General features: G+C 70.2%; 98 protein-coding genes and 1 pseudogene (2 of these 99 cut by a window edge). 58 read left to right on the top strand and 41 right to left on the bottom strand.

Going from position 1 to position 112,918, the window contains the following annotated elements; all coding sequences use genetic code 11:
- From R0232_RS03185 to mnmA, 3 genes are all read left to right on the top strand, one after another.
- On the top strand, positions 1-1,467 hold the 3' portion of the coding sequence (locus R0232_RS03185) for an FxLYD domain-containing protein (RefSeq protein WP_431511218.1). It extends 207 nt beyond the left edge of the window; the window shows 1,467 of its 1,674 coding nt (coding positions 208-1,674); the start codon falls outside the window, past its left edge; the stop codon is at positions 1,465-1,467.
- A 44-nt stretch (positions 1,468-1,511) separates the two neighbouring features.
- A complete protein-coding gene (locus R0232_RS03190; RefSeq protein ID WP_431511219.1) occupies positions 1,512-2,504 on the top strand; it encodes an LLM class flavin-dependent oxidoreductase in 993 nt (330 codons plus the stop codon).
- 64 nt (positions 2,505-2,568) lie between these two features.
- Positions 2,569-3,681, top strand: coding sequence for a tRNA 2-thiouridine(34) synthase MnmA (gene mnmA, locus R0232_RS03195; RefSeq protein ID WP_431511220.1), 1,113 nt, complete (start codon positions 2,569-2,571; stop codon positions 3,679-3,681).
- A gap of 128 nt (positions 3,682-3,809) precedes the next feature.
- Here mnmA and R0232_RS03200 read toward each other — a convergent pair whose 3' ends face one another.
- A complete protein-coding gene (locus R0232_RS03200; RefSeq protein ID WP_431511221.1) occupies positions 3,810-4,292 on the bottom strand; it encodes an NUDIX hydrolase in 483 nt (160 codons plus the stop codon).
- 190 nt (positions 4,293-4,482) lie between these two features.
- Positions 4,483-5,211 (bottom strand): response regulator transcription factor, encoded by a 729-nt coding sequence (locus R0232_RS03205; protein WP_208511317.1) that lies wholly within the window; start codon positions 5,209-5,211, stop codon positions 4,483-4,485.
- A gap of 451 nt (positions 5,212-5,662) precedes the next feature.
- On the opposite strand from R0232_RS03205, the gene R0232_RS03210 reads away from it, so the two are divergent.
- The 10 genes from R0232_RS03210 to R0232_RS03255 all read left to right on the top strand — a co-directional run bounded on the left by R0232_RS03210 (position 5,663) and on the right by R0232_RS03255 (position 16,883).
- Positions 5,663-6,805 (top strand): Re/Si-specific NAD(P)(+) transhydrogenase subunit alpha, encoded by a 1,143-nt coding sequence (locus R0232_RS03210; protein WP_431511222.1) that lies wholly within the window; start codon positions 5,663-5,665, stop codon positions 6,803-6,805.
- Positions 6,806-6,838: 33 nt separating this feature from the next.
- The gene (locus R0232_RS03215) at positions 6,839-7,171 is read left to right on the top strand and encodes an NAD(P) transhydrogenase subunit alpha (protein WP_296793494.1); all 333 of its coding nucleotides are present in this window, start codon (positions 6,839-6,841) and stop codon (positions 7,169-7,171) included.
- On the top strand, positions 7,168-8,592 hold the full coding sequence (locus tag R0232_RS03220) for an NAD(P)(+) transhydrogenase (Re/Si-specific) subunit beta (protein WP_093350476.1): 1,425 nt from the start codon (positions 7,168-7,170) through the stop codon (positions 8,590-8,592). The genes R0232_RS03215 and R0232_RS03220 overlap by 4 nt, the downstream gene beginning before the upstream one ends.
- Before the next feature lie 104 nt (positions 8,593-8,696).
- Complete coding sequence (locus R0232_RS03225) at positions 8,697-10,376, top strand: long-chain-fatty-acid--CoA ligase (protein ID WP_431511223.1); 1,680 nt, start codon at positions 8,697-8,699, stop codon at positions 10,374-10,376.
- A gap of 50 nt (positions 10,377-10,426) precedes the next feature.
- On the top strand, positions 10,427-11,431 hold the full coding sequence (locus R0232_RS03230; RefSeq protein WP_431511224.1) for an ABC transporter permease subunit: 1,005 nt from the start codon (positions 10,427-10,429) through the stop codon (positions 11,429-11,431).
- A gap of 4 nt (positions 11,432-11,435) precedes the next feature.
- A complete protein-coding gene (locus R0232_RS03235; RefSeq protein ID WP_093350484.1) occupies positions 11,436-12,344 on the top strand; it encodes an ABC transporter permease subunit in 909 nt (302 codons plus the stop codon).
- A gap of 17 nt (positions 12,345-12,361) precedes the next feature.
- Positions 12,362-13,399 (top strand): ABC transporter ATP-binding protein, encoded by a 1,038-nt coding sequence (locus R0232_RS03240; protein ID WP_431511225.1) that lies wholly within the window; start codon positions 12,362-12,364, stop codon positions 13,397-13,399.
- Positions 13,396-14,433, top strand: coding sequence for a dipeptide ABC transporter ATP-binding protein (locus tag R0232_RS03245; protein WP_431511226.1), 1,038 nt, complete (start codon positions 13,396-13,398; stop codon positions 14,431-14,433). The genes R0232_RS03240 and R0232_RS03245 overlap by 4 nt, the downstream gene beginning before the upstream one ends.
- Before the next feature lie 44 nt (positions 14,434-14,477).
- A complete protein-coding gene (locus R0232_RS03250) occupies positions 14,478-16,109 on the top strand; it encodes an ABC transporter substrate-binding protein (protein WP_093350493.1) in 1,632 nt (543 codons plus the stop codon).
- Between the two features lie 39 nt (positions 16,110-16,148).
- Positions 16,149-16,883: a 5'-methylthioadenosine/adenosylhomocysteine nucleosidase gene (locus R0232_RS03255; protein WP_431512853.1), complete on the top strand. Its 735-nt coding sequence runs from the start codon at positions 16,149-16,151 to the stop codon at positions 16,881-16,883.
- Here R0232_RS03255 and corA read toward each other — a convergent pair.
- Positions 16,876-17,862 carry a magnesium/cobalt transporter CorA gene (corA, locus tag R0232_RS03260; RefSeq protein ID WP_057593823.1) on the bottom strand — a complete coding sequence of 329 codons (987 nt, stop codon included), beginning with the start codon at positions 17,860-17,862 and terminating at the stop codon, positions 16,876-16,878. The genes R0232_RS03255 and corA overlap by 8 nt on opposite strands.
- 230 nt (positions 17,863-18,092) lie before the next feature.
- Between corA and R0232_RS03265 the strand changes: the two genes are divergently transcribed.
- The 4 genes from R0232_RS03265 to hprK all read left to right on the top strand — a co-directional run bounded on the left by R0232_RS03265 (position 18,093) and on the right by hprK (position 22,633).
- Positions 18,093-20,225, top strand: coding sequence for an ATP-dependent helicase (locus R0232_RS03265; protein ID WP_431511227.1), 2,133 nt, complete (start codon positions 18,093-18,095; stop codon positions 20,223-20,225).
- A gap of 343 nt (positions 20,226-20,568) precedes the next feature.
- Positions 20,569-20,898 (top strand): ribosome hibernation-promoting factor, HPF/YfiA family, encoded by a 330-nt coding sequence (gene hpf, locus R0232_RS03270; RefSeq protein ID WP_093246312.1) that lies wholly within the window; start codon positions 20,569-20,571, stop codon positions 20,896-20,898.
- Between the two features lie 209 nt (positions 20,899-21,107).
- Positions 21,108-21,575: a PTS sugar transporter subunit IIA gene (locus tag R0232_RS03275; protein WP_057593827.1), complete on the top strand. Its 468-nt coding sequence runs from the start codon at positions 21,108-21,110 to the stop codon at positions 21,573-21,575.
- A 98-nt stretch (positions 21,576-21,673) separates the two neighbouring features.
- Positions 21,674-22,633: an HPr(Ser) kinase/phosphatase gene (gene hprK / locus R0232_RS03280; RefSeq protein WP_057593828.1), complete on the top strand. Its 960-nt coding sequence runs from the start codon at positions 21,674-21,676 to the stop codon at positions 22,631-22,633.
- A 1-nt stretch (position 22,634) separates the two neighbouring features.
- Here the strand turns inward: hprK and fur are convergent, their stop codons facing one another.
- A complete protein-coding gene (gene fur, locus R0232_RS03285) occupies positions 22,635-23,054 on the bottom strand; it encodes a ferric iron uptake transcriptional regulator (RefSeq protein ID WP_057593829.1) in 420 nt (139 codons plus the stop codon).
- A gap of 87 nt (positions 23,055-23,141) precedes the next feature.
- On the opposite strand from fur, the gene R0232_RS03290 reads away from it, so the two are divergent.
- The 4 genes from R0232_RS03290 (at position 23,142) to R0232_RS03305 (ending at position 25,866) form a co-directional block, all read left to right on the top strand.
- Positions 23,142-23,705, top strand: coding sequence for an outer membrane protein assembly factor BamE (locus R0232_RS03290; RefSeq protein WP_093350499.1), 564 nt, complete (start codon positions 23,142-23,144; stop codon positions 23,703-23,705).
- A 178-nt stretch (positions 23,706-23,883) separates the two neighbouring features.
- The gene (dapB, locus tag R0232_RS03295; RefSeq protein ID WP_431512854.1) at positions 23,884-24,648 is read left to right on the top strand and encodes a 4-hydroxy-tetrahydrodipicolinate reductase; all 765 of its coding nucleotides are present in this window, start codon (positions 23,884-23,886) and stop codon (positions 24,646-24,648) included.
- A 28-nt stretch (positions 24,649-24,676) separates the two neighbouring features.
- Positions 24,677-25,384: a MotA/TolQ/ExbB proton channel family protein gene (locus tag R0232_RS03300; RefSeq protein WP_431511228.1), complete on the top strand. Its 708-nt coding sequence runs from the start codon at positions 24,677-24,679 to the stop codon at positions 25,382-25,384.
- A 14-nt stretch (positions 25,385-25,398) separates the two neighbouring features.
- Entirely contained in the window at positions 25,399-25,866 is a 468-nt protein-coding gene (locus R0232_RS03305) for an ExbD/TolR family protein (RefSeq protein ID WP_296775226.1), read from the top strand.
- 18 nt (positions 25,867-25,884) lie between these two features.
- On the opposite strand, the gene R0232_RS03310 is transcribed toward R0232_RS03305, so the two are convergent.
- The 6 genes from R0232_RS03310 to R0232_RS03335 form a co-directional block, all read right to left on the bottom strand.
- A complete protein-coding gene (locus tag R0232_RS03310) occupies positions 25,885-28,368 on the bottom strand; it encodes a glycogen/starch/alpha-glucan phosphorylase (RefSeq protein ID WP_208513428.1) in 2,484 nt (827 codons plus the stop codon).
- A gap of 47 nt (positions 28,369-28,415) precedes the next feature.
- Positions 28,416-29,915, bottom strand: a complete 1,500-nt coding sequence (glgA, locus tag R0232_RS03315) for a glycogen synthase GlgA (protein WP_431511229.1) — start codon at positions 29,913-29,915, stop codon at positions 28,416-28,418.
- 8 nt (positions 29,916-29,923) lie between these two features.
- A complete protein-coding gene (glgC, locus tag R0232_RS03320) occupies positions 29,924-31,252 on the bottom strand; it encodes a glucose-1-phosphate adenylyltransferase (RefSeq protein ID WP_431511230.1) in 1,329 nt (442 codons plus the stop codon).
- A gap of 97 nt (positions 31,253-31,349) precedes the next feature.
- Complete coding sequence (glgX, locus tag R0232_RS03325) at positions 31,350-33,476, bottom strand: glycogen debranching protein GlgX (protein ID WP_431511231.1); 2,127 nt, start codon at positions 33,474-33,476, stop codon at positions 31,350-31,352.
- Between the two features lie 640 nt (positions 33,477-34,116).
- Complete coding sequence (gene glgB, locus R0232_RS03330; RefSeq protein ID WP_431511232.1) at positions 34,117-36,288, bottom strand: 1,4-alpha-glucan branching protein GlgB; 2,172 nt, start codon at positions 36,286-36,288, stop codon at positions 34,117-34,119.
- Between the two features lie 4 nt (positions 36,289-36,292).
- On the bottom strand, positions 36,293-37,954 hold the full coding sequence (locus R0232_RS03335) for an alpha-amylase family glycosyl hydrolase (protein WP_431511233.1): 1,662 nt from the start codon (positions 37,952-37,954) through the stop codon (positions 36,293-36,295).
- Between the two features lie 94 nt (positions 37,955-38,048).
- Here R0232_RS03335 and R0232_RS03340 point away from each other — a divergent pair, with 94 nt between their 5' ends.
- The 7 genes from R0232_RS03340 (at position 38,049) to R0232_RS03370 (ending at position 48,743) form a co-directional block, all read left to right on the top strand.
- Positions 38,049-39,557 (top strand): FAD-dependent oxidoreductase, encoded by a 1,509-nt coding sequence (locus tag R0232_RS03340; RefSeq protein WP_431511234.1) that lies wholly within the window; start codon positions 38,049-38,051, stop codon positions 39,555-39,557.
- A gap of 89 nt (positions 39,558-39,646) precedes the next feature.
- Positions 39,647-42,277: a leucine--tRNA ligase gene (gene leuS / locus R0232_RS03345; protein ID WP_431511235.1), complete on the top strand. Its 2,631-nt coding sequence runs from the start codon at positions 39,647-39,649 to the stop codon at positions 42,275-42,277.
- An 11-nt stretch (positions 42,278-42,288) separates the two neighbouring features.
- Positions 42,289-42,807, top strand: coding sequence for an LPS assembly lipoprotein LptE (gene lptE / locus R0232_RS03350; protein WP_093350530.1), 519 nt, complete (start codon positions 42,289-42,291; stop codon positions 42,805-42,807).
- 15 nt (positions 42,808-42,822) lie between these two features.
- Positions 42,823-43,899, top strand: coding sequence for a DNA polymerase III subunit delta (holA, locus tag R0232_RS03355; RefSeq protein ID WP_431511236.1), 1,077 nt, complete (start codon positions 42,823-42,825; stop codon positions 43,897-43,899).
- A gap of 48 nt (positions 43,900-43,947) precedes the next feature.
- Positions 43,948-45,240 carry a glutamate-5-semialdehyde dehydrogenase gene (locus R0232_RS03360; protein WP_208513422.1) on the top strand — a complete coding sequence of 431 codons (1,293 nt, stop codon included), beginning with the start codon at positions 43,948-43,950 and terminating at the stop codon, positions 45,238-45,240.
- Positions 45,241-45,386: 146 nt separating this feature from the next.
- On the top strand, positions 45,387-46,685 hold the full coding sequence (gene gshA / locus R0232_RS03365) for a glutamate--cysteine ligase (RefSeq protein WP_093350539.1): 1,299 nt from the start codon (positions 45,387-45,389) through the stop codon (positions 46,683-46,685).
- Between the two features lie 189 nt (positions 46,686-46,874).
- Complete coding sequence (locus tag R0232_RS03370; protein WP_093350542.1) at positions 46,875-48,743, top strand: potassium transporter Kup; 1,869 nt, start codon at positions 46,875-46,877, stop codon at positions 48,741-48,743.
- Positions 48,744-48,759: 16 nt separating this feature from the next.
- Here R0232_RS03370 and R0232_RS03375 read toward each other — a convergent pair whose 3' ends face one another.
- Positions 48,760-49,683 carry a polysaccharide deacetylase family protein gene (locus tag R0232_RS03375; RefSeq protein ID WP_431511237.1) on the bottom strand — a complete coding sequence of 308 codons (924 nt, stop codon included), beginning with the start codon at positions 49,681-49,683 and terminating at the stop codon, positions 48,760-48,762.
- A 107-nt stretch (positions 49,684-49,790) separates the two neighbouring features.
- Between R0232_RS03375 and R0232_RS03380 the strand changes: the two are divergent.
- Positions 49,791-51,068 (top strand): annotated as a pseudogene (locus R0232_RS03380) (benzoate/H(+) symporter BenE family transporter); the annotation flags it as partial.
- On the top strand, positions 51,068-52,024 hold the full coding sequence (gene gshB, locus R0232_RS03385; RefSeq protein WP_057593846.1) for a glutathione synthase: 957 nt from the start codon (positions 51,068-51,070) through the stop codon (positions 52,022-52,024). The pseudogene R0232_RS03380 and the gene gshB, both read left to right, overlap by 1 nt.
- Before the next feature lie 79 nt (positions 52,025-52,103).
- On the opposite strand, the gene R0232_RS03390 is transcribed toward gshB, so the two are convergent.
- From R0232_RS03390 to R0232_RS03405, 4 genes are all read right to left on the bottom strand, one after another.
- On the bottom strand, positions 52,104-54,377 hold the full coding sequence (locus tag R0232_RS03390) for a TonB-dependent receptor (protein WP_398495410.1): 2,274 nt from the start codon (positions 54,375-54,377) through the stop codon (positions 52,104-52,106).
- 171 nt (positions 54,378-54,548) lie between these two features.
- A complete protein-coding gene (locus R0232_RS03395; RefSeq protein ID WP_208513417.1) occupies positions 54,549-55,316 on the bottom strand; it encodes a class II glutamine amidotransferase in 768 nt (255 codons plus the stop codon).
- A 53-nt stretch (positions 55,317-55,369) separates the two neighbouring features.
- The gene (locus tag R0232_RS03400; protein ID WP_093350556.1) at positions 55,370-56,506 is read right to left on the bottom strand and encodes an ABC transporter substrate-binding protein; all 1,137 of its coding nucleotides are present in this window, start codon (positions 56,504-56,506) and stop codon (positions 55,370-55,372) included.
- A gap of 71 nt (positions 56,507-56,577) precedes the next feature.
- Positions 56,578-58,086, bottom strand: a complete 1,509-nt coding sequence (locus tag R0232_RS03405) for an MFS transporter (RefSeq protein ID WP_431511238.1) — start codon at positions 58,084-58,086, stop codon at positions 56,578-56,580.
- A gap of 157 nt (positions 58,087-58,243) precedes the next feature.
- On the opposite strand from R0232_RS03405, the gene R0232_RS03410 reads away from it, so the two are divergent.
- Entirely contained in the window at positions 58,244-59,650 is a 1,407-nt protein-coding gene (locus R0232_RS03410) for a zinc-binding metallopeptidase family protein (protein WP_431511239.1), read from the top strand.
- Here the strand turns inward: R0232_RS03410 and R0232_RS03415 are convergent.
- The 4 genes from R0232_RS03415 to R0232_RS03430 all read right to left on the bottom strand — a co-directional run bounded on the left by R0232_RS03415 (position 59,638) and on the right by R0232_RS03430 (position 62,511).
- Entirely contained in the window at positions 59,638-59,859 is a 222-nt protein-coding gene (locus tag R0232_RS03415; protein ID WP_208510532.1) for a cysteine-rich CWC family protein, read from the bottom strand. The genes R0232_RS03410 and R0232_RS03415 overlap by 13 nt on opposite strands.
- Positions 59,859-61,121 carry a 6-phosphofructokinase gene (locus R0232_RS03420; protein ID WP_431511240.1) on the bottom strand — a complete coding sequence of 421 codons (1,263 nt, stop codon included), beginning with the start codon at positions 61,119-61,121 and terminating at the stop codon, positions 59,859-59,861. Before R0232_RS03420 ends, R0232_RS03415 begins: the two co-directional genes overlap by 1 nt.
- Positions 61,122-61,212: 91 nt before the next feature.
- Complete coding sequence (locus tag R0232_RS03425) at positions 61,213-62,040, bottom strand: enoyl-CoA hydratase-related protein (protein WP_431511241.1); 828 nt, start codon at positions 62,038-62,040, stop codon at positions 61,213-61,215.
- Positions 62,041-62,193: 153 nt separating this feature from the next.
- A complete protein-coding gene (locus R0232_RS03430; protein WP_256222837.1) occupies positions 62,194-62,511 on the bottom strand; it encodes a DUF2917 domain-containing protein in 318 nt (105 codons plus the stop codon).
- An 81-nt stretch (positions 62,512-62,592) separates the two neighbouring features.
- On the opposite strand from R0232_RS03430, the gene R0232_RS03435 reads away from it, so the two are divergent.
- Positions 62,593-63,540, top strand: coding sequence for a LysR substrate-binding domain-containing protein (locus R0232_RS03435; RefSeq protein ID WP_093350580.1), 948 nt, complete (start codon positions 62,593-62,595; stop codon positions 63,538-63,540).
- Positions 63,541-63,561: 21 nt separating this feature from the next.
- On the opposite strand, the gene R0232_RS03440 is transcribed toward R0232_RS03435, so the two are convergent.
- Positions 63,562-64,071 carry a fasciclin domain-containing protein gene (locus R0232_RS03440; RefSeq protein ID WP_281077368.1) on the bottom strand — a complete coding sequence of 170 codons (510 nt, stop codon included), beginning with the start codon at positions 64,069-64,071 and terminating at the stop codon, positions 63,562-63,564.
- A gap of 503 nt (positions 64,072-64,574) precedes the next feature.
- Between R0232_RS03440 and R0232_RS03445 the strand changes: the two genes are divergently transcribed.
- Together R0232_RS03445 and R0232_RS03450 are read left to right on the top strand one after the other, a co-directional pair.
- On the top strand, positions 64,575-64,790 hold the full coding sequence (locus R0232_RS03445; RefSeq protein WP_093350583.1) for a hypothetical protein: 216 nt from the start codon (positions 64,575-64,577) through the stop codon (positions 64,788-64,790).
- A 2-nt stretch (positions 64,791-64,792) separates the two neighbouring features.
- A complete protein-coding gene (locus R0232_RS03450) occupies positions 64,793-65,569 on the top strand; it encodes a hypothetical protein (protein ID WP_431511242.1) in 777 nt (258 codons plus the stop codon).
- Between the two features lie 3 nt (positions 65,570-65,572).
- Here the strand turns inward: R0232_RS03450 and R0232_RS03455 are convergent, their stop codons facing one another.
- Both R0232_RS03455 and R0232_RS03460 read right to left on the bottom strand, forming a co-directional pair.
- Positions 65,573-66,811, bottom strand: a complete 1,239-nt coding sequence (locus R0232_RS03455) for a nitrate/nitrite transporter (protein ID WP_398495392.1) — start codon at positions 66,809-66,811, stop codon at positions 65,573-65,575.
- 94 nt (positions 66,812-66,905) lie between these two features.
- Complete coding sequence (locus R0232_RS03460) at positions 66,906-69,080, bottom strand: malate synthase G (protein WP_431511243.1); 2,175 nt, start codon at positions 69,078-69,080, stop codon at positions 66,906-66,908.
- A gap of 304 nt (positions 69,081-69,384) precedes the next feature.
- Here R0232_RS03460 and hisC point away from each other — a divergent pair, with 304 nt between their 5' ends.
- Positions 69,385-70,374, top strand: a complete 990-nt coding sequence (gene hisC / locus R0232_RS03465) for a histidinol-phosphate transaminase (protein ID WP_431511244.1) — start codon at positions 69,385-69,387, stop codon at positions 70,372-70,374.
- Between the two features lie 78 nt (positions 70,375-70,452).
- The gene (locus R0232_RS03470; RefSeq protein WP_431511245.1) at positions 70,453-71,421 is read left to right on the top strand and encodes a Bug family tripartite tricarboxylate transporter substrate binding protein; all 969 of its coding nucleotides are present in this window, start codon (positions 70,453-70,455) and stop codon (positions 71,419-71,421) included.
- Between the two features lie 9 nt (positions 71,422-71,430).
- Here R0232_RS03470 and R0232_RS03475 read toward each other — a convergent pair whose 3' ends face one another.
- Complete coding sequence (locus R0232_RS03475; protein ID WP_203204051.1) at positions 71,431-72,171, bottom strand: IclR family transcriptional regulator; 741 nt, start codon at positions 72,169-72,171, stop codon at positions 71,431-71,433.
- A gap of 94 nt (positions 72,172-72,265) precedes the next feature.
- On the opposite strand from R0232_RS03475, the gene R0232_RS03480 reads away from it, so the two are divergent.
- From R0232_RS03480 to R0232_RS03505, 6 genes are all read left to right on the top strand, one after another.
- Positions 72,266-73,201, top strand: coding sequence for a hydroxymethylglutaryl-CoA lyase (locus R0232_RS03480; protein ID WP_431511246.1), 936 nt, complete (start codon positions 72,266-72,268; stop codon positions 73,199-73,201).
- On the top strand, positions 73,194-74,384 hold the full coding sequence (locus R0232_RS03485; RefSeq protein ID WP_208508920.1) for a CaiB/BaiF CoA transferase family protein: 1,191 nt from the start codon (positions 73,194-73,196) through the stop codon (positions 74,382-74,384). Before R0232_RS03480 ends, R0232_RS03485 begins: the two co-directional genes overlap by 8 nt.
- A 4-nt stretch (positions 74,385-74,388) precedes the next feature.
- Positions 74,389-75,381 (top strand): Bug family tripartite tricarboxylate transporter substrate binding protein, encoded by a 993-nt coding sequence (locus R0232_RS03490; RefSeq protein WP_431511247.1) that lies wholly within the window; start codon positions 74,389-74,391, stop codon positions 75,379-75,381.
- Between the two features lie 64 nt (positions 75,382-75,445).
- Positions 75,446-76,372: a LysR family transcriptional regulator gene (locus tag R0232_RS03495; RefSeq protein WP_093350615.1), complete on the top strand. Its 927-nt coding sequence runs from the start codon at positions 75,446-75,448 to the stop codon at positions 76,370-76,372.
- Positions 76,373-76,442: 70 nt separating this feature from the next.
- Entirely contained in the window at positions 76,443-76,898 is a 456-nt protein-coding gene (locus R0232_RS03500) for a DUF2214 family protein (protein ID WP_093350618.1), read from the top strand.
- A 4-nt stretch (positions 76,899-76,902) separates the two neighbouring features.
- Positions 76,903-78,933, top strand: a complete 2,031-nt coding sequence (locus R0232_RS03505) for a spermidine synthase (RefSeq protein WP_431511248.1) — start codon at positions 76,903-76,905, stop codon at positions 78,931-78,933.
- 53 nt (positions 78,934-78,986) lie between these two features.
- Here R0232_RS03505 and R0232_RS03510 read toward each other — a convergent pair whose 3' ends face one another.
- Complete coding sequence (locus tag R0232_RS03510; RefSeq protein ID WP_203204058.1) at positions 78,987-79,331, bottom strand: hypothetical protein; 345 nt, start codon at positions 79,329-79,331, stop codon at positions 78,987-78,989.
- Between the two features lie 131 nt (positions 79,332-79,462).
- Here R0232_RS03510 and argS point away from each other — a divergent pair, with 131 nt between their 5' ends.
- The 7 genes from argS (at position 79,463) to R0232_RS03545 (ending at position 87,713) form a co-directional block, all read left to right on the top strand.
- Positions 79,463-81,148, top strand: coding sequence for an arginine--tRNA ligase (argS, locus tag R0232_RS03515; protein WP_093350626.1), 1,686 nt, complete (start codon positions 79,463-79,465; stop codon positions 81,146-81,148).
- 11 nt (positions 81,149-81,159) lie between these two features.
- Positions 81,160-81,924, top strand: a complete 765-nt coding sequence (locus R0232_RS03520; protein ID WP_093350629.1) for an SPOR domain-containing protein — start codon at positions 81,160-81,162, stop codon at positions 81,922-81,924.
- Positions 81,925-82,108: 184 nt separating this feature from the next.
- On the top strand, positions 82,109-82,756 hold the full coding sequence (locus tag R0232_RS03525; RefSeq protein ID WP_093350631.1) for a thiol:disulfide interchange protein DsbA/DsbL: 648 nt from the start codon (positions 82,109-82,111) through the stop codon (positions 82,754-82,756).
- Between the two features lie 214 nt (positions 82,757-82,970).
- Positions 82,971-83,693, top strand: coding sequence for a lipopolysaccharide transport periplasmic protein LptA (gene lptA / locus R0232_RS03530; protein WP_431511249.1), 723 nt, complete (start codon positions 82,971-82,973; stop codon positions 83,691-83,693).
- On the top strand, positions 83,690-84,484 hold the full coding sequence (gene lptB / locus R0232_RS03535) for an LPS export ABC transporter ATP-binding protein (RefSeq protein ID WP_057595581.1): 795 nt from the start codon (positions 83,690-83,692) through the stop codon (positions 84,482-84,484). The genes lptA and lptB overlap by 4 nt, the downstream gene beginning before the upstream one ends.
- A gap of 30 nt (positions 84,485-84,514) precedes the next feature.
- On the top strand, positions 84,515-86,104 hold the full coding sequence (locus R0232_RS03540) for an RNA polymerase factor sigma-54 (RefSeq protein ID WP_208510992.1): 1,590 nt from the start codon (positions 84,515-84,517) through the stop codon (positions 86,102-86,104).
- 10 nt (positions 86,105-86,114) lie between these two features.
- Positions 86,115-87,713: a phospholipase D family protein gene (locus tag R0232_RS03545; RefSeq protein ID WP_431511250.1), complete on the top strand. Its 1,599-nt coding sequence runs from the start codon at positions 86,115-86,117 to the stop codon at positions 87,711-87,713.
- 9 nt (positions 87,714-87,722) lie between these two features.
- On the opposite strand, the gene R0232_RS03550 is transcribed toward R0232_RS03545, so the two are convergent.
- The 5 genes from R0232_RS03550 to R0232_RS03570 form a co-directional block, all read right to left on the bottom strand.
- Positions 87,723-88,367: a LysE family translocator gene (locus tag R0232_RS03550; protein ID WP_296797602.1), complete on the bottom strand. Its 645-nt coding sequence runs from the start codon at positions 88,365-88,367 to the stop codon at positions 87,723-87,725.
- A gap of 22 nt (positions 88,368-88,389) precedes the next feature.
- Positions 88,390-89,031, bottom strand: a complete 642-nt coding sequence (locus R0232_RS03555) for a YceI family protein (RefSeq protein ID WP_431511251.1) — start codon at positions 89,029-89,031, stop codon at positions 88,390-88,392.
- Between the two features lie 32 nt (positions 89,032-89,063).
- Positions 89,064-89,648, bottom strand: a complete 585-nt coding sequence (locus R0232_RS03560) for a YceI family protein (RefSeq protein WP_431511252.1) — start codon at positions 89,646-89,648, stop codon at positions 89,064-89,066.
- On the bottom strand, positions 89,645-90,256 hold the full coding sequence (locus R0232_RS03565; protein ID WP_431511253.1) for a cytochrome b: 612 nt from the start codon (positions 90,254-90,256) through the stop codon (positions 89,645-89,647). The genes R0232_RS03560 and R0232_RS03565 overlap by 4 nt, the downstream gene beginning before the upstream one ends.
- 69 nt (positions 90,257-90,325) lie before the next feature.
- Positions 90,326-92,164: an ATP-binding response regulator gene (locus tag R0232_RS03570; RefSeq protein WP_431511254.1), complete on the bottom strand. Its 1,839-nt coding sequence runs from the start codon at positions 92,162-92,164 to the stop codon at positions 90,326-90,328.
- Positions 92,165-92,244: 80 nt separating this feature from the next.
- On the opposite strand from R0232_RS03570, the gene R0232_RS03575 reads away from it, so the two are divergent.
- Both R0232_RS03575 and R0232_RS03580 read left to right on the top strand, forming a co-directional pair.
- Entirely contained in the window at positions 92,245-93,492 is a 1,248-nt protein-coding gene (locus R0232_RS03575; RefSeq protein WP_431511255.1) for a THUMP domain-containing class I SAM-dependent RNA methyltransferase, read from the top strand.
- Positions 93,493-93,499: 7 nt separating this feature from the next.
- A complete protein-coding gene (locus R0232_RS03580) occupies positions 93,500-93,955 on the top strand; it encodes a PIN domain-containing protein (protein ID WP_093350670.1) in 456 nt (151 codons plus the stop codon).
- 11 nt (positions 93,956-93,966) lie between these two features.
- On the opposite strand, the gene R0232_RS03585 is transcribed toward R0232_RS03580, so the two are convergent.
- Both R0232_RS03585 and R0232_RS03590 read right to left on the bottom strand, forming a co-directional pair.
- Entirely contained in the window at positions 93,967-94,866 is a 900-nt protein-coding gene (locus R0232_RS03585) for a hypothetical protein (RefSeq protein WP_093350673.1), read from the bottom strand.
- Positions 94,863-96,578: an FMN-binding glutamate synthase family protein gene (locus R0232_RS03590; RefSeq protein ID WP_093350675.1), complete on the bottom strand. Its 1,716-nt coding sequence runs from the start codon at positions 96,576-96,578 to the stop codon at positions 94,863-94,865. Before R0232_RS03590 ends, R0232_RS03585 begins: the two co-directional genes overlap by 4 nt.
- A gap of 56 nt (positions 96,579-96,634) precedes the next feature.
- Here R0232_RS03590 and R0232_RS03595 point away from each other — a divergent pair, with 56 nt between their 5' ends.
- Entirely contained in the window at positions 96,635-97,432 is a 798-nt protein-coding gene (locus tag R0232_RS03595) for a UPF0149 family protein (protein WP_431511256.1), read from the top strand.
- Positions 97,433-97,490: 58 nt separating this feature from the next.
- Positions 97,491-98,678, top strand: coding sequence for an MFS transporter (locus tag R0232_RS03600; RefSeq protein ID WP_431512855.1), 1,188 nt, complete (start codon positions 97,491-97,493; stop codon positions 98,676-98,678).
- On the opposite strand, the gene R0232_RS03605 is transcribed toward R0232_RS03600, so the two are convergent.
- From R0232_RS03605 to R0232_RS03615, 3 genes are read right to left on the bottom strand one after another with little or no spacing between them, the layout of a single operon-like run.
- Complete coding sequence (locus tag R0232_RS03605; RefSeq protein WP_057595774.1) at positions 98,675-98,995, bottom strand: GNAT family N-acetyltransferase; 321 nt, start codon at positions 98,993-98,995, stop codon at positions 98,675-98,677. The genes R0232_RS03600 and R0232_RS03605 overlap by 4 nt on opposite strands.
- 23 nt (positions 98,996-99,018) lie before the next feature.
- Positions 99,019-99,516: a nuclear transport factor 2 family protein gene (locus tag R0232_RS03610; RefSeq protein ID WP_296781707.1), complete on the bottom strand. Its 498-nt coding sequence runs from the start codon at positions 99,514-99,516 to the stop codon at positions 99,019-99,021.
- A 40-nt stretch (positions 99,517-99,556) separates the two neighbouring features.
- Positions 99,557-100,453: a LysR family transcriptional regulator gene (locus R0232_RS03615; RefSeq protein ID WP_431511257.1), complete on the bottom strand. Its 897-nt coding sequence runs from the start codon at positions 100,451-100,453 to the stop codon at positions 99,557-99,559.
- A gap of 78 nt (positions 100,454-100,531) precedes the next feature.
- On the opposite strand from R0232_RS03615, the gene R0232_RS03620 reads away from it, so the two are divergent.
- Positions 100,532-101,716 carry an Acg family FMN-binding oxidoreductase gene (locus tag R0232_RS03620; RefSeq protein WP_431511258.1) on the top strand — a complete coding sequence of 395 codons (1,185 nt, stop codon included), beginning with the start codon at positions 100,532-100,534 and terminating at the stop codon, positions 101,714-101,716.
- On the opposite strand, the gene R0232_RS03625 is transcribed toward R0232_RS03620, so the two are convergent.
- Together R0232_RS03625 and R0232_RS03630 are read right to left on the bottom strand one after the other, a co-directional pair.
- Complete coding sequence (locus R0232_RS03625) at positions 101,717-102,247, bottom strand: CinA family protein (protein ID WP_431511259.1); 531 nt, start codon at positions 102,245-102,247, stop codon at positions 101,717-101,719. It lies immediately after the preceding gene.
- Positions 102,248-102,258: 11 nt separating this feature from the next.
- Entirely contained in the window at positions 102,259-102,786 is a 528-nt protein-coding gene (locus R0232_RS03630) for a phosphatidylglycerophosphatase A family protein (protein WP_208511370.1), read from the bottom strand.
- 230 nt (positions 102,787-103,016) lie between these two features.
- On the opposite strand from R0232_RS03630, the gene R0232_RS03635 reads away from it, so the two are divergent.
- A complete protein-coding gene (locus tag R0232_RS03635) occupies positions 103,017-104,483 on the top strand; it encodes an MFS transporter (RefSeq protein WP_431511260.1) in 1,467 nt (488 codons plus the stop codon).
- 3 nt (positions 104,484-104,486) lie between these two features.
- Here R0232_RS03635 and R0232_RS03640 read toward each other — a convergent pair whose 3' ends face one another.
- Together R0232_RS03640 and R0232_RS03645 are read right to left on the bottom strand one after the other, a co-directional pair.
- Positions 104,487-106,193: an FAD-dependent oxidoreductase gene (locus tag R0232_RS03640; RefSeq protein ID WP_431512856.1), complete on the bottom strand. Its 1,707-nt coding sequence runs from the start codon at positions 106,191-106,193 to the stop codon at positions 104,487-104,489.
- Between the two features lie 11 nt (positions 106,194-106,204).
- Positions 106,205-107,218 carry a Bug family tripartite tricarboxylate transporter substrate binding protein gene (locus R0232_RS03645; protein WP_431511261.1) on the bottom strand — a complete coding sequence of 338 codons (1,014 nt, stop codon included), beginning with the start codon at positions 107,216-107,218 and terminating at the stop codon, positions 106,205-106,207.
- 100 nt (positions 107,219-107,318) lie between these two features.
- Between R0232_RS03645 and R0232_RS03650 the strand changes: the two genes are divergently transcribed.
- Complete coding sequence (locus tag R0232_RS03650; protein ID WP_296781701.1) at positions 107,319-108,215, top strand: LysR family transcriptional regulator; 897 nt, start codon at positions 107,319-107,321, stop codon at positions 108,213-108,215.
- 13 nt (positions 108,216-108,228) lie between these two features.
- On the opposite strand, the gene thiL is transcribed toward R0232_RS03650, so the two are convergent.
- On the bottom strand, positions 108,229-109,203 hold the full coding sequence (thiL, locus tag R0232_RS03655) for a thiamine-phosphate kinase (RefSeq protein ID WP_431511262.1): 975 nt from the start codon (positions 109,201-109,203) through the stop codon (positions 108,229-108,231).
- 97 nt (positions 109,204-109,300) lie between these two features.
- On the opposite strand from thiL, the gene R0232_RS03660 reads away from it, so the two are divergent.
- Complete coding sequence (locus R0232_RS03660) at positions 109,301-110,281, top strand: hypothetical protein (RefSeq protein ID WP_093350712.1); 981 nt, start codon at positions 109,301-109,303, stop codon at positions 110,279-110,281.
- Positions 110,278-110,505: a hypothetical protein gene (locus tag R0232_RS03665; RefSeq protein WP_208508551.1), complete on the top strand. Its 228-nt coding sequence runs from the start codon at positions 110,278-110,280 to the stop codon at positions 110,503-110,505. The genes R0232_RS03660 and R0232_RS03665 overlap by 4 nt, the downstream gene beginning before the upstream one ends.
- Before the next feature lie 41 nt (positions 110,506-110,546).
- Here the strand turns inward: R0232_RS03665 and R0232_RS03670 are convergent, their stop codons facing one another.
- Positions 110,547-111,767 (bottom strand): YbdK family carboxylate-amine ligase, encoded by a 1,221-nt coding sequence (locus R0232_RS03670; RefSeq protein WP_431511263.1) that lies wholly within the window; start codon positions 111,765-111,767, stop codon positions 110,547-110,549.
- Positions 111,764-112,918, bottom strand: the 3' portion of a protein-coding gene (locus R0232_RS03675; RefSeq protein ID WP_093350717.1) for a cation:proton antiporter. It continues 120 nt past the right edge of the window; only the last 1,155 of its 1,275 coding nucleotides appear in the window; its start codon lies off the right edge, out of view; the stop codon is at positions 111,764-111,766. The genes R0232_RS03670 and R0232_RS03675 overlap by 4 nt, the downstream gene beginning before the upstream one ends.

Genomic DNA, 112,918 nt, shown 5'->3' on the forward strand with positions numbered 1-112,918 from the left:
GTGGCGATGCGCACCGCGGGCTTCGCGGTCGCGGCCGTGTTCGGCATCACGCTGCTCGTGATGGTGGTGCAGATGTTCACGCGCAAGGACGCGCCCGAGGGCGGCCGCCGCGCCTCGGTCGCCGCGGTGGTCGACCGCAACATTCCCACCGATGGCCTCAAGCTCGGCGAACCGCGCCAGGTGCTGGTGGGCAGCGGCAGTTCGGCGCGGCCCAAGCTGCTGGTGGTGGTGCGCAACGAGACCGGCAAGCCGCTCGAGCGCGCCAGCGTCAAGGCCGCCTTCTACGACGGCGAGACGCGGCTCGAGGAACGCAGCGAGTCGCTGCCGATCTCGGTGCTCGAGCCCGGCGAGAGCGCGCCGCTGCTGTTCGATCTGCCGAGCGGCAAGAACGTCACGCGCCAGGAGCTGCAGGTGCAGCGCCTGTCGGCGCCGTATCGTTCGGCCGACGGTGCGCGGCTCGCGTTCTCGCGCCTGCGGCTGGTGCAGCAGGGCGATCGCGTGCGGCTGGTGGGGCGCGTGGTCAACGAGCGCAAGGACGCGGCGATCGGCGGCGTCGAGGCGCTCGCCACGCTCTACGACGATGCCGGCAACGTGATCGGCTTCGGCCGCGGCTATGCGCAGGGCAACGACATCGCGCCCGGCGCGCGCAGCGCGATCGACATCGACGTCGCGCGCTTCGGCCGCGCCGCGCAGGTCGCGGCCTGGGACTACCGCATCGCCTACAGCACCATCGAAGCCGGCGGCTCGCGCACCGCGGTGCGCAGCGCCGACCGCGTGATCCGCACCACCGGCGCGCCCGAGGTCTTCCATGCCGACCTGCGCCTGAGCACCGAGGACCTGCTGGCCGACGACAGCGAGCGTTTCGACCTCAAGGAGCTTGAACTGCTGCCGCTGGTGGCCGGCCGCAGCAACATCCAGCGACCGCTGTTCCTGATCGAACTCGTGAACCGCAGCAAGGACACGGTGGTGATCGCGCCCGGCGGCGTGATCTCGCGCTTCGGCGGCAGCAAGGCCGACGGCGCCACCGCCATCCAGGGCCTGGCCTACCTCTACCCGGGCGAACGCTTCCCGATCCTGCTGGAGCCGCGCGATGTCGACCGCATCACCCAGACCCGCGTCGAATGGAAGCCGATGCGCCGCGCGGCGCTGCCCGGTCCGCGCACGCCGCTCGAGGTGCAGGTGACCGGCACCAAGGCCGAGACCGGCAGCGTGCTGCTCAATTTCAGCCAGCGCTTCCTCTACAAGAGCGTGCAGGTCACGGGCAAGGTCAGCAATCCGGGCACGAACATCGTCGGCAAGGTGCGGCTGTGGGTGAGCCTGCGCGACCGCGACGGGCAGCTCAGCGGCTTCAAGCTGGTCGACAACCTGCCGGCCATCGCGCCCGGCGAGAGCGTGCCGTTCCAGGTCAACGTGGAGCAGAACGGCCGCGACTTCGCGAGCGTCGGCACGCTATACCAAACCGAATAGCCCCGCAGCCAGCGTTTGCGGGCGCTTCGCGCCATGATCGGCGGATGACCGATTTCTCGATCCTCGACCTCTCCCCGATCGTCGAAGGCAGCGATGCCGCGCAGTCCTTTCGCAACTCGCTGTCGTTGGCGCAGCACGGCGAAAAGCTCGGCTACCGCCGCTACTGGCTCGCCGAGCACCACGGCATGCCGGGCATTGCCAGCGCGGCCACCGCGGTGCTGCTGTCGCACGTGGGCGCGGGCACCTCGACGATCCGCATCGGCGCCGGCGGCGTGATGCTGCCCAACCATTCGCCGCTGGTCATCGCCGAGCAGTTCGGCACCCTCGAATCGCTCTACCCGGGCCGCATCGACCTGGGCCTGGGCCGCGCCCCCGGCTCCGACCAGCGCACCGCGCGCGCGCTGCGCCGCAACCTCGAGTCTGACGCCGACCAGTTCCCGCAGGACGTGATCGAGCTGATGGACTTCATGTCGAAGAACCCGCAGCAGGCGGTGCGCGCCGTGCCGGGCGCCGGGCTCGAGGTGCCGGTGTGGATCCTCGGCTCGAGCACCTTCGGCGCGCAGCTGGCCGCCCACCTGGGCCTGCCCTATGCCTTCGCCTCGCACTTCGCGCCGCAGCAGATGATGCAGGCGATCCAGATCTACCGCGAGACCTTCAAGCCCTCGGCGCAGCTCGCCAAGCCCTACGTGATGCTGGGCTTCAACGTGTTCGCGGCCGACACCGACGCCGAGGCCGAGTTCCGCGCCACCTCGTGGCAGCAGGCCTTCGTCAACCTGCGCAGCGGCCGGCCCGGCCGGCTGCCGCCACCGGTCGAGGGCTACCGGCAGAAGGTCGGCCCGGCCGAGAACGCGCTGCTCGACTCGGTGCTGTCGTGCTCGGCCGTGGGCTCGCCCGACACCGTGCGCGCTGGCCTGGAGGCCTTCATCGAGCGCACCGGCGCCGACGAGCTGATGATCACCTCGCAGGTCTTCGACCACGCCTCGCGGCTGCGCTCCTACGAGCTGCTGGCCCGCATCCGGGACAGCCTGCGCGCCTGAGCGGGCACCCCCGGATTTCCCCACGCCGACCCCGCCTCGCCGGGGCTGGGACAATGTCGCCCCTATGGCAAAGCAACGGATCGTGGTCGGGCTGAGCGGCGGTGTGGATTCCGCGGTGACCGCGCACCTGCTCAAGCAGCAGGGGCACGAGGTGGTCGGCATCTTCATGAAGAACTGGGAAGACGACGACGACAGCGAGTACTGCTCGTCGAACATCGACTTCGTGGATGCCGCCAGCGTGGCCGACGTGCTGGGCATCGAGATCGAGCACGTGAACTTCGCGGCCGACTACAAGGACCGCGTGTTCGCCGAGTTTCTGCGCGAGTACAAGGCCGGCCGCACGCCCAACCCCGACGTGCTGTGCAATGCCGAGATCAAGTTCAAGGCCTTCCTCGACCATGCGATGCGGCTGGGTGCCGAGAAGATCGCTACCGGCCACTACGCGCGCGTGCGGCTGAACGAGGCCACGGGCCGGCACGAGCTGCTCAAGGGGCTCGACCCCTCGAAGGACCAGAGCTACTTCCTGCACCGCCTGAACCAGGCGCAGCTGTCGAAGACGCTGTTCCCGGTCGGCGAGCTGCACAAGACCGAGGTGCGCCGCATCGCCGAGGAGATCGGCCTGCCGAACGCGAAGAAGAAGGACTCGACCGGCATCTGCTTCATCGGCGAGCGGCCGTTCCGCGAGTTCCTCAACCGCTACATCTCGAAGGAACCGGGTCCGATCAAGGACGACCGCGGCCGCAAGCTCGGCGAGCACCAGGGCCTGAGCTTCTACACGCTGGGCCAGCGCCAGGGGCTGGGCATCGGCGGCGTGAAGGAAAAGGGCGCGCAGCGCGGCGCGGGCGACCACTCGCCGTGGTTCGTGGCGCGCAAGGACGTCGAGAACAACACGCTGTGGGTGGTGCAGGGCCACGATCATCCCTGGCTGCTGTCGACTTCGCTGCGCGCCGACGGCGCGAGCTGGGTGGCGGGCGAGCCGCCGGTGCCGGGTGCCTATGGGGCCAAGTCGCGCTATCGGCAGGCCGACGCGGCCTGCGAGATGGTGGAGGGCGATGACGCACCGCGCAACGATGCCTTCGCATTGCGCTTCGGCGAGACGCAATGGGCGGTGACGCCGGGCCAGTCGGCGGTGCTCTACGACGGCGAGCGTTGCCTGGGCGGCGGCGTGATCGTCTGAAGGCATGAATGAACCTGCTGCGCGCCCCGATCTCGCATCTGCGGTCCTCGCCGTACGTCAGTACGGCTCCGGTCCTCGACGCGACCTCGGGGCGCTCGCGACGGTTCCTTCACGCCTTCTGAGTCTGCTCAGCGCGGTTTCTGCCGCACCGAATCGTCGACATGAATCAGGTCCAGCGGATGCCGCTGGCCGGCCAGGTGGTCTTCCACGCACTGCAGCAGCAGCGGGCTGCGATGCCGCGCCACGCTGGCGCGGATCTCGTCGGCCGTCATCCAGAGCGTGCGCACGATGCCGGCGTCGAGCGCCCGGCCCGCTTCGCGTTCGCCGAGCTCGCCGCTGAAGGCGAAACGCATGTAGGTCACATGGGGGTCGTCGGCCGAGCGCGCGAGGTAGATGCCGATCAGCGCGGTCGGCGTGAAGGCATGGGCGGTTTCCTCGAGCGCCTCGCGTGCGCAGCCCTCGGCGGGCGATTCGCCGGGGTCGAGGTGGCCGGCCGGCGTGTTGAGGCGAAGGCCCTGATCGGTGTGTTCCTCGACCAGCAGGAAGCGGCCTTCGCGTTCGATCACCGCGGCGACGGTGACGTTGGGTTTCCAGCGGACGGTGGTGTTCATGGGGACGGCTTCCTTCGACGGTCGCGCGAGGCCCGGGCCTGGCCGGCACGCCGCCGCGCGAATCATCCCCGTATTGGACGCGAAGCCGAAGGCGATGGATGGCCGCGAGAACCCGGTTGCTGCGTTTGCCTCCCCCAAGAGCGCAGCGCCGGGTTGTCGCGTGGTCCGCCGCGGCGGACCACCGACGCGCTCAGGGGCTGCTGCGCAGCTCGGGCCCGCGAGAGCCGAGCTGGCCGGCCTCGACCGTTTCGAGCCGGTAGCCGAGCCCGTAGATCGCCAGCAGCAGGAAGCCGTTGGACGGCCGCAGGTCGAGCTTGGTGCGCAGGCGAGAGATGTGGGTGTCGAGCGAGCGCGAGAGCGCCTCGACGCCCAGGCCCCACACCGCTTCGTGCAAGTGCTCGCGCGACAGCAGGCGGCCGAGGTTCTGGAACAGGAACAGCGCCAGCTCGTACTCGCGGTTCTTGAGCTCGACCGGCATGCCGCGCACCTTGAGCGTTCGCGAGGGCGGGTAGAAGTGGTAGGGGCCGAAGACCAGCTCGGTCTCGTGCTGCGCGGGGTACGAGCGCCGCAGCAGGGCGTTGACGCGCGCCTCGAGCTCGGTGGCCTGGATCGGCTTGCTCATGAAGTCGTCGGCCCCCGCATTGAGCCCGGCGACCATGTCGGCGTCGTCGCGCCGCGCGGTGACGAACAGCACGGGCAGACGGCTCTTCAGGTCGTGGCGAATCGTCTTCACGACGTCGAGGCCACGGATGTCGGGCAGATGCCAGTCGAGAAGCAGCAGATCGAAGGTCTGTCGTCGCATCGAATGCAACAGCGACTTTCCATCTGCGTACTCATGGCACTCGTGCCCGAGCGACGCCATGGTCTGATGAATCAGTTTTCTCTGATGGGCCTCGTGGTCGAGGACAGCAATGCGCATTTTTATTACCCCCTTACTTCCTCCCATGGGCCGCCTCTATGTACGACTCCAAGTGAGGCGAAGTGTATCTATCTGCGTCTAAGGTAAGTAATCTGCCCTGCAACTAATGCACATGAACCGACCTTTTAAATGGATGCACCGGAGAATCATTACAAAGGCGCACAACTTTGTCCTTTGGATGACACGGAGTGCGTGCAGGCGTCGGGGCGTTGTTTTTGCGCTGCATGGGGGGACGCCGCCCCGGCGCCGCCTGAGACCGGTTTCCTTACAGCGCACCAGAGGGAGCGCCGCCGATCCATCACCAATAAGCTATCAAATGGATAGCTAGATTTTCAGCAGCCACGGACGTTGGAGCATGGATACTTCGCCCCTTGCGCGACAGATCGGGCCGAATGTCTTGCTGTAAGCTTCGCCCGCATTTCGCGCTGCACCTTGCCCTGAGGAGAACTCTATGCTGATAGGCGTGCCTGCCGAGACAACGACAGGCGAAACCCGAGTGGCCGTGACCCCGGAGACGGCGAAGAAACTGGTGGCGTTGGGGCACACGGTGCGTGTGCAGAGCGGCGCGGGCGTGGCGGCCAGCGTGACCGACGCGGCCTACCAGGCGGCCGGTGCCGAGATCACCGACCAGGCCGGTGCCTTCGGCGCCGACATCGTGCTCAAGGTGCGCGCGCCGAGCGACGCCGAATGCGCGCTCGCCAAGTCCGGCAGCGTGCTCGTGGGCATGCTCAACCCCTTCGACGCCGCCGGCCTGCAACGCGTGGCCGCCGCCGGCCTCACCGGCTTCGCGCTCGAGGCCGCCCCGCGCACCACCCGTGCCCAGAGCATGGACGTGCTCAGCTCCCAGGCCAACATCGCCGGCTACAAGGCCGTGATGATCGCCGCCGACAAGTACCAGCGCTTCTTCCCGATGCTGATGACCGCCGCCGGCACCGTGAAGGCCGCGCGCGTCGTGATCCTCGGCGTGGGTGTCGCGGGCCTGCAGGCCATCGCCACGGCCAAGCGCCTGGGTGCGGTCATCGAGGCCTCGGACGTGCGCCCGAGCGTCAAGGAACAGATCGAATCGCTGGGCGGCAAGTTCATCGACGTGCCCTACGAGACCCAGGAAGAGAAGGACGCGGCCGAAGGCGTGGGTGGCTATGCCCGCCCGATGCCCGCGAGCTGGCTCACGCGCCAGCAGGCCGAGGTCGCCAAGCGCGTGGCGCTGGCCGACGTCGTCATCAGCACCGCGCTGATCCCGGGGCGTGCCGCGCCGACCCTCATCACCGAGGACATGGTCAAGTCGATGAAGCCGGGTTCGGTCATCGTCGACATTGCCGCCGGCAAGGGCCCGGTCAATCCAGATGGAGGGGTTGGCGGCAACTGCCCCCTGTCCGAAGCCGACAAGACCGTCGTCAAGCACGGCGTGACCATCGTCGGCGAGACGAACCTCGCCGCGCTGGTGGCTGCCGACGCGTCGGCGCTGTACGCGCGCAACGTGCTCGACTTCCTCAAGCTCGTGCTGACCAAGGAGGGCACGCTGAAGATCGACCTCGAGGACGACATCGTCGCCGCCTGCCGCGTCTCGCAGGACGGCCAGGTCACGAAGAAGTAAGCGAACACGCCGAACACGCGAGGAGAAGAAACCATGGACATCGTCTCTCACACCGTCATCAACCTCATCATCTTCGTGCTGGCCATCTACGTGGGCTACCACGTGGTGTGGACCGTCACGCCCGCGCTGCACACGCCGCTGATGGCCGTGACCAACGCCATCTCGGCGATCGTCATCGTGGGCGCCATGCTGGCCGCCGCGCTCACCGAGACCGGCCTGGGCAAGACCATGGGCGTGCTGGCCGTCGCGCTGGCGGCGGTCAACGTCTTCGGCGGCTTCCTGGTCACGCGGCGCATGCTGGAGATGTTCAAGAAGAAGGAAAAGAAGGCACCCGCTGCCGCAGCCGCCGAGGGAGCTTCCAAGTGAGCATGAACCTCGTCACCCTGCTGTACCTGCTGGCCAGCATCTGCTTCATCCAGGCGCTCAAGGGCCTGAGCCATCCCACCACCTCGATCCGCGGCAACGTCTTCGGCATGACCGGCATGGCGATCGCCGTGCTGACCACCGGCGCGCTGATCTACAAGCTCGCCAGCGGCAACCTCGAGGGCCTGGCCTACGTGCTGGTCGCGCTGGTCGTGGGCGGCGGCCTCGGGGCCTACATGGCCAACAAGGTCGAGATGACCAAGATGCCCGAGCTCGTGGCCTTCATGCACAGCATGATCGGTCTCGCGGCCGTGTTCATCGCGGTGGCCGCCGTGGCCGAGCCGCATGCCTTCAACATCGCGCTCAAGGGCGATCCGATCCCCGCGGGCAACCGCCTGGAGCTGTTCCTGGGCGCGGCCATCGGCGCCATCACCTTCAGCGGCTCGGTGATCGCCTTCGGCAAGCTCTCGGGCAAGTACAAGTTCCGCCTGTTCCAGGGCGCGCCGGTGCAGTTCGCGGGCCAGCACATGCTCAACCTCGTGCTGGGCCTGGCGACCGTGGGCCTGGGCCTGGTGTTCATGGCGACCGAGAACTGGACCGCCTTCTTCGCGATGCTCGCGCTGGCCTTCGTGATGGGCGTGCTGATCATCATCCCGATCGGCGGTGCGGACATGCCGGTGGTGGTGTCGATGCTCAACAGCTACTCGGGCTGGGCGGCCGCGGGCATCGGCTTCAGCCTGAACAACGCGATGCTGATCGTGGCGGGCAGCCTGGTGGGCAGCTCGGGCGCGATCCTGAGCTACATCATGTGCAAGGCGATGAACCGCTCGTTCTTCAACGTGATCCTGGGCGGCTTCGGCGGCGACGCTGCGGCGGCCACGGGTGGCGCGAAGGAGCAGCGCCCGGTCAAGAGCGGCAGCGCCGACGACGCGGCCTTCGTGCTGGGCAATGCCGAGACGGTGGTGATCGTGCCGGGCTACGGCCTGGCGGTGGCGCGTGCGCAGCATGCGGTCAAGGAGCTCGCGGCCAAGCTCACCGAGAAGGGCATCACGGTGAAGTACGCGATCCATCCGGTGGCCGGGCGCATGCCGGGGCACATGAACGTGCTGCTGGCCGAGGCCGAGGTGCCGTACGACCAGGTGTTCGAGATGGAGGACATCAACGGCGAGTTCGGCCAGGCCGACGTGGCGATCATCCTGGGCGCCAACGACGTGGTGAACCCGGCCGCGCACACCAAGGGCAGCCCGATCTACGGCATGCCGATCCTGGAGGCCTACAAGGCCAAGACGGTGATCGTGAACAAGCGCTCCATGGCCGCGGGCTACGCGGGCCTGGACAACGAGCTGTTCTACATGGACAAGACCATGATGGTCTTTGGTGATGCTAAAAAAGTAGTGGAAGATATGGGCAAGGCCATCGAATAGGCCGAGGTTCCGTCCCGGCCCGCGCTCTGCGGGCAAACCCTTACGGCGCCGCTCAGGCGCCGTTTTCGTTTTCATCCCAATCCGACTCCGGAGGAGACACATCCATGACCGATCGTCCCTGGCTCAGCAGTTACCCGCAAGGCGTGCCTGCCGACATCGACCCATCGCAGTACGCCTCGCTGGTCGGTCTCATGGAAGAGAGCTTCTCGAAGTACGCCGACCGCACGGCCTACAGCTTCATGGGCAAGGACGTGAGCTATGCCGAGACCGACAAGCTCAGCAAGGCCTTCGCGGCCTACCTGCAGGGCCTGGGCCTCGCCAAGGGCGACCGCGTCGCGGCCATGATGCCCAACTGCCCGCAGTACCCGATCGCGGTGGCCGGCATCCTGCGCGCGGGCCTGATCCTCGTGAACGTGAATCCGCTGTACACGCCGCGCGAGCTCGAGCACCAGCTCAAGGACTCGGGCGCGAAGGCGATCGTCATCATGGAGAACTTCGGCGTCACGCTGCAGCAGTGCATCGCGGCCACGCCGATCAAGCACATCGTGCTGGCCTCGATGGGCGACCGCCTCGGCTTCCTCAAGGGCGCGCTTGTCAACTACGTGGTGCGCAACGTCAAGAAGCTGGTGCCGGCCTTCAACCTGCCGGGCGCGGTGCGCTTCAACGACGCGCTCGACCAGGGCGCGGGTCGCACGCTGCAGCCGCCGGCCATCGGCGCCGACGACGTCGCGGTGCTGCAGTACACCGGCGGCACCACGGGCGTGTCGAAGGGCGCGGTGCTGCTGCATCGCAACGTGATCGCCAACGTGCTGCAGTCCGAGGCCTGGAACGAGCCGGTGATGCGCAAGGTGCCCGCCGGCGAGCAGCCCACGAGCGTGTGCGCGCTGCCGCTGTATCACATCTTCGCGTTCACGGTCGGCATGATGCTGAGCATGCGCACGGGCGGCAAGCTGATCCTGATCCCGAATCCGCGCGACCTGCCCGCGGTGCTCAAGGAGCTGTCGAAGCACACGATCCACAGCTTCCCCGCGGTCAACACGCTGTTCAACGGCCTGGCCAATCATCCCGACTTCAACACCGTCGACTGGTCGAATCTCAAGGTCTCGGTGGGCGGCGGCATGGCGGTGCAGGCCGCGGTCGCGAAGCTCTGGCTCGAGAAGACCGGCTGCCCGATCTGCGAAGGCTACGGCCTGTCCGAGACCTCGCCCTCGACCACCTGCAACCCGACCGACAGCAAGGCCTACACCGGCACCATCGGCGTGCCGCTGCCGAGCACCTGGCTCAGGCTGCTCGACGACAACGGCAACGAGGTGCCGCTCGGCGAGCCCGGCGAGATCGCGATCAAGGGACCGCAGGTGATGGCCGGCTACTGGCAGCGCCCCGACGAGACCGCGAAGGTCATGACCAGCGACGGCTACTTCAAGAGCGGCGACATCGGCGTGGTCGACGAGCGCGGCTACTTCAAGGTGGTCGATCGCAAGAAGGACATGATCCTGGTGTCGGGCTTCAACGTGTACCCGAACGAGATCGAGGACGTGGTCGCACAGATTCCGGGCGTGCTCGAATGCGCGGCCGTGGGCGTGAATGACGAGAAGACCGGCGAGGCCGTGAAGCTCGTGATCGTGAAGAAGGACGAGTCGCTCACCGAGGCGCAGGTGCGCGAATACTGCAGAGCAAACCTTACGGGTTACAAGCAACCGCGAATCGTAGAGTTTCGCACTGACTTGCCGAAGACACCGGTCGGAAAGATCCTGCGCAGAGAGTTGCGCGACGCCAAAAAGTAAGGGTTCGGCCCGGGTGGGGCCGCGGCATCGATCTTGCATATTGCGGGTCGATGTTTCGCTTCCTACTCACGCGTGTGAGCTTGCTGGTGCCGACCTTCTTCGGCATGACGCTGCTTGCCTTCTTCCTCATCCGGCTGGTGCCGGGCGACCCCATCGAGACCATGGCCGGCGAGCGCGGGATCGACCCCGCGCGCCACGCCGAGCTGCTCACGGCCTACGGCCTCGACAAGCCGGTGATCGTGCAGTACGGCATCTACATCGCGCGCGTGCTGCACGGCGACCTCGGCAAGTCGCTGATCACGCAGGAATCGGTGATGAACGAGTTCCTCGCGCTCTTTCCCGCGACCATCGAACTCGGGGTCTGCGCGATCGTGTTCGCGCTCGTGCTGGGCCTGCCGGCGGGCATCCTCGCGGCGGTGCGGCGCAACTCGATCTTCGACCACGGCGTGATGGCCACCTCGCTCACCGGCTACTCGATGCCGATCTTCTGGTGGGGCCTGCTGCTCATCCTCTTCTTCTCGGTGCAGCTCGGCTGGACGCCGGTCTCGGGCCGCATCGCGGTGCAGTACTACGTCGAGCCCGACACCGGCTTCCTGCTGCTCGATGCACTGCGCGCCGGCGAGATCGATGCCTTCTGGTCGGCGCTGCATCACCTCGTGCTGCCGGCCGTGGTGCTGGGCACGGTGCCGCTGGCGGTGATCGCGCGCATGACGCGCTCGGCCATGCTCGAGGTGCTCGGCGAGGACTACATCCGCACCGCGCGCGCCAAGGGCCTGTCGCGCTTTCGCGTGGTGGGCCTGCATGCGCTGCGCAATGCGCTGATCCCGGTCGTCACGGTGATCGGCCTGCAGGTGGGCGTGCTGTTCACCGGCGCCATCCTCACCGAGACCATCTTCTCGTGGCCCGGCGTCGGCAAGTGGCTGATCGAGGCCATCGGCCGGCGCGACTATCCGGTGCTGCAGGGCGGCATGCTGCTGCTCGGCGCCATCGTGATGCTGGTCAACCTGCTGGTCGACGTGACCTACGGCGTCATCAACCCCCGCATCCGGCGCTGAATCCATGGCATCGACCCACACCCTCGCGAACGCGGCCCCCGCCGCCTCGACGCCGCCCGGACCCTGGCGCGAATTCTGGAGTGCGTTCTCCGCCAACCGCGGCGCGGTGATCGGCCTCGTGACCATCGTCGTGCTGCTGCTGGTCGCGCTGCTCGCGCCGTGGATCGCGCCGCATGCGCCGAACCAGACCAACAGCGCCGTGTTCCTGCAGCCGCCGGCCTGGCAGCAGGGCGGCTCGCTCACCTACCTGCTGGGCACCGATGCCATCGGCCGCGACATCCTCTCGCGCCTGATGTACGGCGCGCGCCTGTCGCTGTCGATCGGCGTCGCGGTGGTCGCGATCTCGGTGGTGGTGGGCGTGGTGCTCGGCCTGGTCGCGGGCTTCTTCCGCGGCGTGCTCGAGATCGCGATCATGCGGCTGATGGACATCATCCTCACGCTGCCGAGCCTGCTGCTCGCGATCGTGATCGTGGCCATCCTCGGGCCCGGCCTCATCAACGCGATGCTCGCCGTGGCCATCGTCGTGCTGCCTCACTATGTGCGCATCACGCGCGCGGCCGTCATCGCCGAGGTCTCGCGCGACTACGTGACCGCGGCGCGCGTCAGCGGCGCCGGCACCTTGCGCCTGATGTTCCGCGAGGTGCTGCCCAACTGCGCGGCGCCGCTGATCGTGCAGGCCTCGCTCGGCATCTCCACCGCCATCCTCGACGCCGCCGCGCTCGGCTTCCTCGGCCTCGGCGCGCAGCCGCCCTCGCCCGAGTGGGGCACCATGCTGGCCGACGCGCGCGAGTTCGTGCTGCGCGCCTGGTGGGTCGTGACCTTTCCCGGCCTCGCGATCCTCGCGGCGGTGCTGGCCTTCAACCTGCTGGGCGACGGTCTGCGCGACGCGCTCGATCCGAAGCTCAAGCGCTGAAGCAAGGGAACGCATCGATGCCTTTGCTCGACATCCAGGATCTGCACGTCGAATTCCCGACCCAGCGCGGCGTGATGCATGCGGTCGACGGCGTGAGCCTCTCGCTCGAGGAGGGCGAGGTGCTCGGCATCGTCGGCGAATCGGGCTCGGGCAAGAGCGTGACCATGATGGCGCTGATGGGGCTGATCGGCTTCCCGGGCCGCGTGCGCGCCGACCACATGCGCTTCGCGGGTCGCGACCTGCTCGGCATCTCCGACAAGGCGCGCCGCGCGCTGGTGGGCAAGGAGGTCGCGATGATCTTCCAGGAGCCCACCACCAGCCTCAACCCCTGCTTCACCATCGGCTTCCAGTTGATGGAGACGCTGCGCCTGCACCTCGGGCTCGACCGGCGCGCGGCCAGGAAGCGCGCCACCGAACTGCTCGAGCAGGTCGGTATCCCGGCCGCGTCGTCGCGCCTCTCGAGTTATCCGCACCAGCTCTCGGGCGGCATGAACCAGCGCGTGATGATCGCGATGGCGATCGCCTGCAACCCGCGCCTGTTGATCGCCGACGAGCCGACCACCGCGCTCGACGTCACGATCCAGGCGCAGATCCTCGACCTGCTGCGCGACCTGCAGAAGGAGCGCGGCATGGCGCTGGTGCTGATCACGCACAACATGGGCGTGGTCAGCGAGATGGCGCAACGCATCGCCGTGATGTATGCGGGCCAGGTGATGGAGCAGCAGCGCGTGGACCGGCTGTTCGCGACGCCGCAGCATCCCTACACCGAGGCGCTCCTGGCCGCGCTGCCCGAGCGCGCGCCGCCCGACGGCCGGCTCGCCACCATCGCGGGCGTGGTGCCGGGCGTGCACGACCGGCCCGCGGGCTGCCTGTTCGCGCCGCGCTGCGGCTACCTGACGACGCGCGCCTGCCAGGTGCGCCCGGCCCTGCGCGGCGTCGAGGCACTGCCCGGCGCGCAGGTGCGCTGTCACTTCCCGCTCGGCGAACCGGGGCGCATGGCCGCGATCGAGCGCGACCGGCCGCGCCTGCCGCGCGTCGAGGAGGCCGCATCGTGAGCGCCGCGGAAATCGTGGTCGAGGCGAAGAACCTGCAGCGCATCTACGAGGTGCGCCGCGGCCTGTTCCGCCCGAACGCGCAACTGCGCGCGGTGGGCGACATCTCGTTCCGGCTCGAGCGCGGCCGCACGCTCGCGGTGGTCGGCGAATCGGGCTGCGGCAAATCGACGCTCGCGCGCATGGTCGCGCTGATCGAGAAGCCGACGGCGGGCCAGCTCACGCTGGTCGGCCACGATGCGGTGAACCCGCCGTCCGAGCGCCGCCGTGAACTGCGCCAGGCCGTGCAGCTGGTGTTCCAGAACCCCTACGGCTCGCTCAATCCGCGCAAGAAGGTCGCGGCAGTGCTCGAGGATCCGCTCGCCATCAACACCACGCTCGGCAAGGCGGAGCGTGCCGCCAAGGCGCGCGAGATGCTCGCGCGCGTGGGCCTGCGGCCCGAGCATGCCAACCGCTATCCGCACATGTTCTCGGGCGGCCAGCGCCAGCGCATCGCGATCGCGCGCGCGCTGATGCTCGAGCCGCGGCTGGTGGTGGCCGACGAGCCGGTGTCGGCGCTCGACGTGTCGATCCAGGCCCAGGTGCTGAACCTGCTGGCCGACCTGCAGGCCGAGCTCGGCCTGGCGTACCTGTTCATCTCGCACGACCTCGGCGTGGTGCGCCACATCGCGCACGACGTGCTCGTGATGTACCTCGGCCATGCGGTGGAGCAGGGGCCGAAGGCGCGCATCTTCGAGCGCCCGCTGCATCCCTACACGCAGGCGCTGCTGGCCTCCACGCCGGGCCTCAGCAGCCAGCGCATCGTGCTCAAGGGCGAGCTGCCGTCGCCGCTGTCGCCGCCGCCGGGCTGCGTCTTCAGCACGCGCTGCCCGCATGTCACGCAGCGCTGCCGCGACGAGCGACCCGCGCTGCGCGAGCTCGACCAGCGGCGCGTCGCCTGCCACTACGCCGAGCGCTTTCTCGAAGGCGCGCCGGTGGTGCGCGCCGATCTGCCGTCGGCACCGCCGTTCGTCGCGCCCGTCGCGATGAATCCCTGAAACCCGCTTTCCGTTTTCTCCAACCCGTGTCTCAAGGAGTTCCCATGACGAACCGTTCCTTCCTCCCGCGCCGCGCACGACGGCTGGCGCTGCTGGCACCCGTGGCGATCGCGGCGCTGACCCTGGCCTGCGGCGCGGTGTCGGCCAAGACGCTGGTCTACTGCTCCGAAGGCAGCCCCGAGAACTTCTATCCGGGCATGAACACCACCGGCACCTCGTTCGACGTGACCACGCAGGTCTACAACACCATCGTCGAGTTCGAGCGCGGCGGCACCAAGGTCGTGCCGGGCCTGGCCGAGAAGTGGGACATCTCGGCCGACGGCACGGTCTACACCTTCCACCTGCGCAAGGGCGTGAAGTGGCACACCACGAGCAAGAGCTTCAAGCCCACGCGCGACTTCAACGCCGACGACTTCATCTTCATGATCGATCGCCAGTGGAAGGAGAGCGATCCCTTCTTCAAGGTCACGAGCCAGAACCACTCCTACTTCAACGACATGGGCATGCCCAAGCTGCTGAAGTCGGTGGACCGCATCGACGACTACACGGTGAAGATCACGCTCAACCAGGCCGAGGCGCCGTTCCTCGCCAACCTCGCGATGCAGTACGCGGGCATCCAGTCGAAGGAGTACGCGATCGCGATGCTCAAGGCCGGCACGCCCGAGAAGGTCGACCAGGACCCGATCGGCACCGGCCCGTTCTACCTCGTGCAGTACCAGAAGGACGCGGTCATCCGCTTCAAGGCCTTCCCGCAGTACTGGGGCGGCAAGGCGAAGATCGACGACCTGGTGTTCGCGATCACGCCCGACGCCTCGGTGCGCTGGGCCAAGCTGCAGAAGGGCGAATGCCACGTCATGCCTTATCCGAACCCGGCCGACCTCGATGCGATCCGCAAGGACCCGAACGTGCAGGTGCTCGAGCAGCCGGGCCTGAACGTCGGCTACCTCTCGTACAACACGACCAAGAAGCCCTTCGACGACGTGCGCGTGCGCAAGGCCATCAACATGGCGATCAATAAGAAGGCGATCATCGACGGCGTCTACCTCTCGACCGGCGTGGCCGCGAAGAACCCGATCCCGCCGACCATGTGGTCCTACAACGATGCTGTGAAGGACGACCCCTACGATCCCGAGGCCGCGAAGAAGCTGCTGGCGCAGGCCGGCTTCCCCGACGGCTTCTCGACCGACCTGTGGGCCATGCCGGTGCAGCGGCCCTACAACCCGAACGCCAAGCGCATCGCCGAGCTGATGCAGGCCGACCTCGCCAAGATCAACGTCAAGGCCGAGATCAAGAGCTTCGAATGGGGCGAGTACCGCAAGCGGCTGCAGGCCGGCGAGCACCAGATGGGCATGCTGGGCTGGACCGGCGACAACGGCGACCCCGACAACTTCCTCTACACGCTGCTGGGCTGCGCCTCGGCCAAGTCGGCGAGCGGCAGCAACATCTCGAAGTTCTGCTACCAGCCCTACGAGGACATCGTGGTGAAGGCCAAGAGCGCGACCAAGCAGGCCGACCGCGACGCGCTCTACAAGAAGGCGCAAGTCATCTTCAAGGAGCAGGCGCCGTGGTTCACCATCGCGCACGCGGTGCAGCTCAAGCCGGTGCGCAAGGAAGTGATCGACTTCAAGCTCAGCCCCTTCGGCCGCCACACCTTCTACGGCGTGGACATCAAGTAAGCGGTGGGCGCCACCGCACCCATCGCGATCGTCGCGGCGATGCACGAGGAGCTCAAGGCGCTCCTCGCGCTGATGCCCGACGAGCAGCGCGTGCGCGTCGCGGGCCGCGACTTCTGGGTCGGCCACCTGCAGGGCCAACCCGTGGTCGCGGTGCTGTCGCGCATCGGCAAGGTCGCGGCCGCGGTGACGGCCACGCTGCTGCTCGAGCGCTTCGGCGTGCGCGCCATCGTGTTCAGCGGCGTCGCGGGCGGGCTCGCGCCGGGCGTACGGGTTGGCGACGTGGTCGTGGCGACCGAGCTGTTGCAGCACGACATGGATGCCTCGCCGCTCTTTCCGAAGCACGAGGTGCCCTTGATGGGGATCTCGCGTTTCAAGGCCGATGCGGCGATCGGCGATGCGCTGGCGGCCGTGGCCGGGCAGACCCTGCGCGATCCCGTGGCCCTGGTGGGGCAGGGCGCCGTCGACGAATTCGGCCTGCGTTCGCCGACCGTGCATCGCGGCCTGCTGATCAGCGGCGACCGCTTCGTCGCGACCGCGGCCGAAAGCGAGGCGTTGCGCCGCGCGCTGCCCGATGCGCTGGCCGTGGAGATGGAGGGCGCCGCGGTGGCGCAGGTGTGCCATGACTACGGCGTGCCCTTCGCCGCGATGCGCACGATCTCGGACCGTGCCGACGACGAGGCCCATGGCGACTTCGCGCGCTTCGTCGCCGAGGTCGCGAGCCGCTACAGCCTCGCGCTGGTCGCCGCCTGGCTCGCCGCCCAGCCTTCTACTTGAGCCAGCCGCGCCGGCGGAAGTACCACATCGGCACCAGCGCGCTCGCGGCCATCAGCACGATGGCGTAGGGATAGCCCATGGCCCAGTCGAGCTCGGGCATGAACTTGAAGTTCATGCCGTAGATGCTCGCGATCAGGGTCGGCGGCAGCAGCGCGACGCTGGCCACCGAGAAGATCTTGATCGTCTTGTTCTGGTTGATGTTGATGAAACCGACGGTCGCATCCATCAGGAAGTTGATCTTGTCGAACAGGAAGGCCGTGTGGTTGTCGAGCGATTCGATGTCGCGCAGGATCTGCCGCGCCTCCTCGAACTGCTCGGCATTGAGCATCTTGCTGCGCATCATGAAGCTGACCGCGCGGCGCGTGTCCATCACGTTGCGGCGGATGCGCCCGTTCAGGTCTTCCTGGCGCGCGATGGCGCCCAGCACCTCGCCCGCGAGCTCGTCGCTGACGTTGCCCGAGAGCACCTTCTTGCTGGCGGCCTCGAGTTCGTCGTAGATGTTCTCGAGCGAGTCGGCCGAGTACTCGGCGTCGGCGTCGAAGAGCTTGAGCATCACTTCCTTCGCGTCCTCGATCAGCCCCGGTGCGCGGCGCGCGCGCATGCGCAGCAGGCGGAACACGGGCACGTCCTCGTCGTGGATCGAGAACAGCACGCCGCGGCTGCGCAGGTCGGTGTTGTGCTGGTTGAGGATGAACGCGACGCGCACCGCGCGCGGGGCTTCGTCGTCGTCGATCAGGAAGTCGCTGCGGATGTGGAGTTCGCCGTTGTCCTCTTCATAGAAGCGCGCCGATTCCTCGATGTCCTCGTCCATCGCGTCCTCGGGGATCGAGAGACCGTAGTACTGCTTGATCCAGCGCTTCTCCTCGAGCGTGGGCGATTCGAGGTCGACCCAGATCGGCTGGAAGCGGGAGAGCTCCTCGAGGGCCTCGATCTCTTCCTGGACGAGGCGGCCGTTGGCGAGCGTGAAGATATTGAGCATGGCTCACTCCCGTGAAATGGCTGGGGCGATGGGGCGGACGGGCGGGGGGCGAGAAAGGGGGCGCTTTCAAATCCCGGACCCGGTCGGCCGGACTCAGCCGGGAGTTGAAAGCTGCCGAGACGGGGCGGTTTCCACGATGCGGTCTCCAGTTGCAGCGAGGCGCGATTATGTCATCGGCGAATGAGCGCAGAGTTGGCTGGACTGGACGAACATCCAGTAGAGTGGCGCCCATGCCGAGCGCCGTGTCCCCCGTCTTTTCCACCCCGCCGGCGACCCAGGCCGAGCGCCTCGCGGCCGCCCTCGCCAGCCTCAACGACGAGCAGCGCGCGGCGGTCGAGCACGGGGTGGAGGCGCTGGCTGGTGGCGCGCCGGACGCGGCCGATGCAGGGCCCTTGCTCGTCATCGCCGGCGCCGGCTCGGGCAAGACCAGCACGCTGGCGCACCGGGTGGCGCACCTGATCGCGCGCGGGGTCGACCCGCAGCGCCTGCTGCTCCTGACCTTCTCGCGCCGCGCCGCGCAGGAAATGGCGCAGCGCGCCGGCCAGGTGCTCGCGCGCGTGCTGGGGCTGCAGGCCCACACCGCGCCCGCGCTGCCCTGGGCCGGCACCTTCCACGGCATCGGCGCGCGGCTGCTGCGCGAGTACGCCGCGCAGATCGGGCTGGACGACAACTTCACCATCCACGACCGCGGCGACGCCGAGGACCTGATGGGGCTGGCGCGGCACGAACTCGGCTTCTCGTCGAGCGCGCGCCGCTTTCCGCACAAGGGCACCTGCCTGTCGATCTATTCGCGCTGCGTGAACACGCGCGCGCCGCTCGAGTCGGTGTTGAAGCAGTCCTTTCCGTGGTGCGCCGAATGGGGCGTCGAGCTGCAGCAGCTGTTCGGCGCCTACGTCGAGGCCAAGCAGCAGCAGAACGTGCTCGACTACGACGACCTGCTGCTCTACTGGGCCGGCATGATGGAGGAGCCCACGCTGGCGCAGCACCTGGGCGCGCGCTTCGACCACGTGCTGGTCGACGAGTACCAGGACACCAACCTGCTGCAGGCCTCGATCCTGCTCGCGCTCAAGCCCGATGGCCGGGGCGTGACGGTGGTGGGCGACGACGCGCAGTCGATCTACTCGTTCCGCGGCGCGACGGTGCGCAACATCCTCGACTTCCCCTCGCAGTTCTCGCGACCGGCGCGCGTGGTCACGCTGGAGCGCAACTACCGCTCCACCCAGCCGATCCTCGACGTGTCGAACGCATGCATCGCGCATGCGGCCGAGCGCCATGCCAAGACGCTGTGGACCGACAAGCCCTCGGCCGGGCGGCCGCAGATCGTGCGCGTGCCCGACGAATCGCAGCAGGCCTGCTGGGTGGCCGACAAGGTGCTCGCGCACCGCGAGGGCGGGCTCGCGCTCAAGTCGCAGGCGGTGCTGTTCCGCACCTCGAGCCACAGCGCGCCGCTCGAGCTCGAGCTGGCGCGCCGCAACATCCCGTTCGTGAAGTACGGCGGGCTCAAGTTCCTCGAGGCCTCGCACGTGAAGGACCTGCTCGCGGTGCTGCGCTTCGCGCAGAACCCGCGCGGGCGCATGGCGGGCTTTCGCGTCACGCAGCTGATCCCGGGCATCGGGCCGGCCACCAGCGCGAAGCTGCTCGACGCGATGGACCAGGCGGCCGATCCGGCCGTCGCCCTGCGCGACTTCGTGCCGCCGAGCGCCGCGCGCGCCGAATGGGCCGCCTTCGCCGAGGCCTATGCCGCGCTGCGCGCGCCGTCGCTGGCCTGGCCGGCCGACGTGGGCATCGCGATGGACTGGTACCTGCCGCACCTCGAGCGGCTCTACGACGACACCGCGGGCACGCGCCGCGGCGACGTCGAGCAACTGGTGCACATGGCCTCGGGCTACGCCTCGCGCGAACGCTTCCTCACCGAGCTCACGCTCGATCCGCCCGAAGCCACCAGCGACCGGCCGGGGCCGCCGCTGCTCGACGAGGACTACCTGATCCTCTCGACCATCCATTCGGCCAAGGGCCAGGAGTGGAACTCCGTCCACGTGCTCAACGTGGTCGACGGCTGCATGCCGGCCGACGTGGCGCAGAGCGCGCAGGAGCTCGAGGAGGAGCGGCGCCTGCTCTACGTGGCCATGACCCGGGCCCGCGACCACCTGCACCTGCTGGTGCCGCAGCGCTTCTACATCCCGCAGCAGGCCGCGCGCGGCGATCGGCATCTCTATGCCAACCGCAGCCGCTTCATTCCCGATGCCGACCTCGCGCGCTTCGAGGCCCAGACCTGGCCGCCCCCGCCGCCGCGCGCGCCGGCAGTGCCGCCGCCGGCCGCGGTGATCGACCTGCGCAACCGGATGCGCGCCGCCTGGCGCTGAGCAAGCCCGGCCCTTTCTTCAGCAGGGTCATGCGCGGAGGGCGCGAAAGATGGGCGCGGCAGCAATGGTTCGCAATGCGGCCCGCAGCTTGCGGGGCCGCTGGGGCCTGCTATGGAAGAAATAGCTGAGCATGCGACGCGGTCCGCCGGCGCGTCATCCGGGCATCCCCCGGTATTGCAATACCGTGACAGCTTGGGCATAGTGAATCGACCTTCTCCTCTCCCGCACCCCCTCTCTCTTCCCCTCTCCCTCTTCTTCTCCCAGCCCCACAACCGTTTTCGCCGGCCGCGCTGTATCCGCAGCGATGGTCATTTCCCCAACCGTCAATTCCAGGAGGTCATTCATGAATTTGACGATCAGCGGTCATCACCTCGACGTCACCCCTGCCTTGCGCACCTACGTCACGAGCAAGCTGGACCGGATCACCCGACATTTCGACCAGGTGGTCGACGTGAAGGTGATCCTCACGGTGGAAAAGCAGAAGGAAAAGGAACGCCGGCAACGGGCCGAGTGCAACATCCACGTCAAGGGCAATGACATGTTCGCGGAGTCGAGCCACGCTGATCTCTATGCCGCGGTCGATGAACTGGTCGACAAGCTCGATCGCCAGGTGGTGCGCCACAAGGACCGCCTGCAGGACCATCACCACAGCGCGCCCAAGCGCCTGATGTAAGACGAAGCGGGTTCCCGGCTGTCGCGCCGGAGACTCTCGAAGCCGCCTCCGGGCGGCTTTTTCATGGGCTTTTCCGACTGCCCATCAAGGGTTTGAAGGGCCTCTGTCGAGGGAAGCGAGGCCTGCGGGCAACATGTAACCAGAAAGTAGATAAGCGGAGTGGGGGTTTTTACCAAGCAGGTGCATAATCGCCCCCGCTCTGACCCACCATGAATCGTCTCGCGTCCATCCTGCCGCCCGCTCAAGTGCTTGTGAGCGTTGACGCCACCAGCAAGAAGCGTGCTTTCGAGGAAGCCGGCTTGCTGTTCGAAAGCCTTCACGGGCTGGGCCGCGCCCTGATCACCGACAGCCTCTTCGCGCGCGAGCGCCTCGGCTCCACCGGCCTCGGTCATGGCGTCGCCATTCCGCACGGCCGCATCAAGGGCCTCAAGGCGCCGATGGCCGCGGTGTTCCAGCTCGCGAATCCGATCGGCTTCGATGCCCCCGACGAGCAGCCGGTCGGCCTGCTGATCTTCCTGCTGGTGCCCGAAGCCGCGACGCAGAAGCACCTCGAAATCCTCTCCGAGATCGCCGAGCTGCTGAGCGATGCCGGCCTGCGCGAGCAGATCAAGTCGAGCACCGACGCGGCCGCGCTGCACGGCCTGATCGCCGGCTGGCACTCCACGCAAGTCGCCTGAGCCCATGGCTCGCGGGGCGTGGCTGCTGCTAAGCTGCGCTGCCCTTCTTCCCGTCCCCCTCACTTCCGAAGCGGTGCCGCGCGCCGCGCCCTGAACGCATGAAGCCGACCGTCATCAGCGCCGATGCCATGTTCGAGGAGTTCCGCGGCTCGCTGCGCTGGGAATGGCTCGCGGGACTCGGCGCGTCCGAGCGCCAGTTCGATCCCGAAGTCATCAGCCGCGCCCAGTCGGCCGCCGACCTGGTCGGCTACCTCAACTACATCCATCCGTACCGCGTGCAGATCCTCGGCGCGCGCGAGGTCGCCTACCTGACGCGCGGCAGCCCCGAGGACACCGCGCGGCGCATCGCCCGCATCGTCACGCTCGAGCCGCCGATGCTGGTGCTGGCCGACGGCCAGGCCGCGCCCGACGAATTGCTGTCGATCTGCGAGCGCGCCCAGCTGCCGCTGTTCGCCACGCGCGAGTCCTCGGCCTTCGTGATCGACCTGCTGCGCGCCTACCTGTCCAAGCATTTCGCCGAGCGCACCTCGATGCACGGCGTGTTCATGGACATCCTGGGCATGGGCGTGATGATCACGGGCGAGTCGGGCCTCGGGAAGAGCGAACTCGGCCTCGAGCTGATCTCGCGCGGCAACGGCCTGGTGGCCGACGATGCGGTCGATCTCTACCGCATCAACCAGAACACCATCGAGGGCCGCTGCCCCGACCTGCTGCTCAACCTGCTCGAGGTGCGCGGCATCGGCCTGCTCGACATCCGCGCGATCTTCGGCGAGACGGCGGTGCGGCGGAAGATGCGGCTCAAGCTCATCGTGCACCTGGTGCGGCGCGACAGCTTCGAGCGCGACTACGAGCGCATGCCCTCGACCCCGCTCACGCAGGACGTGCTGGGCATCCCGGTGCGCAAGGTCATCATCCAGGTGGTGGCGGGGCGCAACATCGCCGTGCTGGTCGAGGCCGCGGTGCGCAATTCGATCCTGCAGCTGCGCGGCATCGACACCTATGCCGATTTCGTGGCGCGCCACCACAAGGCGATGGAAAGCGCGCGCGACGCGGACTAGCTCAGCGCTTCTTGACGCAGTCGCCGCACAAGCCGTAGAGCGACATGGCGTGGTCCTGCAGGATCCAGCCCTTGTCCTTGGCCACCAGCTGCTGGCGGCGCTCGATCTCGGCGTCGTAGAACTCCTCGACCTTGCCGCAGGCGGTGCAGATCAGGTGGTCGTGGTGCGTGCCTTCGTTGAGTTCGTAGACGGCCTTGCCGCTCTCGAAATGGCTGCGCTCGAGGATGCCGGCCTGCTCGAACTGGGTGAGCACCCGGTAGACGGTGGCCAGGCCGATGTCGGAATGCTCGTTGAGCAGCACCCGGAACACGTCCTCGGCGGTCATGTGGCGTTGGCCGCCGGTCTGGAAGATTTCCAGAATCTTCAGCCGCGGCAGGGTGGCCTTGAGGCCGGTGTTCTTGAGTTCGTCGATGTTGGCCATGATGGTTCCTGCGCCCTGGGCAGCCAAAGGCCCCGGAGGGGCCAGCCGCTACAATGGCCGATCATATCGCTACCCCCTTTTCCCCCAATGCCTGCCATTTTCCAACGCCGTCCCTGGCTGCTGGCTGCGGCCGTTGCCGTCACCCTGGGCCTCGGTGCCTGCAGCGGTTTCAGCGAGCGCTCGCGTGGCGCGCTGTCGGCCGTCACTCCCTACAAGGTCGAGGTGGTCCAGGGCAACTTCGTGTCCAAGGAACAGGTCGCGGCGCTCAAGACGGGCATGTCGCGCCAGCAAGTGCGCGAGATCCTCGGCACCTCGCTGCTCACCGACATCTTCCACTCGAACCGCTGGGACTACGTCTTCACGATCCGGCGCCAGGGCGTGGAGCCGCAGGAACGCCGCTTCACCGTCTTCTTCAACGGCGAGCAGCTCGAGCGCTGGGAAGGCGGCGAGATGCCGAGCGAGGAAGAATTCGTCGCCACGCTCGACACCCGCAAGAAGACCGGCAAGGTGCCGCCGCTCGAGGCCACCGAAGAAGAACTCAAGAAGTTCGACCCCAAGGGCGACCGGAAAGCCACCGACACCGAGAGCAAGGCGCCCGCCACGCTGCCCCCGCTGCCGGCCGCCTACCCGCCGCTCGAGGCCGCGCGCTAAAAGCGGCGCCCGGCCGGCGCGCCGAACCTGGCTTGGCGGGGCGGCGCGGTTTCCCCACCCATCGTCCCTACCGTCCTCCGACGGCAAGCAAGCCCGAATCCGCGTGACCGACTCCAACACCACCACCTCCTCCACGCCGGCCGCGCGCCGGGTCGCCGTCGCCGGCGCGTCGGGCCGCATGGGCCGCATGCTGATCGAGGCGGTTCGCAACACCCCCGACTGCCGCCTGGCCGGCGCGCTCGACGTGGCCGCCAGCCCCGCCATCGGCAGCGACGCGGGCGCCTTCCTCGGCTTCGCCAGCGGCGTGGCCATCGCCGCCGACCTGCGCGCGGGCCTGCAGGACGCCCAGGTGCTGATCGACTTCACCCGCCCCGAGGGCACGATGGCGCATCTCGCCGTCTGCCGCGAACTCGGCGTGCAGGCCGTGATCGGCACCACCGGCTTCAGCGATGCGCAGAAGGCCGAGATCGCCGAGATCGCCAAGGACATCGCGATCGTCATGGCGCCCAACATGAGCGTGGGCGTCAACGTCACCTTCAAGCTGCTCGAAATGGCGGCCAAGGCGCTGTCCACCGGCTACGACATCGAGATCGTCGAAGCCCACCACCGCCACAAGATCGACGCCCCCTCGGGCACCGCGCTCAAGATGGGCGAGGTCATCGCCGACGCGCTGGGCCGCGACCTCAAGGAATGCGCGGTCTACGGCCGCGAAGGCGTGACCGGCGAGCGCGACCCGTCGACCATCGGCTTCGCCACCGTGCGCGGCGGCGACATCGTCGGCGACCACACGGTGCTGTTCGCCGGCACCGGCGAGCGCATCGAGATCGCCCACAAGTCCTCGAGCCGCGCCAACTACGCGCAGGGCAGCCTGCGCGCGGTGCGCTTCCTGGCCGACCAGCGCGCCGGCCTGTTCGACATGTTCGACGTGCTCGGCCTGCGCTGAGCCCGGCCTTCCTCCGCCATCCCCGACGATGAGCGTCCTCGAACTGCTGACCCACGGCGACGGCGTCAGCCGCTCGGTGGCCGCGCTGCTGCTCGCGATGTCGATTTCGAGCTGGGTCGTGATCCTCTGGAAGGGCTGGCTGCTGCGCGGCGGCACGCGCGACGTGCTTCGCAGCATCGCGGCCTTCTGGCAGTCGACCAGCCTCGCTGAAGCCGAACAGCGGCTGCAGGCCTTCGACCGTTCGGCGCTGGTGCTGCCCACGGTCGCGGCGCTGCGCCAGGCCGCGGCCACGCAGGACCGCGACGCCGCCACCCTCGGCGCCGCGGGCGACCGCAACCAGCGCCTCACGCGCGTGCTGCGCGAGGCGCTGCACGGCGCGCTGCGCCGGTTGCAGGCCGGGCAGATCCTGCTCGCCACGGTCGGCGCCACGGCGCCCTTCGTCGGCCTGCTCGGCACGGTCTGGGGCATCTACGGCGCGCTCGTGGGCATCGCGGGCCAGGCCGGCGGCTTCACCATCGACAAGGTGGCCGGCCCGGTCGGCGAGGCGCTCGTGATGACCGCCTTCGGCCTCGCGGTGGCGATCCCGGCCGTGCTGGCCTACAACGTCTTCGGCCGCGTCATCGGCCGCGTCGAGGCCGAGCTCGAAGGCTTCGCCCACGACCTGCTCGGCAGCTTCGGCGAAGCGCCCGCGGCGGTGCCGGCCGCGCCGCCGCCCGCGCGGCCGATGCCGGTCTGAACCGCTTCGCCCCCATGGCCTTCGGACGCACCTCGCTCGGCAGCAGCTCCGCCGGCGGCGGCCGTGCCACCGGTGCCGGCGGCCAGCGGCCGCTGTCCGACATCAACGTCACGCCGCTGGTCGACGTGATGCTGGTGCTGCTGGTGATCTTCATCATCACGGCGCCGCTGATGGCCAGCTCGATCAAGCTCGACCTGCCGCAGACCGATGCCGGCCAGCCCAACGACACGCCGAAGTTCGTGAGCCTGTCGGTCGACCCGGCGGGCAAGGCCTTCCTCAACGACCAGCCCGTGACCGACGAGGAACTCGCGACGCGCCTCGAGAAGGCCGCCGCCGACAGCAAGGACACCGAGGTCCAGCTGCGCGCCGACCAGACCGTGCCCTACGGCCGCGTGGTGGCGCTGATGGGCATCGCCAACAAGGCGGGCCTGAGCCGCATCGGCTTCGTCACCGAGGCGCCGCCGCCGACGACGCCGCGCTGACGCCGCCCGGCGCTAGGCTCAGCCCAGCACCACCGGCTTGGTTTGCCAGATGTCGTGCGCGTACTGTGCGATCGTGCGGTCCGACGAGAAGGCGCCCATGCCCGCCACGTTGAGGATCGCGGTGCGCGTCCAGGCATCGGCGTCGCGGTAGAGCGCATCGACCTCGGCCTGCTTCGCGACGTAGCTCGCGTAGTCGGCCAGCAGCAGGTAGTGGTCGCCCCAGTTCACGAGCGCGTCGTAGATGCCCTGGTAGCGCGCCGGTTCGGCCGCCGAGAAGGCACCGTCGCGGATCGCGTCGAGCACGCGCCGCAGCTCCTCGTTCCCGTCGTAGATGTCGCGCGGCTGGTAGCCGCGCGCGCGGATCTCGGCCACCTCGGGCGTGGTGTTGCCGAAGATGAAGATGTTCTCGGGCCCGACGTTCTCGCGCATCTCGACGTTGGCGCCGTCGAGCGTGCCGATGGTCAGCGCGCCGTTGAGCGCGAACTTCATGTTGCCGGTGCCCGAGGCCTCGGTGCCGGCGGTGGAGATCTGCTCCGACAGGTCGGCCGCCGGCATGATGATCTCGGCCAGGCTCACGCTGTAGTTCGGAAGGAACACCACCTTCAGCAGCTTGCCCACGCGCGCGTCGGCGTTGATGGTCGCGGCCACGTCGTTGATGAGGCGGATCACCTGCTTGGCCATCACGTAGGCCGAGGCCGCCTTGCCCGCGAACACCACCACGCGCGGCACGATGTCGACGTTGCCGCCCGCGGCCTGGGCGTCGAGGATGCGGTGGTAGCGCGCGATCACGTGCAGCACGTTGAGCAGCTGGCGCTTGTACTCGTGGATGCGCTTGACCTGCACGTCGAACATCGCGTCGGTGTCGACCACGATGTTCATGTGCTGCTCGATCCAGTTGGCCAGCCGCAGCTTGTTCTCGCGCTTGGCGTGGCGGAAGGCGCGCACGAAGGGCGGCTGCGCCGCCATCGGCCGCAACGCCTCGAGCTGCGAGAGGTCGCGCCGCCAGCCCTTGCCCAGCCGCTGGTCGAGCAGCGCGGCCAGCGGCGGGTTGGCCTGCGCGAGCCAGCGCCGCGGCGTGACGCCGTTGGTCTTGTTGTTGAAGCGCTCGGGAAAGATCTTCGCGAAGTCCGCGAAGATCGACTGCTTCATCAGCTCCGAATGCAGTCCCGACACGCCGTTGATCGAGTGGCTCGCGAGCACCGCCACGTAGGCCATGCGCACGCGGCGCTCGCCGGCCTCGTCGACCAGCGAGAGGCGGCGCATCAGCTCGACGTCGTTGCCATGCGTCTGCGTCACGGTGGCGAGGAAGCGCGCGTTGATGTCGTAGATGATCTGCAGGTGGCGCGGCAGGATGCGACCGAGCATCTCGACCGGCCAGGTCTCGAGCGCCTCGTGCATCAGCGTGTGGTTGGTGTAGCTGAACACCTTCTGCGTGTGGGCCCAGGCCGTGTCCCAGGGCAGGCCGTGCTCGTCGAGCAGCAGGCGCATCAGCTCGGGCACCGCGAGCACCGGGTGGGTGTCGTTGAGGTGGATGCTGACCTTCTCCGAGAGCCGGTCGAAGCTGGTGTGGTTGCGCAGGTAGCGCCGCAGCAGGTCCTGCACGCTGGCGCTGCAGAAGAAGTACTCCTGGTGCAGCCGCAGCTCGCGGCCCGAGGGCGTGGAGTCGTCGGGGTAGAGCACGCGCGAGACGTTCTCCGAGTGGTTCTTGCTCTCCACCGCCGCCATGTAGTTGCCGCGGTTGAAGGCCGAGAGGTCGATCTCCTCGGTGGCGCGCGCCGACCACAGCCGCAGCGTGTTGGTGGCCTGCGTGCCGTAGCCCGGGATGATGGTGTCGTAGGCCACGGCGCGCACGTCGTGGGTGTCGACCCAGTCGGCCGCGCCGTAGGGCGCGTTGGTGCCCTCGCGCTTCTGCACGCGGCCGCCGAAGCGCACGCGGTAGTTGACCTCGGGCCGCTTGAACTCCCAGGGGTTGCCGCGCGTGAGCCAGTAGTCGGGCGTCTCCACCTGCTGGCCGTCGACGATGCGCTGGCGGAACATGCCGTACTCGTAGCGGATGCCGTAGCCCATGCCCGGCACGCCCAGCGTGGCCATCGAGTCGAGGAAGCAGGCCGCGAGCCGGCCGAGGCCGCCGTTGCCCAGCGCCGCGTCGGGCTCGCGCTCGGACAGCGCCTCCATGTCGACGCCGAAGTCGGCCAGCGCGTCGCGCACGGTGGCGTGGAGGTCGACCGCGAGCAGCGCGTTGGTGAAGGTGCGCCCGATCAGGAACTCCATCGACAGGTAGTACACGCGCTTGAGGTCCTGCGCGTAGTTGGCGCGCGTGGTCGCCATCCAGCGTTCCACCAGCTGGTCGCGCACCGCGAGCGCGGTGGCGTAGAGCCAGTCGTCCTGGCTCGCGGCCACGGGGTCCTTGCCGACCGCGTAGATCAGCTTGTTGGCCACGGCACGCTTGAAGGCCGCGACATCGCGGTCGGGATGGTCGTAGGCGAAGTCTTCGATCGTCATGGTGGGTGTGTCTTGTGTGCGGGTTGAACGGATGCCCCGGGCCTTCTTCAGTGGGGCAGGGGCGTCGGTGCCTGGGCCGCGGCCAGCGCCTGCCGGTACACGGCCACGTACTGCGCGGCCGCGGTGGCCCAGTCGGCGGGGCGCCGCATCGCATGGCCGCGCACGCGCCGCCAGTCGGGGGCGCGCTGGTAGAGCGCGAAGGCGCGGCGCACCGCGCGATCGTAGTCCGCCGAGTCGAAACGGTCGAACACGAAGCCGGTGGCCTCGCCGCTGGCCATGTCCTCGAGCGAGCAGTCGACCACCGTGTCGGCCAGCCCGCCGACGCGGCGCACCAGCGGCAGGCTGCCGTACTTGAGGCCGTACATCTGCGTCAGGCCGCAGGGCTCGAACAGCGAGGGCACGAGGGTCACGTCGCCCGCGCCGAAGAGCTGGTGCGCGAGCGTCTCGTTGTAGCCGATGGTGACGCTGACCGCGTCGGGCGCGGCGGCCGCGCGCTGGCGGAAGGCGTCTTCGAGCCAGGCTTCGCCGCTGCCCAGCAGCGCGAGCTGGCCGCCCTGCGCGAGCAGCGCGTCGAGGCCTTGCAGCACCAGGCGCAGCCCCTTCTGCTCGGTGAGCCGGCTCACGAGGATGAACAGCGGCGCGTCGGGCCGCGCGGCCAGCCCGAGCTGGTGCTGCAGCACGGACTTGCAGCGCGCCTTGCCCGCCATGTGGCGGCCCTCGGGCGTCTGGTAGCCCTGCACCAGCGCCGGGTCGGCGGCCGGATTCCAGACCTGGTCGTCGACCGCGTTGAGGATGCCGTCGAGCACGCCGCCGCGCTGGCGCAGCAGGCCGTCGAGGCCGCAGCCCTGGTCGGGCGTCTGGATCTCGCGCGCGTAGGTCGGGCTCACGGTGGTGAGCCGGTCGGCATAGGCGAGCCCGCCTTTCATGAACGAGAGCTGGCCGTGGTATTCGAGCCCGTTCATCTGGAAAGCGGGCGCTGGCAGGCCGAGCTCGGGGAAGTGCCAGGGCGCGAACAGGCCCTGGTAGGCGAGGTTGTGGACCGTGAAGACGCTGCCCACGCGCGGCCCGTCGGCACCGCGCGCGAAGGCCATGTAGGCCGGCGCGAGCCCCGCGTGCCAGTCGTGCGCATGGACCACCTCGGGCAGCCAGGCCGGATCGAGCCCCTGCGCGAGCTGGGCCGCGGCCCAGCCCAGCAGCGCGAAGCGCCGGTGGTTGTCGCCGTAGGGCTGGCGGTCGGCGTCTTCGTAGGGATTGCCGGGCCGGTCGAACAGCGCGGGCGCATCGACCACGTAGGCCGGGATCGGCGGCGCGCCGTCGATCTCGATGCGTCCCTGCAACAGCCCGAAGCGTTCGCCCCAGGGTGCCGAAAAAGCGGCGACCGGCGCGAGCCCGCGCACGCCCGCCACGATGGCCGGGAAGCCCGGCAGCAGCACGCGCGCGTCCTGGCCCGCGGCCATCAGCGCGAGCGGCAGCGCGCCGGCGACGTCGGCCAGGCCGCCGGTCTTGAGCAGGGGAAAGAGTTCGGCGCTGACCTGGAGGACTCTCATCGGCGGCATCAGGCGGCGGGCGCCGCGGAGCGCTCCGCCAGCCGCTTGAGCATTTCGCGCGTGACCAGCACCACGCCCGTTTCGGTGCGCTCGAAGCGCGCGGCATCGGCCTCGGCGTCCTCGCCGATCACCATCTCGTCGGGGATCACGCAGGCGCGGTCGATCACCACGCGGCTGAGCCGGCAGCCGCGCCCGACCTCCACGTCGGGCAGCAGCACCGCCTCGTGGACGGTGCAGAACGAGTGGATGCGCACGCCCGAGAACAGCACCGAGCTGCTGACCTGCGAGCCCGAGACGATGCAGCCGCCCGAGACGATGGTGTTGACCGTCATGCCGTGGCGGCCGTCGCGGTCGAGCACGAACTTGGCCGGAGGCAGCTGCCGCTGGTAGGTCCAGATGGGCCAGTCGGTGTCATAGATGTCCAGCTCCGGGGTGATCGACGCGAGGTCGAGGTTCGCCGCCCAGAATGCATCAATCGTGCCCACGTCGCGCCAGTAGGCCTTGGCGCCCGGCCCGCGCGAGGCCCGCGTGACGCAGGACATGCCGAACGGATGCGCGAGCGCCCGGCCCTCGGCCACCGCGCGCGGGATGATGTCCTTGCCGAAGTCGTGGCTGGAGTTCGGGTCGCGGCTGTCTTCCTCGAGCAGCTTGTAGAGGTAGGCCGAATCGAACACGTAGATGCCCATGCTGGCCAGTGCCACGTCGGGGTGGCCGGGCATCGCGGGCGGGTCGGCCGGCTTCTCGAGGAAGTTGGTGATGCGGCGGTTGTCGTCGATCGCCATCACGCCGAAGGCCGTGGCCTCCATGCGCGGCACCTCGATGCAGCCCACGGTGCAGCCGGCGCCGCTCTCGGCATGGTCCTTGACCATGATCGAGTAGTCCATCTTGTAGATGTGGTCGCCCGCGAGCACCACCACGTAGTCGTGCGGCGTGGAGCGGGTCTGGATGATGTCGAGGTTCTGGTAGACCGCGTCGGCCGTGCCGCGGTACCAGTGCTCGTCGCCCATGCGCTGCTGCGCGGGCAGCACGTCGACCATCTCGTTGAGCTCGGCGCGCAGGAAGCTCCAGCCGCGCTGCAGGTGGCGCATCAGCGAATGCGACTTGTACTGCGTGACCACCGCCATGCGCCGGATGCCCGAGTTGAGGCAGTTGGAGAGCGCGAAATCGATGATGCGGAACTTGCCGCCGAAATACACGGCCGGCTTGGCGCGCCGGTCGGTCAGCTGCTTGAGCCGGGAGCCGCGTCCGCCGGCCAGGACCAGCGCGATGGTGCGGCGCACGAGCTGGTGCGATTGCAGCGGCGTGCCGGGGGCGGCCGCGGGTGTCTTGTGATCCATCCTGTGTCTCCGTTCGTTCGTGTGTCGTCAGAGTTTCTGTGTGTGCCTGTGCCCGTTCGGGCCCTTGCACACTAGCACCGCCGCGCGGCGCAGGCTCCTACGTTCTTGCAATCCAGAGGCTCGAGGGCGGTATCGCGACCTCGGCAACGTTCACGGTCGAGGGCTCGGGGCCCGGGTCGATGGCGGGGTCGCTGGCGAGGACGCCATGCCAGGCGCCGGGCGGCAGGCGGAACGGCTGCGCCTGCGCGCCCGCGTTCACGAGCAGCAGCCAGGCCGGCGCTGCCTTCGGTGTCGCTGGGGTGGTGGTCGATGTCGGTGTCTCCTTGGCGGTGCCTGCCTCCAGGCTGCCGAACAGGATTGCAAGGGCCGTGCCGCCTTCCCAGTCCGGCGGCTGCATCGGTGTGCCGTCGGGCCGCAGCCAGCGGATGCCGGCCGTGCCCGGCGCGGGATCGGCCGGCCACCAGCGCGTGCTGCGCAGCACCGGCGCCGCGCGCCGCAGCGCGGCCAGCCGCGCCACGAAGGCGCTCATCTGCGCCGGCTCGCCGGCCGGGTCGGTGCTGCCGACCCAGTGCAGCCAGGTGGTCTCGTTGTCCTGGCAGTAGGCGTTGTTGTTGCCCTGCTGCGTGTGGCCGATCTCGTCGCCGGCCAGCAGCATCGGCGTGCCCTGCGACAGCATCAGCGCGGCCAGCAGCGCGCGCCGCAGCTGCAGCCGTTCGGCCCGTACCGCGCGATCGTCGCTCGGGCCTTCCACGCCGCAGTTGCGGCTCAGGTTGTGGCCATGGCCGTCGCGGTTGTTCTCGCCGTTGGCCTCGTTGTGGCGCGTGTCGTAGCTCAGCAGGTCGCGCAGCGTGAAGCCGTCGTGCGCGGTCACGAAGTTCACGCTCGCGGTGGGCGAGCGCCCGTCGTGCGCGAACTGCGCGCTCGAGGCCGTGAAGCGGTGCGCGAAGTCGCCGAGGCCCGCGCGCCCCTCGCGGTCCTGGCGCAGCCAGAAGCCGCGCTGCGTGTCGCGGAAGCGGTCGTTCCATTCGAGCCAGCCCGGCGGGAATTCGCCGAGCCGGTAGCCGCCCGGCCCGATGTCCCAGGGCTCGGCGATCAGCAGCGTGCGCGACAGCAGCGGGTCCTGCGCGATGGCGGCGAAGAAGGGCGCGCGCGGATCGAAGCCCGTGGCCGTGGCGCGGCCCAGCACCGGCGCGAGGTCGAAGCGGAAGCCGTCGACCCCCATTTCGCCGGCCCAGAAGCGCAGGCTGTCCATCACGAGCTGCAGCACGCGCGGCTCGCCGAGGTTCAGGCAGTTGCCTGTGCCGGCCCAGTTCTCGTAGCGCGCGCGGTCGTCGGCGCGCAGGTGGTAGTAGAGGGCGTTGTCGATGCCACGCAGCGACAGCGTGGGGCCGAGCTCGTCGCTCTCGGCGCTGTGGTTGTAGACCACGTCGATCACCAGTTCCATGCCGCGCGCATGCACCGCGTCGGCCAGCGCGCGGAACTCGCCGGCTGGCGTGGTGCCGGGGCGGCCGCTCCAGTAGCGCGCCTCGGGCGCGAACCAGCCGATGGTGTTGTAGCCCCAGTAGTTCGTGAGGCCCATCGCGAGCAGCCGTTCCTCGTCGGCGCGGTGCTGCACCGGCATCAGGCTCAGCGTGGTGACGCCCAGGCGCTGCAGGTGGTCGAGCACGGCCGGCTCGGCGAGGGCGGCGTAGCTGCCGCGCAGGGGGGCGGGGACGGCGGGGTGCAGCTTCGTGTGGCCGCGGACGTGGAGTTCGCAGATCACGCGGTCTGTGGGGGGGATGCGGGCGTGGCCTGGGTTCGGACTGGTCGGCGCGGGCACCACGCGGGCCTTGAGGGCGATGCTGGCATTGTCCCGTGTGTCGCGCTGCGTCGGGTCTGCGGCGGCGTGACCGTGGAAGAGGTCGCTGCCGTCGTAGCGTCCGACGATCTCGCGGGCGTAGGGGTCTAGCAGCAGCTTCGAGGGGTTGAAGCGGTGGCCCTCGCTCGGGGACCAAGGGCCGTGGACGCGGTAGGCGTAGACGAGGCCGGGGCGGGCGCTGGGGAGTTGGCCGTGCCAGATGCCGTCTGTGAATTCGGGGAGCTTGAGTCGCTGCTGTTCGTGGGTGCCTGTGGGGTCGAAGAGGCAGAGTTCTACCTTTTCGGCTGCTGGTGCTGCCAGGGCGAAGTTGACGCCTGCTTGGGTTGCTGTGGCGCCCAGGGGGTACGGAGTTCCTGGGTTCAGCACGATGGTTGAGGCTTTCTCTTGCTGAGGCAGGAGCCGGGAATTCCGCCCGGCGGCGGACCTACTTTCTTTTGCTTCGCCAAAAGAAAGTAACCAAAGAAAAGGCGACCCCACTGTCTGCGACCCCTTCGCTTCGCTACGGGGCAACCTGCGGTGCTCGCGTTTCGCGGGGTCTCGCAGAACTCGCTTCGCTCAAACAGCTGCGAGCCCTGATCCGCGAAACGCTGCGCTCCTCGGCGCAGCCAGAGGGGGTGGGTCGGGCCATCGCTGCGCTCGGCCGAGCAAGCCCTTCGGGCCTTCGCGTTGCTCGGCCCCCGTGGAAGAAGACCCGGGGCCTTCGCACTCGCACCTCCCCACACAAGGACGCGCCATGGCGCGTTGACCCTGATCCCCTCTGGCTGTGCCGAGGAGCGCAGGGGAAAGCGGGATAAGGGCCGCAGCTGTCTGAGCGCAACGAAGTGGAGCGAGTTCTGCGGCCCCCCGCTTTCTCCGAGCACCGCAGGTTGCCCGTAGCGAAGCGGAGGGACACAGACAGTGGGGTCGCCTTTTCTTTGCCTACTTTCTTTTGGCGAAGCAAAAGAAAGTAGGTCCGCCGCCGGGCGGAATTCCCGGCTCCTGCCTCTGCAAGACAAACAACTCAAATTCAAACCAACACCCACATCAACGTAGCCAAGGGCGGCAAGTCAACCACCACCGAGTCGACTTTCCCATGCCAAGCCAAAGCCTCACTGGCAACCACCCCATTCCCCACCCCACTCCCCCCATAAACAACCCCATCGGTATTGATGATCTCCCGATAGGACCCCGAACAAGGCACCCCCAACCGATACCCATGCCGAACCACAGGCGTGAAGTTGCAGACAGCCAATACAAACGCCCCATCCCGCCCCCGGCGAACGAACGCAAACACCGACTGCGCCGTATCGTCATGCACGAGCCACTCGAACCCCGCCCCTTCATGGTCGAGCTCGTGCAGCGCCGGATAGTGCCGATACACGTTGTTGAGATCCCGCACCAGCCGCCGCACCCCTTGATGCGATGCATGCTCGAGCAGATGCCAGTCGAGGCTGCGGTCCGCATTCCACTCCGCCACCTGCGCGAACTCGCAGCCCATGAACAGCAGCTTCTTTCCCGGATAGGCCCAGAGATAGCCGTACAGGTTGCGCAGCCCCGCGAACTTCTGCCACTCGTCGCCCGGCATGCGCGCGATCATCGAGCCCTTGCCGTGCACCACCTCGTCGTGCGAGAACGGCAGCACGAAGTTCTCGCTGTGCGCGTACATCAGCCCGAAGGTGATCTCGCGGTGGTGATGCGGCCGGTACAGCGGGTCCTTGCCCGCGTAGGCCAGGGTGTCGTTCATCCAGCCCATGTTCCACTTGTAGTGGAAGCCCAGCCCGCCGTCCTCGGGCGGCCGTGTCACGCCGGGGAAGCTGGTCGACTCCTCGGCGATCGTCACCGCGCCGGGGCGTTCGGTGCCCACCACGCGGTTCATGCGGCGCAGGAACTCGATCGCCTCGAGGTTCTCGCGCCCGCCCTGTGCGTTCGGCACCCACTCGCCGGGCCCGCGGCTGTAGTCGCGGTAGAGCATCGAGGCCACGGCATCCACGCGCAGGCCGTCGATGCCGTAGCGCTCGAGCCAGTACAGCGCGTTGCCCACGAGGTAGTTGCGCACCTCCGTGCGCGACCAGTTGAAGATCAGCGTGTTCCAGTCGTTGTGGAAGCCCTCGCGCGGATCGGCGTACTCGTACAGCGCCGTGCCGTCGAAGCGGCCCAGGCCGTGCGCGTCGGTCGGGAAGTGCGCGGGCACCCAGTCGAGGATCACGCCGAGCCCGGCCGCATGGGCCGCGGCCACGAAGAAGCGGAAGTCGCTCGGGGTGCCGAAGCGCGAGGTCGGCGCATAGAGGCCGATCGGCTGGTAGCCCCAGGAGCCGTCGAACGGATGCTCGGTGATGGGCAGCAGCTCGATGTGCGTGAAGCCCAGGTCGCGCACGTAGGGCACCAGCGTGTCGGCGAGCTCGATGTAGTCCAGCCATTCGTGGCCGTTCTTGCGCCGCCACGAGCCCAGGTGCACCTCGTAGATGCTGATCGGCGCATCGCGCCCGTTGGCCTTGGCGCGGCCCGCGGGCATGGTCGCCACCGGCGGCAGCGGGCGCACCACGCAGGCGGTGTCGGGCCGCAGCCGCGACGAGAAGGCGAAGGGGTCGGCCTTGCGCAGCAGCTCGCCCTGCGCCGACAGGATCTCGAACTCGTAGGCATCGCCCACCGCCACATGCGGCGCGAAGACCTCCCACACGCCGCATTCGCGGCGCAGCCGCATCATGTGGCGCCGGCCGTCCCAGTTGTTGAAGTCGCCGACCACCGACACGCGCCGCGCATTCGGCGCCCAGACCGCGAAGGCCACGCCCTTGACGCCGTCCATCTCGCGCAGGTGCGCGCCCAGGCGCTCCCAGGGGCGCAGGTGCGTGCCCTCGGCCAGCAGCCAGACGTCGGTGTCGCCGAGCACGAAGGGAAAGCGGTAGGGGTCGTCGATGCGCGAGACGTGCGAGCCCCAGTCGACCTGGAACGCATAGCCCATGCGCGCCTCGGCCGCGGGCACCAGGCCCGCGAAGATGTCGGAGCCCTCGTGCCGCTCGAGCGTGGCCAGCGGCCAGCCGGTGCGCGCATGCAGCACCGTCACGCCCTGCGCGCCGGGCAGCAGCGCACGCACCACCAGGCCGCGCGAGGTCTCGTGCGGGCCGAGCACGCCGAACGGGTTGCCGTGCTTGGCGCGCATCAGCGCATGGACTTCGGTTTCGGGCAGTTGCGTCGGGGCCATGGGTTCAGTCGGTGATCGGTTCGCCGAAGAAGGCACCGAAGGGCGTGAGCGTGAGCGTGCGCCCTTCGGTGCCGCCGAGCGTCGCGCTCGAGGCCAGCGGTGCATCGACCAGCGGCCGCAGCTCGTCGCGCAGCACGATCGACACCGGCGCCGGGCCGAGATTGAACACGGCCTGCAGTGAACGCGCGCCCTCGCGCCGCTCGAACCACAGCACCGGCTCGGGCGCGTCGAAGAAGGCGATGGCCGCCGTGTGCAGCAGCGGCTGGGTACGGCGCCAATGCAGCATCGAGCGGCTGAAGGCCAGCATCGAATCGGGATCGGCCTGCTGGCGGTCGACCGCCAGCGGCAGGTGCGCGGGCGACATCGGCAGCCACGGCGTGCCGGTGGTGAAGCCGCCCTGCGCATCGTCGCCGCGCCAGGGCATCGGTGTGCGGCAGCCGTCGCGGCCCTTGAACTCGGGCCAGAAGGCGCGGCCGTAGGGGTCCTGCAGCAGCTCGAACGGCACCTCGGCCTCGGGCAGGCCCAGTTCCTCGCCCTGGTAGATGCCGGCGCTGCCGCGCAGCGACAGCAGCAGCGCGAGCCACAGGCGGTTGCGCCGAACGTCGGGCGCCGCGCCGTCGCTCCAGCGCGTGGCCACGCGCGGCACGTCGTGGTTCGACACCGCCCAGCAGCCCCAGCCGCCGGTGGCCGCGAGCGCATGGTCGAGCGCCTCGACCTGCTGGCGCAGGTGCTTCGCCGTGTGGTCGGCGGTCAGCAGGCTGAAGCTGTAGGCCAGGTGCAGGCGCCGGTCGCGCGCGGTGTACTGCGCCATCACGGGCGGCGCGTTCTCGTCGCCGACCTCGCCGAGCGCGACCGCGCCGTGGCGGTCGAGCAGGGCGCGCAGCCGCTCGAGGAACAGCAGGTTCTCGCCCTGGCTCTTGTCGTACAGGTGCTGCTGCATCGCATAGGGGTTGTCGGCGCGCACCGTGCTGACCTCGCCCACCGACTGCGCCGAGGCCGGCGGGTTGCTGCGCAGCAGGGCGTCGTGGAACTGGTGGTTGCAGGCGTCGAAGCGGAAGCCGTCGACGCCGCGCTCGCACCAGAAGCCGACCTCGCCGAGCAGCGCGTCCTGCACCGCGGGGCAATGGAAGTTGAGATCGGGCTGCTCGGCCAGGAAGCTGTGCAGGTAGTACTGGCGGCGGCGCGAATCCCATTGCCAGGCCGGCCCGCCGAAGACCGAGAGCCAGTTGTTGGGCGGCGTGCCGTCGGGCTTGGGGTCGGCCCACACGTACCAGTCGGCCTTGGGGTTGTCGCGGCTCGCGCGGCTCTCGGCGAACCAGGCGTGCTGGTCGGAGGTGTGCGAGAGCACCTGGTCGATGATGAGCTTCAGGCCCAGTTCGTGCGCCCGCGCGAGCATGGCGTCGAAGTCGGCCAGGGTGCCGAACATCGGGTCGACCGCGCGGTAGTCGGCCACGTCGTAGCCGAAGTCCTTCATGGGCGAACGGAAGAAGGGCGAGACCCAGATCGCGTCGACCCCGAGCGAGGCCACGTGCGGCAGCCGCGCCGTGATGCCGGGCAGGTCGCCGATGCCATCGCCGTTGCTGTCCATGAAACTGCGCGGATAGATCTGGTAGATCACCGCGCCGCGCCACCAGTCATCGCTCTTGCTGCCGTTGCTGCTGCCCATGCTGTCCCTTGGTCTGAAATCATTGTGGCATGCGAAATCCGGGCCAGCGGTACGCTCGTGCGCGCCCCGCGACTCTCTACACTGCACGCCCTCCATGACAGAGACGACTCCCCACGCCGCCGCGGGTTCCCCGCCCCCAGCTTCCGATGCCGAAGGCTTGCCCGCGCTCGAGCGCCGGCTCGCGCGCGACCTCGACATCCTGGGCTGGCGCGCGCGCGCCTGGATGCCGGCCTGCGAACACGAGGGCGAGGCGGTGCTCGACGTGGCCATCGTCGGCGGCGGGCAGGCCGGGCTGGCCGCGGCGGCCGCGCTGGCCCACCAGGGCATCCGCGCCGTGGTGTTCGACCGCGCGCCCGAAGGGTTCGAAGGGCCCTGGGCCACGACCGCGCGCATGGAGACGCTGCGCTCGCCGAAGGAGCTCACCGGCCCGGCGCTGGGGCTCGCGGCGCTGAGCTTCCGCGCCTGGTTCGAGGCCCAGCACGGCAGCGCCGCCTGGGCCGCGCTCGACAAGATCCCGCGGCTGCAGTGGATGGACTACCTGCGCTGGTACCGGCGCGTGATGGCGCTCGAGGTGCGCAACGACTGTGCGGTCATGGCGATCGTGCCCGAGGCCGATGGGGCGCTGGTGCGGCTGGACCTGCGCACGCCCGCCGGCGCGCGGCGCGTGCTCGCGCGCCGCGTGGTGCTGGCCACCGGGCGCGATGGCCTCGGCGGCCCGGCGGTGCCGGATTTCGTGGCCGGCCTGCCGCGCGAGCGCTGGGCGCATTCGTCCGACGCCATGGACTACGGCCGGCTCGCCGGGCTGCGCGTGGGCGTGATCGGCGCGGGCTCCTCGGCCATGGACAGCGCCGCCACCGCACTGGAGGCCGGCGCCCACAGCGTCGAGCTGCTGATCCGCCGCCTCGACCTGCCGCGCGTCAACAAGGGCAAGGGCGCGGGCGTGCCGGGCCTGACCCAGGGGCACTACGACCTGCCCGACGCGCACAAGTGGCGCGTGCGCCACTACATCAACCGGCTCAACGTGCCGCCGCCGCACGGCAGCACCCTGCGCGTGTCGCGCTTCGCCAACGCCTTCTTCAACTTCGGCTGCCCGGTCGAGGCGGTGGCGCTGGCCGGCGACGGCGCGATCCGCGTGGCGACGCCGCGCGCGGATTTCGAATTCGACTTCCTGATCGTCTCGACCGGCTTCAAGGTCGACTGGGCCGCGCGCCCCGAGTTCGCCGCCATCGCGCCCCATGTACGGACCTGGAAGGAGCGCTACCTGCCCGCGCCCGGCGAGGAGGACCAGGAACTGGCCGATTCGCCCGACCTGGGCCCGGTGTTCGAGTTCAAGGAACGGGTGGCCGGCGCGTGCCCGGGGCTGGCGCGCATCCACTGCTTCTGCTATCCGGCCGCGCTCTCGCACGGCACGGTCTCGGGCGACATCCCGGCCATCAGCGATGGCGCCAAGCGGCTGGCCGCGGGCATCGCGGGGCTGTTCTACCGCGAGGACTTCGAGCGGCATTTCGCCAACATCGAGGCCTATGCCGAGCCCGAGCTGTACGGCGACGAATGGACGCCCGCGCCGCCGCCCGACCGGCGGCCGGCACCCAAAGCCGGCTGAATGGCCCGGCCCGGCGGGAGCCCGGCGGCCGGGGCGCGATAATCCGCCTTCCCGGCCGCCCCGCGCCGGGCTCCTGCCGAAGCCCCGTCATGAACCCCAGCTACAAACCCAGCGACGTCGAGTCCGCTGCCCAGGCGCAATGGAGCGCCGCCGATGCCTACCGCGTGACCGAGGACGCGAGCCGCAAGAAGTACTACGCCTGCTCGATGCTGCCGTATCCCAGCGGCAAGCTGCACATGGGCCACGTGCGCAACTACACGATCAACGACATGCTCACGCGCTACCTGCGCATGAGCGGCTACAACGTGCTGATGCCCATGGGCTGGGACGCCTTCGGCCTGCCGGCCGAGAACGCGGCGCTGAAGAACGGCGTGCCGCCGGCCAAGTGGACCTACGAGAACATCGCCTACATGAAGGGCCAGCTCCAGGCCATGGGCCTGGCGATCGACTGGAGCCGCGAGATCGCCACCTGCGATCCGAGCTACTACAAGTGGAACCAGTGGCTGTTCCTGAAGATGCTCGAGAAGGGCATCGCCTACCGCAAGACTCAGGTCGTGAACTGGGACCCGGTCGACCAGACCGTGCTGGCCAACGAACAGGTCATCGACGGCAAGGGCTGGCGCACCGGCGCCACGGTCGAGCGCCGCGAGATCCCGGGCTACTACCTGAAGATCAGCGACTACGCCGAGGAACTGCTCGAGCACACCCAGCACAAGCTGCCGGGCTGGCCCGAGCGCGTCAAGCTGATGCAGGAGAACTGGATCGGCAAGAGCGAGGGCGTGCGCTTCGCCTTCACCCATGACATCCAGGGTGCCGACGGCCAGTTGATCCAGGACGGCCGCATGTACGTCTTCACGACGCGCGCCGACACCATCATGGGCGTGACCTTCTGCGCCGTCGCGCCCGAGCATCCGCTGGCCGCGCATGCGGCGCGCTATGACGCCGAGGTGGCCGACTTCATCGAGGCGTGCAAGAGCGGCGGCACCACCGAGGCCGAGCTCGCCACGCAGGAGAAGAAGGGCGTGCCCACGGGCCTGACCGTGACGCACCCGATCACCGAGGAGCAGGTGCCGGTGTGGGTCGGCAACTACGTGCTGATCGGCTACGGCGACGGCGCCGTGATGGGCGTGCCCGCGCACGACGAGCGCGACTTCGCCTTCGCCAACAAGTACGGCATTGAGATCATCCAGGTGGTGCTGGTCGACGACGAGCCGCACTTCGACTATCACAAGTGGCAGGACTGGTACGGCGACAAGCAGCGCGGCGTGACCATCAACTCCGACAACTTCAGCGGCATGTCGTACAAGGAGGCCGTGGCCGCCGTGGCGCATGCGCTGGGCCAGAAGGGCCTGGGCGAGCTGCAGACCACCTGGCGCCTGCGCGACTGGGGCGTGAGCCGTCAGCGCTACTGGGGCACGCCGATCCCGATCATCCATTGCGAGGAGCACGGCGCGGTGCCGGTGCCCGAGAAGGACCTGCCGGTAGTGCTGCCCACCGACTGCGTGCCCGACGGTTCCGGCAATCCGCTGAACAAGCACGAAGGCTTCCATGCCGGCGTGGTGTGCCCGGTGTGCGGCAAGGCCGCGCGGCGCGAGACCGACACGATGGACACCTTCGTCGACTCGTCGTGGTACTTCATGCGCTACTGCGATCCGAAGAACGACCAGGCGATGGTGGCCGAGGGCGCCGACTACTGGATGCCGATGGACCAGTACATCGGCGGCATCGAGCACGCCATTCTTCACCTGCTGTACGCGCGCTTCTGGACCAAGGTGATGCGCGACCTCGGCCTGGTGAAGGCCGACGAGCCCTTCAGCAAGCTGCTGACGCAGGGCATGGTGCTCAACCAGATCTTCTACGCGCGCAACGAGAAGGGCGGCAAGGACTACTTCCCGCCCTCGGAAGTCACGCCGGAGCTCGACGCGCAGGGCCGCATCGTCGGCGGCACCGCGGCCGACGGCACCAAGGTCGAGTACGGCGGCGTCGGCAAGATGGGCAAGAGCGAGCGCAACGGCGTCGACCCGCAGGACCTGATCGAGAAGTACGGCGCCGACACCGCGCGCCTGTACACCATGTTCACGGCGCCGCCCGAAGCCACGCTCGAGTGGAACGACGCGGCCGTCGAGGGCAGCTACCGCTTCCTGCGCCGCGTGTGGAATTTCGGCGCGGCGCAGTCGGGGCTCGCGGTTGCCGCGGGCGGCAAGCCGACCTACGGCAAGCCGGCCCAGGCGCTGCGCCGCGAGGTGCACACCGTGCTGCGCCAGGTCGACTACGACTACCAGCGCATGCAATACAACACCGTGGTGTCGGGCGCGATGAAGCTGCTCAACGCCCTCGAGGGCTTCAAGCCCGACGGCAGCGCGGGCGACGCGGCCGCGCTGCACGAAGGCTTCGGCATCCTGCTGCGCTGCCTCTATCCCGCCACGCCGCACATCGCCCAGCAGCTGTGGACCGAGCTCGGCTACGACCAGGCGCTCGGCGCCCTGCTCGACGCGCCGTGGCCCACGGTCGACGTCGATGCGCTGGCGCAGGACGAGATCGAGCTGATGCTGCAGGTCAACGGCAAGCTGCGCGGCAAGCTGCTGGTGCCGGCCGGCGCCTCCAAGGACGAGATCGAGAAGCTCGCGCTGGCCTGCGAGGACTTCACCACCTTCGCGCCGGGCGCGAGCGCCAAGCGCGTGATCGTGGTGCCGGGCCGCCTGGTCAACGTGGTCATTTGAACAAGCCAAGCATGAACATCCGCACTGTCTCGCTGCCGCGCCGCGGCTTCCTCCTGGGCCTGGCGGCCGGCGGCGCCTCGCTGGGCCTGGCCGGTTGCGGCTTCGAGCTGCGCAAGCCGCCGGTCTTCGCCTTCAAGTCGATCGCGGTCTCGGGCAACTCGGCGCTGGTCAACCAGATCCGCCGCAACCTGCGCGCGGCGGGCACGGTGACCTTGCTGCCGGGCGACGACAAGAGCGCCGAGGCGGTGCTCGACATCCTCGGCGAGGACCGCGAGCGGCTGGTGGTGTCGACCAACTCGGTCGGCCTGCTGCGCGAGATCCAGCTCGTGCTCAAGGTGCGCTTCCGGCTGCACGCGCAGGGCGGCAAGGACCTGCTGGCGGCCACCGAACTCATGCAGACGCGCGACCTGACCTTCAACGAGACCAATGCGCTGGCCAAGGAAGGCGAGGCCGACCTGCTGTTCCGCGACATGCAGGTCGACATCGCGCAGCAGCTGGTGCGCCGCCTCGGGGCGGTGAAGACGCTGTGACCGGCCGCTGACGCGATGCAGCTTGCCAGCGCCCAGCTTCCGGCCCACCTGCAGAAGGGGCTGAAGCCGCTCTACACGATCCACGGCGACGAGCCGCTGCTCGCGCAGGAGGCGGCCGACGCCATCCGCGCGGCGGCGCGCGCGCAGGGCTACACCGAGCGCAGCTCGTACACCGTGGCCGGCGCGCACTTCGACTGGAGCGCGGTGCTCGCGGCCGGCGGCTCGCTCTCGCTGTTCGCCGACAAGCAGATGGTCGAGATCCGCATCCCCTCGGGCAAGCCCGGCAAGGACGGCAGCGCCGCGCTGCAGCAGATCGCCGAGGGCGCGGCTGCGAACGACAGCACGCTCACGCTGGTGATGCTGCCGCGGCTGGACAAGGCCACGCGCACCGGTGCCTGGTTCTCGGCGCTCGAGAACAACGGCGCCAGCATCCAGGTCGACCCGATCGAACGCGCCGCGCTGCCGCAGTGGATCGCGCAGCGCCTCGCGCTGCAGGGCCAGCGCGTGAAGCCCGGCGACGAGGGCCAGCGCACGCTGCAGTTCTTCGCCGACCGCGTCGAGGGCAACCTGCTCGCGGCGCACCAGGAGATCCAGAAGCTCGCGCTGCTGCATCCGGGCGGCGAACTCGGCTGGGAAGAGGTCGAGGGCGCGGTCAACAACGTCGCGCGCTACGACGTCTTCAAGCTGTCGGAGGCCGTGCTCGGCGGCAACCCGCAGCGCGTGGCGCGCATGCTCGACGGCCTCCAGGCCGAGGGCGAGGCCGAGGTGCTGGTGCACTACACGCTGGCCGAGGACATCCGCGCGCTCAAGCGCGTGAAGGACGCCATGGCCGCGGGCCGGCCGCTGCCGATGGCGCTGCGCGAGAACCGCATCTGGGGCCCGCGCGAGCGCGCCTTCGAGCGCGTGCTGCCGCGGCTGGACGACCGAATGCTGGCGCGGCTGCTGCGCGCGGCGCACCTGGTCGACGGCATCGTCAAGGGCCTGAAGCAGCCCGACTGGCCGGCCAGCGGCTGGCAGGCGCTGCAGCGGCTGGCGCTGATGCTGTGCCGCGCCTGCGGCAACGGTGGCGCCGCGGCACCGCGCCGCGCCTGAATTCCCGGCGTCAGCCGCCCGCAGGGTTGGCGTGGGAAAATGCCGGCCATGAACGCGTTCAATGTCAGTGAACACATGCAGACCCTGGGTCTGCAGGCAAAAACGGCCGCCGCCCTCATGGCGCGAGCGGATGCAGCTACCAAAAACGTAGCGTTGAAGGCGCTGGCCCGGCGCCTGCGCGAAGCCGGCGCGGTGCTCGCCACGGCCAACCAGAAGGACCTCGAGCGCGCCACGGCCGCCGGCCTGTCGGCGCCGATGGTCGACCGCCTGAAGCTCGGGCCCAAGGTGATCGAGACCGTGGCCCTCGGCTGCGAGCAGCTCGCGGGCATGGCCGACGTGATTGGCGAGATCATCGGCATGAAGCAGCAGCCCAGCGGCATCCGCGTCGGCCAGATGCGCGTGCCGATCGGCGTCTTCGGCATGATCTACGAGAGCCGTCCCAACGTGACCATCGAGGCCGCGAGCCTGGCGATCAAGTCGGGCAATGCCGCCATCCTGCGCGGCGGCTCGGAGGCCATCGAATCGAACAAGGCGCTGGCGCTGCTGGTGTCCGAGGCGCTGGCCGAGGCCGGCCTGCCGGTCGAGGCGGTGCAGCTGGTGCAGACCACCGACCGCGAGGCCGTCGGGCAGCTGATCGCGATGCCGCAGTTCGTCGACGTGATCATTCCGCGCGGCGGCAAGGGCCTGATCGAGCGCATCAGCCGCGACGCCAAGGTGCCGGTCATCAAGCACCTGGACGGCAACTGCCACGTCTACGTCGACGACACGGCCGAGTTCGGCATGGCGCTGCGCATCGTCGACAACGCCAAGACCCAGAAGTACAGCCCCTGCAACGCCGCCGAAGGCCTGCTGGTGGCGGCCTCGGTGGCCGAGGACTTCCTGCCGAAGATCGGCGCCATCTTCGCCGCCAAGGGTGTCGAGATGCGCTGCGATCCCGCCGCAGCCCAGATCCTGCGCGCCGATGGTGCTATCGATCCGGGAGCAAAGGTGGTCGACGCGGTGGAATCCGACTGGTCCGAGGAATACCTGGCCGCGGTGATCAGCATCAAGGTGGTGGCGGGCCTCGAGGAGGCCATCGCGCACATCAACCACTACTCGAGCCACCACACCGACGCGATCGTCACGCGCGACCACGTGAATGCCCAGCGTTTCCTGCGCGAGGTCGATTCGGCCAGCGTCATGGTCAATGCGAGCACACGCTTCGCCGATGGTTTCGAGTTCGGCCTGGGGGCCGAAATCGGCATCAGCACCGACAAGTTCCACGCCCGCGGACCGGTGGGCATCGAAGGGCTGACCTCGCTCAAGTACGTGGTGCTGGGGCAGGGCGAAGTCCGGACCTGAGGGGCGCGGCAGGTGCACCTGGAGTGCCCTTCGCGCCGGCGATGCGTGTGGATTTCACGTAGGCCGTGGTGCTTGTCATCGGGCTTCGTGCCCCCAAATCCTAGAATCCCGCATACCGTTAAGTAGAAAACAAAGAAGGCTGCCGCATGGTTCCGCATCTCGTCACAGCCTTGACCGGCCCGATCAACGAACTGGAGCAGCGGGTGCTCGACTCGATGCCCGCCATCGAGCGCTGGTTCCGGCTCGAGTGGATGGAGCACACGCCGCCGTTCTACAGCGCGGTCGACATCCGCAACGCGGGCTTCAAGCTGGCGCCGGTCGACACCAACCTCTTCCCCGGCGGCTGGAACAACCTCACCAAGGAAATGCTGCCGCTGGCGGTGCAGGCCGCGCAGGCCGCGATCGAGAAGATCTGTCCGGAGGCGCGCAACCTGCTGGTGATTCCCGAGAACAACGCCAAGAACAGCACCTTCTACCTGGCCAACGTGGCGCAGATGGTGCGGATCTTCCACATGGCCGGGCTCAACGTGCGCGTGGGCTCGATCGATCCGGCGATCAAGTCGCCCAAGAAGATCGAGCTGCCGCACGGCGACACCGTCACGCTCGAGCCGGTGGTGCGCACCAAGCGCCGCCTGGGCCTGAAGAACTTCGATCCCTGCACCATCCTGCTGAACAACTCGCTCTCGGCGGGCACGCCGGGCATCCTCGAGGACCTGCACGAGCAGTACCTGCTGCCGCCGCTGCACGCGGGCTGGTCGGTGCGCCGCAAGAGCAACCACCTGCACAGCTACGAGGAACTGTCCAAGCGCTTCGGCAAGCTGCTGGGCATCGATCCCTGGCTCATCAATCCGATCTACGCGCGCGCCGACGGCGTCGACCTGGCCGAGGGCCGCGGCCTCGACGTGCTGACCAGCCACGTCGACGCGGTGCTGACCAAGGTGCGCCGCAAGTACAAGGAATACGGCATCAACGAGAAGCCCTTCGTGGTGGTCAAGGGCCAGAGCGGCGCCGAGGGCCCGCGCGTGCTGACGGTGCGCGACGCCAAGGAGGTCGAGGGCCTGGCGGGCAAGGTGCGCGCCGCGGCGGCCCGGCCGGCCGGTGCGCGCGAGCCCGGCGAGATCATCGTGCAGGAAGGCGTGCTGACCAACGAGCGCGTGCACAACGGCGTGGCCGAGCCCGTGGTCTACATGATGGACCGCTACGTGGTCGGCGGCTTCTACCGCGTGCATGCCGACAGCGCGCCCGACGAGAACCTCAAGCTGCCCGGCGCGAGCTTCGTGCCGCTGGCCTTCTCCGAGAGCGCGCACCTGCCGCAGCCCGGTGCCAAGCCCGGAGCCAGCGCGCCCAACCGCTTCTACATGTACGGCGTGGTCGGCCGGCTCGCGATGGTCGCCGCCAGCTACGAGATGGAAGCCACCGACCCGGACGCCGAAGTCTACGAATGACCCCCACCGCGCGCCGTGTTTGCGGCCCGCGCGGGTGACGGCAGAATAGCGGCCCCACAGCAACGGAAATCAAAGGGCGGCGAGGGCGAGGATCGAGGCGCGGCGGATGCCACCGTCCGCCGATGTGCGCCCCCTGGCATACCTGATGCGTCGTCATCGCGAGCCGCCGGCCCTTTTCCCATCGACCTCGTGTCAGCCCCCAAATCCCTCTCCGCCGGCCTGATCGTCGGCGCCATCGGCGTCGTCTATGGCGACATCGGCACCAGCGTGCTGTATGCCGTCAAGGAAGTCTTCGGCCACGGCCACGTTCCCTTCACCGTCGAGAACGTCTACGGCATCCTCTCGATGTTCGTCTGGACGCTCACCACCATCGTCTCGCTCAAGTACGTGGTGCTCGTGCTGCGTGCCGACAACGAGGGCGAGGGCGGCCTGGTCGCGATGCTGGCGCTGGCCTCGCGCGCCGTGGCCGACAAGCCGCGGCTGCGCCACCTGTTGCTGGTGATCGGCATCTTCGGCACCTCGCTGTTCTACGGCGACGGGGTCATCACGCCGGCGATCTCGGTGCTGTCGGCGGTCGAGGGCCTGGAGGTGGTGTCGCCGCACTTCAAGCACTACGTGATCCCGATCACCCTGGTGGTGCTGTTCTGCCTGTTCGCGGTGCAGAAGCACGGCACCGCGGGCATCGGCCGCTTCTTCGGGCCGATCACGGTGGTGTGGTTCCTGGCGCTGGCGGTGCTCGGCGTGTGGCACATCGTCGACCACCCCGAGATCCTGAAGGCCCTGAGCCCGTTCTACGCGCTCAAGTTCATCTGGGACAACCCCGGCACCAGCTTCATCCTGCTGGGCGCTATCGTGCTGTGCGTGACCGGCGCCGAGGCGCTGTACGCCGACCTCGGCCACTTCGGCAAGGCGCCGATCCGCATCGCCTGGTTCACCGTGGTGATGCCGGCGCTGATCCTCAACTACTTCGGCCAGGGCGCGTTGCTCCTGGCCAACCCCGAGGCGGTGAAGAACCCGTTCTTCATGATGGCGCCCGAGTGGGCGCTGATCCCGCTGGTGCTGCTGGCCACCGCTTCCACGGTGATCGCCTCGCAGGCCCTGATCACCGGCGCCTTCAGCGTCACGCGCCAGGTGATCCAGCTCGGCTACCTGCCGCGCCTGAACATCGAGCACACCAGCGTGCGCACGGCCGGCCAGATCTACATCCCGCTGGTCAACTGGGGCCTGTTCGTGGCGATCGTGCTGGCGGTGGTCATGTTCCGCTCCTCGAGCAGCCTGGCCGCGGCCTACGGCATCGCCGTGACCACCGACATGCTGATCACCACGGTGCTGACCTTCTTCGTGATCCGCTACGCCTGGAAGCTGCCGCTGGCGCTGTGCATCGCCTCGACCGCGGCCTTCTTCTTCATCGACTTCATGTTCTTCGCGTCGAACCTGCTCAAGCTGCCCGAGGGCGGCTGGTTCCCGCTGGTGATCGGCGGCGCGGTGTTCGTGCTCATGATCACCTGGAAGGAAGGGCGCCGCCTCATGGGCGAGGTGCAGCGCTCCGATGCGATCGAGCTGAAGGCCTTCCTCGATTCGGTGTTCGAGAACCCGCCGGTGCGCGTGGACGGCACCGCCGTGTTCCTCACGGCCGAGCCCGGCGTGGTGCCCAACGCGCTGCTGCACAACCTCAAGCACAACAAGGTGCTGCACGAGCAGAACCTGTTCGTCACCGTGCGCAACCACGAGGTGCCGTGGATCCCGATGGACAAGCGCATCGAGATCGAGCCGCTGGGCCGCCATTGCTGGCAGGTGATCGTGCACTACGGCTTCAAGAACGACATCGACCTGCCGCGCGCGCTCGACAACGCGCGCCTGCGCGGCTGCCAGCTCGAGCCGATGCTGACCAGCTACTTCCTCTCGCGCGACGTCGTGATCCCCACGCTGGGCAGCGGCATGGCGCCCTGGCGCGAGAAGCTGTTCGCGCAGATGCACCACAACGCGAGCGGCGCGGCGGCCTTCCTGGGGCTGCCGAACAACGCGGTGGTGGAGCTGGGCTCGAAGATCGAGATCTGAGGCCGGCCCGCGCGCCTCAGCGGAAGTCGTCCGGCCGTTCCTGCGCGAGCCGCGCCATATGCGCCGCGATCGCGCCGGGCGTGGTGAACCAGATCTCGCCGCGGTCGCGCGCGAGCGCCAGCTGCGTCAACACGCCGCGCAGATGGCGCAGCCGGTAGGGCTGGCCCACGATGTAGGGATGCAGCGCGAGGCCCATCACCAGCGGCTGGGCGCGCGACTGCAGCAGCATCTCCTCGAAGTTGTCGAGCACCATCGCGCAGAAGTCCTTCGCGTCCATCAGCCGGCCCACGATCATCGGGATGTCGTTGAGCTCCTGCGGATAGGGCACCGACCAGATCGCGCCGCCGCCGCGCGTGCGCATGCGAACCGGCTGGTCGTCGTGGCACCAGTTGAGCGTGTAGCCGTAGCCGGTCTCGGCCAGCAGGTCGGGCGTGAGCGGGCTCTCGGAGATCCACGGCGACAGCCAGCCCGCGGGCGCCTGCCCGCTCTCGCGCGCCATGCGTTCGCGGCAGCGCACCAGCAGCGCGCGCTCGTGGTCTTCGCCGAGCGCGCCCTGGCGCTCGGCATTGCTGTGGCCATGGCCGATCAGCTCGTCGCCGCGCGCCACCACCACCTGCACCAGTTCCGGGCAGTGGTCGTACAGGGCCGTGTTGACCAGCGCGCCCGTGGGCAGCGCGAGCGCGTCGAACAGCTCGAGGCAGCGCCAGGCGCCCACGCGGTTGCCGTACTCGCGCCAGCCGTGGTTGAGCACGTCGGGCTGCGGCGAGGCCGGGCCGAGGCAGGCGCCCAGCCCGTCGCCGAAGGCGAAGTGTTCGAGGTTGAAGCCGAGGTAGACCGCGAGCCGCGCGCCGTTGGGCCAGCGGTAGTCGGGCCGGCGCGTGATCGGCCGGTAGTCGAAGCGGTCGTGCGAGGGCAGCAGTTCGGGCCAGCGTGTCGTCATGCCCAGGCCACCTGCAAGCCTCGTGCCCGATGGTCGACATATCGATCGGAAATGGTTGACCATCGTTCGGCCAGCGCGGGCCGGCACGGGCGGCCCGGCACAATCGCGCGATGCGTTTCTTCAAGGACCTGAGCCTCTCCGCCTTCACCGCCGGCTTCGTCGCCGTGCTCGTCGGTTTCACGAGTTCGGTGGCCATCGTGTTCCAGGCCGCGCAGGCCTTCGGTGCCACGCCCGAGATGGTGGCCTCGTGGATGTGGGCGCTGGGCATCGGCATGGGGCTGGCCTCGATGCTGCCCTCGCTGTGGTGGCGCAAGCCCGTGATGATCGCCTGGAGCACGCCCGGCGCCGCGGTGCTGGCGGTGGCCGGTGCGGGCCACGGCATGGGCGAGGCGGTCGGCGCCTTCGTCGTCTGCGCGCTGCTGATCGTGCTGGCCGGCGCCACCGGCTGGTTCGAGCGCGTGATGAATCGCATCCCGATGGCCATCGCCTCGGCGCTGCTGGCCGGCGTGCTCGCGCGCTTCGGCCTCGCGGCCTTCACCGCGGCGCAGACCGCGCTGCCCCTGGTGCTGCTGATGCTGGCCACCTACCTCGTGGGCAAGCGCTGGCTGCCGCGCTATGCGGTGCCGCTCACGCTGCTGGTGGCGATCGCCTTCGCGGCGGCGCGCGGCGAGCTCGCCTGGTCGGCGGTGCATTTCTCGCTGACCTGGCCGGTGTTCGTCATGCCGGTGTTCCACTGGCAGGCGATCGTGAGCCTGGCGCTGCCGCTGTTCGTCGTCACCATGGCCTCGCAGAACCTGCCGGGCGTGGCCGCGATCCGCGCCGCCGGCTACGGCGAGCTGCCGGTCAGCAAGCTCATCACGATCAGCGGCCTGACCACGCTGGTGCTCGCGCCCTTCGGCGCCTTCGCGCTCAACCTCAGCGCCATCACCGCCGCGATCTGCATGGGCCGCGAAGCCCATGAAGATCCGGCGCGGCGCTACACCGCGGCCGTGAGCTGCGGCGCGATCTACGTCGTGATCGGCCTGTTCGGCGCGGCCGTGACCGGGCTGCTCACGGCCTTCCCGAAGGAGCTGGTCGCGGCCATCGCGGGGCTCGCGCTGCTCGGCACCATCGGCGGCGGGCTGGCGGCCGCGGTGCGCGACGAGCCGCACCGCGAGGCCGCGCTGATCACCTTCCTGGTCACGCTCTCGGGCGTGACCATCGCCGGCATCGGCTCGGCCTTCTGGGGCGTGGTGGCGGGCGCGTTCGCGCTCGCGGTGCAGCGGCTGGGCAACCGGCCGGGTCCGCCAAAAGCCCCGGCCGGCCAGGGCCTCGCCGCTTCCGGCAACATCGCGACCGACAGCAGCAACATGGCGGCCCCGCCGGGCGCCGGAAAGACCTCCTGATGAAAAACATCCTCTTCGTGGCCGATCCGCTCGATCACTTCAAGATCTACAAGGACACCACCTTCTCGATGATGCGCGAGGCCCAGCGCCGCGGCCACCGCATCGCGGCCTGCCTGCCGCAGGACCTGCAGTGGGTGTCGGGCGGCAAGGTCACGGCCACGGTGCGCCAGGTCACGCTGACCGGCGACCCGAAGGACTGGTACGCCGTCGACATCGTCGAGACCAAGGCGCTGGCCGATTTCGACGCCGTGCTGATGCGCAAGGACCCGCCCTTCGACGCCGAATACATCTACGCCACCCACCTGCTCGAGCAGGCCGAGCGCGAGGGCGCGCGCGTGGTGAACAAGCCGCGCGCGCTGCGCGACCATCCCGAGAAGCTCGCGATCATGGAGTTTCCGCAGTTCACCGCGCCCACGCTGGTCACGCGCAGCGCGCAGGCGGTGCGCGACTTCCATGCGCAGCACGGCGACATCATCCTGAAGCCGCTCGACGGCATGGGCGGCATGGGCATCTTCCGCGTGAAGCAGGACGCGCTGAACCTCGGCTCGATCGTCGAGACGCTCAACAAGGACGGCGCCGAGACCATCATGGTGCAGCGCTTCGTGCCCGACGTGGTCGAGGGCGACAAGCGCATCCTGATCATCGCGGGCGAGCCCGCGCCCTTCGTGCTGGCGCGCATCCCGCAGGGCACCGAGGTGCGCGGCAACCTCGCGGCCGGCGGCAAGGGCGTGGCCCAGCCGCTCACGCCGCGCAACCGCGAGATCGCCGAGATCGTGGGCCGCGCGCTCGCGCCGCGCGGGCTGCTGCTGATCGGCCTCGACGTGATCGGCGACTCGGTGACCGAGATCAACGTGACCAGCCCGACCTGCTTCCAGGAGATCACGGAGCAGACCGGGTTCGACGTGCCGGCGATGTTCGTCGACGCGCTGGAGGCGCATCTGAAGCAGGCGGCCTGAGGGCCATGAAAAAAGGCGCCCGGGGCGATCTTCGCCCCGGGCGCCTTTTTTTCGATCCCGAGGAAGCCGGGATCGCCGATCAGAAGTCGACCGTGGCCGACAGGCTGAAGGTGCGCGGATTGCTCAGCACCAGGTAGCCCGAGCCCGGATAGCCGCCCACCGAAGCCCAGTAGTTGCGGTCGGCCACGTTCTCGATGCGCGCGCGCAGGGTCAGCAGCTTGCCGTTGCCGACTTCGGTGACGTAGCGCGCACCCACGTCCAGGCGCGTCCAGCCGGGCACGCGCAGCGTGTTGATCGCATCCGCGTAGCTCGAGCCGCTGGTCACGACGCGGCCGTTGAGCGACAGGCCCTGCACGCCCGGCACGTCCCATTCGACGCCGATGCTGCCCTGCGCCTTCGGCACGCCGATCACGCGCTTGCCATCGGTGGTGAGGCTGCCCGTTTCCTTCTGCTTGGCGTCGAGCCAGGTCACGCCACCGAGCACGCGCAGGCCCTTGGTCGCCTCGCCGAAGACGTTGAGCTCGACACCGCGGTGGCGGTCCTCGCCGCCGGCCTGGAACGAGCCGTTGGCCACGAAGGCGCGTGGCTTGGCGGTGCTGAACAGCGCCAGGCTGCCGCCGATGCGGCCGGCGTCGTACTTGACGCCGATTTCCTTCTGCTTCGACACGTAGGGACGCAGCGACTGGCCGGCGTTGAGCACCGGCTGGCCGTTCGATTGCGCGGGGGCGCTCTCGCCGGGCGACAGGCCTTCGATGTAGTTCGCGTAGACCGACAGGTCCTCGCGCGCCTTGAACACGATGCCGGCCACCGGGCTGGTGCGGCTCTGGTCGTACGAGGTGACGGTGCCGCCGGCCGAGGTCAGTTTGCCACCGCTCACGATCTGGTAGCTGATGTCGCTGGTCTCGATCGACTGGCGGCGCACGCCGAGCGTGACGAGCAGGCGGTCGTCCAGGAAGGACATCGTGTCGCCGATCGCCACGCTCTTGAGCGTGATGGTGCCGTTCAGGCGCGGGCTCGCGAGGTTGTTGCCCAGGTAGGTGAGCTGCGTCGGCAGGTAGCCGCGCGGGTAGTAGATGTTGCTGGCGAGCGTGCCGCCGGTGCCCAGGCCCAGGCCATAGGCGTTCTTCTTGTCGAGGTCGAAGTAGGAGTAGCCCAGCACCCACTCGTGGCCCACGCTGCCGGTGCGCGCCTTGCCGCGGATGCCGAGCTCGGCGGTCTTGACCTTGTCCTCGCGCGTGTTGTCGAAGCGGCTGGTGGTGAAGGCGCCGGTCAGGCCGTTGGACACCGTCGGGCCCGCGAGCGAGTTGTTCTCGTAGCTGCTGCGCGCGCCGGCCGCGGCCCAGGCCGTGATGTTCGGCGTGATGTCGTATTCGCCGCGCACCGAGCCGAAGGTGTCGCGCTCGTAGGAGTAGGTCCAGGGCTGGGCGAAGTTGGTGTCGTTGTCGGGCGCCTTGGGCACCACGGTGACGGCGCTGCCGAGCGTGACGTTGGGGCGCGTGTTGCGCAGGCGGTGTTCCTGGTGGCCGATGTCGGCCGAGATGCGCGCGTCGCGGCTGCGCCAGTCGAGACCGACCGCCAGCGCATCGAGCTTGACGCCTTCGCCGTTCACCGCCGTGCCGCCGTCGCGGTGGACGGCATTCACGCGCACGCCCACGCTGTCGTCGGGACCGAAGCGGCGCGCGATGTCGGTCGCGGCATAGGACTGCGAGCCGCTCGCGGTGCCGAGCGTGAACTGCGTGAGCGCTTCGTTCGGCGCGCGCTTGGGCAGCAGGTTGATGGTGCCGCCGATGCCGCCGCCCGTGGGCGCCGCGCCGTTGAGGAAGGCGCTCGCGCCGCGGAACACTTCCACGCGCTCGAACAGCTCGGAGGCGATGTACTGGCGCGGCAGCAGGCCGTACAGGCCGTTGTAGGCGATGTCGTCGGAATTGACGATGAAGCCGCGGATGAAATAGGACTCCTGGAAGTTGCCGAAGCCGCGCGCCACGCGCACCGAGGGATCGTTCTGCAGCACGTCGGCCACGCTGCGGGCCTGCTGGTTCTGGATCAGCTCGTTGGTGTAGTTGTTGCTCGAGAACGGCGTTTCCATCATGTCCCGGGTGCCCAGGATGCCGGCGCGGCCGCCGCGCGCCACCTGGCCGCCGGCGTAGGGCTTGGCCAGGCCTTCGGCCGAGGCATCGGCGCTGGCTTCGACGGTGATGGTGCCCAGCGCGGCGCCGGGGGCGGTGGGAGCGGTTGCGGCAGCCGGTGCCGGCGCGGCGCTCTGCGCCGAGGCCGTCAGGGCATGGAGGGCGAGCAGCGTCGCGGCGACGGTCGGGCGAAGGCTGGCGCGGAGAAGGGCGGAGGAGGCGGGCATGGACGGTTCGTTTTTCACGCAAATGAGAACCGTTATTGTTAACGGACTCCGTCGGCCCACCGATACTTTCTTGCAGTGTTGCAAAAATGTGTCAGAAAAAACGTTTCATCGGCAGGGCCATTGCCTGACCGAATCAGGTGTTGCCGCAGCGGCCGCGCCGGGGCCGCCCCCTCAGCGCTCCGAGCGCCGCCCGTCCACGAACACGTGCAGCTCGCCCGGCTCGAACGCGGTCCATTCCTCGTTGGTGGTCAGCGGCGCGGTCACCACCACCGCGACGCGGTCGTTGGGCGTGGTGTGCTGGGCGAAGTCGATCTCGAGGTCCTCGTCCGACAGCTGCGCGGTCACGAAGGGATGGCGCCGTTCCACGTACCAGAGGTGCGTGGAGGCATGGGCCCACAGCGCCTGGCCGTTCGAGAGCATGAAGTTGAAGGTGCCGTGCCGCGCGAGCTGGGGCGCGAGTTCGCGCAAGGTGAGCGTGAGCTCCTCGACGCTCGGCACGCCCGCATGCGACTTCGCGAGCTCCTGCATCAGCCAGCAGAAGGCGTGCTCGCTGTCGGTGTTGCCCACCGGGTGGAAGTTGCCGTGCAGCCGCGGGCGGAAGTCCTTCAGGTCGCCGTTGTGCGCGAACACCCAGTAGCGGCCCCACAGCTCGCGCACGAAGGGGTGGCAGTTCTGCAGGTTGACCTCGCCCTGGGTGGCCTTGCGGATGTGGGCGATGACGTTGCGGCTCTGGATCGGGTAGCGCCGGATCAGCTCGGCCACCGGCGACTCGCAGGCCGGCTGGTGGTCGACGAAATGGCGCAGGCCGCGGTCCTCGAAGAAGGCGATGCCCCAGCCGTCGGCGTGGTGGTCGGTGCGGCCACCGCGCTGCGCGAACCCCGTGAAGCTGAAGGTCACGTCGGTCGGCGTGTTGCAGTTCATCCCTAGCAATTGACACATGGGGCCATTAGACACCGCCCCCGCTTACCCGAGCGCCCGGGTTTGCTTCCGCTTCAGCGCAGGAAGCGGCCTTCCTTGGTCACGCGGACCATCTCGATGAAGCGCGAGCCGGTGTTGCTGGCGCCGGTGAAGTCGAGCTCCATGCCGGCGATGCGCAGCTTCATCGCCTTGAGCGCCGCATGCAGCCGCGCGCGCGTGAGGTCGCGGCCGGCACGGCGCAGCGACTCGATCATCACCAGCGCGTTCACGTAGCCCTCGAAGCTCAGGTAGCCGATGTCGACCTTGGCGCGCTCGGCGAGCTGGCGGTAGTCGCGCGCCACCGGCTCGACCTCGCTCCAGGGATAGGGCACCACCTGCGAGATCGCCAGCCCGCTGGTCTTGTCGCCCACCAGTTTGGCCGTGACGTCGCCCGGCACGATCGACATGCCGTAGAACATCTGGCGCCCGCCCGCGTCCCAGGCGCTCTTCATCACCTCGCCGCCGATGGCGCCGCCCAGGTACATGATCACCGCCTGCGCCTTGCTGTCGGCCAGCGCCTTGCCCATGGCGGCGTTGGTCGAGCCGTCGCCCTTGACCGCCACGGCCGCCACCGGCTTGAGCTGGTGCGCCGCGAGCGCGGCCTCGACCAGCTTCGTGACCTCGGCGCCGCCCGGGTTGTCGAGGCAGGCCGAGGCGATGCGCGTCACGCCGATGGTCGTGAGGTGCTGCACCAGCGCCTGCGCCTCGCGCGCGAAGGTGGCGCGCACGAAGTAGCCCGAGCCCATGACCTTCTCGCGCGCCGAATCCGACACCGCGTAGCCCGCGACCATCGGCGCGCCGCTTTGCGACAGCACCTTGGCCGCGGCCGCGGTGGTGGCCGAGCCGACGCAGCCGAAGAAGGCGAACGCGCGGTGCTCGCCGAGCAGCTTCTCGTAGTTGGCCACCGCCTTCTCGGGCGAGAGCTCGTCGTCGAGCGACACCAGCCGGATCTTGCGGCCCGAGACGCCGCCCTGCGCGTTGACGGCGTCGAAGGCCAGCCCGGCGCCGGCCATCACCACCTTGATCGGCGCGCCCAGCGGGCCGCTGAGGATGCCGGTGTGGCCGAGCACCACCTCGGTGTCCGTGACCCCGTTCTCGGCCGCGCGGGCCACGGAAAAAAGGCCAAGGCTGGCCGCGGCCGCCGAGGCGGCCATGAAATTCCGACGATGCATGGGAGAAAACCGTCCAATCGATACAACTGATAACAATTGAAATCGATGGGCGGGTGTTTGCCCGCAGGGGTTTACCCCGGCTTGCGGGGCACGTCGTCGGGATTCGCGCGGATGCGCAGCTGCCAGGCCGCGCAGATCGCGAGCGCGCACAGGCCGGCCAGCATCGCGAACACCTCGTCGAAGGCCGCCAGCCGCGCCGGGCTGGTCTGCGGGTTGGCGAGCGAGTCGCCGTGCGCCGCCAGCCGCCACTCGAGCACGATCGCGCACAGGCTCACGCCGGCCGCGCCGCCGAGCATGCGCACGAAGTTGATCGCGCTCGCGCCCTGCGGGATCAGCGGCTTGGCCAGCGGCCGCATCGAACCCAGGTTCAGCGAGGGCAGGATGAAGCCCAGCCCGATGCGCCCGACGATCGCGAACGCCACCAGCAGCCACAGCGCGCTGTCGGCGCGCAGCACCATCATCAGCGCGAACGAGGCCGCCAGCAGCGCCAGCCCGATGCTCACCAGCGCCCAGGTCGGCTGCCGGTCGGCCAGCCGGCCCACGCCCGCGATGGTGGCCGCCAGCACGAAGCCGGCCGGCAGCAGGATCGTCCCCACGTGCGAGGCCGACAGGTGCAGCCCGACCTGCATGTAGACCGGCAGCAGGTAGGTGGAGCCGAACAGCGCGGTGCCGTAGATGAAGGCGACCACGCTGCCCATCGCGAACTGGCGGTAGCCGAACAGCGCGAGGTTCATCAGCGGCGTGCCGCCCGCGGCCGCCAGCCGCCGCTGCCACCAGATGAAGAGCCCGAACGAGAGCAGCGCGCCGCCCAGCAGCGCGGCCGCCTCGAGCGGCGAATCGCCGCGCAGCGCCACCAGCCCGTTGAGCAGGCACAGCGTGCCCACGGTGCCGAGCGCGAGGCCGCGCACGTCGAGCCCGCCGCTGCGCGCCGCGACCGCGCCGCCGGGTGCGGTGGTCGGCACGAACTTGTAGGCCAGCCACAGCGAAGCGAGGCAGAACGGCACCACCATGTAGAAGATCGAGCGCCAGCCGAACAGGTCGACCAGCACGCCGCCGATGCTCGGGCCGATGGCCGGCGCCAGCACCACGCCCATGCCGAAGATGCCGCTCGCGCGACCCTGCTCGTGGGGCTCGAAGGCGCGCAGGATGATGATCGCGGGGATGGGCTGCACCACGCCCGCGGCCAGGCCCTCGGCCACGCGCGCCAGCAGCACCAGCGAGAAATCGTTGGCCATGCCGCCCGCGACGCCACCGGCCAGCAGCAGCAGCATCGTGCCCACGTAGGTGCGCCGGTAGCCGTAGCGCGCCAGCAGCCAGGGCGTGGTGAGCATCGACACCGTCATCGCCACCATGAAGCCCGAGCTCACCCACTGGGCGCGCTCCTGGCCCAGCGAGAAGTGGTGGCTCATGCCGGGGATCGCCACGTTGACGATGGTCGAGGACATGATCGAGGCCATCGTGCCGACCATCACCGACAGCAGCAGGTACCAGCGGTAGCGTTCGCCGTAGCGCGCGCGCAGCGGGCCCATGGCGGGGGGCGGGGCCGGCGGGGCGGCTTCGGGCGTCTCTTGGTGGGTCATCGGCGGTGGGGGAGCGTCGGGCGTGAAGGTCGGCGATGCCGGGCCCGTCGTCCTACAAGCATATCGGGCTTTGCGCGGCGGCCCGCGCAAGGGCCGGCTCCACAATGCCCGGGCTGTCCCGCATCCGACCCGCCGCCGATACAACGCAAAGACGACCATGGACCTCTCTCCGCCCGCGACGAACGACGACCTTCCATCCGAGCCCGCCGAGGGCGCGACCACCCTGGCCGCCGAGCTCGCCGCGCCCACCGTCACGCGCGCCTACCGCTGCCAGTGCGGCCGGCCCGTGTTCCTGCGCAACAGCGAATGCCTGGCCTGCCACACGCCGCTGGGCTACGTCGAGGACAGCCTCGGCGTGGTGCCGCTCGCGCCCGCCGCGGCCGAGGACGCCAACGGCAACGCCGTCGCCGAGCCCGACAGCTACACGATCTTCGGCGACCCGCAGGGCCCGACCTACCGGCGCTGCGCCAACCTGATGACGCCCGCGGCCTGCAACTGGATGGTGCCGGTGGCGCGCCCGGGCCAGGCGCTCGCGCCCGACACGCACGGCCTCGCGCCCGGCTACTGCCTGGCCTGCAGCGTCACGCGCACCATTCCCGACCTCTCGGTGGCCGGCAACGACGAACTCTGGCGCAAGCTCGAGCAGGCCAAGCGGCGCCTGATCTCGCAGCTGCTCGCGCTGCGGCTGCCGGTGGTGAGCCGCCATGCCGATCCGGTGCACGGCCTGGCCTTCGACTTCCTGAGCAACGTGCCGGGCGGCCCGCATGTGATGACCGGCCACGACACCGGCATCATCACCCTCAATGCCGAGGAGGCCGAGGACGCGGTGCGCGAGCGCATCCGCACCGAGATGCGCGAGCCCTACCGCACGCTGGTGGGCCACTTCCGCCACGAGATCGGCCACTACTACTGGGACCTGCTGGTGCTGCCCTCGGCCTGGCTCGAGGACTTCCGCACGCTGTTCGGCGACGAGCGCGCCGACTACGGCGCCGCGCTGCAGCAGCACTACAACCAGGGCCCGCCGCCCGACTGGGCGCAGCGCCTCGTGAGCAGCTACGCCAGCATGCATCCGTGGGAGGACTGGGCCGAGACCTGGGCCCACTACCTGCACATGGCCGATTCGGCCGACACCGCGATGAGCTTCGGCGTCGATGCCACCAACGTCGAACTCACGAGCGACCTCTTCACGCCCGAGGACCTGTGGCGGCCCGAGCATCCCGAGGCCGCGAAATTCCTCGACTTCATCAACAGCTGGGTGCGGCTGACCAACGTGCTCAACGAGCTGTCGCGCAGCATGGGCCAGCCCGACTTCTATCCCTTCGTGCTGCCGCGCACCGCCGTCGGCAAGCTGCAGTTCATCCACTGCGTGGTGACCGAGCTGCGCGGCGACGGCGGGCCTTCGCTGGTGACGGCGCAGGATGTGGAGGCAGCGGCCGAGGCCGCTGCGGAAGCACAGGAGCAGGCCCAGGCACCGGAGCAGATGCAGGAGCAGGTGCAGGGACAGCAGCAGTCGCAACAGCAGACGGCCGAGGCGCCGGCCCAGCCCGCGGTTCAGTCGCCCTGAACGCCCGCCGCGCAGCGCGCGCAGATGCAGGCCTGGCCGCGCAGTGCCTCGGGCAGGCGCTCGAGCGGTGCCTGCGAGAAATCCACCGCCATGCACCAGCACGGCGGCTGCGGCTGGCCGGTCTCGCGCTCGATCTCCATCGCGCAACGGTTCGCCTCGCCGCACAGCGGGCAGCGCGTGGCGTCGAGCGCCTGCACCGTGTTCGCCATCACGCGAGCTCGAACGGCGGCAGCTTCTTCGGCACCGCCACGTTGTTCAGCGTGGCATAGACTGGCAGGCCACCGCGGTAGGCCGGGTAGTCCTCGCCTTCGATCAGCGGCAGCAGGTAGCGCCGGCATTTCTCGGTGATGCCGTAGCCGTCGTCGGAGATGAAGTCGCGCGGCATCGGCTTCTCGACATTGGCCACCGAGGCCAGCGGCGCGCTGCCGATGGCGTAGGCATAAGGCAGGTCGCTGGTGCGTTCGATCGTCGGCATCACCGCGTTGTGGCCCTCGAGCGCGAGCTCGACCGCGCGCTGCCCGAGTTCGTAGGCCTGGCGCACGTCGGTGGCCGAGGCGATGTGGCGCGCCGCGCGCTGCAGGTAGTCGGCCACCGCCCAATGGAACTTGTGGCCCAGCGCGTCCTTCACCATCTGCGCCACCACGGGCGCCGCGCCGCCGAGCTGCGCATGCCCGAAGGCGTCGCGCGTGCCCTGCTCGGCGAGGAAGGTGCCGTCGGGATGGTGGCAGCCCTCGGACACCACCACCGAGCAGTAGCCGTGCTGCTTCACCAGCGCATCGACGCGCGCGAGGAAGCGTGTCTTGTCGAACTCGATCTCGGGGAACAGCACCACCACCGGAATGCCCTGGTCGGCCACCAGGCCGCCGGCCGCCGCGATCCAGCCCGCGTGCCGGCCCATCACCTCGAGCACGAACACCTTGGTCGAGGTGGCGGCCATCGAGCGCACGTCGAACGAGGCCTCGAGCGTGGACACCGCCACGTACTTCGCGACCGAGCCGAAGCCCGGGCAGCAGTCGGTCAGCGGCAGGTCGTTGTCGATGGTCTTGGGCACGTGGATGGCTTGCAGCGCATAGCCCATCGACTGCGAGAGCTGGCTCACCTTGAAGCAGGTGTCGGCCGAATCGCCGCCGCCGTTGTAGAAGAAGTAGCCGATGCCGTGCGCCTTGAAGACCTCGATCAGCCGCTCGTACTCGCGCCGGTTCTTCTCGAGCGACTTGAGCTTGTAGCGGCAGGAGCCGAAGGCGCCCGCGGGCGTGCTGCGCAGCGCGGCGATGGCCTCGGCCGCCTCGGCGCCGGTGTCGATCAGGTCCTCGGTCAGCGCGCCGATGATGCCGTTGCGCCCGGCATAGACCTTGCCGATGCGCTCGGGATGTCGGCGCGCCGTTTCGATCACGCCGCAGGCCGAGGCATTGATGACCGAGGTGACACCGCCCGACTGGGCGTAGAAGGCGTTGGTGGGGTTCGTGGGCATGCGGGGGCTCCTTCGCGTGCGGAAGGGCCATTCTGGCGCACTCGCATGACAGCGGCCAGCCGCGCAGAGGGATGCCGCGCGCCGGCTTTGCTCAGCGCCCCGGAAACTCCGGCGCGCGCTTCTGCAGGAACGCGCTCACGCCCTCGCGGAAGGTCGTTCGCTCGATCAGCTCGCGCTGGCGCTCGCTCTCGTAGTGCAGCTGCTCGGGCAGCGTGTGGCGGGCGGCCGCGGCGAAGGCGGCGCGCGCCTCGGTCACTGCGTGCGCGGGCAGGCGCGCGAGGCGCTGCGCGGTGTCGCGCGCCTCGGCCATCAGGTTCTCGTCGTCCACGCAGCCCCAGATCAGGCCCCACTGCACCGCGCGCCCTGCGCCGAGCCGCTCGTCGAGCAGCGCCATGCCCATCGCGCGCGCCCGGCCCGCGCGATGCGGAATGGCCCAGGTGCAGCCCAGGTCCGGCACGATGCCGAGCTTGGGCAGGAAGGGCAGGTAGAAGTAGGCGCTGCGCGCCGCCAGCGTGATGTCGGCCGCGAGCGCGAGGCCCACGCCGGCACCGGCGGCCGCGCCGTTGACGGCGGCCACCACGGGGATCGGCATCGACTGCAGCGTCTCGATCAGCGGGTTGCTCAGCGACTGCATCCATTCGGCGGTCTGGTCGCCGAGCGTCTTGCCGTTCTGCGGCGGTCGCATCGCACTGAGGTCGGCGCCCACGCAGAAGGCCTTGCCGGCGCCCGTGAGGATCAGGGCGCGCACGGCGCGGTCGTCACGGATGCGTTCGAGGTGGGCGCGCAATTCCTGCTGCAGCTCGATCGCCAGCGGATTGAGCTTGGCCGGCAGGTTGAGCGTGAGGGTGGCGATGCCCTCGTCGAGCGCGTAGAGCACGCAGGGCTGCGCGCCCGGGTCCTGTGGTGGCTGCTGCGTCATCGGAATCTCTCCACGTGTTCGTCGGCTCGGATGTTCGGCGGGAATGGATGACCGTGCACGGCGCCCAAAGAAAAAGCCGCCCGTCGACGGGGCGGCTCTGGATCGCGTGCTCCGGTTCCCTGGCATCGATGGTTCGATGCCGGGGAGCCAGGGTCAAGCCGGGGACAACCCGTGGGGCAGCAGTCGCCAAGGCGACCGCCGGCGCGCGGGCACCGGCAGCGGGATCGCGGCCGGCTGCGCGTCCGACACCGTGATGCGCGCGGGCTCGAGCGCCGACACCAGGATGCGGCGGTGCTCGGTGCCCTCGAAGCGCTCGCCGGGCTCGAGCACGATGTCGCGCGGATCACGGTCCAGGGTGACCCAGACCGAGCCGCTGCGGCATTCGATGCCCACGCCGGCGCCATCGGCCACGGCGAAGACCGCGCGCGCCGGCAGGCTGAGCTGGAAGCAGGAAGGGAAGGGGGTGCTCATGGCAAGCTCCATTGCATTCGTCATGCGAATGAATATATTGAGCGCCCAGTCCTTTACAAACGGTCTTTTGGAACTCATTGCATGCGTATCGAGAATGCAAAGAAGGCCTCGCCGGCCCAGCCCCAGAGCGTGGTCGACCTGCCGCCGCTGGAACTCATGCGCAGCTTCGAGGCGGCCGCGCGCCGGCTGAGCTTCACGCTGGCTGCGACCGAGCTGCACCTCACGCAGTCGGCCGTGAGCCGGCAGATCCAGCAGCTCGAGGCCAGCCTGGGCGTGCTGCTGTTCGAGCGCCGCCACCGCGCGCTGGTGCTCACCGAGGCCGGTGGCGTGATGCAGCGCGCCGTCACCGACAGCCTGGAGCGGCTGCGCGATGCCACCGCGCGCGTGCGCGCCGGCTCGGCGCCGCGCCAGGTCGCGATCACCACCACGCCGGGCTTCGCCTCGCTGTGGCTGATCCCGCGGCTCGCGCGCTTCACCGGCAGCCATCCGCAGGTCGATGTACGCGTGTCGGCCACGCTCGAGGTGCTCGACCTCGAGCGCAGCCGCGTCGACGTGGCGGTGCGGCTGATGCCGGTCTCGCGCGGCAAGGGGCCGGCGCTGTTCGAGGAGAGCGTGGTGCCGCTGTGCTCGCCCGCGCTCGCCAAGTCGCTGCGCAAGCCGGCCGATCTCGCGAACCTCACCTTGCTCACGGTCGAGTACCCCGACCACAGCGAGGCGCCCACGATCGACTGGGAGCCCTGGCTCAAGGTGATGGGGCTGCACGACCTGCGCATGAAGAGCACGCTGCGCTTCACGCAGTACGCCGACGCGGTGGGCGCGGCGGTGGCGGGGCAGGGCGTGGTGATCGGGCGCCTGCCGCTGCTGCGCGAGCTGATGCGCGAGGGCCGGCTGGTGGCGCCGCTGGGCGAGGGCGCGGCCTCGCAGCGCGGCTATTTCGTCGAGACCTCGCGGCGTGCCGCGGGCAACCGCGACGCGCTGGAGTTCGCGCAGTGGCTGCGCGAGGAGGCCGAGGCGGCGCAGCGCGCCTGAGCACGCCGCGCCGGCGGGCGATCAGCCCGGCAGCAGCACCTTGTTCACGACGTGGATCACGCCGTTCGACTGGTAGACGTCGGCGATCGTCACCATCGCGGTGCCGCCCTTCGCGTCGGTCACGAGCACGTTGCTGCCGCTCATCATCGCGGTCAGCGTGCCGCCGCTCGCGGTCTTCAGCACGGCCTTGCCGCCGCCGGCCTTGATCGCGTTCGCGAGCGCGGCGGCATCCATGCGGCCGGGCACCACGTGGTAGGTCAGCACCGTCGTCAGCGTGCCCTTGTTCTCGGGCTTGAGCAGCGTGTCGACCGTGCCGGGCGGCAGCGCGGCGAAGGCCGCGTTGGTCGGTGCGAACACGGTGAACGGGCCGGGACTCTTGAGCGTGTCGACCAGGCCCGCGGCCTTCACCGCGGCGACCAGCGTCGTGTGGTCTTTGGAATTCACGGCGTTGTCGACGATGTCCTTCGTGGGATACATCGGTGCGCCGCCGACCATGGGCGTGTTCGTGTTGCTGCTGCCACCCATGCCCATGCCGCCCGCGCAAGCGCCGAGCAGGACCGAGACACCGAGTGCGATGACGAGTTTCTTCATGAAGGTCTCCTTGAGGAGTGCGCCATGCGCGCACCGCCGTGTGTCTGTGGAACCGCCAACAGCGCGGAGGCGCGATGCGCTTGAGACCAATACGGGGCGCATGCGCGGCTGGATTCGCGCGCTGGTTTTTTTCTTCGCTGCCGGCGCATGGGACACGTCGCCTTCACGCCACAGCGTTGCACAACGGTCTTGCGCGCCGCGCGCGGCCTCGCCAGAATCCGGCCTTCATTTTTCAGCGACAGTTTTTCCTTCACGCGCGCACGGCGACGATCGACCTCCCGGGCGCCCCACCACTTCAATGAACCGTTCTCTGAACTCCTGACCGCACACCGACCGCCCCGGCCGGATGTGCATCCACGCATCCCGCCGCGGCCGTATCGACGAGGGCCCCGCGCGCAAACGTTCGCCGGGGCCTTTTTGTTTTTGATCCGGAGTGTGTGCACATGAGTGCTCAGCGAAAGGCCCGCGACGACGAGAAGCGTCTGGGCCGGTTCTATTTCTCGGTGCCGGGCGAAGCCCCGCGCAATCCCGTCGTGGCCGCGATGGCACGCCGCGCATCCAGCCAGGGTGCGGGCCGCCACCTGCGCACGCATCGCGCCGAGCGGCGCGCGCAGAAGGTCGCGCTGCAGAAGGCGGCGCGCGGACTGAAGGAGGACTGACCATGCGCGAAGACATGGACAAGGTGATCGTGGAACGCCCGCGCGGCGGCTGGCGCGTGCAGGGCGACGGCCGCCCCTGGCGCAACAGCCCCGAGCGCGGCTCGCACCTGGGCATGCGGCGCGGCTACCAGCGCCCCAAGTGGCTCAGCGAGAACCTGCAGCCGCTCAAGCGCTGGCTGCACAAGCAGGTGCATCGGCCCTGGGACAAGGTGTGGAGCGAACTCTGCGAAGGCATCGACCGGCGCAACACGGTGCAGGCGCACATCTTCGTGCACATCGACCAGTTCGTCGAACGCCAGGCCGAACTGCACGAGGGCGAGGTGTGGGTGCCGGGCCGCATGTGGCAGCAACGGATGGTGCCGCTGCGCGAGTCGGCGTCGGTGGAACTGTTCGTGCATCCCGGCACGGGCATCCTGCTGCCCAACCGCCACCTGCAGCGCGCGAAGCAGCAGCGCAAGGCCGAGTGGGCCGAGCGCTATGGCAGCCGCGACACGGTGCGGCCCTATGCGCCCTATCACGTGATCGATGCCGTCACGCAGTGGCACTGCATCGACGGCGCCTGGTGGGAGGTGAGGCTCGCGCGCCTGCCCGAGGCGCGCGGCGGCGAGGCCGAGCCGCGGCGCTACGACGTGCTGCGCCGCTGCATCGTCACGCGCAAGGGTTGCGAGGCGCCGGCCTTCGGCAGCACCGATGCGCAGGCCATGTACGGCCGGCCGCACGTGTACGCGCAAGGCATGCGCCGGCTGGGCCGCGTGGAGGTGCGCTCGCGGCTCGGCTGAGCCTCAACGGCCGGCGGCGACCGCGCCCGTGCGTTCGTGCGCGCGCGGCAGCAGCAGGAAGGCCGTGGTGCCCGCGGCCAGCATCAGCGCGATCGTGAGGAACACCGCGCGGAACGGCTCGACACCGTTCGAGGCCGCCCACGAGGCGGCCACGCCGGTGGTCCACTGCATCAGCGAGACGCCGAGGAACATCGCCATGTTGAGCAACGACAGCGCGCGCCCGGTCATCGCGGCCGGGTAGGCGGCGCGCGTGTACGAGTACTGCAGCACCGAGTAGCCCGAGAGCAGGCCGTAGAGGATCGGCAGGCCGATGTCGACCGCCAGCGACTGCGTGAACGCCATCAGCGCGAACATGATCGCGGCCGCCGAGGCGCAGCCCATGAGCCAGCGCCCGCGCCGCGCACCGCCGGGATCGAGTCGGCCGAACAGGGCCGGGCTGATCATGCCCGCGACGGTCATCACCAGCGCGACGTTGCCGCTGCTCACGAGCGAGAGCCCGTGGCGGTCGTGCAGCACCGGGCCGAGCCACAGGCCGCGCAAGGTGATGAAGGCCGCGTACGAGACGCAGGCGAAGCACAGCAGGCCCAGCGTGTGCGGCATCGCGAACAGCGGCAGCAGCTCGCGCACCGCCTTGCCCACCGTCTGGCGCTGCGTGGCCTGCGCATGCGGCGGCTCGTGCACGCGCCAGAACACGAAGCCCCACGACAGCACCGCGAAGCCCGCGAGGCAGGCATAGCCCGCGCGCCAGCTCGCGGCCTCGATCAGCAGCGCCAGCGGGGTGCCGGTGAACAGGATGCCCAGGCCCGCGAGGCTCATGACCAGGCCCGACATCGCGGTGAAGCGCGCGGCCTCGAAGTGGCGCGCGATGAACACGGTGCAGGCCAGGAAGGCCGGCGCGCAGCCGACGCCGATCATCGCCTGGCCGAGCAGCAGCGCATGGAAGCTCGGCGCCAGCGCGCACAGCACCGCGCCCGCGATCGCGAGCGGAAAGGCCGTGAGCACCGTGCGGCGCACGCCGTACATGTCGATCGAGACGCCCATCGCGAGCTGCGTGGCGCCGAACATGAAGTGGAAGGTGCCGGCCCACAGGCCGAGCGCCTGCGCCGTGAGGCCGAAGTGCTGCGACAGCGGCGTGGCCATCATCGCGCCGACGGTGCGGAAGGCCTGGCTCAGCGCGAAGGCCGAGGCCAGCACGATCAGCATCGAGGTGGCCGAGCGTGCGCGGGCCGGGGAGAACGTCATGGGAAAGCAGGAAACGGAGAGCGGCACGCATCCTAACCAGCCATGAAAAACGGCGCCCGAAGGCGCCGTGGTTCGCGAGTCGTACGCTCGGCGATCAGGCTTCGCCCTTGACCTTCAGGCGCCAGGCGTGCAGCAGCGGCTCGGTGTAGCCGCTGGGCTGCTCGATGCCCTTGAACACCAGGTCCTGCGCGGCCTTGTAGGCGGCCGAGCTGTCGAAGTGGCCGGCCATCGGCTGGTACAGCGGGTCGCCGGCGTTCTGCTCGTCGACCACCTTGGCCATGCGCTGGAAGGTCTCGTCGACCTGCGCCTTGGTGACCACGCCGTGCAGCAGCCAGTTGGCGATGTGCTGGCTCGAGATGCGCAGCGTGGCACGGTCTTCCATCAGGCCCACGTTGTGGATGTCGGGCACCTTCGAGCAGCCCACGCCCTGGTCGATCCAGCGCACCACGTAGCCGAGGATGCCCTGCACGTTGTTGTCGATCTCCTGCTGCTTCTCGGCCTCGGTCCACTTGGCTTCGGCGGCGATCGGCACCTGCAGCAGCGCGTTCAGGATGTTGTCGCGCTCGGCATCGGCGTCGATCTTCTCGAGCTCCTGCTGCACCGCGGTCACGCTGACCTGGTGGTAGTGCAGCGCATGCAGCGTGGCGGCGGTGGGCGAGGGCACCCAGGCGGTGTTGGCACCGGCCTTCGGATGGCCGATCTTCTGCTCGAGCATGGCGGCCATCAGGTCGGGCATGGCCCACATGCCCTTGCCGATCTGCGCCTTGCCGCGCAGGCCGCACGACAGGCCGACCAGCACGTTGTTCTTCTCGTAGGCGCCGATCCAGGCGCTGGCCTTCATGTCGCCCTTGCGGATCATCGGGCCGCCCTGCATGGCGGTGTGCATCTCGTCGCCGGTGCGGTCGAGGAAGCCGGTGTTGATGAAGGCCACGCGCGCGGCGGCCTCGGCGATGCAGGCCTTGAGGTTCACGCTGGTGCGGCGCTCCTCGTCCATGATGCCGAGCTTCACGGTGTTGGCCGGCAGGCCCAGCAGCTGCTCGACGCGGCCGAACAGCTCGCTCGCGAAGGCCACTTCGGCCGGGCCGTGCATCTTGGGCTTGACGATGTAGATGCTGCCGGTGCGCGAGTTGCCCTTGCGCTTGAGATCGATCATCGCGATGGTGGTGGTCACCACGGCATCGAGGATGCCTTCGGGGATTTCCTTGCCGCCGTCGTACAGCACGGCCGGATTGGTCATCAGATGGCCCACGTTGCGCAGGAACATCAGCGAGCGGCCATGCAGCTTGATCGGCTGGCCGTTGGCGCCGGTGTATTCGCGGTCGGGGTTGAGGCCGCGCGTGAAGGTCTTGCCGCCCTTGGCGACTTCTTCCGTCAGCGTGCCCTGCACGATGCCGAGCCAGTTCGAGTAGGCGACCACCTTGTCGGCGGCATCGACCACGGCCACCGAGTCCTCGAGGTCGAGGATGGTCGACAGCGCTGCCTCGAGCACCAGGTCGCTGACGCCGGCGGCGTCGCTCTTGCCGATCGGGGTGGAGCGGTCGATGCGGATGTCGAGGTGGATGCCGTTGTGCTTGAGCAGCACCGACGACGGGGCCGAGGCATCGCCCTGGTAGCCGATGAACTGCGCGGGATCGGCCAGCGCGGTGCTGCTGCTCTGCAGCGCGACGACCAGCTGGCCGTCCTTCACGCTGTAGCCGGTGGCGTTCTTGTGCGAGCCGTTGACCAGCGGCGCGGCCTGGTCGAGCACGTTGCGCGCGAACTCGATGACCTTGGCGCCGCGCACGGGGTTGTAGCCCTTGCCCTTCTCGGCGCCGCCGGTTTCGGGAATGGCATCGGTGCCGTACAGCGCGTCGTACAGCGAGCCCCAGCGGGCGTTGGCGGCGTTGAGCGCGTAGCGCGCGTTGAGGATCGGCACCACCAACTGCGGGCCGGCCTGCTGCGCCAGTTCTGCGTCGACGTTGGCGGTGGTCGCCTTCGCGCCCTGGGGTTGCGGCAGCAGGTAGCCGATCTTCTCGAGGAAGGCGCGGTAGGCCGGCATGTCGGCGATCGGGCCGGGGTTCTTCTTGTGCCAGGCGTCGAGTTCGCTCTGCAGGCGGTCGCGCTCGGCGAGCAGCGCCACGTTCTTGGGCGCGAGGTCGGTGACGATGGCGTCGAAACCCTTCCAGAAGGTCTCGCTGGCCACGCCGCTGGCGGGCAGCACCTTCTCCTCGACGAAGCGGTGGAGTTCGGTCGCGACCTGGAGTCCGTGGGCGGTGGTGCGGGCGGTCATGTTTTCTCCTCGGGGACGAAATGCAAAGCGATGCGGTGGGGTGTATTCGGATTCGGGGCGCGCACACGCGCGATCCATAACCTCCACTTTATTGCATACCGTAGTGAAGAGTAATAGCTCAAAGCGGGATTAATCGATGACAAAAATGGAGGTAATCGAAGGTCCTGGCCGCCATTGCGTTCACCCGCGGGCTGCAATGCGTTCACCCGCCCGCGGCTTCGGGAAGGGTAGGCCCCGATGGCCGCGCCGGGCCGGCCGGATAAATTTAACTTCTTAAATAAATCCGCCTTTCCGCACCGACGACATGACCGCCCCGAAGATCCTCCTGGCCTCCAACGAAAACCCGCTCGGCATGCCCGAGTCGGCGCGCCGCGCGGCCGCCGACGCGCTCGCGGGCGCCGGCACCTACCCCGACAGCAACGGCAGCGCGCTCAAGCAGGCGCTGGCCGCGCGCCTGGACGTGCCGCCCGAATGGCTGGTGCTGGGCAGCGGCTCGAGCGAGATCCTCGAGCTGGCCGCGCAGGTCAGCCTGAAGCCGGGCGAGAGCGTGGTCTATTCGCAGTACGGCTTCGTGGTCTACGCCCAGGCCACGGCGCACGCCCATGCGCGCGCCACCGTGGTGCCGGCGCGCGACTTCGGCCACGACCTCGACGCGATGCGCGCGGCGATCGGCGAGGACACGCAGCTGGTCTTCGTCGCCAACCCCAACAACCCCACCGGCAGCTTCATCGAGGCCGCGCCGCTCGAGGCCTTCCTGCAATCGGTGCCGGCGCACGTGACGGTGCTGCTCGACGAGGCCTACACCGAGTACCTCGCGCCCGCGCAGCGCTACGACAGCATCGGCTGGGTGCGGCGGCTGCCGAACCTGATCGTGGCGCGCACCTTCTCCAAGGCCTTCGGCCTCGCGGGCCTGCGCATCGGCTACGGCGTGGCGCAGCCCGCGCTGGCCGCGCGCATGAACGCGCAGCGCCCGCGCTTCAACGTCACGACGCCGGCGCTGGCCGCGGCCACGGCCGCGCTGGGCGACGCGGACTTCCTCGCGCGCAGCTACGAACTCAACACCGCCGGGCGCGCGCAGCTCGCCGCGGGCTTCGACGAACTCGGCCTCGCGCACCTGCCCTCGTCGGGCAACTTCCTGATGGTGAAGGTGGGCGACAGCGCCGCGGTGCATGCGCGGCTGCTGGCCGCGGGCATCGAGGTCTCGCTGCTGGGCAACTACGGCCTGGGCGAATGGCTGCGCATCTCGGTCGGCCTGCCCGAGCAGAACCGCGCGCTGCTGGCCGCATTGCGCTGAAGAAAGAACGAAGAGATCCAGGGACGACGACACGACAACAACGCGACAGACCATCCACCCCCGAGGAGACAGACCCCCATGAAACGCCGTCAGTTCGCAGCGCAGGCCGCTGCATTCGCCGCCGCCGTCGCCATCGCGCCGCGGTCCTTCGCGCAGGAGCGCACCCTGCGCATCCTGGTGGGCTTCCCGCCCGGCGGCTCGGCCGACGTGGTCGCGCGCCTGCTGGCCGACAAGATGCGCGTGACGCTCAACCAGAACGTCATCATCGACAACAAGCCCGGCGCGGCCGGCCGGCTCGCGCTGGCCGAGGTCAAGCGCTCGGCGCCCGACGGCAACACGCTGGTGTTCTCGCCGAGCGGCGCGCTGGTGATCCATCCGTGGCTCTACCCGAGCCTCGGCTACGACCCGGTCAAGGACTTCACGCCGGTCGCGCTCGCGGGCACCTTCGACTTCGCGGTCACGGCCGGCCCCGGCGCGCCGGCCGGCGACCTCAAGGCGGTGCTGGCCTGGATGAAGGCCAACCCCACCAAGGCCAACTACGCGACCTCGGGCGCGGGCACGGTGCCGCACTTCGCGGGCCAGCTGCTGGCGCAGGCCTCGGGCGTGCCGATGACGCACGTGGCCTACCGCGGCGGCGCGCCGGCCGCGCAGGACCTGATCGGCGGCCAGGTGCCGCTGATGGTCGACACCGCCTCGGAGACCATCGAGCACCACCGCGCGGGCAAGGTGCGCATCCTCGCGATGACCGGCGCGCAGCGCAACCGCTCGCTGCCCGAGGTGCCCACGCTCAAGGAGGCCGGCATCGACGTCACGGCCAATGCCTTCTTCGGCCTCTACGGCCCGGCGGGCCTGCCGGCCGACACGGTGCAGCGCCTCGACCGCGCCGTGGCCGAGGCGCTGCGCGCGCCCGACGTGCAGGAGCGCATCTACGCGCTGGGCCTGGTGCCCACGCACGCCGGCCCGGCCGAGCTCGCGGCCACGCAGGCGGCGCACCTGAAGATGTGGGAGCTGCCGATCAAGAACTCGGGCTTCAAGGCCGAGGGCTGAGCGAGGCGCTCAGACCAGCCCGGTCAGTTCGCGCGCCGCCGCGCGCACCGCCTCGGCGTGGCGCGCGTCGTAGCGATGCGCGGGCATGGTCAAGGTGACCGCCGCGGCCAGGCGGCCGTCGCCATGGAACACCGGCGCCGAGATGCCCGCGAGCTCGGCGCTGCGGTCGCCCACCAGCGCGCAGAAGCCCTGCGCGCGGATCTCCTCATAGCGCCGGCGCTCGGCCGCGGCGCGCGGCAGCTCGGCCTCGGGCCCCCAGGCGATCAGCACGCGCGCGCCCGCGCCGCGGTCGTTGGGCAGCAGGTCGCCGGCACGCACGTGGTCGCGCACCACCTGCGGCGAATCGACGCGGAACTGGCACAGCCGCACCCAGCCCGTGCCCTGCGGCTGCCGCACGTGGTAGGCCGCGCTCTCGCCGGTGGCCGCGACCAGCGCGCGCAGCACCGGCAGCACGATGCGGTCGAGCGATTGCGCGGCCGCGTACAGCCCGTGCAGCCGCGCGATCTCCGAACCGAGCGCATAGCGGCCGTCGTCCTGGCGGCGGATCAGCCGTGCGTGCTCGAGCGAGGCCAGGAGGCGCAGCACCGTGCTCTTGTAGAGCTGCGTGCGCTCGGCGAACTGCGCGAGCGACAGCGCCTCGTCGCCGGGGCGGAAGGCACCGAGCAGGCTCAAGGCGCGGTCGACCGCGGCCGCGCCTCCGGGCGCGGCATCGCGGTCGGACATCGATTCGGTCTGGGCTTTGCGGGGCATGGGGCAGGTGGGTGGCTTGACAGCGATGCCGGGGCCGGCGTCTAATTCTGTTCTGCAAAATATAGTTCTGTCAGATAGAACTGTCAAATTTCCGATGACAACTCCCGATGTGCTCATCAGCGAGGTCGGTCCGCGCGACGGCCTGCAATCGGTCGCGGCCACCATGCCGACGGACTACAAACTGCGCTGGATCGACGCGCTGCACGCCGCCGGCGTGCGCGAGATCGAGGTCGCCTCCTTCGTGCCCGCGAAGCTGCTGCCCCAGATGGCCGACGCGGCCGAGGTGGTGCGCCATGCGATCACCTTGCCCGGCCTCACCGTGATGGCGCTGGTGCCCAACCGCAAGGGCGCGCAGGCCGCGCTCGAGGCCGGCGTGCACAAGCTCACCATGCCGGTGTCGGCCAGCGTGGCGCATTCGCTGGCCAACGTGCGCAAGACGCCGACCGAGATGGTCGAGGAGGTGCGCGCCATCGCCGAACTGCGGCGCGCGATCGCGCCGCAGGTGAAGCTCGAGGCCGGCATCTCCACCGCCTTCGGCTGCACCCTGCAGGGCCTGGTGCCCGAGGACGACGTGATCCGGCTCGCCGCCCAGTGCATCGAGGCCGGCGCCGACGAGTCGGGCCTGTCGGACACCGTGGGCTATGCCAATCCCGCGCAGGTGCGCCGCCTGTTCAAGCGCCTGCGCGCTGAGCTCGGCCGCCACGCCGGCGCGGCCCACATGCACAACACGCGCGGCCTCGGCATCGCCAACTGCCTCGCGGCCTGGGACGAGGGCGTGCGCACCTTCGACGCCTCGCTCGGCGGCCTCGGCGGCTGCCCCTACGCGCCCGGCGCCTCGGGCAACGCGGTCACCGAGGACCTGGTCTTCATGTTCGAGGCCATGGGGGTGCGCACCGGCATCGACATAGAGAAACTCATCGCGGCGCGCGCGCCGCTCATGGCCGGCCTGCCCGGCGAACCGGTCTACGGCATGACGCCCGAGGCCGGCCTGCCCAAAGGCTTCGCCCAGGAGAACACCGCCCATGGCTGATACGAATCCGCTGCCCTACGCCGGCGTGCGCGTGGTCGAGTTCACCCACATGGTGATGGGCCCGACCTGCGGTCTGATCCTGGCCGACCTCGGCGCCGAGGTCATCAAGGTCGAGCCGGTCGAGGGCGACAACACGCGCCGCCTGCTCGGCTCGGGCGCGGGCTTCTTCCCGACCTTCAACCGCAACAAGAAGAGCATCGCGCTCGACCTCAAGCAGCCCGAGGGCATCGAGGCCGCGCTGCGCCTGATCGCCACGGCCGACATCGTGAGCGAGAACTTCAAGCCCGGCACGATGAAGAAGCTGGGCCTCGACTACGACACGCTCAAGACCCTGCACCCGGGCCTGATCTACGTGAGCCACAAGGGCTTCCTGCCCGGTCCCTACGACCACCGCACCGCGCTCGACGAGGTGGTGCAGATGATGGGCGGCCTGGCCTACATGACCGGCCGCTCGGGCGATCCGCTGCGCGCGGGCACCAGCGTCAACGACATCATGGGCGGCATGTTCGGCGCCATCGGCGCGATGGCCGCGCTGCGCCAGCGCGAGCTCACGGGCAAGGGCTGCGAGGTGCAGTCGGCGCTGTTCGAGAACAACGTGTTCCTGGTGGCGCAGCACATGATGCAGTTCGCCGCCACCGGCAAGCCGGCCGACCCGATGCCCAGCCGCATCTCGGCCTGGGCGGTGTACGACGTGTTCACGGTCAAGGACGGCGAGCAGATCTTCCTCGCGGCCGTCAGCGACAAGCAGTGGGCCGTGTTCTGCCAGGCCTTCGGCCTCGAGGAACTGGCCGCCGACCCGCGCCTGAAGACCAACAACGACCGCGTGCTGGCGCGCGAATGGATGATGCCGATCCTGCGCTCGCACCTCGCCGGGCGCAGCGCGGCCGAGCTCGCCGCGGTGTTCGAGAAGAACGAGCTGCCGTTCGCGCCCATCACCAAGCCGCAGGCGCTGTTCGACGACCCGCACCTCAACGCCACCGGCGGCCTCGCGCCGGTGCGCATGAACGACGGCCACATGGCCAAGGTGCCGCTGGCACCGTTCACCCTCGACGGCGTGCGGCCCGGCATCCGCCTGCAGCCGCCGCGCCTGGGCGAACACACCGTCGAGCTGCTGCGCGAAGCCGGCTACGACGACGCAGCGATCGAGGCGCTCCGGCGCCGCCACATCACCACAGGAGACTGATCCCATGACATCCATCCCACGGCGCGGCCTGCTGGCCGGCGCCGCGACCGCGTTCGCCTGCGCCCTGGCGCTCAGCGCCTGGCCGGCCCATGCCGACACCGCCTGGCCCGACAAGCCGGTGCGCCTGGTCGTGCCCTACACGCCCGGCGGCGCCACCGACATCGTCGCGCGGCTGGTCGCGCAGAAGCTCGCCGAAGACACGAAGTGGAGCTTCATCGTCGACAACCGCGCGGGCGGCAACGGCAACATCGGCATCGACGTGGTCGCCAAGGCCAAGCCCGACGGCTACACCATCGGCATGGGCCAGACCGCGAACCTCGCGATCAACCCGACGCTGTTCCCGAAGATGCCCTACGACGCGCTGAAGGACGTGGTGCCGGTCTCGGTCGTCGCCGCGCAGCCCGTGGTGCTGGTGGTGCGCGCCGATTCGCCCTACCGCTCGCTGGCCGACTTCGTCGCCGCGGCCAAGGCCAGGCCCGGCGAGATCAAGCAGGCGCTGGCCGGCACCGGCACCCTGGGCCACATGGCCGGCGAGGTGCTCGCCAAGCGCGTGGGCTTCAAGGTGCTCAACGTGCCCTACAAGGGCGCGGCGCCGGCCATCACCGACCTGCTCGGCGGCCAGACCGACTGCATGTTCGCGACGCCGCAGGGCGCGCTGTCGATGGTCAAGGCCGGCAAGCTGCGCGCGCTGGCCGTGACCTCGGCCAAGCGGCTGCCGGTGATGCCCGACATCCCCACCGTGGCCGAGACCTACAAGGGCTTCGAGGCGGTGGACTGGAAGGCGGTGGTGGTGCCCGCGGGCACGCCGAGCGAGATCGTGAAGAAGCTCAATGCCGCGATCGACAAGGCGCTGGCCAAGCCCGCGACCATCGCGCAGTTGCAGGCCGAGGGCAGCATGCCGGTGGGCGGCAGCCCCGAGCAGGCGGCGCAGTACGTGCGCGCCGAGCATGCGCGCTGGGGCGCGGCGGTGCGCGAGGCCGGGGTGCAGCCCGAATAGCCGGTCCCCGGGATGAGCCCGCGCGGCGCCGGGCTTCCCGCCGCCTCTATATAGTTCGGGCGCCATGGACCGCCTGAAGCAGCTCGAATCCTTCGTCTCGGTCGCCACGCGCGGCAGCCTCACCGCGGCCGCCAAGGCCGAGGGCGTGGCGCCCGCGATCATGGGGCGCCGGCTCGATGCGCTCGAGGAGCGCCTGGGCGTGAAGCTGCTGGTTCGCACCACGCGGCGCATCACGCTCACGCACGAGGGCAGCGCCTTCCTCGAGGACTGCCAGCGCCTGCTGGTGGAGTTCGCCAATGCCGAGGCCAGCGTGAGCGCGGGCGGCGTCAAGGCCAGCGGCCACCTGCGCGTGACCGCGCCCGCGGGCTTCGGCCGGCGCCACGTCGCGCCGCTGGTGCCCCGCTTCCATGCGCTGCATCCCGAGGTGACGATCTCGCTGAACCTCAGCGACCGCGTGGTCGACGTGGCCGGCGAGAGCTTCGATTGCGCGGTGCGCGTGGGCGACCTGCCCGATTCCTCGCTGGTCAGCGTGCGGCTGGCCGACAACCGGCGCCGCTGCGTGGCCACGCCCGAGTTCGTGCTGCGCCACGGCGCGCCGCGCCATCCGAACGAGCTGTCGCGCTTCGCCTGCCTGGCGCTCACCAGCGACGCCTCGCAGACGCGCGGCTGGGCCTTCCGCATTCCCGACGCCCAGGGCGGCCACGAGCTGATCCACCTGCGGCCCAGCGGCCCGCTCGACTGCTCCGACGGCCAGGTGCTGCACGACTGGTGCCTGGCCGGCCACGGCATCGCCTGGCGCAGCACCTGGGAGGTCGAGGCCGAGATCGATGCCGGGCTGCTGGTGCCGCTGCTCGACGAGTTCGCGGCACCGCCCAACGGCATCTACGCGGTGTTCGCGGGCGCCAAGCACCTGCCGCTGCGCGTGCGACTGTGGCTTGATTTCCTCAAAGACCAATACGGGCGGCCCGAATTCTGGGGTGGACGGACCTGAGCCGGGCGCGTGGCTGCACAATCTGTTTGCATTTGCAAACCCCACGCGCCCCGACGAAGAGAACGCCACGATGACCCTCGAAGCCATCCTCGCCTACCTGCATCTGCTGGCCATCCTCACGATGGTCGTCTTCATCGCCAGCGAGGCGGCGCTGTGCCGCGTCGAGTGGCTCAATGCCGCGGTGGTCGAGCGGCTCGCGCGCGTCGACATGGTCTACGGCATCGCCGCCGTGTCCGTGCTGCTGACCGGCATCGCGCGCACCCTCTGGGGCGTGAAGGGCACGGCCTGGTACTGGACCAATCCGCTGCTGCACCTGAAGCTGGGCCTGTTCATCGTGGTCGGCGTGCTGTCGATCTTCCCGACCCTGAACTACCTGCGCTGGCGCAAGGCGCTGCGCGCCAGCGGCACGCTGCCTTCGGAGGCCGAGGTGAAGAAGACGCGCAAGCTGGTGATGATCCAGGCGCATCTGATCGCCGTGATCCCGCTGGCGGCGGTGTTCTTCGCGCGCGGCTTCGGCAGCAAGTAGCCGCATGGCGAGCGCCGGCATCCAGCTCCTGTTTGCCGGCACGATCTTCGGCAGCGCCTTCCTTCTCTTCCTCGTCCAGCCGCTGATCGCCAAGCAGATCCTGCCGTGGTTCGGCGGCTCGGCCGCCGTGTGGTCGATCTGCATGGTGTTCTTCCAGGTCGCGCTGCTCGCGGGCTATGCCTATTCGGACTGGATCTCGCGCCACCTGCGCATGCGCGCGCAGGCGCTGCTGCATGCGGCGCTGCTGCTCGCGAGCCTGGCCTTCCTGCCGATCGTGGCCGGCGCGCAGTGGAAGCCGGCCGGCGCCGAGGATCCGGCCTGGCGCATCCTGGGCCTGCTGGTCGGCACCATCGGCCTGCCGTATTTCCTGCTCTCGACCACCGGCCCGCTGGTGCAGTCGTGGGTGTCGCGCACGCCCTGGGGCGCGCGCGTGTACCGCTACTTCTCGCTGTCGAACCTCGCATCGCTGCTCTCGCTGCTGAGCTACCCGGTGCTGATCGAGCCGCGCAGCACGCTGATGCAGCAGGCCATCGGCTGGTCGTGGGGCTACGCGGGCTTCGTCGTGCTCTGCGCGGGCACCACGCTGTACATGGCGCGCCGCTGGAACCACGACCTGCCGGCCGCCGCCGCATCGACCGATGCGCCCGTCGCGGCGCCGCGCCGCATCGACCAGCTGCTGTGGCTCGCGCTGCCCGCGCTCGGCTCCTGGCTGCTGCTGGCCGTCACCAACCACATCACGCAGAACATCGCGGCCGTGCCCTTCCTCTGGGTGCTGCCGCTGTCGCTCTACCTGCTGACCTTCGTGCTGTGTTTCGAGAGCGACCGCTGGTACCGGCGCGGCCTGTTCGTGCCGCTCGCGGCCGCGATGCTGGCGCTGTGCGCCTACCAGCTGCAGGACGGCGCCGGGCTCAAGATCCACACCGCGCTGACGATCCACGTGGCGGGCCTGTTCGTGCTGTGCATGTTCCTGCACGGCGAGACCGCGCGGCTGCGGCCCGGTCCCGCGCACCTCACGCGCTTCTACCTGATGCTGTCGCTGGGCGGCGCCATCGGCGGCGTGACGGTCGGGTTGGGCGCGCCCTACCTGCTGCCGGCCTACTACGAGCTCGGCATCGGGCTGGTGCTGGCGGCGCTGCTCGGCGCGCTGGTGCTGCGCGCGCGCTGGCTGCTGTGGGTGCCCGGCGTGGGGCTCGCGGCCTGCTGCGGCTGGCTGCTCTCGGAGCAGGTGCGCAGCGACCACGAGGGGCTGCGCACCCTGGGGCGCAATTTCTACGGCTCGATGCACACCTACGACGTACGGCGCCAGGACCCGCCCGACTACGTGCGCCAGTTCGTCCACGGCTCGATCAAGCATGGCGAGCAGTTCCTCTCGCCCGAGCGCCGCCGCGAACCCACCACCTACTACGGCGCCACCTCGGGCATCGGCCGCGCCATCGAGGCGCTGCCGATCGGCGCGCGCCGCGTCGGGCTGATCGGGCTGGGCGCCGGCACGCTCGCGACCTACGGGCGCACGGGCGACGTCTACCGCTTCTACGAGATCAATCCCGAGGTGTTCGACATCGCGGACCGCGAATTCACCTTCCTGCGCGACAGCCGCGCGAAGGTCGAGCGCGTGCTCGGCGACGCGCGGCTGGCGCTGGAGCGCGAGAGCGCGCAGGGCTTCGACGTGCTGGCGGTCGATGCCTTCTCGGGCGACTCGGTGCCGGTGCACCTGCTGACCGCGCAGGCCATGCAGGTCTATCTGCGGCACCTGCGGCCCGACGGCGTGGTGGCCTTCCACGTCACCAACCACTTCCTCGCGCTCGCGCCCGTGGTGGCCCGCATCGCGCAGTCGCAGGGGCTGCACGCGGTGCTGGTCAGCGACGACGCGGAGGATTCGGCCTGGCTGCACGCCACCGACTGGGTGCTGGTGGCGCGCGATCCGCAGGTGCTCGCGCGTGCGCCGATCGCGGCGGCGACCCAGCCGATCGCGGTCGACCCGGCCGCGCGGCCCTGGACCGACGACTACAACAACCTGTTGGGCGTGCTCAAGTAACAAAGCCCGCACGAGGCGGGCTTTGTTCACAAAGGTTGCGGAGAAAAGCGGTCTCAGCCCTTGGCGGCGTCCGCTTCGCACTTCTTGACGAAGCTGTTCTTGGCGGCGCCGGCGAGCGCCTTGCCGTTCTTGTCGACCGCCTTGGCGGCGCAGGCGGGAGCGGCGGCGGCCTTGGCTTCCTTCTCGCACTTCTTGATCGAGCTGGCCTTGGCGGCGCCGGCCAGGGCCTTGCCGTTCTTGTCGACGGCCTTGGCTTCGCAGCCGCCGGCGGCTGCAGCGGGTGCCGCCGCGGCGGGAGCGGCCGGGGTGGCGGCCTTGTCCTGGGCCTGGGCGGCGCCGAAGGAAAGGCAGGCGCCGAGCGCGATGGTGGAGGCGACCAGGGAAAGGAGCTTCTTCATGGTGTGTGTCCTTGCAAATGGGTTGTGACAGTGGCTGCCCCGCCTCGGGGTTGACCATCGTAACGGGCGAAGGGGACGGTCGGATGACGATCGTCAACTGCGACCGAGTTTGCCCCCGGTAAAATTCGCCGATGCTATTGGTCAAACAGGAGCTGCTCGCGGCGCTCGCGAACACGCTCGAATCCCTCTCGCCCGGCGCCGGCCTCAAGGCCGCGTTCGAGTCTCCCAAGGTCGCGGCCCACGGCGACTTCGCCAGCAATGCCGCCATGCAGCTGGCCAAGCCGCTCGGCCGCAAGCCGCGCGAGCTCGCCGAGGAACTGAGCGCCGCGCTGCTCGCCACCCCCGCCTTCGCCCAGTGGGTGCAGGCGGTCGAGATCGCCGGCCCCGGCTTCCTCAACATCCGCCTGAAGACCGCCGCCAAGCAGCAGGTGGTGCGCGAGGTGCTCGACGCCGGCGCCGCCTTCGGCCAGCGCCCGGCCACCGGCGAGAAGGTGCTGGTCGAGTTCGTCTCGGCCAACCCCACCGGCCCGCTGCACGTGGGCCACGGCCGCCAGGCCGCGCTCGGCGACGCCATCTGCAACCTGCGCGCCTCGCAGGGCGAGCAGGTCTGGCGCGAGTACTACTACAACGACGCCGGCGTGCAGATCCAGACCCTGGCCAACAGCACGCAGCTGCGCGCGCGCGGCTTCAAGCCCGGCGACGCCGAATGGCCGAGCGGCGAGAAGGCTGCGGCCTACAACGGCGACTACATCGCCGACATCGCGGCCGACTTCATCGCGAAGAAGACCGTGAAGTCGGAGGACCGCGAGGTCACGGCCAGCGGCGACATCGAGGACCTGGACGCGATCCGCGAGTTCGCCGTCGCCTACCTGCGCCGCGAGCAGGACCTGGACCTGCAGGCCTTCCGCGTGCGCTTCGACCAGTACTACCTCGAGTCCAGCCTCTACACCAGCGGCCGCGTCGAGCGCGCGGTGGCGCAGCTGGTCGCCGCGGGCAAGACCTACGAGCAGGACGGCGCGCTGTGGCTCAAGTCGACCGACTACGGCGACGACAAGGACCGCGTGATGAAGAAGCAGGACGGCACGTACACCTACTTCGTGCCCGACGTCGCCTATCACATCGCCAAGTGGGAGCGCGGCTTCCACAAGGTCATCAACATCCAGGGCACCGACCACCACGGCACCATCGCGCGCGTGCGCGCCGGACTGCAAGCTGCCGGCGAGGGCATTCCCGAGGGCTACCCCGACTACGTGCTGCACACCATGGTGCGCGTCACCAAGGGCGGCGAGGAGGTCAAGATCAGCAAGCGCGCCGGCAGCTACGTCACGCTGCGCGACCTGATCGAGTGGACCAGCACCGACGCCGTGCGCTTCTTCCTGCTGAGCCGCAAGCCCGACACCGAATACACCTTCGACGTCGACCTGGCCGTGGCGCAGAACAACGACAACCCGGTGTACTACGTGCAGTACGCGCATGCGCGCATCTGCTCGGTGCTCGCGGCCTGGGGCGGCGATGCGGCCGTGCTGCAGGGCGTCGACCTGTCGCCGCTCGAGAGCCCGGCGGCCCAGTCGCTGATGCTGCTGCTGGCCAAGTACCCCGAGATGCTGAGCGCCGCGGCCAAGGATTTCGCGCCGCACGACGTCACCTTCTACCTGCGCGAACTGGCGGCCACGTACCACAGCTACTACGACGCCGAGCGCATCCTGGTCGACGACGAGGCCGTGAAGCTGGCGCGCCTGGCGCTGGTCGCCGCGACCGCGCAGGTGCTGCACAATGGCCTCGCGATCCTCGGCGTCACCGCGCCGCGCAAGATGTGAACCCCCTCCCCATGAAGAAGACAACCAGACAACGCGGCAACATCGTCATCGGCCTGATCATCGGGCTGGTGCTCGGCCTGGGCGTCGCGCTGGGTATCGCGGTCTACGTGACCAAGGTGCCGATCCCCTTCGTCACCAAGACACAGCGCGGCGGTGCCGAGCAGGACGAGGCCGAGGCGCGCAAGAACCGCGACTGGGACCCGAACGCCCCGCTGGCCGGCAAGCCGCAGCAGCCGCGCCCCGCGGCCGCCGGCCCGGTCGGCGCGCCACCTGCCGGCGACGGCAGCAATCCCGCCACCGCCACGGTCTCGCCCGGCACCCCGCCGCCCACGGCGCCGGTGCCGGTGGTGGTTGCGCCCAAGCCCGCGCGGCCCGCGCCGGTGCCGGCCGAGGCCAACGCGCTGCCGCCCTCGAACGATCCGCTCGGCGACCTGGCCCGGGCCCGCGCCGGCAGCGTCGGCGGCAGCACCACGGTGGCCGCCGCCCCGTCGTCGAGCAGCGGCAATGCCGCGGCCGCCACCGGCTCCGGCGGTGCCGATCCCTTCATGTACTTCGTGCAGGCCGGCGCCTTCCGCACCACCGAGGACGCCGAGGCGCAGCGCGCCAAGCTCTCGCTGATGGGCGTCGAGGCCCGCGTGACCGAGCGCGAGCAGGCCGGCCGCACCGTCTACCGCGTGCGCGCCGGTCCGTTCAACAAGAAGGACGACGCCGACCGCCTCAAGGAACGGATGGACGGCGCCGGCCTCGACTCGGCGCTGGTGCGCGTCCAGCGCTGAGCGCCGTCCGGCCGGGGAGCGCCGCCGCCGGGTGGCCTCTCCCGACAACGGTCATGGTTTTTCTTTAAGCTTCGCCGCGGTCCGCGCCGCCCCCGGTTTCCCGGAGCCCCGAGCACCGCGCGCGGGAACTCCGCTTCATCGGCCCGGCTCAGTCTGCCGTCTACCAACTGGAGAGCTCTTTCCCATGAAACGTCGTGATTTCTCGCTGGCCGTCGCCGCTGGCTCGCTCGGCCTGATGGCCCATCTGCCCGCGCAAGCCCAGGCCCGCGCGCCGAAGGCCGGCACCGAATACCTCGTGCTCGACAAGCGCGTGCCGGTCGACGCACCGGCCGGCAAGATCGAGGTGATCGAGTTCTTCTCGTACAACTGCCCGCACTGCAACGACTTCGAGCCCGCGCTCGAGGCCTGGGCCAAGGGCCAGCCCAAGGACGTGGTGCTGCGCCGCGTGCCGGTGCCCTTCGTGGGCAACGACGTCGAAGCCAAGCAGCGCCTGTACTACGCGCTCGAGGCGCTGGGCAAGGTCGACGAGTACCAGCCCAAGGTCTTCAACGCGATCCACGCCCAGCGCCAGAACGTGAACGGCGACGCCAACATCGTGGCCTGGGCCGAGAAGAACGGCCTGGACGGCGCGAAGTTCAAGGAGCTGTTCACCTCCTTCGGCGTGGCGAGCAAGGCCAAGCGCGCCTCGCAGCTGACCGAGGCCTACAAGGTGGCCGGCGTGCCCGCGCTGGCCGTGGCCGGCCGCTGGTACGTGGACGGCGAGCTCGCCGGCAACATGAACAAGGCGCTGGCCGTGACCAACTACCTGATCGGCGAAGCCCGCAAGGGTTGAGACCGGTCTCGCGGCCCTGGCCGCTCCGCCGCCGGGAGGCCGGAATCCCATCGAGGGTTCCGGGGCGGCCGGGCCGTCATCCGGCCGGTCGGCAGAACGCGGGGCGATCCCGCGGGGTGCCGTGCCCGGGTTCGCCGCCCCGGGGCTTTTTCATCCGCGCGCATGGGTCTGGCGCGATGGGCCGCATACAATGCAGAGCAAGTTTCGTGCCTCTATGACATCGCACTCTCACCCCACCTCCTCCCTTCGCCGCACCGGTCGCCTCGTGCTGGCCGCGCTGCTGCTGGCCGGCTCCGCCGCCGCCGCCCTGGCCGAAACGGCCGACCGGACCAAGCCGATGAACATCGAATCCGATTCGATGCGCTACGACGATCTCAAGCAGACCAGCGTCTTCACCGGCAACGTGGTGGTCACCAAGGGCACCATCATCATCCGCGGCGCGCGCATCGACGTGCGCCAGGACCCCGAGGGCTACCAGTACGGCGTGGTCACCGCGGCGCCCGGCAAGCTCGCCTATTACAAGCAGAAGCGCAACGGCAACGGCGACGAGTGGATCGAGGGCGAGTCCGAGGTCATCGAGTACGACAGCCGCGCCGACAACGTCAAGTTCATCCGCCGCGCCGTCATGCGCCGCCTGGTCGGCGCCACGCCCAACGACGAGAGCAGCGGCGCGCTGATCGTCTACGACCAGAGCAACGACACCTACACCGTCAACGGCTCGACCGTGCCGCCCAACGCCGGCGTGTCGGCGCCGGGCGGCGGTGGCCGCGTCAAGGCCATCCTCACGCCGAAGTCGGCCGCGCCCGCCGCACCGGGTGCGCCCGGCGCCTCGGCCCCGGCCACGCGCCGTCCCGCGGCCCCGGCGCCCACGCCGGCACCGGGCGCCGGACTGCGCTCCACCACCACGCTGAGCGGCGAAGGGGAAGAACGCAAGTGATCGAAGCCGCCGGAACCCAGGAAGCCAACGGCGTGCCGGGCAGCCGCCTCGTCGCGCGCGGCCTGCAGAAGAGCTATGGCAGCCGCAAGGTGGTCAAGGACGTCTCGCTCGACGTGCAGAAGGGCGAAGTGGTCGGACTGCTCGGCCCCAACGGCGCCGGCAAGACCACCTCGTTCTACATGATCGTCGGGCTGGTGCGCGCCGACGCGGGCGAGATCTCCATCGACGGCGAGCCGATCGCCCACATGCCGATCCACCGCCGCGCGCGCATGGGCCTGAGCTACCTGCCGCAGGAAGCCTCGATCTTCCGCAAGCTCACGGTCGAGGAGAACGTGCGCGCGGTGCTCGAGCTGCAGCGCGAGCCCGATGCCAACGGCCGGCCGCAGGCGCTGTCGAAGCAGCGCATGGAAGAGCGCCTGTCGGAGCTGCTGGCCGACCTGCGCGTCGACCACCTGCGCGATTCGCCCGCGCTCGCGCTGTCGGGCGGCGAACGCCGCCGCGTCGAGATCGCGCGCGCGCTGGCCACCCAGCCGCGCTTCATCCTGCTCGACGAGCCCTTCGCCGGCATCGACCCGATCGCGGTGATCGAGATCCAGCGCATCATCAGCTTCCTGAAGGAACGCGGCATCGGCGTGCTGATCACCGACCACAACGTGCGCGAGACGCTGGGCATCTGCGACCACGCCTTCATCATCAGCGACGGCCATGTGCTGGCACAGGGCACGCCCTCGGAGATCGTCGACAACGCCGAAGTGCGCCGGGTCTACCTGGGCGAGCACTTCCGCATGTGATGACCCTCGTGCAAGTCATTTCCTGAGGGCATGAAACAAGGCTTGTCGCTGCGCGTTTCGCAGCATCTCGCGCTGACGCCTCAGCTGCAGCAGTCGATCCGGCTGCTGCAGCTCTCCACGCTCGAACTGAGCCAGGAGGTCGAGCAGATGCTCGACGAGAACCCCTTCCTCGAGCGCACCGCCGAGGAAGCCGCGCGCGAGGAGTTCGGCCTCGACGCCGCCGACACGCCCGCGCCGCGCGAGGACACCGAGCGCGAAGCCGAGAGCGACTACGCGAGCGCCGCGCCTTCGACCTCGACCACGTCCACCGAGACCGCCTCGTCGTCCGAGGCCGAGCCGGCCCTCGACTCGCCCGAGCGCGAGCCCGACTGGGAAGGCGACGGCACCGTCGACATGGCGCCCGACGACAGCGAATGGGGCAGCGACGCGCCCGCGCGCAACAACAGCAGCACCGGCGACGACGAGCGCGCCGATGCCACCGAGCTCGCGCGCAGCCAGGAATCGCTGCAGTCCTTCCTGCACCGCCAGGCGCTGAGCCTGCGGCTCAACGAGAACGACAGCGCCGCGCTGCGCTTTTTGATCGAGTCGCTCAACGACGACGGCTACCTCGAGGATTCGCTGCCGGCGCTGGCCTCGGGCCTCGCGGGCGACGACAACGACCAGTTCGACGAACTGGTGCACCACTTCCAGGTCGCGCTGGGCTTGCTGCAGAGCCTGGAGCCCGCGGGCGTGGGCGCGCGCGACCTCGGCGAATGCCTCGCGATCCAGCTGCGCGCGCTGGCCGACGAAGACGAAACCGAGGACGAGGAGCTGGTGCGCAAGACCGCGCTCGCCATCTGCAAGCAGCCGATGGAGCTGCTCGCGCGGCGCGACTTCAAGCGCCTCGCCACGCTCACGCGTACCAACGAGGAACTGGTGCGCTCGGCGCTGCAGGTCATCGCGCGGCTCGAACCCAAGCCGGGCCGCCGCTTCGTCGATGTCGAGCGCAACATCGTCATTCCCGACGTGATCGTCACCAAGACCGGCCGCGGCACCAACGTGAAGTTCCGCGTCATGCTCAACCCCGAGGTGATGCCGCGGCTGCGCGTGCACGACATCTATGCCGGCGCGCTCAAGTCGCACAAGGGCGAGGGCAGCCAGGCGCTGTCGCAGCGGCTGCAGGAGGCGCGCTGGTTCATCAAGAACATCCAGCAGCGCTTCGACACCATCCTGCGCGTGAGCAACGCCATCGTCGAGCGGCAGAAGAGCTACTTCGTGCACGGCGAGCTCGCGATGCGCCCGCTGGTGCTGCGCGAGATCGCCGACGAGCTCGGGCTGCACGAATCCACCATCTCGCGCGTGACCACCGCGAAGTACATGTCCACGCCCTTCGGCACGGTCGAGCTCAAGTACTTCTTCGGCTCGGCGCTGGGCACCGAGACCGGCGGCAATGCCTCGAGCACCGCGGTGCGCGCGCTGATCAAGCAGTTCGTCGGTTCGGAGAGCGTGAAGAAGCCGCTGTCGGACAGCCAGATCTCCGAGATGCTCAAGGAGCAGGGCATCGAGTGCGCGCGCCGCACCGTCGCCAAGTACCGCGAGGCGCTGCGCATCGCGCCCGCCAACCTGCGCAAGGCCCTGTAGAAAGCCGCCGATGGCCCGACGCCTGCTGTCGCGCTGTGGGCCCTGGGTGTTCGCCATCGCGGCCGCGCTGTTGGCCGCCGGTTGCGCCTCGCTGCCCGACGAGGCCCCGCGCACGCCCACCAAGGCCATCGCCGTGTCGAAGGACACTGCGCTCGGGCGCATCGCGCTGGCCGCACAGCCCGACCCCGACCTCAGCGGCTTTCGCCTCATGCCCGGCGGCGACTTCGCCTTCGACACCCGCATCCAGCTCGCGCGCCGCGCCCAGCGCACGCTCGACGTCCAGTACTACCAGATCGAGAACGACGAGACCGGCCGCTACCTGCTGCGCACCCTGCGCGATGCCGCGCAGCGCGGCGTGCGGGTGCGCGTGCTGATGGACGACCTCTACACCGCGGGCGAGGACGAGCTGCTGCGCGGCTTCGCGGCCACGCCCAATGTCGAGCTGCGCCTGTTCAACCCCTTCCCGGCCGGCCGCGGCAGCCTGCTCGCGCGCTTCACCGCCTCGCTGTTCGACTTCAGCCGCGTCAACCGGCGCATGCACAACAAGCTGTTCATCGCCGACGGCGCGATGGCCGTGGCGGGCGGGCGCAACATCGGCAACCAGTACTTCCGGCGCACCGCGGGCGAGAACTTCATCGACCTCGACACCTTCGTGACGGGCGCGCTGATCCCGCGCCTGGGCAGCCTGTTCGACCAGTACTGGAACAGCCCCTACGTGCGGCCCGTCGAGTCGGTGGTGGCGAGCACGCTGCCGAACGACGAACTGCAGCGCCGCTTCGAGGCCGCCACCGGCCCCGACACCACGCCGCCGCCGCCGAAGCCCGCGCCCAACGACCTGCTGGGCTACGGCCCGATCGCCGAGGACCTCGACGCCGGCCGGCTCGGCCTGATCTGGACCACGGCCGAGGCCTACGCCGATTCGCCCGACCGCGTGATCGGCAAGACCGCCTCGTACGGCGGCGTGCCGCTGCTCGACGTCGACAGCGTGCGCTACAACGTGGTCGAGCAGATGCGCCGCGCGCGCAGCGAGGTCACCATCGTCTCGCCCTACCTGATCCCGGGCGCCGCGGGGCTCGAGGTGATGAACGAGATCCGCCGGCGCCAGGTGAAGATCAGCGTGGTGACCAACTCGCTCGCCGCCACCGACGAGCCGCTGGTGCACACCGCCTACCGCCGCTACCGGCCCGAGATGCTGCGCCTGGGCGCCGAGCTCTACGAACTCAGCACCAACCGCACCCGCCGCAGCGTGCGGCTGGGCCTGTTCGGCACCTCGGTCGGCCGGCTGCATGCCAAGTCGGCGGTGATCGACCAGCGCATCCTGTTCGTCGGCTCGATGAATTTCGACCCGCGATCCGAGGTCCACAACACCGAGATCGGCCTGTTCATCCGCAGCCCCGAGATGGCGCAGCAGGCGCTGAAGCTGCTCGAGGTGCTCAAGCAGCAGGGCGCCTACAGGCTGCGCTTCGCCGAAGGCAGCGACTCGCGCCTGGAGTGGATCAGCGAGGAGGCCGGCAAGACCACGGTGCTGAGCGAGGAGCCCGACTCGGGCTTCTGGGATCGCACCATGCTCGAACTGCTGGCGCCGCTGACGCCGGAGAGCCTGCTCTAGGAATCGGCCTCAGGTCCCGCGCACCGCCGACCACACCAGCCGCAGCCCCAGCAGCCCCATCACGCCGCCGGCCGCGCGGTCGATCCAGGTCTTGTAGCGCAGGTAGGCCGAACGCGGCGCCGCCGACGACAGCGCGAGCGCGACGATGGCGTACCAGCCGGTCTCGATGCAGAAGATCACGGCCGGCACCGCGAGCGCCAGCACCAGCGGCACCTCGCGCGGCAGGAAGGCCGCGAAGATGCTCGCGTAGACCACGGCCGTCTTCGGGTTGCTGACCTGCGTGGCCAGCCCGAGCAGGAAGGTGCGCTTGCCGCGGCCGCCCGATGCGGCGGGCGTGCCCGCCTCCGGCGCCATCGCGAGCGGCTGCCGCGCGCCGCGCCAGATGCGGATGCCCAGGTAGACCAGGTAGGCGCCGCCGAAGCCCTTGATCGCGAGGTAGAGCGCCGGCACCGCGAGGAACGCGGCCTGCAGCCCCGCGAGCGCCGCGATCGCGAACACCAGCCCGCCCGCGCCCATGCCGAGCGCGGCCGCGAGGCCGTCGGCGCGCGAGGCCACGGCCGTGCGCGCCACCATCACGAAGCTCGGGCCCGGGCTCATCGCGCCCACGGCCATGGCGCCGGCGATGCCGAGCAGGGAAAGGGTGGTGTCGATCATCGGAGGGGCTCTCTTTCGAAATTCATTGCTGCACGTTCACCGCCTCGACCTGCACCAGCAGCTTCACCTTGTTCTCGAAGCCGAAGTTCAGCCCCCAGGTGATGCCCCAGTCGCTGCGCTCGACGGTGGTCTCGAAGTCGCCGCCGCAGACCTGGCGGTTGATCAGCGGGCTCAGGTAGCAGTTGAAGCGCACGGCCTTGAGGGTGACGGGCCTGGTCTGGCCCATCAGCGTGAGCGTGCCGGGCACCTCGGCCACCTTGTCGCCGCTGAAGGCGATGCGCTCGGCGACGAAGCGGCCGGTGGGGAATTCGGCGACGTTGAAGAAGTCCTTGCTCTGCACGTGCCGGTTCAGCAGGTCGACGCCGGTGTTGATCGAGCTGATGTCCATCGTGATGTCGACCTTGCCGCTGGTGCCGGCGGCATCGATCTGCACCGAGCCGTCCTTGGTGCTGAAGCGGCCGCGGTTGGTGGTGGTGCCGTAGTGGCCCATCTCGTACATGACGAAGGTGTGGGTCGGGTCGACCACGTAGCTGGCGCCCTTGACCGGGCCGCCCGCGGGCTTGGCCGCGACGGCCGGGGCGGTGTATTCCTGCGCGGCGACGAGGCCGGACGCGGCGAGCGCGAAGCCCAGCAGGGCGGCGGAAAGCAGTGTCTTGTTCTTCATGGCGGGTGCTGCGTGCGGGGGAGTGTGTGGGGTCAGGGCGCGCCGAGGCCGTCGACGACGAGCTTGAAGCGCACCTGCACGTCGTTGGCGATCACCGAGGTGTCGGTCCATTCGCCGTCGCCGACCTTGTAGTCGATGCGCTGCAGCACGAAGCTGCCGCTGGCCACCGACTGGCCGTTAGCGGCCGGCGCGATCGTCACGGGCACGGTCAGCGGCCTGGCGATGCCCTTGAGCGTGAGCTTGCCGGCCATCTCGAAGCGGCCGTCGCCGAGCGCCTTGATGGACGTGGTCTGGAAGCCGGCCTGCGGGAAATGCGCGGCATCGAACCATGGCGCCTTGGGCAGCTCGGCATCGGTCATCGGGATGCCGAAGGCCGCGCTCGCGGTGTCGATCTGCAGCGCCACGCTGCCGCCCTCGGGCTTCTTCGGGTCGAAGGCGATGCGCGCGTCGAACTTCTTGAACGAACCCTCGACCGGCACGCCCATCTGCTTGCTCACGAACACGATCTGGCTTTTCTCGGGCACCAGCCGCGCGGGCGGTGGCTCGGCATGGGCCGCCGGAAGGAGGAGCGTGGCGAGCGCCAGCGCGCCGTGCCAGCGGTGAAGAAGCGAAGTCATGCGTTGGGTTTCCTGGAAGTCGACGACGGCCCGGGCCACATGCGCCGCAGCAGGCCGTCGCGCGCGATCCACTGGTGCTTGACGACGGCCGCGACATGCAGCACCGAGACGGCGGCCAGCAGGTAGGCGCCGGCCCGGTGCAGCGGCTGCAGCCACTGCTCGGCGAGCGCGCGGTCCACGGGCACGAAATCGGGCAGCGGCAGCACGCCGAACCACACCACCGGCACGCCGAGCGCCGAACTCTGGGCCCAGCCCAGCAGCGGCACGGCGAAGAACAGCAGGTACATCAGGCGATGGCTGATCGTGCGGCCCGTGCGCTGCCAGCGCGGCATGGCGGCCAGCACGAAGTCGGGCACGCCGGGCGGCGGATGGCCGAGCCGCCACAGCAGGCGCACGGCGGACAGCAGCAGGATCGCGATGCCGGTCCACTTGTGCCAGCTGTAGAAGCGCACGCGCTGCGGCGAGAACGGCAGCCCGGTCATGTACAGGCCCAGCCCGAGCGCGCCGAGGATCAGCAGCGCCAGCAGCCAGTGCAGCCCGATCGCGACCGGCGTGTAGCGGGCCGCCTTCAGTTCGGCGAGGGTCGGGGCGGAGGGGGCGCTGGGCATCGGCGGGCGGGCCGGCATCGGGGATGGCGCGCAGCATAGCTCGGAACGCCGCGCCCGGTGGCGCCGCGCCTATCGCGGCGGCGCCTGCTGCGCGCGCCGCAGCAGCGCATGCAGCTCGGCCGGCTGCACCGGCTTGCGCAGCGCATGCCAGCCGCGCTCGTTGGCCAGCCGCTGCGTGGCCTCGTCGATGTCGGCCGACACCAGCGAGATGGCCAGCGCGGGCTTGAGCTGCTGCAGCCGGGTGGCCAGCGCGATGCCGTCGAGCGCGCCCGGCAGCCGGATGTCGCACAGCGCGAGGTCGAGCGCCTGCAGGTCGGCCAGCGCCAGCGCCTCGGCGGCGCTGCCGTAGACGCGCGGCTGCGCGCCCCACTGGCGCAGCAGCGACTGCAGGCTGTCGGCGACCACGGCGTTGTCCTCGACCACCAGCACCGCGAGGCCGGGGCGCAGCGCGGGCGCGGCCTCGGGCGGCGGCTTGAGGGCGGCCGGCGCCAGCGGCGCGGCGTCGGCGGGCGCGGCCGCGAGTTCGAAGGCGAACACCGAGCCGCGGCCGGGCGCCGAGCGCAGCACCACCTCGATGCCGAGCTGGGTCGCGAGCCGCCGCACGATCGCCAGCCCCAGGCCATGGCCGCGCTGCAGGTTGCGCTCGACGTTGCCGATCTGCTCGAAGTCGCCGAACACGCGCTCGTGCGCCTCGGGCGCGATGCCGATGCCGCTGTCGCGCACCTCGACGCGCCAGGCGGCTCCGCCTTCGCCCTCAGCCTCGCGCCGGCGCGCGCGCACCGCCAGCAGCACCCGGCCCGCGGGCGTGAACTTGACGGCGTTGTCGACCAGGTTGGCGAGCACGCGGCGCAGCGAGACCGCGTCGCTCCAGGCCACCGCGTCGCTCGGGCAGCGCACCAGCACGCGGCGCTCGCCGGCCTGGCGCGCCAGTTCGTGCAGCAGCGGCGCCAGCGCGACCGCGGCCGGGCGCAGCGGGTCGGCCGCGGCCTCGATGCGGCCGATCTCCAGCAACTGGTTGGTGAGTCCTTCCAACGCCTGCTGGGCGCGTGCCAGCGAGCCCACCGTGTGCTGCACCGCCATCGTGTCGGCGCCTTCGCGCAGCTGCTGGCGCAGCACCTCGGCCTGCAGGCCGATGGCCATCACGGGCTGGCGCAGGTCGTGATTGGCGGCCGAGAAGAAGCGCAGCCGCTCGGCCTGGGCCTGCTCGGAGGCGCGCAGGCCGGCCAGCGCCTGCTCGCGCAGGGTGCGCTCGTTGAGGCGCAGGCCGATGTTCTCCTCGAGCTGGCGCGAGCGCTCGGCCACCAGCTTCCACATCATGGCGGTGAGGCCGGCGCCGATGACGGCGACCGCGATCATCATCGGCGGCCCGAGCCAGATGCCCATCACGATGATCGGCGCCAGCAGCAGCGTGATCGCGAGCTGCGTGGCCGGCGTGTAGAACGAGACCGAGAAGGCGGCCGACAGCGTCATACCCATCACGATCACGCCGAGCAGCAGCTGCAGCTCGATGCGCGAGGGGTCGAACAGCAGCACGCCGGCCGCGCCGTGCGCCAGCTCCCAGATGCCGGTGCGCAGCACGTGCACGCGCTGGGCCCGGCGCAGGCTGTCGGGCGTGAAGGGCTCGGGCAGGCGCTGCGGCACGAAGGCGCGCATCACCGTCACCAGCGTGATCAGGCCCAGCCAGGCCAGCGACAGCGGCAGCGAGAACTGCCAGGCGAACAGCGCCGCGATGCCGCAGTTCAGCAGGTACTGCACCGCCAGGATCGGGCCGATCGGCTGCACCGAGATGCGCAGCACCTCGCACTGGATGGCGAAGCCGTCGTCCCGCGCGGCCCCTGGCGCTTCGGGGTTTCCGCCGGCGCTGGCGGGGCGGGCGGCGGGCGCCGCGGAGTCGTGCAGGGGCTTCATGGACCGGACCACTATAGGCAAGCAGGGCGACACAGCGACAATGGCAATCCCGTAGCCGGCCGTCGACCAAGCGAACTTCCGTGAATGATCTCTCCCTTTTCCTGCCTTGCGCCGCCGGCGTCGAGGAGTTTCTCGCGCAGGAGGTGCATGCGCTCACCGGCCGTGCCGGCGACGACCTGCTGATGCTGCGCGGCGGCGTGCGGGTGCGCGCCGACTGGCGCGAGGTGCTGCAGCTCAACCTGCACTGCCGCCTCGCGCAGCGCGTGCTGGTCGAGCTGGCCCAGGGCCTGTACCGCAACGAGAACGACCTCTACGGGCTGGCCAGCGGCGTGGCCTGGGAGATCTGGTTCACGCCCAAGCAGACCTTCAAGATCGAGACCACGGCCCAGCACAGCCCGCTGCAGAGCCTGAACTTCGCCACCCTGCGCATCAAGGACGCGATCGCCGACCGCTTCCGCGCCCGCGCCGGCGGCGTGCGCCCGAGCATCGAGACCCAGTGGCCCGACTGCCGCGTGTTCGCGCACCTGACCACCGACACCTGCACTCTCTACATCGACACCTCGGGCGAGCCGCTGTTCAAGCGCGGCTGGCGCCAGGACAAGGGCGACGCGCCGCTGAAGGAAACCCTGGCCGCCGCCATGCTGGCCGCCAGCGGCTGGTGGAACCCCGAGACCGGCGAGGTCGCCGACAAGCCGCTGTACGACCCCTGCTGCGGCAGCGGCACCATCGCCATCGAGGCGGCCCAGATCGCGCTCGGCATCCCGGCCGGCTGGTTGCGCCGCTTCGGCTTCGAGAAGCTGCTGCCGTTCCAGCCCCACGTGTGGGCCGCGGTGCGCGCCGCCTCCGAGCCGCCGGCGGCCGAAGCGGGCGCCGCGCCGCGCATCTTCGGTTCCGACGTCTCGCACCGCATGGTCGATTTCGCGCAGCGCAACGCCGAGCGCGCGGGCGTGGACCAGGCGGTCGAGTTCCGCGGCGGCGACGCGCTGCAGCGCATGCCGCCCGCCGAGGCCGGCCTGATCGTGCTGAACCCGCCCTACGGCGAGCGCATCGGCATCGGCGGCGTGGCGCGCAGCGGCGCGCGCGAGACCGCGCAGGTGGCGGCACCCGCCGAGGGCGAGGCGGAGGGCGACGGCGGCGAGTTCTTCCCGCAGCTCGCGAGCCACTGGAAGAAGAACTACCCGGGCTGGACCGCCTGGGTGCTCACGCCCGACCTCAAGCTGCCCAAGCGCATGCGGCTGAAGGAATCGCGCCGCGTGCCGATGTGGAACGGCCCGATCGAGTGCCGGCTGTTCCGCTTCGACATGGTCGCGGGTTCGGCGCGGGGCTAGCGGCTTCATGCGCGTGTCCGCAGACAGCCCGGCGCTGCCCGCGCCGCCGTCGATCGTCATCGACACCAACATCGCGCTCGACCTGCTGGTGTTCGAGGACCCGGCCTGGGCCCCGCTGGCCGCCGTGCTCGCGGCCGGCGAACTGCGCTGGGTCGCCACCGAGCCCATGCGCGGCGAGCTCGCGCGCGTGTTGCGCTATCCGCTGATCGCGCGCCGCATGGCGCAGCGCGCGCTCGAGCTGCCGGCCGTGCTGGCCGATTTCGATGCGCGCGCGCGGCTGGTGGAGGGCGTGCCGAAGCGCGCGCCCTACGTCTGCAGCGACCCCGACGACCAGATGTTCGTCGACCTCGCGGTGGCGCACCGCGCGCGGCTGCTCAGCAAGGACAAGGCGGTGCTCTCGATGCGCAAGCGGCTGGGCACGCTCGGGGTGGCGGTGCAGGCCGCCTTCGAGCCGCTGCCGTAGCCGGCTGGCGCTCAGGCGCCGTGCCAGCGCCCGAGCAGCCGTGCCACGGCGCGCACGCGCTGCGTGTCGCGGCCCCAGCGCCGGCTCGCGGGCAGCTTCTGCGCCCACTTCATGCGCCGCGCCGCGTTCGCGATGCGCTCGCGCACGTCGGCGTTCACGTCGGCCAGCGCCGCATGCCAGTGCTGGCCGGCGGCGTCGGGCGCGGCGGCCTCGAGCATCATGGCCGTGGAATGCAGGTAGCTGAGCCAGTCGCGCGCCTGGCATTCGGCCAGCGTCATCACCTCCGAGGGGTCGTCCTCGAAATCGATGTAGCCGATCACGCCGTCGGGGCACTGCACCAGGTTGCGGTCGAAGGCCTGGCTCAGGTGCTGGCCGTGCGCATGCACGGTGGCGATCGCCGCCAGCCCTTCGCGCCAGACCGCGAGCAGCGCGGCCGGGCCGGCGGTGGCGGCCTGGTCGAGCCGTTCCTGCAGCACCACGGTGCCGCGGCCGCTGGCGCCCAGGTCGGAGATCAGCAGGCCGTCGGCCTGCTCGGCCAGCACCCGGGGCACGCGCAGGCCGGCCGCGGCCAGCTGGCGCAGCCGGCGCGCCTCGGTCGCGATGGCGGCCTCGCCGCCGGGGTTGGGCACCGGCTTGATGATGTCCAGCCGCGCCATGCGCGCCACCGCGGCCATCACCCGGTAGCCCCACTTGCCGTGGCGCGGGCCGGCCTTCTTGAGCCACACGCGCTCGTCGCCGAAGCGGTGGCTGGCCACGTTCTTGGCCTGGCGCGGCAGGGTGGTGCGCAGGAAGGCCGCGTAGTCGCCCGGCGCGGGCGGGGAGGGGATCGCATCCAGCGGGGCCGGGCCCGAGGCCACGCCCTTGCGCATCGAAAGGCGCGCGCCGGCGCCGCCACGTCGCAGCGGATTCATGCGGCCAGCGCGAGCCCCTGGGATGCGGCGGGAGCGCTCTGCATGCCCTGCATTCCCTGTGTCAGGGGTTGGAAACTGTCGGCACTGGCCAGCGGCCAGTAGGTGCGGAACACGTTGTGCTGCTCGTCGAGCGGGCCCAGCAGCGCGCCCGGCTGCACCTGCATCACCAGGTTGCTCAGCAGGCGCACCTCGGTGTCGGAGATGCGGCGCACGATGTGGTGGGCGGTGATCTGCTGCGGATGGTCGAGGCCGGCGGCCTGCACCAGCTCCTGCAGCGCATGCAGCGTGCTGCGGTGGAAGTTGCGCACGCGCTCGGCCTTGGTCGGCACCACCAGCGCCTGCTGGCGCACCGGGTCCTGCGTGGTCACGCCGGTCGGGCAGTGGCCGGTGTGGCAGCTCTGCGCCTGGATGCAGCCCAGCGCCATCATGAAGCCGCGCCCCGCGTTGCACCAGTCGGCGCCCAGCGCCATCATGCGCGCCAGGTCGAAGGCGGTGATGACCTTGCCGGCGCAGCCCAGCTTGATGCGGTGGCGCAGGTTCACGCCCAGCAGCGTGTTGTGCACCAGCAGCAGGCCTTCCTGCAGCGGCGCGCCCACGTGGTCGCTGAACTCGACCGGCGCCGCGCCGGTGCCGCCCTCGGCGCCGTCGACCACGATGAAGTCGGGCGTGATGCCGGTGGCCTGCATCGCCTTGACGATGCCGAACCATTCCCAGGGATGGCCGAGGCAGAACTTGAAGCCGGTGGGCTTGCCGCCCGAGAGCTCGCGCAGCCGGGCCACGAAATGCATCATCTCGGTCGGCGTGGAGAAGGCGCTGTGCGAGGAGGGCGAGATGCAGTCCACGCCGATCGGCACGCCGCGCGCGGCCGCGATCTCGGGCGTGACCTTGGGCGCCGGCAGCACGCCGCCGTGGCCGGGCTTGGCGCCCTGGCTCAGCTTGATCTCGATCATCTTCACCTGCGGGTCGCGCGCGTTGGCGATGAAGCGTTCCTCGCTGAAGGTGCCGTCCTCGTTGCGGCAGCCGAAGTAGCCCGAGCCGATCTCCCAGATCAGGTCGCCGCCATGCACCCGGTGGTGCTGCGAGATCGAGCCCTCGCCGGTGTCGTGCGCGAAGCCGCCGCTCTTGGCGCCCTGGTTGAGCGCGAGGATGGCGTTGGCCGAGAGCGCGCCGAAGCTCATGGCGGAAATGTTGAACACGCTGGCGCTGTACGGCTGGGTGCAGACCTGGGCCGGATTGGCATCGGCTGGCTGCGGCGTGCCGCCGATCACGATGCGGAAGTCGTGGTTGGCGAGTTTCGTCGGCTGCATCGAGTGGTTGATCCACTCGTAGCCCGCGATGGTCACGTTGAGCTGGGTGCCGAAGGGCCGGTTGTCGGGCTCGCCCTTGGCGCGCTGGTAGACCAGCGAGCGCTGGGCGCGCGAGAAGGGCGCGGCCTCGGCGTCGCTCTCGATGAAGTATTGGCGGATCTCGGGCCGGATGAATTCCAGCAGGAAACGCAGGTGCCCGATCACCGGGTAGTTGCGCAGGATCGCGTGCCGGGTCTGCCGCAGGTCGTGCACGCCGGTGCCCGCGAGCACCGCGAACACCACCAGCGCGAGCCAGGCGAACCAGAGATGGGGGGAGGCCAGGACGAAGGCCAGGCTGGCCGCGAAACCGGCCACGCACAGGGCGAAGGCGGTGTAGCGGACCGGAAACGGAGTGATCGTGGGCATGGTTGTGAGGGGCTGCCGGAGCCTGCTGCATCATAGAGGGCTGCTTCGAACTTGCCATGACGACCACCCCACCCGACTCCGCCGGCACCAATCCGGCCCCCACCCCCGACCTGCAACCCCTCGGTCCCGACGACTTCGACGCCCTCGACCGGGCGCTCGACGCGATGCGCGAGCACGACGAGGAAATTCCCCAATGGGAGTTCTGCGAGGGCTTCCTGGCAGCGCTGGTTTGTACCCGCCGCGTCATCGAGCCCGCGGAGTATTGGCCTGTGCTACTGGGTGACGGCTTCGTGCCGGCCCAGCAGATGGAATTCGTCTTGCACTGGAAGCGCCGCTGGCGCGAGATCGAGGTCGGCCTCGATGCCGACGTCGAGACGCTCGAGGACGAGCGCAGCTGGCAGCCCGAGGTGCTCGACACCCGCGGCGCCGTCGCCGCGCTGCCGCCCGAGGAGCGCGCCGAGATGGAGGGCGAGGCGCTGCCCTCGTTCGCCCAGGTCTGGGCGCTGGGCTTCATGTACGCGGTCGAGAACTGGCCCGAGGACTGGACCCCGCCGCGCGACAAGGAGGCGGCCCAGATGCTCGACGACGCGCTCGAGAACATCGTCGTGCTGACCGAGGACGACAAGGCCAAGCCGGTGCTCTCGATGTACGACGAGAACGGCCCGCCCAGCGTGAGCCAGCAGCGGCTGGACGACTTCGGCGCCGCCATCTGGGCCGTGTACGACCTGCGCCAGCTCTGGAAGAGCCTGGGCCCCAAGGTCGAGACCCTCCGCAAGGAGGCCACGCCGGGCCGCAACGACCCCTGCCCCTGCGGCAGCGGCAAGAAGTACAAGAAGTGCCACGGTGCCGGCTGAGGGCGCCAGTACCGCTTCACCACCGGCCGCGGCGCTGAGCGCGCGCGCGGCCTGGGCCATGGTGCTCGCGCTGTGCGCGGGCGTGGCGCTGAGCCAGGCCTTCCGCACCGTCGGCGCCATCATGGCCAGCCCGCTGCAGGCCGAGTTCGGCCTGTCGCCGCAGGCGCTGGGCATCTTCTCGGGCGCCTTCCATTTCGCCTTCGGCGCGATGCAGCTGTTCATGGGCATCGGCATCGACCTGCACGGCGTGCGGCGCACCGTGCTGGTGGCCTTCCCGGTCGCGATCGCGGGCGCGCTGCTGTCGGCCCTGTCCTCGAACTACCTGGTGCTGGTGCTGGCCCAGGCGCTGATCGGCGTGGGCTGCGCGCCGGCCTTCCTGGTCTGCACCGTCTTCATCGCGCGCCACTTCCCGGCCGAGCGCTTCGCCACCGTCTCGGGCCTGGTGCTGGCGATCGGCGGCCTGGGCATGCTGGTCACGGGCACGCCGCTGGCCTGGCTGGTGCAGGCGCATTCCTGGCGCGCCGGCTTCGTGCTGCTGGCGCTGGCGGCCGCGCTGGCCTGGCTCGCGATCTGGCACTGGGTGCGCGAGCCCGCCGCGGCCGTGCCGGCGCGGCGCGAGTCGGTGCCCGAGGCGATCCGCCAGTTCGGCGCGCTGCTGATGCTGCGCCACACGCTGGGCATCGTGGTGCTGGGCGGCGTGACCTACGCCGCCTTCATCTCGCTGCGCGGGCTCTGGCTCGGGCCGCTGATGATCGAGCGGCACGGCTTCTCGCTGGTGCAGAGCGGCAACGTCGCGCTCGCGGTGTCGGTGATCTCGCTGGTCGGCGCGCCGCTGTTCGGCCGGCTCGACAGCACCGATCCCGCCGCACGGCGCCGCCGCATCGTGCTCTGGGCGCTGGCCTACACGGGCCTGTTCGCGCTGATCGCCTTCGTGCACTCGGCCTGGCTCGACATCGCGGGCATGCTGCTGATCGGCGTGCTCTCGGGCTTCATCGTCTGGCAGTACGCCGACGTGCGCGGCGCCTACCCGGCGGCGCTCACGGGCCGCGCGATGGCGGTCTTCACCATGGCGATGTTCATGGGCGTGGCGCTGATGCAGTGGGGCACGGGCGTCGCCGCCTCGGTGGCGGCGGCGCACGGCGGCGATCCGCTCACGGCCGTGCTGGCGACCATTGCCGTGCTGCTGCTGGCGGGCATCGCGGCCTTCGCCTGGCTGCCGGCGCCGATCGCGAAGCCGCGTTCCTAGATCTTGAACGCGCGCTGGATGTCCGGCCGCACCAGGTCGGCGTACTCGCGGTGCTTGCGGATGTAGCCCGCGATGAACTGGCACACCGGGATCACGTGCAGGCCGCGCGCGCGGGCTTCGTCGAGCACGTGCTTCGCGATCTTCGAGCCCAGGCCCTTGCCCTCGTGCGCGGGCATCACCTCGGTGTGGGTGAACATGATCGCGTCGGTCAGCAGGTTGTATTCGGCCAGCGCGGCGAGTTCGCCGCCGATGCGGGCCTCGTAGCGGTGCTCGGCCTCGTTGTTCGAGAGGATCGGGGCGTTGTCGTCGGTGCTCATGGGGTTCCTTGCAAGGGTGGTGTTCAGGCGGGCCGGCTCGCGAGGTACCTGGCGAGATTGGCGGCGGCGGTGGCGCGCACCTTGTTGCGCAGCATCGGCGACCAGCCCAGCAGCAGCCCCGGCGTGCCCAGCGCCTGGCGCGACCAGGTCCAGAACGGGAAGCTGTCGCGGTGGGTGGCGATCAGGCCCTCGGGCGTGAAGCCGAAGCGCGCGTCGATGCTGTTGTCGACCAGGCGGCCGGTGGCGCTGAAGCGATAGTGGGCGTCCCAGTGGGCGCTGCCGCCGCGCTCGTCGGCGCGCACGTCGCGATGGCTCAGGCGCCAGACGTCGGCGCCCTTGGCCTTCGTGGCCTCGCACAGCATGCGCCACATGCCGCCGACCTCGCGCCGCCCGCGCAGCGAGAAGGCCTCGTCGTCGAACACCGCGTCGGGTGCGTAGCAGGCTTCCATGGTGGCGGCGTCGAGCTGGGCGAACGCGCCGTAGAAGCGCTCGATGGTCTGCGCGTTGGTGGTGGCTGTCATGGGGCCTCGGGCGCCGGGAGCGCGGTGGTTGTGGAGCGGGTCAGAGCGCGGCCGGAAGGGTGCGCACCAGGAAATCATAGACCGCGCGGATGCGCCGGTCGGTGCGGACCTCGCGGTGCACTGCCAGCCACACCGGCAGCGCGGGCAGCTTGAGCGCGGGCAGCACGCGCACCACCTCGGGGTCGCTGCGCGCCAGCGATTCGGCCACGAAGCCGATGCCCATGCCGTGGCGCAGCGCCTCCCAGTAGACGCTGACGTCGTCGGTGCGGAAGCAGAAGTCCTCGCGCTGCAGCGGCGCCCCGAGCTCGGCCGAGCTGCGCAGGATGCTCTCGTCGCGGTCGTAGCCCAGCAGGTCGTGCCGCAGCAGGTCGGTCCAGTGGCGCGGCGTGCCGCGCCGGCGCAGGTAGTCGCGCTGCGCGAAGGCGCCGAGCGCGAAGCGGCCCACGCGCCGCGCCACCAGGCTCGCCGTTTCGGGCCGGGTCATGCGCAGCGCGATGTCGGCCTCGCGCCGCAGCAGGTTGCTGACCTCGTTGCTGGCCACCAGCTCGATCTGGATCTCGGGCAGCTCCAGCCGCATGCGCGCCAGGATCGCCGGCAGCAGGTGGCGCGCCGTCGCCTGGCTGGCCGACAGCCGCACCGTGCCCGAGGTGGCGGCATTGGCGCCGGCCACGCCGCGCGACAGCGCCAGCGCGCCGTTCTCCATGACGCGTGCCGATTCGGCCAGCTGCGTGGCCATGGCGGTGGGAAGCAGGCCCTGGCCGGTGCGCTCGAACAGCACCACGCCGAGCTGCGACTCGAGCTCGGCGATGTGCCGCCCCAGCGTCGGCTGGCTCGCGTTGAGCAGGCGCGAAGCGGCCAGCAGGCTGCCGCTGTCGAGCGCCGCGAGGAAGGAGCGGATCAGTCGCCAGTCGAAATCGAGGTCGGTGCCGCGCCGCATGGGGTATTCAGTTTTGAATATCTGTTGTCAATGGTTGTCTAATTGTGAAGTGAATCGGGCCTTCCGATAATCCCCGGCATGGACGAGCGAAGAAACTTTGTCCGGCTGCTGGGAGGCGGTGTGGTGTTGGCCGCGGGCGCCGCGGCACTGGCCACCTGGTGGCTGCACGACGACATGCCGGCCGCGGCCCTCGAGATCTGGAACGGTCCGGGCGACGAGCCCGACGTGCGCCGGCGCGCGATCGCCTATGCGGTGACCGCGCCCTCGGCCTACAACCACCAGCCCTGGCGCGTCGACCTGCGCGAGCCCGATGCGATCGTCCTGTACTGCGACCGCGAGCGCCTGCTGCCCGAGACCGACCCCTTCGGCCGCCAGGTGGTGATCGGCCAGGGCGCCTTCCTCGAGCTGCTGGTGATGGCGCTGGCCCAGCAGGGCGTGGCGGCCAGCGTGCAGCTGTGGCCGCAGGGCGAACTGCCGGCCGACCCGCGGCAGTGGGGCCATCTGCCGGTGGCGCGGCTTCGGCTCGCGGGCGGCGGCACGCCCGATCCGCTGTTCTCCCAGGTGCTGCGCCGGCGCACGCCCAAGCAGCGCTTCGACACCGCGCGCCCGGTCTCGGCCGAGCTGCTGCAGGGCGTGACCGCGGCGGTGCCCAACGGCGGCTCGCTGCGCGCCGACGGCACGGTCGAGATGGCGCGCGTGCTGCCGCTGCGCCGGCTCTGCCTGGCCGCGGCGCGGGTGGAGATCACCACGCCCAGCACCGCGCGCGAGAACCTGCGGCTGCTGCGCGTGGGGCCCGAGGAGATCCTCGCGCACCGCGACGGCTTCTCGCTCAACGATCCGGCGCTGCGCGTGGCCGTGGCGCTGGGCCGCTTCGACCGCGAGGTGCCGGCGCGCGAGGGCAGCCGGGCCTTCGAGCGCACGCTGGCGCTGTATGCCGACCAGGCCAGCACGGCCATGGGCTTCACCTGGATCAGCACCGCGGGCAACAGCCGCACCGACCAGCTCAACGCCGGCCGCGCCTACCTGCGCCAGCAGCTGCGCGCCACCGACCTCGGGCTGGGCATGCACCCGATGAGCCAGCCGCTCGAGGAGTTCGCGGAAATGGCTGCGCACCACGCGGCGGCGCACGAGATGCTGCTGGGCCTGCCGCCGCCGCGCGACGCGCGCAGCCGCACGCTGCAGCTGCTGTGCCGGATCGGCTATCCGATGGCGCTGGTGCCGCCCGCGCCGCGCCGGCCGCTGGGCGAGTTCGCGCTGGCCTGATCAGGCCGCGCTCGGGGCTTCGAGCAGCTGCACCAGCGTGTGCAGCGCATGCCGCACCGTGGCCGCGCGCACCGTGGCGCGGTCGCCGTCGAAGCGGCGCCGCTCGGTGCGCACCTGGCCGTCGACCGACCAGCCGAACCACACGGTGCCGACCGGCTTGTCGGGCGTGCCGCCGGTGGGGCCGGCGATGCCGGTGACCGCCACCGCGACGCGCGCCGGCGCCGAATGCGCGATCGCGCCCTGCGCCATCGCGCGCGCCACCGGCTCGCTGACCGCACCGTGCGCCTCGACCAGCGCGGCGTCCACGCCCAGCAGCTCGGTCTTGGCCGCGTTGGAGTAGGTCACGAAGCCGCGCTCGAACCAGGCGCTGGAGCCCGCGAGCTCGGTGCAGGCGGCGCCGATCAGGCCGCCGGTGCAGCTCTCGGCGGTGGCCAGCAGCCAGCCCTTCTTCAGCAGCAGGCCGGCCAGGGCCTCCACCAGCTCGGGCGTGTCGAGGTCCTGCGATGAAGGGGGCGGGAAAGAGGATTCCATGGGTCGGGGTCTCACCAGGCGCGCCAGAGCGCGATCACCAGCAGCGAGCAGAAGGCCGCCACCAGGTCGTCGAGCATGATGCCGAAGCCGGCGTGCCACCAGCGTACCTGCGCGGCATCGCGCTGCTTGAACAGGCCGTCGGCCCAGGCCACGGGGCCCGGCTTGGCGGCATCGAAGAAGCGGAACAGGGCGAAGGCGACGATCTGCGCCCACAGGCCGGCCGGCGTCACCAGCCACAGCACGATCCAGAACGCGACCACCTCGTCCCACACCACCGCGCCGGGGTCGGCCAGGTTCATGTCGCGCGCCGTCAGCGTGCAGGCCCACCAGCCCAGCGGCAGCGAGACCCCGATGATCCAGCCGATCGCGGCCGGCGACAGCCAGTGCTGCATCACCGAGAACGCGGCCCAGGCCCACAGCGTGCCCACGGTGCCGGGCGCGAAGCGCGACAGGCCGGAACCCAGGCCCAGCCCGACGAAGTGCGCCGGATGCGAGAACAGGAAGCGCGCGCTCGGGCGGCGGATGGAGGGCGGGGGCATGGCGCCGGAAGTGGGCATCGGACGGGCGGGATCGGAGACGGGAACGGCGGCGTGCATCAGCCGGGAGTGTCGCGCATCTTGCCGCAGCGGGTGCCGGCGGGGCGCGCGGCCCGCCGTCTTCGATTTTATTTATCAAAGCAATTGCTTGTTTAATTCGGGGTGGCGGCCTAGTATCCGGGCACCTTCAGATCCGGGCCCGGGCGCTGCGCCGTCGGGCCGACGCTTCCACCATGGCCTCTTCCTCCTCTCCCGTCCTCGACCGCTCCCGCGCCGACCCGCCGGCCACTGCCGGCTGGGGTGAACTCTTCAGCGGCCGCAACGGCTGGCGCGCGCTCGCGCTGACCGGCGGTGTCGCGCTGCATGCGGTCAACGTCCACATCGTCACCACCGTGCTGCCCTCGGTGGTGCGCGAGATCGGCGGGCTCGACTGGTACGCCTGGAGCACCACGCTGTTCGTGCTCGGCTCGATCCTCGGCGCGGCGCTGTCGGTGCGCCTGCTCGCGGTGCTGGGCCCGCGCGGCGCCTGCCTCGCGGCGCTGGCGGTGTTCAGCGCCGGCTCCGTCGGCTGCGCGCTCGCGCCGGCCATGCCGTGGATGCTGGCCGGCCGCACGGTGCAGGGCCTGGGCGGCGGGCTGCTGGCGGCGCTGAGCTACGGCCTGATCCAGCTGGTGTTCGCGCCGCGGCTGTGGCCGCGCGCGGTGGCGCTGGTGTCGGGCATGTGGGGCGTGGCCACGCTGTGCGGGCCGGCGGTGGGCGGGCTGTTCGCGCAGGGCGGCCACTGGCGCTGGGCCTTCTGGACCCTGCTGCCGGTGGCCGCCGCGCAGGCGCTGCTGGTGACGCTGCAGCTGCGCCCCGCGGCCGGCGTGCGCCACGAGCGCCCCGCCACCGCGCCGCGCATCGCGCTGCCGCAGATCGCGCTGCTGCTGGCCTCGGTGCTGGTGATCGCGGCCAGCGAGTTCGGCGCCTCGCTGCCGGTGCAGGCCGCGGGCGTCGCGCTGGGGCTGGCGCTCGGCATCGCCGCCACGCGCGTCGACCGCGCCTCGGCCGTGCGGCTGCTGCCCACGGGCGCCTATTCGATCGCCGCGCCGCTGGGCGCGATCTACGCCAGCGTGGCGCTGCTGCTGATCGGCACCACCACCGAGATCTTCGTGCCCTATTTCCTGCAGCTGCTGCACGGCCACACGCCGCTCGCGGCCGGCTACCTCACGGCCGCGATGGCCGGCGGCTGGAGCGTGGGCTCGCTGCTGTCGTCGGGACGCAGCGGCGCGGGTGCCGACCGCATGCTGCGCGCCGGCCCCGTGGTCTGCACGCTGGGCCTGGCGGCGCTGGCCGTGCTGCTGCCCGCGCCGGGGCATCTGCCCGCCGGGCTCGAGACGCTGGCCGTCGCGCTCGCGCTGGCGGCCGTGGGGCTCGGCGTGGGCATCGGCTGGCCGCACCTGCTGACGCGCGTGATGTCGCGCGCGCCGGCCGGCGAGGAAGGCCTGGCCTCGGCCTCGATCACCACGGTGCAGCTCTACGGCATGGCGGTCGGCGCCGCGGTCGCCGGGCTGGTGGCGAACGCGGCCGGGCTCACGCAGCCGGGCGGCGTCGAGGGTGCGCGCTCGGCGGCCGTGTGGCTGTTCGCGAGCTTCGCGATCGCGCCGGCGCTGGTGGTGCTGCTGGCGCGGCGCGTGGTGTCGGCCACGCGCGAGGCCTAGACGCTAGGCCAGCACCCCTTCCCACGGCAGCGCGCGCTTGGTCGCGCGCTCGCGCTGCGGCTCGCCGCGCAGCCGCGCCACCAGTTCGTACACGTCGGCCGGGATGTAGGCGCCGCGCCAGGCCACGTGCAGGTCGGCGCGGCACAGCACCAGCCGGTGCGCGTAGGCCGGCGGCACCACGGCGGCATCGATGTCGAGCACCGTGAGCGGCATGCGGTAGGTGTCGGCCGCGCGTTCCAGCGCGCGCACGTCGGCGCTGCGGTCGAAGCGCAGCAGCGTGTAGCCCGGGCCGAAGGCGTCGTACAGCGAGCGGCCGTCGGCCAGCCAGAAGTGCGGCGCGCGGCAGCCCGGCACGGTCGAGGCCGTGAAGGCGCCCATCGAATAGACCGGCGGCACGTGCTCGCCGTCGGGCACGATGATCGGCGAGCCGGTGTAGAAGTAGCCGAAGTTCAGGCCCGCGCAGCAGAACTGCTGCACGTTGAGCTCGTAGGCCTCCTGCCCGATGTCGGCGCGCAGCGCATCGCCCTCGGGGCCCGGCGCCTCGATGTTCGAAGGCACCGCGCGGCGCGCGCGGATCATCTTCTGTGCATGGTCCATCGCGAACTGCGAGACCTGCTCGGTGATCGGCAGCCGCTCGGCCTCGTAGGCGTCGAGGATGCCCTCGTCGGCCCAGCCCTGCACGCAGGCCGCGAGCAGCCACGAGAGGTTGAGCGCGTCGGCGATGCCGGCGTTCATGCCGTAGCCCGCGTAGGGCACCCACAGGTGGGCGGCGTCGCCCGCGAGGAACACGCGGCCGTTGCGGAAGCGGTCGGCCACCAGGCGGCGGCCCACCCAGTCCTCCTTGCTGAGGATCTCGTACTCGAAATCGGGTCCGACGCCGAGGATCTCGCGCAGCGAGCGGTCGCGGTCCACCGAATCGAACTCGGGCTCCTCGGCGTTGAGGTGGTTGTGCACCAGCCAGGTCTCGTGGCCGTCGATGGCGAACATGGTGCCGCAGCGGCGCGGGTTCATCGCGTAGTACGACCACGCGGGCTTGCCCGGGATCAGCGCGCGCAGGCCGGGCGCGCGGATGCAGGTCGACTGCACGCGCTGGATCACCGCCGTGCCCTCGAGCTTCGCGCCCATCTGCTTGCGCACCGCCGAGCTGCCGCCGTCGCAGCCCACCATGTAGCGCCCGCGCAGGCTGCGCGTCACGCCGCTGTCGAGGTCGGTGGCGATCGCCGTCACGCCCTCGGCGTCCTGCGTGAAGCCGCCGACCTGCGTGCGGTTGAGCAGGGTCACGCCCGGCAGCGCGGCCGTGTGGCGCAGCAGGATCGGCTCGAGGTAGATCTGGTTGATGCGGTGCGGCGGCTCGGGCGTGGGCCACCAGGCATCGGGGCCCTCGGTCTCGGTGTAGCGATCGCGCCGGCAGGGAATCGGGATGCGCGCGAGCTCGATGCCGGTCACGCTGGTGCGGAACACCACGTCGTTCGGATGCTCGGGCGGCAGGCCCGCGTCGCGCAGCTTCTGCGCCACGCCCAGGCGGCGGAACTGCTCCATGGTGCGCGACGCCACGTGGTTGCATTTCACGTTCGGCGGCTCGGCGAAGGCGCGCGTCTCGCAGACGATCGTGCTGACGCCGCGCGAGGCCAGGTCCATCGCGAGCGAGAGGCCCACCGGGCCGGCGCCGACGATCAGCACGTCGGCCTGGAGATCGAGGTCGTTCTTCATGCGCACGGGGTCTATTCGAGCTTGATGTTGGCGGTGCGGATCACCTGCGCCCACTTGCGGGTCTCCGCGCGGATGTAGGCGTCGAAGGCCTCGCTCGACCCCGGCGCGGGTTCCACGCCGAGGTTGCGCATCGCGGCCTTGATCTGTTCGTCGCCGAGTGCCGCGTTGATCTCGGCATTGAGCCGCGCGACCACCGGCGCCGGCGTGGCCGCGGGCGCCACCACGCCGAACCAGCCGGTCGAGTCGTAGCCGGGCAGGCCGGCCTCGGCCACCGTCGGCACCTCGGGCAGCATCGGCAGCCGCGCGGGGCTGGTGACGGCGAAGGCGAGCAGCTTGCCGGCCTTGATCTGCTGCAGCGCCGAGGGCAGGTCGACCACCGCGAGCGGCACCTGTCCCGCGAGCGCGTCGAGCGCGGCCGGACCCGAGCCGCGGTAGGGCACCTCGACCAGCTTGACTTCGGCCATCTGCGCGAACAGCGCGGCCGACAGGTGCATCGCCGTGCCGTTGCCGCCATGGCCGATCGACAGCCCGCCAGGCTGCGTCTTCGCGAGCGCGATCAGCTCGCGCTGGTTGCGCGCCGCGATCGAGGGATGGCCCACGATCACGAACGGGATCGCGGCCAGCATGCCCACGGGCTTGAAGTCCTTCAGCGGATCGAAGGGCATCTGCGCATAGAGGCTCGCGTTGGCCGCGAGCGCGCCCGCCGCGCCCACGCCCAGCGTGTAGCCGTCGCCCGGTGCCTTGGCCACCAGCGTGAGTCCGACGTTGCCGCCCGCGCCGGGCCGGTTGTCGACCACCACCGGCTGACCCAGCTTCTCGTTGAGCCGCGGCACCAGCATGCGCACCACCGCGTCGGCGCTGCCGCCAGGCGGGAAGGTCACGACCACGCGGATCGGCTTGTCGGGAAAGGCGCCCGCGGCGGGCGCCTGTGCGAAGGTGGACCCGCCGGACAGCGCGGCGGCCGCGGCCAGCAGCAATTGCCTGCGCAGCGGTTGTGTCGCGCCGCGGGCGATCGTTGCGGTCATCGGTACTCCTTGAATGTTCATGTCTGTTCTGCGTCCGATTGAACGATGGGCGGATTCATTCGTAAATCAAGAAATTCAGAACCAAATATCATGTTTCCTGATGAAAGCGAACTTCAGTCCTACGATCCGCCAGCTGCGCGCCTTCCTCGCCGTCTACCAGTTGCGGCAGCTCAGCGCCGCGGCGCAACGGCTGTTCGTCACGCAGTCGGCCGTGAGCATGCTGCTGCGCCAGCTCGAGGACGGATTGGGCACGCGGCTGTTCGACCGCACCACGCGCTCGCTCAAGCCGACGGCCGCCGCGCAGGAGATGCTGCCCGCCGCCGAGCGCATCCTGCGCGACGTCGATGCGCTCGCGGCCGGCTTCCGCGACCTCGCCACGCTCGAGCGCGGCCGCGTCTCGATCGCGATCACGCCGACGCTGGCCTCCTTCCTCCTGCCCGAGGCGATCGGACTGTTCCAGCAGCAGCATCCCAAGGTGCGCGTGGTGGTCAGCGACTGCGCGCCCGACCAGTTCATCGCGCGCATCCTCGGCGAGCACGTGGACTTCGGCATCGGCACGCCCGAGCGGCCCGGCGCCGAGGTCGAGACGCAGCGCTTGCTGCGCGACCATCTCGCGCTGGTGTGCCGCAGCGACCATCCGCTGGCGCAGGCGCGCGTGGTGCGCTGGACCGACCTCGGCCGCCATCCGGTGATCACGGTGCGGCCCGGCTATGGCGTGCGCCCGTTGATCGACGGCACCGCCAGCGATGCGGGCGTGGCGCTCGAGGTCGCGCACGAGGTGTCCTTTCTCTCGACCGCGCTGTGGATGACCGCCTGCGGCATGGGCCCGTCGATCATGCCCTCGGCCTTCGCGCGCGCAGCGGGCGATCCCGCGCTGGTCATCAAGCTTCTGAGCGCGCCGCGCGTCTCGCGCGACATCTCGGTGGTCACCAAGCGCGGCCACACGTTGTCGGAGGCGGCGCGCCAGTTCATCGACGTGCTCAAGCGCACGCTGTGAGGCGGTGTGGCGTTCAGGCGAAGTGATCGAAGGAGCCGAAGCGCTGCGCCACCGGCGCGCCCGCGGCATCGACGAAGCGCAGGCCGCTCTCGGCATCGATGCGCCCGATGCGCGTGACCGGCGTCGTGCTGTCGCGGCCGGCCTGTTCCACCGCCGCGCGCGCCGAGGCCGGCGCGGTGAACACCAGCTCGTAGTCGTCGCCGCCCGAGATCGCCATCGCGCGCAGCGTGTCGCGTTCCAGCCCCGCGGCGGCGGCCGAGCCGTCGGCCACGGCCGCGATGCAGTGCATCGCCGCGTCGACGTCGAGCGTCGCGCCCACGCGGCTCGCGCGCAGGATGTGGCCGAGGTCGCCCGCGAGGCCGTCGCTCACGTCGGCCGCTGCGCTCGCGATGCCGCGCAGCGCCTGGCCCAGCGCCACGCGCGGCGCGGGCTGTTCCATGCGGGCGCGCGTGCGCTCGAACAGCGGGCCCGGCAGCGACAGCGTGCCGCGGAAGTTCTCGAGCGCCAGCCGCGCATCGCCGAGCGTGCCGCTGGTCCACAGCTCGTCGCCCACGCGCGCGCCCGAGCGCAGCAGCGCCGCGCCGGCCGGCACTTCGCCGAACACGGTGATGCAGATGTTGAGCGGGCCGCGCGTGGTGTCGCCGCCCACCAGCTCGCAGCCGTGCTCGTCGGCCAGCGCGAACAGGCCGCGCGAGAAGCCCTCGAGCCAGTTCTCGTCGACGCCCGGCAGCGCCAGCGCCAGCGTGAAGGCCAGCGGCTTCGCGCCGCAGGCCGCGAGATCGCTGAGGTTGACCGCCAGCGCCTTGTGGCCGAGCCGCGCCGGATCGACGGTCGAGAGGAAGTGCCGGCCCTCGACCAGCATGTCCGAGGAGACCGCGAGCTGCATGCCCGGCGCGGGCGCGAGCAGCGCGCAGTCGTCGCCCACGCCCAGCGGCGAGCGTGTGGCGGGGCGCTGGAAGTAGCGCTGGATCAGGTCGAATTCACCCATGCGCCGAGCATAAGCGGGGAAAGGCATGCGCCGATGGCCGACACGCGGCGCCGCCGCGATGCATTAGATTGGGGGACTGTCCGAGGAGATCCGCCGAATGCCCGATACCCTGACCCTGTCCGCGACCGAACGCGTCGGCGAAGCCATGCGCCGCTCGCTCCCGCTGCTGCCCGGCGAGGCGCGCGGCACGGTCGAGGCGATGCTGCAGCCCGAGGCGCTGGCGATCGTCGCCGGCACGCTGGTGGTGTGGGCCGGCTCGCATTTCTTCGGCGTGGGCGAGGTGGTCGACATCATCCTGCTGGTGGTCGGCTTCGCGGCGCTCGGCATGTCGGTGTTCTCGGGCGCGGGCGAGCTGTCGGAATTCACCACCAAGGCCGTCAACGGCCGCACCAGCGCCGACCTCGACGAGGCGGCCGGCCACTTCGCGAAGGCCGTGATGCTGCTGGGGATCTCCGCGATCCAGGCGATGCTGCTGCGCGGCGCCGCCAAGCCCGTGGTCCAGCGCGGCATGCCGCGCGTCGAACCGCTGCCCGACGTGGGCACGCCGCCGCCGGCCGGCAACGGGCTGTCGCTGAGCCGGCCGCGCTCGCTGCCCGGCGGCGAGCTCGGCGGCACCACCATGTACGGCGAGATCGCGGTCTCGCGCGCCCAGAGCCTCAGCGAGCAGAAGGTCACGCTGTTCCACGAGCTCGTGCACCGCTACTTCTCGCCGCGCACCGGCCCGCTGCGGCAGCTGCGCGCGCAGTTCCGCTGGAACGCCTATTCGAAGTCCTCGCTGCTGCGCTACCTCGAGGAAGCGATGGCCGAGGGCTATGGCCAGCTGCGGGTGCACGGCCTGTCGCAGGCGCTCGGCGCCTACCGTTTCCCGATCCAGTTCGGCTACGTCACCGTGTCGCAGATGCGTGCCGAGGGCATGGCCATCGGCACCATCTCGCTGGGTGGCACCCTGTTCTGGGTCGGCGTGAGCGACGGGCCGATGCCCACGCATCCACGCATGCCGCAGGCGCTGCCGCCGCTGCCCGCGCAGGCTCCGGCCCAACCGTCCTCGCCGCGGCTGCAGCCCGCGCCCGCGCGATGATCGACGAAGCCACCGCCATCGGCGTCGCGCGCCGCATCGCGCTGCAGCAGGGCTGGGCCTTCGTGGAGCCGGTGCAGGCGCGGCTGCGCAAGCCCTGGTTCTTCTCGAAGCAGTCCGCGCGCTGGGAGATCGAGAGCAATGCCGTCGCCTTCGGCGCGCGCGCGCGCTTCGTGATCGATGCCGAGGACGGCGCGGTGCTCGAGAAGGGCTACGTGCCGCGCTGAGGCGTCCGCGCGGATGGGCGCGGGCCTCGGGCACTCGCTACCTACGCGCCCCCGCGAAAGCGCAGCGACGCCTGCCGCACCACCTCGGCCAGCAGCCGCTCGCGCCCCTGCCGCTCGCGCAGCCAGCGCGCGTCGTTGCGGTTGGTCTCGACGCTGGTGCGCAGCTCGCCCAGCGCCTGCGTGGCGTTGAGCGCCTCGCTGTGCCATTCGAGCTGGGTCATGGTCATCAGGATGTGGTCGCGCAGCGGCATGTGCTGGCCGCTGGCCGGGTCGACGTAGACCGCGTCGAGGCCGAAGCGGCAGGCCTGGAAGCGGTTGTAGGTGTAGACCAGGTAGTCGTCCTCGCTGGGCTCGAAGGGCTGCTCCTGCAGGAACCAGGCGGCCAGCGACTGCACGTAGCCCGCGAGCGCGGCAGCGCGCGCCACGGTCAGCGGGGTGTCGAAGACGCGGATCTCGATGGTGCCGAACTCGGGCTTGGGCCGGATGTCCCAGTAGAAGTCCTTCATGCTGCGCACGACGCCGGTGCGGGTCATGCGCTCGAAGTAGGCCTCGAATTCCTTCCAGCTCGTGGTGAAGGGCGCGCGGCCCGACAGCGGGAAGGCGAACACCGAGTTCAGCCGCGCCGAGTCGAACTGCGTGTCCTGCCCCTGCACGAAGGGCGAGGAGGCCGACAGCGCGATGAAGTGCGGGATGTAGCGCGACATGCGGTGCAGCATCAAGAGCGCCGAATCGGCATCGGGGCAGCCGATGTGCACGTGCTGGCCGAAGATGGTGAACTGCTTGCTCAGGTAGCCGTAGAGCTCCGACAGCTCGCGAAAGCGCGGCTTGTCGTAGATGCGCCGCTCGTGCCATTGCTGGAAGGCATGCGTGCCGCCGCCCACCACCGCGATGTTGAGCTTGTCGGCGTTCTTGATCAGCGCGTCGCGGATCGGCGTGAGCTGCGCGATCACGTCCTGCGCCGAATGGCAGATGCCGGTGGAGATCTCGATCATGCTCGAGGTCATCTCGGGCACCACGCTGCCGGGCAGCGGCGTCTGCGCCATCAGCCGCAGCATGTCTTCCGCATACGGCGCGAGGTCGTAGTCGTGCGTGTTCACGAGCTGCAGCTCGAGCTCGACGCCGAGCGACAGCGCCTCCGACTTGTTGAAGGGCTCGAGCTTGACGGCGCGGCTCGCGGGATCGGCCGCGAGCGGGGCCGAGCGCACGTCGTCGCTGTCCGGGTCGATCGCGGGGCTCGGGGGAGTGGTCGTGTGGCTGCTCATCGCTGCGTGTCCTCGGCGGTGCTGCTGAAGGCCTCGGGCGCCCAGGGCACCGAGCTCTCGCCGACCGCATGGATCGCGACCGTGGCGAGCACGGCGCCCAGCAGTTCCATCAGCAGGATCGAGGGCAGCGCGACCTGGGTGATCATGGTGCCGAGCAGCGGCGAGGCGGTGGCGAAATTGGAGGCGATCAGGAGCGCGATCGAGGACAGCGGCGACATCGCGCAGCCGACCCAGAAGGCCTGCTTCCAGCTTGCGCCGCTGCCGGGGTTGGCGATCGCGACGCCGGCGATCTTGGCGACCATGCGCACGGCGATCAGCGCCAGCACCACGCTGGCCACGGGCAGCGTCCAGTCGGCCTGCGCCGCGACGATCGACACCAGCACGAACATCAGCATGGTGAGCAGCGAAGACGCGGTGCCGAGCTGGCGCTGCCAGGCCCAGGGCTTGGGGTTCAAGGTCTTGAGCAGCACGCCGCCGATCAGCGCGGCCAGCGGCGCGGAGCCGCCGATGTGCGCGGTGACGGCGGCGCCGGCCGCGATCAGCGCCAGCAGCAGCAGCGAGGTGTTCTCGCTGGTCGGGCTCATCACGCGCAGCGCGGTGCGCAGCGCCAGCGCCATCAGCGCGCCCACCACGAAGGACAGGCCCAGCACCACCGCGATCGGGTAGAGCTTCTGCAGCACGGTCTGCGGCGCGCGCTCGATCAGGCCGGCCTGCGCATAGCCGAGCGCGAGCGCGTAGAAGGTGTTGAGCGTGGCCAGCGTCATCGCGCGCTCGGTCACCGGGCCGGCGGCGCGGGTGTCGATGATCACGCGGCTCAGCACCGCGGGCGAGGCGACGATCGCCATCAGCGCGAGCGGGTTGGCCACCGGGTCGGGCAGGCCCAGCAGGCGCAGCACCCAGAACACGCCGAAGTAGGTCAGCGTGGCTTCGAGCAGGCTCTGCACCAGCACCATCGGGTTGTGGCGGAACCAGCGCAGCGGCAGCCGGCCGCCGGCCTCGAACAGCACCACGGCCACGCCGAGCTCGAGCAGGAACAGGCTGATGCCGCGCAGCGGCCAGATCGCGCCCTCGAAGCCGGCGAAGCCGACGATGGTGCCCACGATCGAATAGCCGACCACCTTGGGCATGCCCATGTAGCGGCGCACCAGGTG

Origin of the sequence: Variovorax sp. DAIF25 (assembly GCF_050711835.1) — a bacterium.
In the GTDB taxonomy this organism is placed as follows: Bacteria; Pseudomonadota; Gammaproteobacteria; order Burkholderiales; family Burkholderiaceae_C; genus Variovorax.

Bases quoted from the DNA above. Each gene is read 5' to 3' on its own strand.
- R0232_RS03190 (WP_431511219.1), top strand. From the start codon at position 1,512: ATGACCGATTTCTCGATCCTCGACCTCTCCCCGATCGTCGAAGGCAGC.
- mnmA (WP_431511220.1), top strand. From the start codon at position 2,569: ATGGCAAAGCAACGGATCGTGGTCGGGCTGAGCGGCGGTGTGGATTCC.
- R0232_RS03200 (WP_431511221.1), bottom strand. From the start codon at position 4,292: ATGAACACCACCGTCCGCTGGAAACCCAACGTCACCGTCGCCGCGGTG.
- R0232_RS03205 (WP_208511317.1), bottom strand. From the start codon at position 5,211: ATGCGCATTGCTGTCCTCGACCACGAGGCCCATCAGAGAAAACTGATT.
- R0232_RS03210 (WP_431511222.1), top strand. From the start codon at position 5,663: ATGCTGATAGGCGTGCCTGCCGAGACAACGACAGGCGAAACCCGAGTG.
- R0232_RS03215 (WP_296793494.1), top strand. From the start codon at position 6,839: ATGGACATCGTCTCTCACACCGTCATCAACCTCATCATCTTCGTGCTG.
- R0232_RS03225 (WP_431511223.1), top strand. From the start codon at position 8,697: ATGACCGATCGTCCCTGGCTCAGCAGTTACCCGCAAGGCGTGCCTGCC.
- R0232_RS03230 (WP_431511224.1), top strand. From the start codon at position 10,427: ATGTTTCGCTTCCTACTCACGCGTGTGAGCTTGCTGGTGCCGACCTTC.
- R0232_RS03235 (WP_093350484.1), top strand. From the start codon at position 11,436: ATGGCATCGACCCACACCCTCGCGAACGCGGCCCCCGCCGCCTCGACG.
- R0232_RS03240 (WP_431511225.1), top strand. From the start codon at position 12,362: ATGCCTTTGCTCGACATCCAGGATCTGCACGTCGAATTCCCGACCCAG.
- R0232_RS03250 (WP_093350493.1), top strand. From the start codon at position 14,478: ATGACGAACCGTTCCTTCCTCCCGCGCCGCGCACGACGGCTGGCGCTG.
- R0232_RS03255 (WP_431512853.1), top strand. From the start codon at position 16,149: ATGCACGAGGAGCTCAAGGCGCTCCTCGCGCTGATGCCCGACGAGCAG.
- corA (WP_057593823.1), bottom strand. From the start codon at position 17,862: ATGCTCAATATCTTCACGCTCGCCAACGGCCGCCTCGTCCAGGAAGAG.
- R0232_RS03265 (WP_431511227.1), top strand. From the start codon at position 18,093: ATGCCGAGCGCCGTGTCCCCCGTCTTTTCCACCCCGCCGGCGACCCAG.
- hpf (WP_093246312.1), top strand. From the start codon at position 20,569: ATGAATTTGACGATCAGCGGTCATCACCTCGACGTCACCCCTGCCTTG.
- R0232_RS03275 (WP_057593827.1), top strand. From the start codon at position 21,108: ATGAATCGTCTCGCGTCCATCCTGCCGCCCGCTCAAGTGCTTGTGAGC.
- hprK (WP_057593828.1), top strand. From the start codon at position 21,674: ATGAAGCCGACCGTCATCAGCGCCGATGCCATGTTCGAGGAGTTCCGC.
- fur (WP_057593829.1), bottom strand. From the start codon at position 23,054: ATGGCCAACATCGACGAACTCAAGAACACCGGCCTCAAGGCCACCCTG.
- R0232_RS03290 (WP_093350499.1), top strand. From the start codon at position 23,142: ATGCCTGCCATTTTCCAACGCCGTCCCTGGCTGCTGGCTGCGGCCGTT.
- dapB (WP_431512854.1), top strand. From the start codon at position 23,884: ATGGGCCGCATGCTGATCGAGGCGGTTCGCAACACCCCCGACTGCCGC.
- R0232_RS03300 (WP_431511228.1), top strand. From the start codon at position 24,677: ATGAGCGTCCTCGAACTGCTGACCCACGGCGACGGCGTCAGCCGCTCG.
- R0232_RS03305 (WP_296775226.1), top strand. From the start codon at position 25,399: ATGGCCTTCGGACGCACCTCGCTCGGCAGCAGCTCCGCCGGCGGCGGC.
- R0232_RS03310 (WP_208513428.1), bottom strand. From the start codon at position 28,368: ATGACGATCGAAGACTTCGCCTACGACCATCCCGACCGCGATGTCGCG.
- glgA (WP_431511229.1), bottom strand. From the start codon at position 29,915: ATGAGAGTCCTCCAGGTCAGCGCCGAACTCTTTCCCCTGCTCAAGACC.
- glgC (WP_431511230.1), bottom strand. From the start codon at position 31,252: ATGGATCACAAGACACCCGCGGCCGCCCCCGGCACGCCGCTGCAATCG.
- glgB (WP_431511232.1), bottom strand. From the start codon at position 36,288: ATGGCCCCGACGCAACTGCCCGAAACCGAAGTCCATGCGCTGATGCGC.
- R0232_RS03335 (WP_431511233.1), bottom strand. From the start codon at position 37,954: ATGGGCAGCAGCAACGGCAGCAAGAGCGATGACTGGTGGCGCGGCGCG.
- R0232_RS03340 (WP_431511234.1), top strand. From the start codon at position 38,049: ATGACAGAGACGACTCCCCACGCCGCCGCGGGTTCCCCGCCCCCAGCT.
- leuS (WP_431511235.1), top strand. From the start codon at position 39,647: ATGAACCCCAGCTACAAACCCAGCGACGTCGAGTCCGCTGCCCAGGCG.
- lptE (WP_093350530.1), top strand. From the start codon at position 42,289: ATGAACATCCGCACTGTCTCGCTGCCGCGCCGCGGCTTCCTCCTGGGC.
- holA (WP_431511236.1), top strand. From the start codon at position 42,823: ATGCAGCTTGCCAGCGCCCAGCTTCCGGCCCACCTGCAGAAGGGGCTG.
- R0232_RS03360 (WP_208513422.1), top strand. From the start codon at position 43,948: ATGAACGCGTTCAATGTCAGTGAACACATGCAGACCCTGGGTCTGCAG.
- gshA (WP_093350539.1), top strand. From the start codon at position 45,387: ATGGTTCCGCATCTCGTCACAGCCTTGACCGGCCCGATCAACGAACTG.
- R0232_RS03375 (WP_431511237.1), bottom strand. From the start codon at position 49,683: ATGACGACACGCTGGCCCGAACTGCTGCCCTCGCACGACCGCTTCGAC.
- gshB (WP_057593846.1), top strand. From the start codon at position 51,068: ATGAAAAACATCCTCTTCGTGGCCGATCCGCTCGATCACTTCAAGATC.
- R0232_RS03390 (WP_398495410.1), bottom strand. From the start codon at position 54,377: ATGCCCGCCTCCTCCGCCCTTCTCCGCGCCAGCCTTCGCCCGACCGTC.
- R0232_RS03395 (WP_208513417.1), bottom strand. From the start codon at position 55,316: ATGTGTCAATTGCTAGGGATGAACTGCAACACGCCGACCGACGTGACC.
- R0232_RS03400 (WP_093350556.1), bottom strand. From the start codon at position 56,506: ATGCATCGTCGGAATTTCATGGCCGCCTCGGCGGCCGCGGCCAGCCTT.
- R0232_RS03405 (WP_431511238.1), bottom strand. From the start codon at position 58,086: ATGACCCACCAAGAGACGCCCGAAGCCGCCCCGCCGGCCCCGCCCCCC.
- R0232_RS03410 (WP_431511239.1), top strand. From the start codon at position 58,244: ATGGACCTCTCTCCGCCCGCGACGAACGACGACCTTCCATCCGAGCCC.
- R0232_RS03415 (WP_208510532.1), bottom strand. From the start codon at position 59,859: ATGGCGAACACGGTGCAGGCGCTCGACGCCACGCGCTGCCCGCTGTGC.
- R0232_RS03420 (WP_431511240.1), bottom strand. From the start codon at position 61,121: ATGCCCACGAACCCCACCAACGCCTTCTACGCCCAGTCGGGCGGTGTC.
- R0232_RS03425 (WP_431511241.1), bottom strand. From the start codon at position 62,040: ATGACGCAGCAGCCACCACAGGACCCGGGCGCGCAGCCCTGCGTGCTC.
- R0232_RS03430 (WP_256222837.1), bottom strand. From the start codon at position 62,511: ATGAGCACCCCCTTCCCTTCCTGCTTCCAGCTCAGCCTGCCGGCGCGC.
- R0232_RS03435 (WP_093350580.1), top strand. From the start codon at position 62,593: ATGCGTATCGAGAATGCAAAGAAGGCCTCGCCGGCCCAGCCCCAGAGC.
- R0232_RS03440 (WP_281077368.1), bottom strand. From the start codon at position 64,071: ATGGGCATGGGTGGCAGCAGCAACACGAACACGCCCATGGTCGGCGGC.
- R0232_RS03445 (WP_093350583.1), top strand. From the start codon at position 64,575: ATGAGTGCTCAGCGAAAGGCCCGCGACGACGAGAAGCGTCTGGGCCGG.
- R0232_RS03450 (WP_431511242.1), top strand. From the start codon at position 64,793: ATGCGCGAAGACATGGACAAGGTGATCGTGGAACGCCCGCGCGGCGGC.
- R0232_RS03455 (WP_398495392.1), bottom strand. From the start codon at position 66,811: ATGACGTTCTCCCCGGCCCGCGCACGCTCGGCCACCTCGATGCTGATC.
- R0232_RS03460 (WP_431511243.1), bottom strand. From the start codon at position 69,080: ATGACCGCCCGCACCACCGCCCACGGACTCCAGGTCGCGACCGAACTC.
- hisC (WP_431511244.1), top strand. From the start codon at position 69,385: ATGACCGCCCCGAAGATCCTCCTGGCCTCCAACGAAAACCCGCTCGGC.
- R0232_RS03470 (WP_431511245.1), top strand. From the start codon at position 70,453: ATGAAACGCCGTCAGTTCGCAGCGCAGGCCGCTGCATTCGCCGCCGCC.
- R0232_RS03475 (WP_203204051.1), bottom strand. From the start codon at position 72,171: ATGCCCCGCAAAGCCCAGACCGAATCGATGTCCGACCGCGATGCCGCG.
- R0232_RS03480 (WP_431511246.1), top strand. From the start codon at position 72,266: ATGACAACTCCCGATGTGCTCATCAGCGAGGTCGGTCCGCGCGACGGC.
- R0232_RS03485 (WP_208508920.1), top strand. From the start codon at position 73,194: ATGGCTGATACGAATCCGCTGCCCTACGCCGGCGTGCGCGTGGTCGAG.
- R0232_RS03490 (WP_431511247.1), top strand. From the start codon at position 74,389: ATGACATCCATCCCACGGCGCGGCCTGCTGGCCGGCGCCGCGACCGCG.
- R0232_RS03495 (WP_093350615.1), top strand. From the start codon at position 75,446: ATGGACCGCCTGAAGCAGCTCGAATCCTTCGTCTCGGTCGCCACGCGC.
- R0232_RS03500 (WP_093350618.1), top strand. From the start codon at position 76,443: ATGACCCTCGAAGCCATCCTCGCCTACCTGCATCTGCTGGCCATCCTC.
- R0232_RS03505 (WP_431511248.1), top strand. From the start codon at position 76,903: ATGGCGAGCGCCGGCATCCAGCTCCTGTTTGCCGGCACGATCTTCGGC.
- R0232_RS03510 (WP_203204058.1), bottom strand. From the start codon at position 79,331: ATGAAGAAGCTCCTTTCCCTGGTCGCCTCCACCATCGCGCTCGGCGCC.
- argS (WP_093350626.1), top strand. From the start codon at position 79,463: ATGCTATTGGTCAAACAGGAGCTGCTCGCGGCGCTCGCGAACACGCTC.
- R0232_RS03520 (WP_093350629.1), top strand. From the start codon at position 81,160: ATGAAGAAGACAACCAGACAACGCGGCAACATCGTCATCGGCCTGATC.
- R0232_RS03525 (WP_093350631.1), top strand. From the start codon at position 82,109: ATGAAACGTCGTGATTTCTCGCTGGCCGTCGCCGCTGGCTCGCTCGGC.
- lptA (WP_431511249.1), top strand. From the start codon at position 82,971: ATGACATCGCACTCTCACCCCACCTCCTCCCTTCGCCGCACCGGTCGC.
- R0232_RS03540 (WP_208510992.1), top strand. From the start codon at position 84,515: ATGAAACAAGGCTTGTCGCTGCGCGTTTCGCAGCATCTCGCGCTGACG.
- R0232_RS03545 (WP_431511250.1), top strand. From the start codon at position 86,115: ATGGCCCGACGCCTGCTGTCGCGCTGTGGGCCCTGGGTGTTCGCCATC.
- R0232_RS03550 (WP_296797602.1), bottom strand. From the start codon at position 88,367: ATGATCGACACCACCCTTTCCCTGCTCGGCATCGCCGGCGCCATGGCC.
- R0232_RS03555 (WP_431511251.1), bottom strand. From the start codon at position 89,031: ATGAAGAACAAGACACTGCTTTCCGCCGCCCTGCTGGGCTTCGCGCTC.
- R0232_RS03560 (WP_431511252.1), bottom strand. From the start codon at position 89,648: ATGACTTCGCTTCTTCACCGCTGGCACGGCGCGCTGGCGCTCGCCACG.
- R0232_RS03565 (WP_431511253.1), bottom strand. From the start codon at position 90,256: ATGCCCAGCGCCCCCTCCGCCCCGACCCTCGCCGAACTGAAGGCGGCC.
- R0232_RS03570 (WP_431511254.1), bottom strand. From the start codon at position 92,164: ATGAAGCCCCTGCACGACTCCGCGGCGCCCGCCGCCCGCCCCGCCAGC.
- R0232_RS03580 (WP_093350670.1), top strand. From the start codon at position 93,500: ATGCGCGTGTCCGCAGACAGCCCGGCGCTGCCCGCGCCGCCGTCGATC.
- R0232_RS03585 (WP_093350673.1), bottom strand. From the start codon at position 94,866: ATGAATCCGCTGCGACGTGGCGGCGCCGGCGCGCGCCTTTCGATGCGC.
- R0232_RS03590 (WP_093350675.1), bottom strand. From the start codon at position 96,578: ATGCCCACGATCACTCCGTTTCCGGTCCGCTACACCGCCTTCGCCCTG.
- R0232_RS03595 (WP_431511256.1), top strand. From the start codon at position 96,635: ATGACGACCACCCCACCCGACTCCGCCGGCACCAATCCGGCCCCCACC.
- R0232_RS03600 (WP_431512855.1), top strand. From the start codon at position 97,491: ATGGTGCTCGCGCTGTGCGCGGGCGTGGCGCTGAGCCAGGCCTTCCGC.
- R0232_RS03605 (WP_057595774.1), bottom strand. From the start codon at position 98,995: ATGAGCACCGACGACAACGCCCCGATCCTCTCGAACAACGAGGCCGAG.
- R0232_RS03610 (WP_296781707.1), bottom strand. From the start codon at position 99,516: ATGACAGCCACCACCAACGCGCAGACCATCGAGCGCTTCTACGGCGCG.
- R0232_RS03615 (WP_431511257.1), bottom strand. From the start codon at position 100,453: ATGCGGCGCGGCACCGACCTCGATTTCGACTGGCGACTGATCCGCTCC.
- R0232_RS03620 (WP_431511258.1), top strand. From the start codon at position 100,532: ATGGACGAGCGAAGAAACTTTGTCCGGCTGCTGGGAGGCGGTGTGGTG.
- R0232_RS03625 (WP_431511259.1), bottom strand. From the start codon at position 102,247: ATGGAATCCTCTTTCCCGCCCCCTTCATCGCAGGACCTCGACACGCCC.
- R0232_RS03630 (WP_208511370.1), bottom strand. From the start codon at position 102,786: ATGCCCCCGCCCTCCATCCGCCGCCCGAGCGCGCGCTTCCTGTTCTCG.
- R0232_RS03635 (WP_431511260.1), top strand. From the start codon at position 103,017: ATGGCCTCTTCCTCCTCTCCCGTCCTCGACCGCTCCCGCGCCGACCCG.
- R0232_RS03640 (WP_431512856.1), bottom strand. From the start codon at position 106,193: ATGAAGAACGACCTCGATCTCCAGGCCGACGTGCTGATCGTCGGCGCC.
- R0232_RS03645 (WP_431511261.1), bottom strand. From the start codon at position 107,218: ATGACCGCAACGATCGCCCGCGGCGCGACACAACCGCTGCGCAGGCAA.
- R0232_RS03650 (WP_296781701.1), top strand. From the start codon at position 107,319: ATGAAAGCGAACTTCAGTCCTACGATCCGCCAGCTGCGCGCCTTCCTC.
- thiL (WP_431511262.1), bottom strand. From the start codon at position 109,203: ATGGGTGAATTCGACCTGATCCAGCGCTACTTCCAGCGCCCCGCCACA.
- R0232_RS03660 (WP_093350712.1), top strand. From the start codon at position 109,301: ATGCCCGATACCCTGACCCTGTCCGCGACCGAACGCGTCGGCGAAGCC.
- R0232_RS03665 (WP_208508551.1), top strand. From the start codon at position 110,278: ATGATCGACGAAGCCACCGCCATCGGCGTCGCGCGCCGCATCGCGCTG.
- R0232_RS03670 (WP_431511263.1), bottom strand. From the start codon at position 111,767: ATGAGCAGCCACACGACCACTCCCCCGAGCCCCGCGATCGACCCGGAC.